Below are 115,343 nucleotides of genomic sequence, written 5' to 3' on the forward strand. Positions count from 1 at the left end.
GCGGAGTGTCAGTCAATTATTCAGTGACTGACACTCCGCCTTCGCGAGCAAGCCCGCTCCCACATTTTGATTCGGTTTACATCCCGGGATTTTCGGCGTTTCAGCCTTTGATTTCCTGGTAGCGCTTCTCCAGCTCCTGGCGGATCTGCCGACGCTGCTGAGCCTGCACGAACCGGCGTTTGTCTTCACTGTTGTGCGGTTGCAGTGGTGGGACGGCGGCGGGTTTGCGCTGATCGTCCACGGCAACCATGGTGAAGAAGCAGCTGTTGGTATGGCGCACCGAGCGCTCGCGGATGTTCTCGGTCACCACTTTGATGCCCACTTCCATCGACGTGTTGCCGGTGTAGTTGACCGACGCGAGGAAGGTCACCAGCTCACCGACATGGATCGGCTCGCGAAAAATCACTTGGTCTACCGACAACGTCACGACATAACGGCCGGCATAACGGCTCGCGCAGGCATAAGCCACTTCGTCGAGATACTTGAGCAGGGTGCCGCCGTGGACATTGCCTGAGAAGTTGGCCATGTCAGGGGTCATCAATACCGTCATCGACAGCTGGGCGTTTCCGGGTTCCATAGCACACTCACGGGTTTGTAGGCATTGGTTGGGGAGGCACCTCTGCGGGTGCTGGAATCTTTTGCAGCGCCATCCCTAACGGGACGCCGGTGGGCGGCTGGTCGTCACGCCTGCGCCGATCTGTTTCCATATATTGCACCGGCTTTCTGTTGGAAGTCGCGGTGTTAACCTTCAAAAGCCCATCTCAGGGCATTTCTTACGATCAAGGCAGACTTTTCCTTCCGCGCTTTGCGACCGAACAAAGGCGCGTGTGGAAGTGGGAAAAGCGCCAGTACCCTCAAGGAGCCCCTCGCCATGCACGCCATCAGCTTTATCCAGGACCTGGCCGTGATCATGTTGGTGGCAGGGGTGGTCACCATCCTGTTTCACCGGCTCAAGCAACCGGTGGTGCTGGGGTACATCGTCGCCGGCTTTATCATCGGCCCGCATACACCACCGTTCGGCCTGATCCACGACGAAGACACCATCAAGACCCTGGCCGAACTGGGGGTGATCTTCCTGATGTTCTGCCTGGGCCTGGAGTTCAGCCTGCGCAAGTTGTTCAAGGTCGGCGCCACGGCGTTTATCGCGGCGTTCCTGGAAATCATCCTGATGATCTGGATCGGCTACGAAATCGGCCGCTGGTTCGACTGGAACACCATGGACTCGCTGTTCCTCGGCGCGATCCTGGCGATTTCCTCGACCACCATCATCGTCAAGGCGCTCAACGACCTCAAGATGAAGAACCAGCGGTTCGCCCAGCTGATCTTTGGCGTGCTGATCGTCGAAGACATTCTGGGCATCGGCATCATCGCCTTGCTGTCGAGCATTGCCGTCAGCGGTACGGTCAGCTCCGGCGAGGTGTTTTCCACTGTCGGCAAGCTCTCGCTGTTCATGATTGTCGCGCTGGTCATCGGCATTTTGCTGGTGCCGCGCCTGCTCGCCTACGTGGCCAAGTTCGAAAGCAACGAGATGTTGCTGATCACCGTATTGGGCCTGTGTTTCGGCTTCTGCCTGCTGGTGGTCAAGCTGGAATACAGCATGGTGCTGGGCGCCTTCCTGATCGGCGCGATCATGGCCGAGTCCCGTCAGTTGATTAAGATCGAGCGCCTGATCGAACCGGTTCGCGACATGTTCAGCGCCATCTTTTTTGTGGCAATTGGTTTGATGATCGACCCGCAGATTTTGCTGCAGTACGCCTGGCCGATCGCGGTAATCACCGTGGCGGTAGTGCTGGGCAAGATGTTGTCCTGCGGCCTGGGTGCCTTTATCGCCGGTAATGATGGCCGCACCTCACTGCGTGTAGGCATGGGGCTGTCACAGATTGGCGAGTTTTCCTTCATCATCGCTGCGCTGGGCATGACGTTGCAGGTGACCAGCGACTTTCTGTATCCGGTGGCCGTAGCGGTGTCGGCGATTACCACGCTGCTGACGCCTTACCTGATTCGCGGTGCTGACCCGCTGTCGTTGAAGATTGCGGCGGTCATGCCCAAGCGCATGAGCCGGGTGTTTGGCATGTACGGCGAATGGCTGCGCAGCATTCAGCCGCAGGGTGAGGGCGCGATGCTGGCGTCGATGATCCGCAAGATCATCCTGCAAGTGGGGGTGAACCTGGCGCTGGTGGTGGCGATCTTCTTTGCCGGCAGCTACTTCGCCGTGCGTATTGGCGGGTATCTGGAGGGCTGGATCAGTGACCCGAGCTGGCAGAAGGCGTTGATCTGGGGTGGGGCGTTGCTGCTGTCGCTGCCGTTCTTGATCGCGGCGTACCGCAAGCTCAAGGCGCTGTCGATGCTGCTGGCGGAGATGAGCGTAAAGCCGGAGATGGCCGGGCGGCATACCCAGCGTGTTCGGCGGGTGATCGCCGAGCTGATTCCGCTGTTGTCGCTGTTGGTGATCTTCCTGCTGTTGGCAGCCTTGTCGGCCAGCATTCTGCCGACCAACAAGTTGCTGGTGCTGATCGCCGTGGTCACGGCGGCGGTGGCGGCGGTGCTCTGGCGGTGGTTTATCCGCGTGCATACGCGGATGCAGGTCGCCTTGCTGGAGACGCTGGATAACCACAAGGATTCGCCGGAGCACTAACTAGTGCGGCATGGGGTGAGCGCGCTTGTTGTGGCAAGTGAGTTTATTGTGGCGAGCGAGCTTGCTCGCGTTGGACTGCGCAGCAGTCCCAAAAAGCTCACCTCGCCACACCTGAAAGAACCCATGTGCCGGGCTGGGGCTGCTTCGCAGCCCAACGCGAGCAAGCTCGCTCGCCACAAAGTCTTGCCGCCACAATAAGGCTCGGTTAACACCCAAAGCCCTTCTGCACAGGTATCAGCTTTCCAGCCAGACGTCCCGCGCCCAGTGCCATACCGATTCCCAGGTTTCTTCGGTGACCAGCTCTTCTTCGCCCGACCACAGCACCACGGTGCCGTCTTCTTCGACGCAGTAGTAGTCGTCGCCGTCCTGGCAGATCGGGATCATGCTGCGGTCAACGCCGGCATCCCAAGCGTTGGCGGCAACGTCCGGCAAGTAGGTGTGCGATTGCGGGTCGGTGACGGTCACCGGCTCCAGGCTGCCGTAGACCACGTCGCTGACGGTCAGCAGGAATTCGCGGAAGACAAACGGGATGTCGATGAACAGCTGTTCTTCGATTTCCACCAGTTGGTCTTCGTCAGGCAGTTCCAGAGGAACCGGGACCGGTTCGTTGGCTTCACGCAATTGTTCGATGATTTCTTCCACGGCCGGGATCCTCTTGCTAGATGGCGCGGTTTATAGGGGCGTTTTATACAGTAGCTCGCTATAAGTGCAACCGTGAAATAGAAATCCCGGCGTCAGCACATTGCCTGTGACAACGGCGGACTAGAACTGTTTCTCCAGTTTTAGGCTGATGCTGTTTTTGTCGTAGGAGTAAAGCCAGTCGATATTGCTCTGCACCTTGCTGTATTTGACCGTGAGGCTGGGAACGATGTCGTACACCGCCAGGCGCGGCGCACGCAGAATGAAGGTGTAGCCTTGTTCTTCGTCATAGCGTCGGTCATCGAGGATTGCGCTGTAGGCATCGTACTGACGCTGACGGTACGAGGCGAAAAGGACTGCGCTGACGCCGAGGTCAAAGTCCTTGGCGACCCCCAGGCGTACGCCTTTTTGCAGGTAGGCCGCCGTGCGGTCGCGGGTGTTACGGTCGGTGATATCGACGCCGCCGAACACCGTCCACTGGCGCGGCAGCACTTGAAACAGCGTGGCGTACACCGACCGGGTGCCACCGTCGAGGTTGCTGTTGATCTCGTGCTTGTACGCCATGTCCTTGTAGTCGCCTTCGAGCTTGAACATGCGCGTGGCGGACAAGGTGTGCATCCACTCACCGTGCAGCCCCCAGGCGCTGTACATGGCATTGTCGCCAATGGTGTTGAACTCGTACGACGGCCCGAACGCGTACTGGTTGCGCGCGTCGTGGTAGCTGTAGCCGGCGTTGTTGATCACCGTGCCTTCGTTGTACATGCTCTCTTTTTCGTAGGCCTGGCCATACAGTAATGAGCGTACGAACAACCCATGGTGGCCGCTGATCGCCACGCGTTTGTTGAGCGTGGCTTCGTAGTCCTGGCCATGGGCAGACACGGCCTTGGGCAGCGAGCGTTTGACCAGGATGGTTTGCTGATCGGTGACGAAGCGGTAGGTCACGGTACTTTCGGAAGACTGGTTGAGGTTGTCGCTCCAGGTCGGGCCGATGGCGAAGGAGCCTTGCCAGTCTTCACGGTGGTCGAGCGCCTGGATAAAGCTGTCGACCGTCTTGCCCAGGCCCATTGCCTGTGCGTCTGACGGGCTGAGGCCGGTGCTGATCTGCTCGAACCCGACTTTGGCGTCGCGGTCCTTGCGATTTTCGAACTGTACCCGCGCCAATTCCAGGCGGCCGGGCAGGAAGTCGGGTTGTAGGGCGAGCAGTTCGCGATAGTCGCTTTCTGCCTGGTCCAGATCGCCGTCGGCGCGGGCCAGGCCGCCATTGGCGTAGGCGGTGAGCATCGGGTCGTGGCCGGGCAGGGCGGTGTAGCGTTTGAGATAGTCGCGGGCCTGGGGCCATTGCTGACGCTGGACGGACACGTACACCGCGCGGCCCAGCTCATCCAGGTTGTTGCCGACGGTGTAGGTCTGGCCGTCGATGTCCAGCAGTGGCGCGCTGCCGTCGCTGGGCAGTTCATCCTTGAGCAGCTCGCGCTCCTGTTTGTTGGCGCGGTACTCGATGGTCTGGTTAAGACGCAGGGTGGTGTCCTGGTCGGCGGCGAACACCGCCGGGGCCATGAACAGCAGCAAAGAAAAGGGCAACAGGTGCAGCGTGAGGGGGCGCTTGCAGTAGGGCTGGGGCATTACCGGGCTCTCGGAATCGCTTCAAAACGCCAAAAGCAAGTGCCTGACCGTCAGGCACTTGCTTGCGGGTGCTACATCAGTTCACGCCGCGCTTACTTGGCTACGCCGCCGAAAGCGGTGTCGTAGTCGCGGTTGGCGAACTTGGCGATACCGGCCAGCGACGCGGTAGAACCTGCGCCGAAGAAGCTGCCTTGGGTGGTGCCGGTGGACAGCAGGCCGTTGGTGGTGGGGTTCAGGGCTGCTGCGGAGCCGCTGAAGGCGGCGGTGGTGGTGTTGATGTTGGCGTTCACCGCCACGCGCAGGTTGGCGTTGGCGATCGAACCGGTCAGGGTCGGCGAGGCCGTGCCGAAGGATGCGGTCAGGTCGCCGGACAGCACGTTGGCGCCGGAGTAGTTGTTGATGCCTTGTACCGCATAGGTCACGTTGGCAGTTGGCAGTACGCGGCCGGTGGTGTCGCCGGAGTAGTACACGACGCGGGTCGGGTCGTTGTGGGTGCCGTTCTGCGACCACTCGCCGTAGTACACCTGCTGCGTGGCGACCTGTTTGAAGTCAAAGTTGCCCAGCGCCGCATGGGAGGCTGGCATCATGGCCGGGGTGATCGTGGTAACGCCGTTGGCGTCCGTGGCAACCATGCCTTTAAGGCCGCTGAAGCCTACTTTTGCACCGCCGTAAAACGCCAGGACGCCAACGGCCGGCTGGCCTGGAGTGCCAGGGTGGTTCACGGTACCCGTGCCGCCAGTGCCTTCAACGACAATTGCGCCGGTATAACTTTGCCCCGAAGAAACATCTGCTTGAGCAACGCCAGCCAAACCAAGAAGAGCCACTGCCAATACTGTGTAGTTGAAAGTTTTCATTTCATCATCCATTGAGTGAATTTAATTAAGTCAACACGTCAAGCATCTGCCAAGTTCTCTTAGCCTCCCATGGTGCACCTCACAAGTTAGAACGTAGTGGTAAAGCCGATTTTCAGTGTTCGACCCGGTGCGGGCATGGCCGAACGGGTTAAGGGATCGATGTAATAAAGGTTGCTCAAGTTGGTGCCGGTCAGTTCGATGGACGCGTCATCCGTCAACTTGTAATTGACGTACGCGTCGTAGGTAATAATGCTGTCCCACGACATCGGTGTATTGATGTAATAACTGACCATCGCGCTGTCTGGGTAATTACTGTAGAACTTGCTTTGGTGCTGACGGTAATAAATCGCGCGCCCGCCAACTTCAAGTTTGCGATTAAAGAAGCGCGCGCCCAGCCCCAGGTTGGCCGACCATTCCGGCTGGGCCATGCTCACCAGGTAACCGCCCACAAAGCCGTCCTCCACACAATTGGGCGTGCTGCCGTTGGTGCTGATCGCGACGGCCGAGTCTTCGTCACAGACTTTGTTTTTCAGCACATGGGCGATGCTCAGGTCGGTAAACACACGGCCGTTGTCGTAACGCCCCTGGAACTCCACCCCGGAAGTTGTCTGTTTCTCCAGGTTACTGAAGCGTAACTCCGGGCTGCGCTCAATGACGTTCTTGATGGTGTTGTGGTAATAAGTCAGTTTTATATCGGCGCGTTCACTGCCGCCCCAGCCCGCTAGGTTATGGATATACGCGGCTTCATAGTTATACGCATGTTCGGGCTCCAGCCCCCAGGGATTGACCGATGAAGAAAAGCCAAGCGTACTTTCAAACATGCTGGGGTAACGAATAGCTTCGCTATAACGGAAATACACTCTGCCGTTTTCCGAGGTGTAAAAAGTGGCGGACACATTGGGTGCCCAGTCACTGTCCTTCTGGTGTTTAGCACTGACATCTTTTTGATAGCCGATGTTATTGCCGGAGGCACTGCACGCGATGATGTTTTCACCTGCATTCAAACCATTGATGCAGGGGTTGTTGGCGCGCGAGTATTTGCCTTTTCCGTTACTGGCCCAGTTCGCTTGATGCTGGGTGTCCTGAACACGCGGCGTGTCTTGCTTGATCTGTTCTATTTCTTGCAGGCGCTGGGCTTCCGGAATGCCGAACATGTCCCAGAAGAACTGGTTGGCCGCGACTTTCTGATCGACATCGGCTTGCCACTCGGCCGTGCTCAGCGTTTTTCGGGTGGTGTAACTGACGGTCCTGCCGGACTCCACGAACTGCGTGGTGACCCCGGTGCTGTCCTGGGTTTGCTTCAAGTAATCATCAAACGCCCAATACGACGAATACCGCGCGCCTGCCGTGAATTTGGCGAAGGTCACCGGGCGCCAATCGAAGTTGAAGTTGTACTCGCGCTCATCACGACGCCCGGCCCGTGGGTTCATGCGCAAGGTGTCGAAGATCGCAGGATCGTAATAGTCATCCTTGGAACTGAGCTTTTCATGCTGGTAGCTGGCGCCGAGGGTCAGGTCCAGGCTGTCGAGCATCTTGAATTTATTGCTTAGGGTCACCCCGGCCCGGTCATGCTGGGCGTTGGCCACAGCGGTGTTCCTGAACTGCGGGTTGGCCGCGCTGGTGGCATTGGGCACGCCGCCGCTGGTGTAGGTATCGCTTTGAGTGTTGGTGGCCCAAAAGTTGGAATAGAAATCCACCCACGGGTTGTCCTGGGGCTTGAGGTTGTATTCCAGGTTGTAGGCTTTGCTCTGTACATGGCTCAGGGGCCATTGCGGTACGCCGCTGGTTTCGGCGTCGAACTGGTCGCCGGGGCGGAAGAACGAGATACGCGACGGCATGATTTCGCCGTACAGCGAATCGGTGTCGCGGTAGCCGAACTCCAGGGATTGGTCCTCATCGATCTTGAGTTTGGCCTTGGCCAGCCAGGACTCCATCTTGCTCGAGGTATTGGGCACTTCATCGCCCGGCTTGTAGATATTGGCCAGGTTGGGGATGTAGTCGAACTGGCCGTTGATCTGCTTGCCGGTGGAGTAGAAATCGGTCTTGTTCTTGCCCGCGTAGTGGTTGCCTTTTTCGCGGTAGGCGTAGGCGGCAAGCAGCTCGAATTTTTCCTGGCGAGTGCCAAGGGCCAGGCGATAGGCCGTGTCGTCGCCGGAGAACAGGTTGTTGTCGCGCCCTGTGCGCGGGTGTTTGTAAAGCGACGGGTCGTAGTAGGAATAGATCGGGATGTACTGGTAGTCGGCAGGCGGACTTTGCCCGGTCATCAGCGTCGGCAGCTTGGGGGACACCGCGTTGTTGCTGGCTTCCATTTTCAGCTCGCCACCGTACTCCTGGCCTTCCTTGAGGATGTCATCCACGTTCAGGGTGTTGGCCACCACCGCACCGCCGACGCCGCTGTAGACGTTGCGTTCAAGGTTTGGCCCCTTGAGCACCTTGATGCTGCCAATCAGGTTGGGGTCGATGTAGTTACGGTTGTTGGCGCCCATGTAACCGCGATACACCGTCAACGCCTGTTCGGTGCCATCGATGGTCAGCGGCACGCGGCCGGGGCCCTGGATGCCGCGTACGTTCGGGTCCAGCGCGCCACTGTTGCGGCCGTCGCCGCTGTAGACGTTGAGCATGCCCTTGAACATATCGGCGGGCGCGGCGCCTTTGTAGCGTTCGATCTGCTCCTTGCCGGAGTAGACCGAGGAGGTGTCCTGGTCGTAGACGTCGTTGTAGCCCTTTTCGTCGCGCGACTCCTTGCCCTCCATGCCGAGCACGTAGATCGGCGCCAGGTCGCCTTGCTGGATGGCACTCGTGCCTTGCGCGGATTGCACCTGGATGACAGGCCGCTCAGGCTCGCCGACCAGGCTGTAGGTGACGGCCTGATTGGCCAGCAATTGCTGCAATGCGGCGTCCAGGGAGAGTCGGCCCTTGACCGGGTTGGCGTTGCGACCGGTGAGGTCGTTGCTGCCCAGGTAGAGTTCCACGCCTGCCTGACGTGCCAGCAGCACAAGGCCGGCATCCAGTGAGGACGCGGGCACATCGAAGTCGTGATAGCCGCCACGAGTTTGGGCGTGTGACGCGCTGGGCACGAAGTTGCCCCGCGTGGAGCTGATATCTGCAGCATTGGCGCACAGTGCAAAAACCGCCAACTGAATGCCCAGGCTCAGTTGCGTGCGGTTTATCGCTTTGCGCTTCTTGTTCTTCTGTTGCATGTGCAAAGCCGGCCTCACTAAAGCAAATAAGAGTTATTCACATGTAGTAGAAACGCAGCAGCCACACAAACGCGATAGATCGATATGATCTATGTATCAGGATTTATATGAATATGCAGAGTGGGCGCGGCGTGGCGCCGATCGTCAATAGATCAGCGTCAGGCCGGGCAGGTCGAGTACGCGCCCGTGGGCCTGGTCCGCCAGGCGCTTGAGGGCGTCGTCGAGATGATCCAGGCGCATGACAGCGCTGATACGAACATCGCTGAGGGCGTCGCCTTTCACCATCACCAGGCCCGGACGATAGCGATTGATACGGGTCACGGCATCGCTCAGACGTTCGCGTTGGAAGACCAACTGGCCCTCCTGCCAGCTGGCCAGCTCATCGGGGCGAGTATTGAGCGGCACAATGCCGGTTTTCGGACTGAAGCGCAGGCTGTTGCCTTGCTCGAGTTGCGCCGAGCCCGCCGCATCATCGCGTTGCTGGGGCGTCAGATTGACTTCGACCTGATGCTGCAACACCCCGACCCAGCCTTCGCGGTCCTTACCCACACCCACCAGGTAGCGTGTTCCGCGGGCGGTGATATCGGCGCCGGGGGCGCGCACGGTAAACGGACGCCGCTCCTGATCACTGACCGGCGCCGGCGTAAACACGGCTTCGCCCTGGCTCAGGCGCACAAGCCGGGTTTGCTCGTTGTAGGCAATGCTCAACAGGCTGTGGCTGCCCAGCTCCACGCGGCTGCCATCCACCAGCGTGATCTGGCGGGTTTCACCGAAACCGGTGTGGTAATCGCTGTTCAGGGATTTTAACCAGAAGGGCGGGGCCAGCCACATCCAGCAACCCAGTGCCAATGCGACCACGGCACCACCGGCGGGCAGCGGCCGGCGAGTCCAGCGGGCACGCGCTGGGCGTTGGGGTTTTACGTAGCCGGTACGGCGCTTGAGCATGGCGGTTGCTTGCCAGGCGCGATCAGCTCGGCTTGCGGCGGCGGCATGCCGGGGGTCGGCCGCCTGCCAGCGCTGGAAAGCCTCCAGCTCACGGGGCGAGAGCTGTCCTTGGCGGTGACGCATCACCCAGTCGGCAGCGTTGCGCTCTACCGGGTCGATAGTCTGAGGGGAGTCGTTCACGGTTCTGACTGGTTACCTTCTTGCGTCCTGGAATACCCAAGGCTTAATCCTCTGAGTCGGGATCGAGTGCCTTGCCGATCCTGGCCAGTGCCATCGCCATGTGTTTTTGTACAGAGCTTGTGGATATCCGTAAATAGCGGGCGGTCTCTTTGTGCGTCATTCCTTCAACGCGGCAAAGCATGAAGATATCACGGGTGCGCTCCGGCATCCGTTCCAGCAGGCTTTCCAACTGCTCCATCGCCAGGGCATCGAACGCCAGTTCTTCGGGGCCGCTGGCCTCATCCACCAGGGTCGCGAAATAAGCCGCGGCGTCGTTATCGAAGCGCTTTTCGCCGTAGCGCCGATGATGGTCAATCATGAGGTTGTGCGCTACCCGAAACAGATAGGAAGGCGCGCAAAGAATGCGCTCCAGATTCTCCAGCTGGGCGATGCGCAGGAACGTGTCCTGCACCAGGTCCGACGCCAGGCTGGGGGAGCATTTTTTGCGCAGCAGATAACGATGCAGCGCAGAGGCATGTTGATTGAACAGTTTTTCCAGCACGGCGGCACGTTCCTATGCTCGGGCAGAACCGGGAGAGGACACGAGTATAGTGAGAACCGTTCTCATTAATCCAGCAAAACTGTTCAAAGCTTTTGGGCCGACAAAAAAAGACCCCGGCTGCGTATTTCCTTTACAGGTAATACACAGCCGGGGCTGTTTACAGCACGCTCAAGGCGCTACGCGGTCAGCCGTTCTGGCGGATACCGGCAACCAGCCATGGCTGGTTCTCGCCTTGGGCACGTTCCATGTTCCAGCTTTCGCTGAACACTTCGCCCTGGTCGAAACGCGAGGTCTTCGACACACCGCTGAAGGTCAGGGTGGCGATGGTCTTGTCGGCGCGATCATCCACACCTTCCAGCTGTACGCGCAGGTCGTCGATGTAGGTCGACTGGAACGCGTCGCCGATCTCGGCACGCTCGCGCTTGAGGAACTCCAGCAGTTGCGGGGTCACGAACTCGGAGATCTTGTCCATTTCGTTGGCATCCCAGTGCTGCTGCAGGGACTGGAAGTGGCTGCGGGCCGCTTCGACGAAACGCTCTTCGTTGAACCAGGCCGGTGCGTTGATCACCGGGCGGGCAGCGGCAGGCGCTGCCGAACCACCGAAGATCGAGCCCATGGCTGGCTTCTGCTCGAACACTTCACGCTGCATCGGCGCGCCGGCCGGAGCCAGGTGCTCCTGCTGCTTGCGGCGACGGGCGGCGATAAAGCGGAAGATCACAAAGGCGATGACCGCCAGGATCAGGATGTCGAAGATCTGCATGCCCTGGAAGCCGCCGCCCATGAACATGGAAGCGAGCAGGCCACCGGCCGCGATACCGGCCAGAGGGCCCAACCAGCGCGAAGCACCGCCGGCCTTGGCAGCGGCGCCTGCAGCACCGGCTGCGCCTGCGGTTGCAGCTGCACCGCCCATGCCACCGGCGGATGGAGCCATTTGGCTGGTCTGGTGAGTCGGCGCCGAGCCCATGCTTTTGCCGCCACCGAAGCGTTTGGCGTTGGCGTCGAGGCTCATCGTCAGGCCGATGCACAACGCCATGGCGATGCTAAGAAAACGTTTCATATAGGGAATTCCCATTTGTGGATTGCACGCGCGCCATGTTGCACAGGTGTAGTGACAGTGGCTAGCGGCATAATGTTTCGGGCTTTTGCGTAAGACCAATTCGGATTGGTTTGTAGGACTTATTACAGATATTGGCCCGCGCTCGTTAAAAACAAGGGCGGGCCATTAACCTTCATGTAGGCAAATGTTTCAGACGGCTTCGAGCTTCGCGTAGCCCATCATCAGCCACTTGCTGCCTTCGGCGAAGTTCACCTGCACGCGTGCCTGGGCGCCGGCGCCTTCGAAGTTGAGGATCACGCCTTCGCCGAAGATCGCATGCTTGACCTGCTGGCCCAGGCTGAATGGAGTTTCCGGAATCTCTGAGCCAGCGAACATGCTGCTGGAGTTCTGCTGCTGGCCGCCGCCGAACGGGCGGCTGACGCTGTTGGACAGGCGCACTTCCTGGATCAGCCCCTTGGGCACTTCACGTACGAAGCGCGACACCTTGTTGTAGGTTTCGCTGCCGTACAGGCGTCGGGTCTCGGCGTAGGTCATCACCAGGTTCTGCATCGCCCGGGTGATGCCCACGTAGGCCAGGCGGCGTTCTTCCTCAAGGCGGCCGGGCTCTTCCAGGCTCATCTTGTGCGGGAACAGGCCTTCTTCCATGCCCACCAGGAACACATAGGGGAATTCCAGGCCCTTGGCGCTGTGCAAGGTCATCAACTGGATGCTGTCTTCATGCTCGTCGGCCTGGGTATCGCCGGCTTCCAGCGAGGCGTGGCCGAGGAAGGCGGCGAGCGGAGTCAGCTCTTCGTCTTCCTCGGTGTTTTCGAACGCCCGCGCGGCGCTGACCAGTTCCTCAAGGTTTTCTACCCGGGCCTGGCCTTTCTCGCCTTTTTCCGCTTCGTGATAGGCGATCAGCCCGGACTGTTCGATCACGGTCTGGGTCATCAAGTGCAACGGCATTTCTGCGCACTTGGCGGCCAGGTTCTCGATCAGCTCGACAAACACACCCAGCGCGCCGGCAGCACGGCCGGTCAGGCCTTTATTGGCGATCAGCAGGCGCATGGCCTCCCACATCGACACATCGGCATGGCGCGCGTGGTCGCGGATCGCTTCAACGGTTTTCTCACCGATGCCGCGCGCCGGGATATTGATCACCCGCTCCAGCGCTGCATCGTTGCCACGCCCTTCGAGCAGGCGCAGGTAGGCCATGGCGTTCTTGATTTCCGCGCGCTCGAAGAAGCGCTGGCCGCCATAGATGCGGTACGGAATACGTTCGCGCAGCAAGGCTTCTTCCAATACCCGCGATTGGGCGTTGGAGCGGTACAAAATCGCGATGTCGCTGCGCGCCAGGCCGGTTTTCAGCGCGCTTTCGATGGTTTCTACCACGTAGCGCGCTTCATCGTGCTCGTTGAACGCGGCGTACAGGTTGATCGCTTCGCCTTCGCCGCCGTCGGTCCACAGCTCTTTGCCCATGCGCCCGGTGTTGTTGGCGATGAGGGCGTTGGCAGCCTTGAGGATCCCGGCGGTGGAGCGGTAATTCTGCTCCAGGCGGATAGTGATCGCGTCCGGGAAGTCGTCGGAATACTGGTAGATGTTCTCGATTTTCGCGCCACGCCAGCCGTAGATCGACTGGTCGTCGTCGCCCACCACCATCAGGCTGTCGCCGCCCTTGGCCAGCAGGCGCAACCAGGCGTACTGCACGGCGTTGGTGTCCTGGAACTCGTCCACCAGGATGTGCCGGAAGCGTTTCTGGTAATGGGCCAGCAAGCCCGGGTTGTCGCGCCACAGGTCGAGGGCGCGCAGCAGCAGCTCGGAGAAGTCGATGACGCCGGCGCGCACGCAGGCCGCCTCGTAGGCTTCATAAATGCTGCGCATGGTGGCCAGGAACAGATCGCCGCTGGCTTGAATGTGCTGCGGGCGCAGGCCTTCGTCTTTCTGGCCGTTGATGAACCACTGCGCCTGGCGCGCCGGCCAGCGTTGCTCGTCCAGGCCCAGCTCGCGGATCACGCGCTTGACCAGGCGTTGCTGGTCGTCGCTGTCCAGAATCTGGAAGGTCTGGCTCAGGCCGGCTTCCTGCCAGTGCGCCCGCAACAGGCGGTGCGCCAGGCCGTGGAAGGTGCCCACCCACATGCCGGCCGGGCTGATGCCCATCAACTGCTCGATGCGGTGGCGCATCTCGGCAGCGGCCTTGTTGGTAAACGTCACCGACAGGATGGAGTGCGGGGACGCGTTTTCAACCTGGATCAACCAGGCGATACGGTGCACCAGCACTCGGGTTTTACCGGAGCCAGCACCGGCCAGGACCAACTGACGGCCAACGGGGGCTGCAACAGCCTGGCGTTGGGCATCGTTGAGGGAATTCAGCAAAAGAGAGAGATCATCGCGCATCGGCGCATTCTAGGGGCCTAAGGGGGCCCGGGCAAATCCCAATGCCGGGTGGTCGGCGGAAAATATTCCGGGTGATGACTGGTCGGTCAACGGCCGCAGCCCCCGTCGCGTCTCGCTCAAGCCGTCTGGCCTCTGGGTTTGCGGTGGCTGAACGTGCGGTTTTTATGACGTGGAGCAGTTTGGCGCAAGCGCTTGCTTGTGTATGCTCCGTCGACGTTTCGGGCTCACCATTATAAGAACACTGCCTATGACCCTCAGTCCTGATCTGTTCGGCCCCTCGGTGGCGCCTGCGCAGGTTATCCGCAAACATTACGCCACTCAGATGGCGGTCGAGCGCACACGCCTGCTGTATCAAGGCTCGCTGCTGCCGACCTTGTTGATGTTGGTAAACGGCCTGGTCTGCGCATGGCTGCTCTGGAACCCCAAGCAATACCTGCTGGACAGCATCTGGCTGGTCTGGCTGCTGGCGCTGGTGGCGATGCGGGTCATCCAGGTGGCCGCCTTTGATTCGGCCATGCCCAGTCGTCAGGCCCAGCCGGTGTGGGGGCGCATGTTCATGCTGGGTTCGGCGGTCAGCGGCCTGACCCTGGCCACCGCCGCCATCGCCCTGGTACCGGTGGACAGCTTTATGCAGCAAGCCTGGGTCTTCGGCCTGATCGGTGCCGCGACGTTGTCGGCCAGCGTGGCCTATGCCGTGAGCCTGCCAGCGTTCCTGTCCTTCGCCGTACCGTGCCTGGTGCCGGCCATCGCGTATCTGTTCTGGAATGGCGCGCCGCAGCAGCAAGGCTGGGGTGTACTTGGCCTGATCCTGCTGGGGTCCCTGAGCGTGGTGGCGTGGCAGGTCAACCGTTTGACCCAGCGCGGGCTGTTGCGACGTTTCCAGAACCAGGCGTTGATCGAGCATTTGCAGCAGGCGCAGCAGCGTAGCGAGCAGTTGAACCAGGACCTGGTGCGTGAAGTCGAGCAGCGCCGGCAGGTCGAACAAGAGTTGCGTGAGGCACACATCGGCCTGCAGGACCGCGTGGCGCAACGCAGCCAGGAACTGGATGCCACCAGCCTGGCCCTGAATAAGAGTGAAGCGCGCCTGGCCATGGCCCTGCAAGCCAGCGAGCTGGGCCTGTGGGACTGGAACCTGCAGACCGACGAGGTTCACCACACCCAACTCAAGGAGCTGTTCGGCCTGGAGCCCGAGTACGTTACGGCGATGCTCAGCCACCTCAAGCCGCGCCTGCACCCCGACGATTTGCCGCTGCTCAAGCGCGCGCTGGTGGAACACCTCAAGGGGCGCAGCGAGGACTACCTGGTGGAGTACCGCGTGCGCCATGGCGATGGCCACTGGGTGTGGATCGAAGACCGCGGCCGCGCCGTCGAACGTGCGCCCAGCGGCCGGGTCACGCGCATGCTCGGTACACGCCGCGACATCAGCGCCGGCAAGGCCCTGGAAGAACAGCAGCGTCTGGCATCCACCGTTTTTGAAGCCGCCAGCGAAGGGATTGTGATCCTTGACCCGGACTACAAACTGATCGCCGTCAACCAGGCCTTCAGCCGTGTCACCGGCTTTGATATCGACGACATGCTGGGCCGCAACGTGGTGGAGTTGCCCAGCAGTCGTGACGCGCGTCGCCACTTCCCGGTGATCCGCCAGGCGTTGCTCAGCCACGGCACCTGGCAGGGTGAACTGGTGGAAACACGCAAGAACGGCGAGTTGTACCCACAGTGGCTGCAACTTAACGTTGTGCGCGATGTGCGCGGAAAAGTCAGCCATATCGTGGGCTTCTTCGCGGATCTGTCGGCACGGCGCGAGTCCGAAGAGCGCATGCGCTACCTCACCCACTACGACGAGCTGACCGGCCTGGCCAACCGCTCGCTGTTTCGCGAACGCCTGCGCGAGGCTCACCAGCGCGTGCGTCAGGGCGGGCGCAGCCTGGCGTTGCTGCACATCAACCTCGACCGCTTCAAGTTGCTCAATGACAGCCTCGGCCATGAAGTCGCCGACCAGCTGTTGCAGAAAATGGCGCGCCGTTTGATCAATGCCTTGCCGGAAGCCGACACCATTGCGCGCTTGTCCGGCGATGAATTCGCGGTGCTGTTTGACGCCTACGGCAACCTGTCGAGCCTGGCGCGCGTGGCCACACGCTTGCTGGCCAAGCTACGGGTGCCGGTGACGGTGGAAGGGCATGAGTTGGTGGTCAGTGCCTCGATGGGAGTCAGCCTGTTGCCGGACAATGCGCGGGAAATTTCCGCGTTGGTCAGCCAATCGAACATGGCCATGCAGCACGCCAAGCACTTGGGCGGCAATAATTTCCAGTTCTATACCGACAGCCTGCAAGCCAGCACGCTTGAGCGTTTGCAGCTGGAGAACCACTTGCGCAAGGCCATCGAAGAGCGCCAGCTCACGGTGTTCTACCAGCCCAAACTGTGCCTGGCCACCGGCAAGCTCAATGCGGCCGAGGCGTTGATCCGCTGGGAGCATCCACAGTGGGGCATGGTGCCGCCGGGGGACTTTATCGGCCTGGCTGAAGAGACCGGCCTGATCGTGCCGCTGGGCGAGTTCGTGTTGCGCCAGGCGTGTTGGCAGGCTTGCGAATGGCAGCGCCAGGGGCTGGCGCCGATCCGCGTGTCGGTGAACCTGTCGGTGCATCAGTTGCGTCAGGGCAAGCTGGTCAGCCTGGTGCGCCAGGTGTTGGAAGAGACCGGGCTGGACCCGCAATACCTGGAGCTGGAGCTGACCGAAAGCCAGCTGCTCGACAGCGTTGAACACATCATTGCGACCTTCCAGCAATTGCGCGACCTGGGCGTGAAGCTGGCCATCGATGACTTTGGCACCGGCTATTCGTCCCTCAGTTACCTCAAGCGCATTCCCGTGGACTACGTGAAGATCGACCAGACCTTTATTCGTGGGCTCGGCCAGGGGCGAGAGGACGCGGCCATTACCCGGGCCATCATCGCCATGGCGCACGGCTTGGCGCTCAAAGTGGTGGCCGAAGGGGTGGAGGATCAGCAGCAGTTGGATTTCCTGCGCGGGGAGCGCTGCGATGAGGTGCAGGGCTACCTGATCAGTCGGCCGATGGCGGCAGAAGGGCTGGCAGATTTGTTACGGAAAAATGCAGATTTTCCCTAGTGGCGCGTCGCAAGCCCCTGTGGCTACAACCTGGCTGCCCTTAGATTCAAAGGCGGGCAGGGCGATTTAGTGACGCATCGGGCGGGTAAAAGGCTAATTCTTGTAGTATAACTACAAGCTTGCTACATCCCTGGCACCTGCCAATAACAAGAGTCCTGCCCTTTGAACCTGTTGCAACATATCGCCCAGTCGCGCCACCTGTTACGCAAATCGGAACTCAAGGTTGCCGATCACGTGCTGCTTGACCCTGCGGCTGTGATGCACAGTTCCATGGCCGACCTGGCCCACAGCGTGGGCATCAGTGAGCCGACCATCGTGCGCTTCTGCCGCGCCATCGGTTGCTCCGGGTTCCAGGATTTGAAACTCAAGCTGGCACAGAGCCTGGCCGCCGGTGCCAGCTTCGGCCAGTTTGCGATCCACGAAGACGACTCTGTCGCCGACTACAGCCTGAAAATCTTCGACACCACCCTGCACACCTTGATGGAAGTGCGCGAGAAGCTCGACCCGGTGGAGCTGCAAAAAGCCGTGACGGCCATGTCCCAGGCCCAGCGCGTCGAGTTCTACGGCTTCGGTGCCTCCGGTGCAGTGGCGGCGGATGCCCAGCACAAATTCTTCCGGTTGCTGCTCACGGCGGCGGCCTACAGCGACCCGCATATGCAAGCGATGTCGGCGGTGACCTTGAAGCCCACCGACGTGGCGATCTGCATTTCCCAGTCGGGCCGTTCCAAAGACCTGCTGATCACCGCCAACCTGGTGCGTGAAAGTGGCGCGACCCTGATCACCTTGTGCCCGAGCCAGACGCCGTTGGCGGAACTGTCCACGGTCAACCTGGCGATCGACGTGCACGAAGACACCGAGATCTACACGCCGCTGACCTCGCGTATTGCTCACCTGGTGGTGATCGACGTGCTGGCGATGGGCGTGGCCATGGCGCGCGGGCCGAGCCTGGTCAACCACCTCAAGAGTGTTAAACGCAGCTTGCGCAGCCTGCGTCTCTCGCCCAAATCGGTCAAAGCCCTCGACGACTGACTACAGTCCAAACCCATTCCAAATGTGGGAGGGGGCTTGCCCCCGATTGCAGTGTGTCAGTCACTGAATGTTTTGGCTGATACACCGCTATCGGGGGCAAGCCCCCTCCCACATTTGCATCTCCTGTGTGCCCAGAATCTTCACCAGGCTGTCATCGCCGTGTCATCCCCCAAGCCCATCCTGAACTCCCCCGTACTCGCATTGGGAGACTCCAAATGGCCCGGCACTTTGAAGACAGCAACAGCTCCGTCAAGACCCGTCGTCAGCAGGAAGACCAACGCCGCATGGCGTTTCGTCGTGCAATCGAAGATCGCTGTGACGAGCGCCAACTGCTGCAAAGCATCAGTGACTACCCGGAACTCCACTGGCAGGCACCCGTGGCTGCCCAGCGAAACGTTCAGCCAACGCGCTGATCTGTAGCCGCTCACTGCGAATAAAGCCCAGGAACGCATGGGCCACCGGTGACAGGCGCTTGGCCTTGGCCTGCACCAGGCACCAGCTGCGGTACAGCGGCAGTTCCTCCACCGGCAGCTCCTTGAGCCCGCCGGTGGCCAGTTCCATGTTGACCGCATGGCGCGTCAGCAAGGCCACGCCCAGGCCCGCGCACACGCATTCACGCTGCGCCTCGGCCGAGGCCACTTCCACCGTCTGGGTGAAGTGCACGCGTTTCTCCTTGAAGTACTCCTCACACGCCAGCCGCGTGCCGGAACCCGGCTCACGCAGCAGCAGCGTGTAAGGCTCCAGGTCCTGCAGGCGCAGCGGCCCTTGCAGGCTCAATGGATGGTCGGGCGGCGCCACGGCGACGATCGGGTTGTTGAGGAACGGCAAGAACTCCAGGCCCATGTCCTGGGGCACCATGGACATGATCACCAAGTCGTCGCGGTTGTCCGACAGCCTGCGAATCACCTGCGCGCGGTTGACCACGGTCAGGTGCAACTGCACCTCCGGGTGCTGGCGCTTGAAGGCGGCAAACAGGTGCGGCACGAAGTATTTGGCGCTGGATTCGATCGCCAGCTTCAACTGGCCTTGCAGCGAACCTTGCATGTCCGACAGCTGCATATCGAGGTTTTCCAGGCGCCCGAAAATATCCCGGCTGGCCCGTTGCAGGGCTTCGGCAGCCTCGGTCATGTAGAGCTTTTTGCCGACGTAATCGAACAATGGCTGGCCGATCAGCTCTTCCAGCTGGCGAATTTGTAGGCTAACGGCCGGCTGTGTGAGGGACATTTCCTCGGCTGCACGGCTGTAAGAGCGCAAATCACAGACTTCATTGAAAATCTGCAACTGACGCAATGTCATACGCATCAATGACTTACGCAATATTTAAGCCCTTTCTTCCGAGACCGTTCGGCCAACTATAAGTCTTTGCTTATACACAACCCAATTATTATTGATTTTTGTTAATCCCTGCTGAGGCTTAGTGTGTGTCTCGCGACTGTCATGAAACATTTGGTCACGCGCCGACCCGGGTCTAGCGGGTCGAAAAACGCAGCAATCGGCTCAAGGGAATTTCCAAGTGATAAAAAAGATCCTGATCGCCAACCGTGGTGAAATTGCCGTACGAATCGTGCGTGCCTGCGCCGAGATGGGCATTCGCTCGGTCGCGGTCTATTCCGATGCCGACCGCCATGCGTTGCACGTCAAACGTGCCGACGAAGCTCACAGCATTGGCGCCGAGCCCCTGGCCGGTTACCTGAATCCGCGCAAGCTGGTGAACCTGGCCGTGGAAACCGGTTGTGATGCACTGCACCCCGGTTACGGCTTCCTGTCGGAAAACGCCGAACTGGCGGACATCTGCGCCGAACGGGGGATCAAGTTCATTGGCCCCTCCGCTGAAGTCATCCGCCGCATGGGCGACAAGACCGAAGCGCGCCGCAGCATGATCAAGGCCGGTGTGCCGGTTACCCCTGGCACCGAAGGTAACGTCGCGGATATCCACGAAGCCCTGACCGAGGGCGACCGCATCGGTTACCCGGTGATGCTCAAGGCCACCTCCGGTGGTGGCGGTCGCGGTATCCGCCGCTGCAACAGCCGTGAAGAACTCGAACAAGCCTTCCCCCGTGTGATTTCCGAAGCCACCAAGGCTTTCGGGTCGGCGGAAGTGTTCCTGGAAAAATGCATCGTCAATCCCAAGCACATCGAAGCGCAGATCCTCGGTGACAGCTTTGGCAACGTGGTGCATCTGTTCGAGCGCGATTGCTCGATCCAGCGGCGTAACCAGAAGCTCATCGAAATCGCGCCAAGCCCGCAGCTGACGCCTGAGCAGCGCGCCTACATCGGCGACCTGTCGGTGCGCGCCGCCAAGGCCGTAGGCTACGAGAACGCTGGCACCGTGGAGTTCCTGCTCGCCGAGGGCGAGGTGTACTTCATGGAAATGAACACGCGGGTGCAGGTGGAACACACCATCACCGAAGAAATCACCGGCATCGATATCGTTCGCGAGCAGATCCGCATCGCGTCCGGTCTGCCGCTGTCGGTGAAACAGGAAGACATCCAGCACCGTGGTTTCGCGTTGCAGTTCCGCATCAACGCCGAAGATCCGAAGAACAACTTCCTCCCCAGCTTCGGCAAGATCACCCGTTACTACGCACCCGGCGGTCCCGGCGTGCGCACCGACACGGCGATCTACACCGGCTACACCATTCCGCCGTACTACGACTCCATGTGCCTGAAACTGGTGGTGTGGGCGTTGACCTGGGAAGAAGCCATGGACCGTGGCCTGCGAGCCCTGGATGACATGCGCCTGCAGGGCGTGAAGACCACCGCCGCCTACTACCAGGAAATCCTGCGCAACCCGGAATTCCGCAGTGGCCAGTTCAACACCAGTTTTGTGGAAAGCCACCCTGAGCTGACCAACTACTCGATCAAGCGCAAACCCGAAGAGCTGGCCCTGGCCATCGCCGCCGCCATCGCCGCCCACGCAGGCCTGTGAGGAATACAACAATGACTAAGAAGATTTTCGTAACCGACACCATCCTGCGCGACGCCCACCAATCGTTGCTGGCGACCCGCATGCGCACCGATGACATGCTGCCGATCTGCGACAAGCTCGACAAAGTCGGTTACTGGTCCCTGGAAGTCTGGGGCGGCGCGACCTTCGACGCCTGTGTACGCTTCCTCAAAGAAGACCCGTGGGAGCGGCTGCGCAAACTGCGCGCCGCGTTGCCTAACACGCGTCTGCAAATGCTGCTGCGCGGCCAGAACCTGCTGGGCTACCGCCACTACAGTGACGACGTAGTCAAGGCGTTCGTCGCCAAGGCCGCCGTGAATGGCATCGACGTGTTCCGCATCTTCGACGCCATGAACGACGTGCGTAACCTGCGCGTGGCCATCGAAGCGGTGAAAGCCGCCGGCAAGCACGCCCAAGGCACCATCGCCTACACCACCAGCCCGGTGCACACCGTCGAGGCCTTCGTGGCCCAGGCCAAGCAGCTGGAATCCATGGGCTGCGACTCGATCGCGATCAAGGACATGGCCGGCCTGCTGACCCCCTACGCCACTGGCGAACTGGTCAAGGCACTGAAGGCCGAGCAGAGCCTGCCGATCTTTATCCACTCCCACGACACGGCGGGCTTGGCCGCGATGTGCCAACTCAAGGCCATCGAAAACGGTGCCGACCACATCGACACTGCTATCTCCAGCTTCGCCTGGGGCACCAGCCACCCAGGCACCGAGTCGATGGTCGCGGCCCTTAAAGGCAGCGAATTCGACACTGGCCTGAGCCTGGAACTGCTGCAAGAGATTGGCCTGTACTTCTACGCGGTGCGTAAGAAGTACCACCAGTTCGAAAGCGAATTCACTGCCGTCGACACCCGTGTGCAAGTCAACCAGGTACCGGGCGGGATGATTTCCAACCTGGCCAACCAGCTCAAAGAGCAGGGCGCCCTCAACCGCATGAGCGAAGTGCTGGCCGAGATCCCGCGTGTGCGTGAAGACCTCGGCTTCCCGCCGCTGGTGACCCCGACCTCGCAGATCGTCGGCACCCAGGCGTTCTTCAACGTGCTGGCTGGTGAGCGCTACAAGACCATCACCAACGAGGTGAAGCTCTACCTGCAAGGCGGCTACGGCAAAGCCCCGGGCACCGTGAACGAGAAACTGCGTCGCCAGGCCATCGGCAGCGAAGAGGTGATCGACGTACGCCCGGCCGACCTGCTCAAGCCGGAAATGACCAAGCTGCGTGGCGAAATCGGCGCGCTGGCCAAGTCTGAAGAAGACGTGCTGACCTACGCGATGTTCCCGGACATCGGGCGCAAGTTTCTTGAAGAACGCGACGCCGGCACCCTGGCCCCTGAAGTGCTGTTGCCGATCCCGGAAGCCGGCGGCGTGGCGCGTGCCGGTGGCGAAGGTGTACCGACCGAGTTCGTCATCGACGTGCACGGCGAAAGCTACCGCGTGGACATCACCGGTGTCGGCGTGAAAGCCGAAGGCAAGCGCCACTTCTACTTGTCCATCGACGGCATGCCCGAAGAAGTGGTGTTCGAACCGCTCAACGAGTTCGTCAGTGGCGGCAGCAGCAATCGCAAGCACGCCACCGCGCCGGGCCATGTCAGCACGGCGATGCCGGGCAATATCGTCGACGTGCTGGTCAAGGAAGGCGACGTGGTCAAGGCCGGCCAGGCCGTGCTGATCACCGAAGCCATGAAGATGGAAACCGAAGTGCAGGCAGCTATTGCCGGCAAGGTCACCGCCGTTCACGTGGCCAAGGGCGACCGGGTCAACCCGGGTGAAATCCTGATTGAAATCGAAGGCTGATACAGCCTTCGACACTACCGCTTAATCCTCGGGGGGGCAGGTGCCCCCCTTTTTTTTCGCCTGCGATAAATCAGAAGGCCAGGGTCCATTGGCCCGTCAGGCCCTGGTTGCGGCTGTAGCTGCCGACCTCGGCGGTGTAGGCCAGGCCCAGGCTGTGTTGCGATGACAGCGCCAGCTCCAGCCCGCTTTGCACGGCCAGTCTGTCACGGTCCAGGGCGGTGCCTTGGATGCGGAAGTCACTGTTGAAGCCCGGCCTTTGCACCCAGGCAGAGGATTGGCGCACGCTGCCGTTGACCTCGCCATAGAGGTGCTTCCAGCTGGCGCTCAGCTGCGGTTTGAGGGCCATACTGCTACCCAGTTCAAACACGCTGGCCAGGCGCAGACCCAAGCTGCTGCTGAGGTTTTGCTGGGTCTGAGCGCCCACGTTCAGCGCGGCATGCCCGCCTTTTTCGGTGTAGCGATCGCGGTGATAACGCTGGTAACCGACACTGGCAAACGGTTCGACACTGAAATAGCCCGAGTCCAACCGGTAGCCCAGTTCGGCGAACGCGTTCTGGCTGTTGGCGTTGTATTGACCGGTTGGCTGTTCGCGGTAATCCGTCCCATCGAGTGCCACGCTGCGTTTGTTTTGACCGACATGGTTGCTGTGGCTTGCCCCGAGGCGCAGCCCCAGCGGCCCATCCTGGCGCACGGCGTAGGCGCCCAGATGCCAGCTGTCCAGCCCGCCCTTGAAGCGTGCGGCGCTCAGGTCACTGGTGGACTTGGCTGCCATCACACCGACCCGCCAGGCCGGGTCTATCGCCCAGTCGCTGCCCAGCATCAAACCCTGAGTGCGGTGCTGCAGGCTCATGCTGCCGCGCTGCCCTTCAAGTTCGCCGGTGTTGCCCAGCACCTGGAACCAGGCGCGGCCACCGCCGGTGTCATCACCCAGGGCTGTGTGGTCGCTCAACTGGCGCGTGGCCGCCAGCAGGGTGTCGTTGATCGGCTGCATGCTGTTTTGGGTGGCGGTGCCAAGGTTGGCGTGCTGGCTGCCCGCCAGTTGCTCGAGGACCGCGCCCAGGCGCCCAGGCGTTAGCGTGCTCAAGTCCCGGCCGATCGTTTCAAGCCGGTGTTCCTCACTTTTTTCGAGCACCCCGGAATTCAGGAGGGTATTCACGGCGTGATCCAGTACGCCGGCGACCTGCCGGCCGTTATGGGTGGTTGCGTGGTCGGCGAAATAGAAGTCGGCGGCGGAGACCGGCTCGGCGAGTGTGGAGGGTTGCTGGCGGGTTGGCTCGTTCAGGGGCGCTGACGTGAGCCACTCGTCGGTGGGTTCCATGTCGCCGCGCGCCTGGGCCAATGGGATGCTGGCTGCGCCCAGTGCGAGGGCGAGTAAAAGTCGATGTGGTGTAGATGGCATACGGTCCCAACCTCTGTGATATGAGGCCGGGAATGTAGGTGAGGCACGGGGGGATAACTGTCAGGGCAGGCATCCCTTGCGCGCGGGACATGTCTCTAGTCTTGAGCGATTAGCACTCAGGCCGATTATCCGCGGCGCACATAGCCCTTGCCGTAGTGACGCTCCATGCGCGCCTGGATCAGTTCCAGTCCGATGGACATGACCCAGTAAATGATCGCCGCGGTGGTCAGCATCTCGATGTAGCGGTAGCTGGAGCGGCCATACGACTGGGCGAGGAACATCACCTCCCAGACGCCCATCACCGAGATCAGCGAAGAGTCCTTGAGCATGGAGATGAATTGGTTGGTGGTCGGCGGAATGATGGTGCGCATCGCCTGGGGCAGCGTGACGTGCCAGAAGATCGCGCGGTCGCGCATGCCCAGGGCCATGGCGGCCTCCCGCTGGCCATGTGGCACGCCGAGGATACCGGCGCGGAAAATCTCGCTGAGGTAGGCCCCATAGTTCAGGGACAAGGCGATGATCCCGGCGGCGATGGCGCCAGGCACAATCCCGAGCTGGGGCAAGCCCAGGTAGATCAACAGGATCTGGATCAGCAGCGGCGTGCCGCGAAAGAATGAGGCGTAGAACGTGGCGATGCCGAACGCCACGGCGCTTTTGGACAAGCGCGCCAGTGCCGTGACAAACCCCAGCAGCGACGATGCCAGGATCGAGCACAGGCACAGGAACAGGGTCAGCGCTGCCCCCTGCAAAAAGCCGTTGGGCGCCAGGTGCAGGCCGACGAGGTTGGGCAGCTTGTCGAGGATGATCGAGAACTTGAGGTCAAAGCTCAGGAAGAACCCGGCAAACAGACAGAGCATCGCTGCCCAGGTCAGGTACAAGCGTGTGCGAAAGCCCAGCAGTGGTCGCGCAGGTTTTGGAAAAACACTCATTGGCTGATGTCGGCACCGATCCATTTTTGCGAAAGTTTGCTCAAGGTGCCGTCCTGTTTCAACTGCGCAAACACCTCACGGACTTTGGCGTCCCACTGCGCATCGCCTTTTTCGATGGCCACTGAGTTGGGTTCGGCGTACAGCGGTTCACCGGCCAGCTTGAAGCGCTTGTCCTGGTTCAGGCGCGGTTGTGCGGTAACCAGGTTGGTGAGGATCGCATCCAGGCGCACCCCGGCACCCAGGCCCAGGTCCTGGAAGGCCACGTTATCGGTATCGTAGGGCGCGATCTGTACGTCTTCGAACGGGTATTGCAGTTGCTTGTCTTCGGCGCCTTCAATCACCAGGTTCTTGTTCAGGTAGCTTTCATAACTGGAGGCGCTGGTGAGGCCGACTTTCTTGCCGCTCAGGTCCTTGGCGCCGTGAATGCGATCATCCTTGGCGTTGACCACGATCACGGCCGGGGAAGCGTAGTACTCCACCGGGAAATCAAACACTTGGGCGCGGGCCTTGCTCGGGGTCATGGAGCAGATGCAGATGTCGTAGCGGCCACTCCAGCGGCCGGCGGCAATCACGTCCCAGGACGGGGTCTCCAGGCGCAGTTTTACGCCGAGTTTGTCTGCCACGGCCTTGGCCACATCCACGTCAAAGCCGTCGAGTTGGTTCTGCTCGTTCAGAAACGAGAACGGCGGGTAGCTTTCCATCAACACGCCCACCAGCTCTTTCTTCTGTTCGATCCGGTCCAGGGTGGCGCCGCCGAAGGCTTGAGTGGAGGCAGCCAGAATCGTCAGGCCCAAGGCCAGCAGCGGTTTAAGTTTCAAGGACGGACACCTTTATAAAAAAGAGTTGATATGTAGGAAATTGAACGTATTAAATAGTTATAAGAACGACTCTCATAGTGAGTTATTTTCATAAGCTTATGAGTAAAAGGCATATGGGCGCAGAAACAGTAATCCTCGATGGTGGCATGGGCCGCGAACTGCAACGCCGTGGTGCGCCGTTCCGGCAGCCGGAGTGGTCGGCGCTGGCCTTGAGTGAAGCCCCGCAAGCGGTGGAGGCGGTGCACGCGGCTTATATCCAGAGCGGTGCCAATGTGATCACCAGCAACAGCTACGCGGTGGTGCCTTTTCATATCGGCGAAGCGCGGTTTGCCGCCGAAGGGCAGGCCCTGGCGGCGTTGGCGGGGGAGTTGGCGCGCAGGGCGGTGGACGCCTCCGGCAAGCGCGTGCGTGTGGCGGGCTCACTGCCGCCGCTGTTTGGGTCGTATCGCCCGGACCTGTTCGAGCCGCAGCGTGTGTCTGAACTGCTGACGCCGCTGGTGCAGGGCCTGGCGCCCCACGTCGACCTGTGGCTGGCGGAAACCCAGAGTTCGATTGCCGAGGCGCAGGCCATCCACGCCGGGCTGCCGGCGGATGGCAAGCCGTTCTGGCTCTCGTTTACCCTCAAGGATGAAGACACCGATGAAACACCCCGCCTGCGCTCCGGCGAACCGGTAGCTGACGCGGCCCAAGCGGCGGCGCTGCTGGGCGTGCAGGTGCTGCTGTTCAACTGCAGCCAGCCCGAGGTGATTGGCGCGGCCATCGACACCGCGCGCCAGACCTTCGAACGCCTGGGTGTGACGATCCAGATCGGCGCCTACGCCAACGCCTTCCCGCCACAGCCCAAGGAAGCCACGGCCAACGACGGCCTCGACCCTTTGCGCGAAGACCTCGACCCGCCCGGCTACCTGCACTGGGCGGCCGATTGGCAGGCGCGCGGGGCCAGCCATCTGGGCGGTTGCTGCGGGATCGGGCCGGAGCACATTGCGGTGCTGGCCCAGAAGCTGGCGTAGCTGAATCGACCCATACCCCCCTGTGGGAGCGGGTTTCTTATCGGCACTCAGTCAGTGTTTTCAGTTGGCCTGAACCGGCCTGGTTCGCCTCGGACAACCACGCCTCAAACCCCGCGCCAATCGCAGGCCATTCCCCATCCAGAATCGAATACCACGCGGTGTCGCGGTTCTGCCCCTTGACCACCATGTGCTGGCGGAACACCCCTTCAAAACTGAAACCCAACCGCTCGGCTGCGTATTTGGAGCGGGCGTTGCCGTTGTTGCACTTCCACTCCAGGCGGCGGTAGCCCAGGTCGAACGCGTGCTTGGCCAGCAGGTACACCGCTTCGGTGCTTTTCGGTGAGCGTTGCATCGGTGCGCCGAAGGTCACGTGGCCGATTTCGATACGGCCCTGGGCCGGCACGATGGACATCAGGCTGAGGATGCCCTGTACCTGGCCACTGGCACGGTCGATCACGCTGAAAAAATACGGATCGCTGCTCGCGGCGTGGTTGTTGAGCCAGGCATCGAATGCGGCGCGTTCGGTAAACGGGCCGTAGGGCAAATAGTCCCACAGCTTGGGGTCGGCGCCGGGGCCCTCGAGGGCTTGCCAGAGTTGATCGGCGTGGCGGGCTGGGTCGAGTTTTTCCAGGCGGATAAAGCGCCCTTCAAGCAGTTGGACCGTGGGCGCCGGGGCGCCTTTCCAGTCGGCGAGGGAAGTGGGCATGCTGCGCTCCTTAAAGACCTTTGCGAAATTGGATGAAACCTGGGCGTTCGGCGATGCGCTCATACAGCTGGATCGCGGTGGCGTTGGTCTCGTGGGTTAACCAGTGGACCTTGCAGCAGCCGTCAGCCTTGGCGGTGCTGTAGACGAATTCGATCAGCTTGCGGCCGACGCCCGTACCGCGTTGGGCCGGGTCCACCAGCAGGTCCTGTAAGTAGCAGGAATTTTCGATGCTCCAGTTGGAGCGGTGGTAGATGAAATTGACCATGCCCACCGCCTTGCCATCCTGCCAGGCCAGCGCCGAATGGGTCGGCTCGCTGGCGTCGATCAGGCGCTGCCAGGTGCTTTGGCTCACGGCGTCGGGCAACTCGGTGTTGTAGAACTTCAAGTACGCCTGCCACAGCGGCAACCAGGCGACGTGGTCGGCGGCGGTGACTGCGCGGATGTCGATCTGGCTCATTCTGAAACTCCTTGGGGAATAAAGCGTGCAAGGGTCTGGTCGCGCACGTCAGTGCTGGCCGCCAGGCCTTCGCGCACGCCGGCAATGTCTTGAGCGCTGCGGTTCTGGCTGAGTTTGCGTTTGCCGATCAGGCGCTCGATGGGCAAGGCAAAGCCGACGATGGCCTTGAGCATGCCGTCAATGTAGTCGGCGGGGGCGTCGCTGACTTTCCACGGTTGGGTACGGCCGCCTTCGTGGCGGTCGGTGAGGGCGCTGACCAGCGTGAGCAGGCGCTCGGCGTCGGTGAACACCTGCGGCTGGCCATAGGCGTGCACTGCCAGGTAATTCCAGGTTGGCACCACTTTGCCGTGCTCGGCCTTGGCCGGGTAGAACGCCGGGCTGATGTAAGCCTCGGCCCCGGCAAAAATCACCAGCGCCTCACTGCCATTCTGCAGGTCCTGCCATTGGCGATTGGCCTTGGCCAGGTGCCCGTACAGGGTGCCGTTGGGGCCTTCATCGGGGTTGAGCAGCAACGGCAAATGGCTGGCCACCAGGCCTTGCTCGCCAAACGTCACCAACTGCGCCAAGCGCGTGTGGTGTATCAGTTGCTGCAGTTCGGGTAAATCGTCGAGAGCAAAGGCGCGGGGTGTGTACATAAAGATTTTCCTTGGCGAATACCTTCATCCTAGGCAGGCTAATGGTTCGTTGTAAGAGCCATCTACAGCCAATTTCATGGGTCCAATCCGATGCCGCCGATCGAGCCACCGCTGTCGTTCAACCCTGCCGGTATCGAGCTGGACCGCCGCTACGGCCTGACGCGCCAGCTGTACCAGGCCTTGCGCCAGCGTGTGCTGGATGGGCGGCTGGTCAGTGGCACGCGGCTACCGGCCAGCCGCGACTTGGCAGCGGCGTTGTCGATCTCCCGTAACAGCGTGGTGCGCGCCTATGACCAGCTGTATGCCGAGGGGTTTATCGAAGGGCGGGTGGGGGATGGCACCTACGTGGCGCAATTACCGCAAACGCCTGAGGCGGCAAAAAAACTATCCACAAAAGTATCCACAGGGTTTTCAACAGGCTTATCCCCAGGGTTATCCACAAATTGGTTGGATTCGCCGGTCATTTCCTCCAGTCAAGTTATCCACAGCGCAGCCTTGGGGCGAGTGGAAAACAACCACTTGCCGCTGCCGCCGACGGGGCCTCCCCGCGCTTTTCGGGTAGGAGTGCCGGCGTTCGATCTGTTCCCTTTCGACGTGTGGGCCAAGCTGAATGCGGCTTTCTGGCGCAAGCCGGACCTGCAGCAACTGTGCTATGGCGACCCGGCGGGTGATGAGCGCTTGCGTGGCCTGATCGCTGCGTACCTGCGCAGCTCGCGTGGCCTGCAATGCACCGCTGAGCAAATAGTGATCACCAGTGGCGCGCAACAGGCAATCAGCCTTTGTGCACAGTTGCTGGTGACGCCCGGCGACGGCGTGGCGATTGAAAATCCGGGGTATCGCGCCGCAGGCCACGCTTTCGCGGTTGCCGGGGGGCGCCTGCACGGCGTGGCGGTGGACAGCGAAGGCATCGATTGCGCGGCGCTCAATGCCATCGAGCAATGCCGCCTGGCCTATGTCACGCCTTCTCACCAATACCCCATGGGCGTGGTCATGAGCCTGGCGCGACGCCTGGAGTTGTTGGCCTGGGCCGAGCGCACCGGTGGCTGGATCATCGAGGACGACTACGACGGTGAATACCGTTACAGCGGCGCCCCCCTGGCGCCGCTGGCAGCCCTGGACCGCAGCGGGCGAGTGCTCTACGTCGGCACGTTTGGCAAGGTGGCGTTCCCGGCCTTGCGCCTGGGCTATCTGGTGCTGCCCGCAGGGCTGGTGCAGGCCTTCGCGCGGCGCCGGGCGGTGGACGTGCGCCATTCCGAGGTCAGTACCCAGGCGGTGATGGCCGAGTTCATGGCCGCCGGGCATTTTCAGCGGCATGTTAGGCGCATGCGGCGCGCCGCCTTGAGCCGGCGTAATGCCTTGCTGGCCGAATGGCCACAGGGTGTCGAGGGGGTGGGCAGTGTGCCCGCCGTCGCGGCGGGGCTGCACCTGACGATCCCGGCGCAAGGGGTGGCGCGCGAGCAGGCATTGATCGCCAAAGCCGCGAGCGTTGGGGTGGAAATCAACGGGTTGAGTCACTATTGGCTGCCTGACTCCTGCGCCCCGGTGGACCAGCGTGCAGGCCTGGTGCTCGGCTTTGCCGCCGTGCCCGAGGCGCAGATCAGCCAGGCCCTGGCGCGGTTGCGTCAGGCCTGGCAATAACCGGCCTCAGGTGGCCAGCGCGGGCGCCTTGCTCAAAAACAGCGTGCGGGCTAGGTGCGGGCCGATTTTGGCGCGATAGATGGCTCGGCGTAGCTGTTCCGACATCCCTTCATACTCTTCGAAAGCGCCCCCCAGCCGACGTTGCTCCTGCGTTTTCAAATGGGCGGTGGTATAGGCCTCGTTGGGCGCATTCAGGCTTGAGTAGTGAAAATGCGCATACCACAGCGCTCGCCTGGTTTTCTGGTCGCGCACCTCGTATTCCTGCATGAAGTCTTTCTTGGGGCCTTTGAGCCGGCGGCGAGTACCTACTGCATGAATGCTCACTTCACCCTCGGCGAATAGCAGTTCCAAATGGGCTGCCTTGGGCAGACGGTTCTTGAACATGTCGAGCCTGACGCGCCGGCCTGTGCGGTAGAGCTTTTTCACGGCCTCGCCAAGTTGCCGGATCAGCGCCTGGGCGTTGGTATCGTCGGTTTCGTTCGTGGCGTTGGCGGCCCGTTCGACGACTTGTCTGGCCTGCTCCAGGGTGCGCGCCTGCCGCTCGAATTTTTCTTCGATCTCCACCGGCAGCCGGTGAAGCTGGTCGGCTTGTGCGGTGGTGCGCTCGATAAAACCCGTGACATCGTCCAGCAATGCCTGGGCGTTTACGATGCTCTTGGCCAGGCTCACGGTGGGTTGGCGACCCGCGGATGGGGACGGGCGAGTGTGTTCTACCCAGTCGCCTGAGGCTTTTTTGTGAAAAGTGGCAATGATCTCGTGGGTAAGGGGTGCCCTGACGTCCACCAGGCTTGGGTCATCCGTACGAGGTTCACCGACCACCACACCCTTGAAGCGCGTTCGGATGACCTTTTTCTGGAATGAGGTGGATGCGCTCGTTGCCGCTGCTTCGGCCTTGGCATCGAGGGCCTTGCGTTCCCGTAGCGCGTTGTTCAGCGAGCGCATGGCCCGTTGGGCGTATTCGTCGATCTGCTTGCGCAACTCCTCCACCGAATCCCTGACGATCAGCTCGGGGTATTCGCCGGGCAGGTCCAGCAGGTTCTGGTTGACCACGGTAAATTGATCGGCGACTTCGTCCAGCGTCTCGATGTAGGCGTCCAGGTCGGGCGCCGACCGCCTTTCCACCAGCTCCCGGCAACTCTGGACGCTGAGTTGGGCCGCCTGAACAATGTCGTTGACCCTTTGGCGGGCCTCGGTCATGTCCGCCGTGCTGTTTTCCTGAAGACACAGGGTGCGAGCCAGGGAAATACGCAGGCCTTTCAATTCGTCCACGTCAAACGAGGGCAGGTCTTTGCGGATTTCGAGTTCCAGTTCCGCACCCTCGGCGCCGAGGTCCTTGAGGAGTTTGAAGCGCGAATGAAGGTATTCCAGCTGGGTGATCAAGTTCTGGGCGCAGTCGGCCATGCGCCGACGGGCAAAGACCTCTTGCGGGTCACTGTCCATATGCTGTCCGGCGGCGGCAAGGTCTTTTTGGAAGACCGTCACTTGTTCGTCGATACCGGCTTTTGTAACGAGTAACTGATTCTTCAGATAGCCGAGCAAGCGGGACGAATACTCCGGCACGACGTCGATCAGGTTCAAGGAATTGAGTTGGGCGATCACCGTGTCGTAGTCCCCCCGTCGTTTTTCCAGCGTGGCGAGAAATGTTGTGAGGGCGCTGGCGGAAGTGCTTGGCGGTGCCGCCCGGCTGACCGAACGGGCGGCCGTCAAGGCGGCACTGTGCTGTGCTTCCTGGCGGTCGAAGGCCTCCAGTTGTTCACGCAGGCCGGTAATCGTGGCGGGCCTGAGCCGCTGGCCTCTCTTCATCCGGCTACGAAACCCGGCGCCGCGCAGGCGCAGGCGTGTGTCGATAAACCATTGGCCCGCGCGGTTGTTGACCAGGACCGGGCCCTGGCGCTCCGGCTGTTTGGCGTCGACGATCATCACGGTATCGTTTTCGTCCACTTGCACCTTGAACCAGCGTTCGCCCACGGGGGCATACCATTGGTCGTCGAGCGGGTAGAGGTGCTGATGCGAGCCAGGCTGGGTATGCTGCGCGCCCAGCGCTTCAGGGCGGGTCACGCTGAAGCTGTCGAGGGTCTTTTTCAGGCTCGAGGGGCTGCGGGTCAGGGCACCCAGGGTGTGCAGCGAAGGCTCGTGGCCGGCGGGCAGTTCGGGTGTCTGGATCCCGGGTAGTTGAAGGGTGGGCAGTTCGCTTGGCTGCTGGGTCGAGGGGGGCGTTTCCTGGCGGCTCTCCACGACTTTTTCCGCATGTGCAGCCGGCGATTGGCGGCTGGCCAGGTGCAGCGCCAGGGCCATACCCAGGTTGAGAAATATATCGGTCAACGCTGACCATTTGGCCTCGCTGTCGCCACCTTCGCTGGCGTCGATGGCTTCCTGCACGTCAGTGATCAGTTGGCCGATCCAGGCCGCAGTGCCGACGGTTTTGCCCAAAAAGGGCAAGGCAGCATTGAAGATCATCCAGCCGGCCCGTTTGAAACTTTCCCAGCGCGCTTCGGCGTTCGACACTGACTGCTTGTCGGCCAGGTCCACCAGCGCTTTCGCGTTGGCGATGAACAGTGACGCCAGATCGTCTTCGTGAAGGGTCTGGTTGCCGAGAATGACCGGCCCCGTCATGGTCAACGCCAGCCATGGCTCTACCAGTAGCGTGGAGAGCGTGCTGGGTGAGGCCAGCAGGGTGCTGGGAAAGACAAATTGTGCGTAGTCGGACCGCACGGTGTCGGGCAGCCAGGCCAGCACTGACTCGCGCAGTTCGGTGTTTTGTTTGATGGCGTAAATCAGGTTGTGTGGCGAGGCGAACTGCATCAACTGCGCAGATGATTGGGGGCGATACAGCAGGCACGGGCCGTCGGCCTGGTTCTGCGGGCCGATGACGAACATATTGGCAACCTGGTCGGCGGCCTGACTTGTACGACGGGTAGGGATAAACGCCAGGGGTCGAATGACCACGGTGTAGCCGTCCACGCGGCGCTGGTTGGGGTCGCGTGCCATGGCCGCACAGACATAGCGGTAGCCTTGTTCATCAACGCCAAACTGCTGGCGAATCTTGTATTGCAGCCCCAGCAACGGCAACTGCAGGCGTAACTGATCGGTATAGAGGGTTTGCCTGAGCTGCGATTGCGCTGGATCGTCGAGCAGGGTGGTTTTAACCAGCTTGGGGTACTGCTCGCCGATATTCGCTTGAGTGATCAGGTCTTGCAGGTACGTCACGCTCATCCAGGTCGGCAGGCTGCGGCCATCTTTGTACTGTGCAACCTTGTTGCCCAGTGGCAAAGCGATCAGGTTTTGCAAGGCCAGTTCTTCGAGACTGAAGGTGACGGTGCTGGTCAGGCCTGGGGCGGTGAATAGCCCCCAGACGACCTGGCTGGTCACGGTGATTTGTACGTATTTAAGCTTGAGCATCAGTTGCTGGCTGAGCTGAGTGCCCGTCGCTACCAGGCCCAGGTCGGTTTTCTGGGTGGCCGTCAAGGCCTTGGCCATGGCGTCTGCGAGGGCCTGAAGGGCGTAATCGCCAATCAGCGGAATATCATCCTGATAGGTTTTATTGCCGGTGCGGCTATTGAGGGTCGCGATGTCGAACAGGTGGCGGCTATAGCGGGACAGCTCGGTAGAGCTGGCGCCTTTCAACCAGTCGGGTATGGCGTCGCTGACTTTTTCCAGTTTTTCCCTGTCGTCCGACGACAACTGCCCGAACTCCAGTTGCCCGCGCTCGGGGATATCGTCTTGGGTCGGCTGGGGCGAACGGGCCAGGTTGATTCTGCCAATGGCATCGAGTTGCAGGCCGATAAGGGCGCAGGCCTGATACTCGAAAAAATCCCCCTGGGGCTCATAGAGCCGCCACTGCAGCGCCTTGTCATTGGGGTTGACGGTTTGCAGGGCCAGCGACTTGCCCAGGTCGTCCAGGCTATCGAACTGTTGATACCCGCCGGCAATCGAGTACGTGAGGATCATCGTGTGCTGGTCGTGGGTGCCGACCAGCACGGCGAGTGCGGCAAGGTTGAGGTGCTCGGTGCGTGTGCCTTTGTCGATATCGATGTCGATCAGGTAGGCATGGGTGCGGTAGGTGTCATTGGGCAGGCGTACGGCGTAGTCCGGGTACAGGAACACATTCTTCGCCATGGCGCGTTCATCCTCGCCCCAGCCTACCGACTCCTTGATATCCCAGACGGCGCGCAAGGCATTGGCGAAGGCCTGCCAGCGGGTGCCGCGGGGTCCATTGGTCTGGTTCCAGAATTCCAGTTGCTGTTCCTGATACGCGACGAACAGCAGCGGGGCAGACTCATTGATCAGGCGGGCGATGGCGTCGATGCGCACGGGTAGGTGGATGTCCGTGCCGACGCTGGCGCGGTCGGTCAGGTAGTGCTTGCCGTCGATGTAGACCACGGGTTCTTTGGAAACGGCGCGCCGGGCGAGTGCGCCGGCGAGCGATTCGTGATGAGGCACGCCGGGCACCACAAGGTCGTCGATGATCAGCCAGTGTGGCGAGACGACAATGGCCAGGTCGGGGTCGATGTCCAGTTCGGGGTACAGCTCCTTCAGCGCCGGGCGCAAAACGTTCGCGGCGACCTCGCGAAGGGAGGGCCCGGTGGTCAGCTGGGTGAGCAGGGCGTTGCCATTGAGGGCTTCCTGCTCGGTGGAGGGGTGAGGCATGGCGGCGTTCCTTGCTGGCAAAAAGGCGGTTTGATTGCCAGAAAGTAGCGATGCCTGCCGGGTGCAAGGTGGTAGTTAACTGTTGAAGTTGTGGCGAGGGAGCAAGCGCCCTCGCCGCAGGTGTGTCAGGTTCCTGATTTGATCTTGGTCCACGCGCGGGTGCGGGCGCGTTCGGCATCCCGGCCCAGCGGTTTCAAGGTGTAGAGCGTAGCCATGGCCGCCTCGGTGGGGTACAGGTTGGGGTTGTTGCGGATCGCCGGGTCGACCAGGCTGGTCGCGTCCTTGTTGGGGTTGGGGTAGCCGACAAAGTCGCTGATCGGCGCGATCACCCCGGGCTGCAGCAGGTAGTTGATAAAGGTGTAGGCATCCGCGGGGTTTTTCGCGCCCTTGGGAATCGCGAGCATGTCGAACCAGATCGGCGCGCCCTCTTTGGGCAGGCGCATGTCCACCGTCACGCCGTTCTTGGCCTCTTTGGCACGGTTGGCGGCTTGCGAGAAGCTGCCGGAATAGCCCACGGCCACGCAGATGTCACCGTTGGCAATATCGGCCATGTACTTGGACGAGTGGAAGTAGGTGATGTAGGGGCGGATCTTCATCAGCAACGCCCCGGCTTTTTCATAGTCCTTGGGGTTGCTGCTGTTGGGGTCCAGGCCCAGGTGTTGCAGGGCCAGGGGCAGGATTTCCGACGGCGAATCCAGCAAGGCCACGCCGCACTGCTTGAGTTTGCTGATGTTCTCTTCCTTGAAGATCAGGTCCCAGCTGTCCACCGGTGCATCGGCGCCGAGCGCAGCCTTGACCTTGTCGGGGTTGAAGCCGATCAGGATGGTGCCGTACATGTACGGCACGGCGAATTTATTGCCCGGGTCGTTGGCTTCGATCAGCTTCATCAGCTTGGGGTCGAGGTGGTTCCAGTTCGGCAACTGGCTGCGGTCCAGCGCCTGGAACACGCCGGCTTCGATCTGTTTGGCGAGGAACACATTGGACGGCACTACCACGTCATAGCCGGAGTTGCCCGTGAGCAGCTTGGCCTCCAAGGCTTCATTGGTGTCGAAGATGTCGTAGACCAGTTTGACCTTGGGGTTCTGCGCCTTGAAATCGTCCAGCGCCTTGGGGGTGATGTAGTCGAACCAGTTATAGACCCGCAGGGTCTTTTCTTCGGCGTGCGCGGCGCTGCTCAACACCGCGGCGCAGAGCACGAGAGACTTGAGCATGTTCATTGGGCTGCTTCCTCGAAACCTTCAAGCACGTTGACGGCATTGATGCCGATTTCTTCCACCGCGTAACCGCCTTCCATCACAAACAGCGTCGGTTTGCCCAGGCGGGCGATACGCGCACCCATGGCCAGGTAATCCGGGCTGTCGAGTTTGAACTGTGAGATCGGGTCGTCCTTGAAGGTGTCCACCCCGAGGGAGACCACGATGACGTCGGCGCCGTAACTCTCGATTTCGCTGCAGGCCTGTTCCAGCGCGGCACTCCAGGTCTCCCAGCCGGAGCCTGCGGGCAACGGGTAGTTGAAGTTGAAGCCCGCCCCCGCACCTTCGCCCAGCTCATCGGCATAGCCCAGGAAAAACGGAAACTCAGCTTCCGGGTGGCCGTGGATCGAGGTGAACAGCACATCGCTGCGCGCGTAGAAAATCGATTGAGTGCCGTTGCCGTGGTGGTAATCCACGTCAAGGATCGCGACTTTCTGGTGGCCTTGATCGAGAAACGTCTGGGCGGCGATCGCCGCGTTGTTGAGGTAGCAATAACCGCCCATCAAGTCGCTGGCGGCATGGTGCCCGGGCGGTCGGCACAGGGCGAAGGCACTGTGGGCACCTTGCTGGATCGCCTGTTGCGCGGTGAGGGCGACCTGGGCCGCGCTATATGCGGCTTGCCAGGTGCCGGCGGTAATTGGCGCGCCGCCGTCGAAGCTGTAATAGCCGAGTTGGCCATGCAGGCTGGTGGGCAATACGCGGCGCAGGGTGCGGGCGGGCCAGGTGTAGGGCAGCAAGTCGCCGTCCTGGCCAAATTCGGTCCAGCGTGCCCACGCACCTTTGAAGAACTCGAGGTAGTCAGTGCTGTGGATACGTTGCAGCGGCGCCAGGCCAAAGTCCTGGGGCGCTTGCACCGGGCCTAGGTCACGGTCCTTGACCCGTTGCAGCACATGGTCGGCGCGCGAGGGCATTTCAAAGCAGGGCATCAATTGCCCGTCCATCAATTCGCAGCGGCCGTGGTGCAGGTGGTGATCGTCCGAGTAGATCGTCAGCATTTTGTTGTTTTCCGCAGGCTGTGTCGGTGCATTCAGTCTTGCGGTGGGCGGGGTTTATGAGAATGGCAGGAGCGGCCAAAAGGGGATAAATATGGCCAAAGTATCTGTCCGCAATTCGCCCCATTTATGTGCAAGCAAGCCCGCTCGCCACAGGTGGGGGGCATTCTTGCCTGTATCACGCGCGAAACTGGCTCGGCGCCACGCCGCTCCAGCGTACGAAGGCATGGCGGAAGCTCGCGGTTTCGCTGAACCCCAGCGCTTCCGCTATCCGATAGATCGGCCACTCATCCTCCCCCAGCAACTGTTTGGCCCGCTCGAAGCGTAGCTCGTCGAGCAGTTCCTGATAGCTGCAGCCCTGGTCGTGCAGGTGGCGGCGCAAGGTGCGTGCCGAGCAGTTCAGCTGCCGCGCCAGCCCTTCAAGGCCTGGCGCGGCCTGCAGTTGGCTGGCAAGCACTTGGCGGACCCGCCCCAGCCAGGCTTGGCGCCCGGTGAACTCAAGGTTCTGTTTGCGGCACCGCTCGGCCATGGCCTGGTGGGTTACGGCGTCGGCCAGGGGTAACGGCTGATTCAACCAGTGCTGGTCGAAGGCAAAGGCATTGGTGCTGGCCTGAAACTGCAAGGGGCAGTCGAAGCGTTCGCGGTAGCGCGCTTGGTAGTCCGGCGCATCGTGCTCAAAGCGGGCGCCAAGCAGCGGCAGCGGCTGGCCGAGCAGGTCGTCGCAGATGACTTTCAGCGACACCAGGCAAAACTCGACATTGAAGGTTTCCAGGGTCGGGTTCTCGCGATAATCACTGGCGCTGAACCAGATCCGCTCGCCGTCCTCGACCAGGCTCAGCTCGAAAAGTGTTCCCAGCAGCGCCGGATACCGCAGGGCCAGGCGCAAAGCGTCACCTAAGGTGGCACTGGTGAGCAGGGCATAGCCGAGCATGCCGTAGGACGAAACGTGCATGCGCCGGCCCAGTTCCAGGCCGATATCCCGTTGCAACGCCACGGCATTGGCGCACACGTGCATCTCCTGGCGGGTGGTAATGCGCGTGTCGGCGCGGCTCAGGTCTGCCGCGCAGATGCCGCTGCCGGCCAGCAAGGTGTCGCCGGGCAGGCCCCGTTCCTTGAAGGTGCCAAGTACCAGGGAGACCGCGTTGAGGGTGGTGAGGTGGGAATGCAGCATGGACACTTCCAGCCAGGGGGTGGCTGGAAGTGGAGCAAGTTATATGCCGGTCAGCTCAGTTCGCCGCACAGGTCGAGTTCGACCAGGCGCCGTACCTCAGCGTTAGCCAGGCCCGCGCCGAGCAGCGCGTTGAGCTTGCCGAACAGCGCTTCACGGGTCATCCCGCCGCCCGACAGCACGCCCACGCCACGCAAGCGGCTGCCGGCTTCGTAGACATCCAGCTCCACGCCGCCTTCATGGCATTGAGTGATTGCCACCACGACCACACCCTTGTCCTGGGCGCGTTGCAGGCTGGCCAGGAACGCCGGGTTGTCGCTGGGCCCGGTGCCGCTGCCGAAGCATTCCAGCACCAAGGCCTGGATGCCGCTGTCGACCAGCGCGTCCAGTTGCACGGCGGCAATGCCCGGTACCAGCGGCAGCACGCCGACATTCGCCAGGGCCTTGGCGTGACGGTAATCCAGGGTTGCCGGGACGTTGCTCGCCTTGGCCACGCCGCCGTTGCGTTGCAGCGCGGCAAACGGATGGCGACCAAAGCTGCGGATTTTCGCGCAACGGGTCGGCGCCATCAGTGCACCGTGAAAATACAGGTGCACGCCCGGCGCGAGGCCGTCGCCCAAGGCTGCCAGCGCACCGCTGACGTTTTCCCAGGCGTCGCTGTCCGGCACACCCGCCGGCAGCATGGAGCCGGTAAACACCACCGGCGCCGGCAGGCCCAGCAACTGGAAACTCATGGCCGCCGCGCTGTAGGCCAGGGTGTCGGTGCCGTGCAGGATCAATACGGCGTCGCAGCCCTCGTCCACGGCGTCGACCACGGCAGTGCGCAGGCGCTGCCAGTAGGCCGGGGTCATGTTGGCGCTGTCGATCAGTGGCGCCATTTCGCGAAAGCGCCAGGCGGGTACTTGCGCGTCGGCAAGCTGTGCGCGCATGCGGGCTTCGAAACCGGATGCCGGGGCCAGGCCGTTGGCACTGGCCTGCATGCCGATGGTGCCGCCGGTATAGAGCACCATCACATTGTTAGCTGGTTGCATCGAAAAATCTCCTGAACGAAAAACGCCGCCGGGCCCAGAGCATGCCCAAGGCCGGGCGGCGTGTCATCTATCTACATTCAGCGTTGCGTTTGCGCGCCCAGTTCAGCCGATGCTTGAGCCGCTGGCTCAGGCTTCACCGGGTTGGCCGGCCAGGCCTTGCGGTCCAGGTCCAGGTCGGGGAACTGGCTGGAGTCGAACACCGGGGTCTTGATGCCCGCCGCGCGCTGGTTGTCGTAGTCGTTCAGGATGCGCATGGCGATCTTGAACAGGAACGCCAGGGCGAACAGGTTGACGAACGCGAGCATGGTCATGGTGATGTCGGCGAAGGCGAACACGGTGCCAAGGTTCTCGATGGAACCCCAGAAAATCAACACCAGTACCAGGGCGCGATAGCCCATCAGCACCTTGCGATTGTTACCGACCAGGAAGCGCAGGTTGCTCTCACCGAGGTAGTAGTTGTACATGATCGAGGTGAACACGAACAACGCCAGGGCCACCGAGATGAACATGCGGCCCCAGTCACCGACCACCGCCGCCAGGGAGTTCTGGGTCAGGGCAATGCCGTCGCCTTCAAAGCCTGGGGTGTAGAAACCGGAGAGCAGGATCAGCAGTGCGGTGCAGGTGCAGATCACGAAGGTGTCGAGGAACACGCTGAACGCCTGAACCACGCCTTGGGCGATCGGGTGTTCTACCGAGGCCACTGCCGCCACGTTAGGCGCACTGCCCAGGCCGGCTTCGTTGGCGAACACGCCGCGTTTTACACCCATGATGATCGCGCTGCCCACCAGGCCACCGAAGGCTTGGTCGAGGCCGAAGGCGCTCTTGACGATGGTCGCGAGCATGGCGGGTACGTGGTCGAATTGCAGCACGATCACGTACAGGGTCACGGCGATGTACACCAGGGTCTTGACCGGCACCAGCAGGTCGGCGATCGAGGCGATGCGCTTGATCCCGCCGATGAACACCAGGCCCAGCAACACGGCCAGGGCCAGGCCGGTGTAGGTGGTGTCCAGGCCAAACGCGTTGTTCAGCGAGTGCGTCACGGCGTGTGCTTGCAGGCCGTTGAAGGCAAAACCGAAGGTCACCAGCAACAGGAACGCCATGACCATACCCAGCCAACGCTTCTGCAAGCCGTGCTGAATATAGTAGGCCGGGCCGCCACGGTAGGTGCCTTCGACGTCGGTGCGCTTGTACAGCTGGCCGAGGGAGCACTCGATAAAGCTCGACGACATGCCCACCAGCGCGGTGACCCACATCCAGAACACGGCACCCGGGCCACCCAGGGTCACGGCAATGCCGACGCCTGCGATGTTACCGGCGCCGACGCGGCCGGCCAGGCTGAGCATCAGCGCCTGGAACGAGCTGAGTTGGCCGGAGCTGCTCTTGAGGCTGTCTTTAAACACCGAGAACATGTGGAAAAAGTGGCGCAACTGCACGAAACGCGAGCGGATCGTGAAATAACCGCCGAGCCCGACAATGAGCACGATCAGTACTTTCCCTGAGAGGAAGTCGTTGATGACTTCGAGCATGGAGTGTTCCTCGCTGATTTTTCTAATGGCAAACGCAGGACGGTTCGACGTGTCGCTCAGCACCAGGCAGTGCACGACGTTCGACCCCAATCCTTTTGCGGGTGTTGTTATTCATGCGGTTTCGCGCTCTCCAGGACCTCGTTACCGACGATCTCTGACGCGAAGAGGGGCGGCACTATACCTAGGCGAGCATCATCCGTCTGCACGGGGCGATTAAAGGTTTCAGCCGGGCTGAATAGGGAAAGTCGGATTTGCAGGGCGATATTGGATTTTTTATGGGCTTCATTTCACAACCTTGAGGCAAAAAAAAGGGCCTGAAGAACGAGCCTTCAGGCCCTCAAAAGGTGAGAGGTGTCTAGTCCCTCAACCTGGTGAGCGGTGCAACAAACGCTTAGGCCTTCAACGGGACCAAGCGTGGAGCGATCATGTTTTCGGGGCGCAGGATGTCGTCGAGCATGGCGTCGTCGAGCAAGCCTTCTTCGCGCACCAGTTCCAGCACGCCGCGACCGCTTTCAAGGGCGATACGCGCGATGCGGGTGGCGTTTTCATAGCCGATGTAGGGGTTCAGCGCGGTGACCAGGCCGATGGAATGCTCCACCAGTTCGCGGCAGCGCGCTTCGTTGGCGGTGATGCCGACGATGCAGTGTTCGCGCAGCATGTCCATGGCGCGTTGCAGCAGGCGGATCGAGTCGAAGATCTTGAAGGCGATCAGCGGTTCCATCACGTTCAGTTGCAGCTGGCCGCCTTCGGCCGCCATGGTCAGGGCCAGGTCGTTGCCGATGACTTGGAACGCCACTTGGTTCACGGCTTCGGGGATTACCGGGTTGACCTTGCCGGGCATGATCGAGCTGCCTGGCTGGCGCGCTGGCAGGTTGATCTCGTTGATGCCGGTGCGTGGGCCGCTGGACAGCAGGCGCAGGTCGTTGCAGATCTTCGACAGTTTCACCGCGGTACGCTTGAGCATGCCGGAGAACAGCACGAAGGCGCCCATGTCGGAGGTGGCTTCGATCAGGTCGGCGGCAGGAACAACCGGCTGGCCGCTGATAACGGCCAGGCGTTGTACGGCCAGGGCCTGGTAACGCGGGTCGGCGTTGATGCCAGTGCCGATGGCGGTGCCGCCCAGGTTGACTTCGGTCAGCAGCTCCGGCGCCAGGGTTTTCAGGCGGGCCAGGTCTTCACCGAGGGTAGTGGCGAAGGCACGGAATTCCTGGCCGAGGGTCATCGGCACGGCGTCTTGCAGTTGGGTGCGGCCCATTTTCAGCACGTGGCTGAACTCGACGCCCTTGGCGGCGAAGGCCTGGATCAGGCTGTCGAGGCTGGCCAGCAGCGCGTCATGGCCCAACAGCAGACCCAGGCGGATCGCGGTCGGGTAGGCGTCGTTGGTCGACTGCGCCATGTTCACGTCGTTGTTGGGGTGCAGGTACTGGTACTCGCCCTTGTTGTGGCCCATGGCCTCCAACGCGATGTTGGCGATGACTTCGTTGGCATTCATGTTGGTTGAAGTGCCAGCGCCGCCTTGAATCATGTCCACCACGAACTCTTCGTGGAAATCGCCGCGGATCAGACGGGCACAGGCTTCGCTGATGGCAGCGTGCTTGGCTTCGCTGAGCTGGCCCAACTCGCGGTTGGCGTCAGCCGCCGCTTGCTTGACCATTGCCAGACCGACCACCAATTTCGGGTAATGCGAAATCGGAACGCCCGAGAGGCGGAAGTTGTTCACCGCTCGCAGGGTCTGGATGCCGTAATACGCTTGAGCCGGTACTTCAAGTACGCCAAGCAGGTCTTTTTCGGTACGGAATGATGCAGCGGAGGACATGACGGAAATCATCTCGATAGGGACCCGGAACAGGCCGGAACACCGCGAATGCTAGGCTTGTGGAAGTTTTTGGGCCAATGCTGTTAAACACTGGCCTATGCATAAACGGCATAATGTGAGTGTGACCCGGCTATCATGGCGGGCGTGTGTGCCAAAATGGTGCGTACCCGTGGGAGGCAGTGATGAACCTTGAGAGCAAATGGCTGGAAGACTTCAGCGCCCTGGCGGCAACCCGCAGCTTTTCCCAGGCGGCGGAACGGCGCTTTGTCACTCAGCCGGCGTTCAGCCGACGTATCCGCAGCCTGGAGGCCGCGCTGGGCCTGACCCTGGTCAACCGCTCGCGCACCCCGGTGGAGCTGACGGCGGCGGGGCAGTTGTTCCTGGTCACCGCACGCACGGTGGTCGAACAGCTCGGTGAAGTGCTGCGCCATTTGCATCACCTGGAAGGCGGGCAGGGCGAGGTCATGCAAGTGGCCGCCGCCCACTCCCTGGCACTGGGTTTCTTCCCGCGCTGGATCGCGCAACTGCGCAACGAAGGCCTGAACATCGCCACACGGCTGGTGGCCACCAACGTTGGTGATGCCGTGCACGCCCTGCGTGAAGGCGGTTGCGACCTGATGCTGGCGTTCTACGACCCTGATGCAGCGATGCAGATGGACGCGGAAATCTTCCCGTCGCTGCACCTGGGCAACACTGAAATGCTCCCGGTGTGCGCCGCCGACGCCGATGGCAACCCGCTGTTCGACCTGGAAGGCGAGGGCAGCGTGCCGTTGCTGGCCTACAGTGCTGGCGCGTTCCTCGGCCGTTCGGTGCACCTGCTGCTGCGTCAGCGCGCGCTGCGCTTTACCACCGTGTACGAAACCGCCATGGCCGATAGCCTCAAGAGCATGGCGTTGGAAGGCCTGGGCATTGCCTGGGTGCCGCAATTGAGCGTGCGTGCCGAACTCGCTCGCGGAGAACTCGTTGTCTGCGGCGGCCCGCAATGGCATGTGCCGCTGGAAATCCGCCTGTATCGCTGCGCCTTGGTGCGCAAGGCGAATGTGCGGTTGTTGTGGCGCAAGCTGGAAGGTGGCGCGGCGCAAACCACCTGAGCCGAATACCGGGCAAATGTGGGAGGGGGCTTGCCCCCGATAGCGGTGTATCAGTGACAGATAAGTGCCTGACACACTGTCATCGGGAGCAAGCCCCCTCCCACCGGTTTTTGCGGTGTGTGGGACTGACTTGAAAGTCAATAAAACCGCCACTTTGCGCCACTGGACAGATGGTCATCCGAGGGGCTGTTTATCTGGATTATTACGGTATACTGCGCGGCCTTCGGCCGGTCCAACCGGCCAAATTTCGTACAACAAGCCACGCCGGATTTCCCGCGTGGCTTGTTGTTTTTTGACGCGCCTGCGGGCGCCCAGAGAGAAGAGGCACGACGATGAGTGCATTGGTTGGCGTGATCATGGGCTCCAAGTCCGATTGGTCCACCCTTAGCCACACCGCCGATATGCTGGAAAAACTCGGCATTCCCTACGAAGTGAAAGTGGTCTCCGCCCACCGCACTCCGGATTTGCTGTTCCAGTATGCCGATGAAGCAGAATCCCGTGGCATCGAGGTGATCATCGCCGGTGCCGGCGGTGCAGCGCACCTGCCGGGCATGTGTGCGGCCAAGACCCACCTGCCGGTGCTCGGTGTGCCGGTGCAGTCTTCGATGCTCTCGGGCGTGGATTCGCTGTTGTCCATCGTGCAGATGCCGGCCGGTATCCCGGTGGCCACCCTGGCGATCGGCAAGGCCGGCGCGATCAACGCAGCCTTGCTGTCCGCCAGCATCCTGGGCGCCAAGCACCCGCAGTTTCACGCGGTGCTGAAAAAATTCCGTGCCGAGCAAACAGACAGCGTGCTGGACAATCCAGACCCACGTATCGCCTGAGGTTGTTGACGATGAAAATCGGTGTAATCGGTGGCGGCCAACTGGGCCGTATGCTGGCCCTGGCGGGTACTCCGCTGGGAATGAACTTCGCGTTCCTGGACCCGGCGCCGGACGCCTGCGCCGCCGCATTGGGTGAACACCTGCGCGCTGACTACAGCGACCCGGATCACCTGCGCCAGCTGGCCGAGGAGGTCGACCTGGTGACCTTCGAGTTCGAAAGTGTCCCGGCCGAAACCGTGGCGTTCCTGTCGCAGTTCGTACCGGTGTACCCGAGCGCCGAAGCGCTGCGCATTGCGCGCGACCGCTGGTTCGAGAAGAGCATGTTCAAGGACCTGGGTATCCCGACCCCGGCCTTCGCCGACATCCAGTCCCAGGCAGACCTGGACGCTGCCGTCGCCAGCATCGGCCTGCCGGCGGTGCTGAAAACCCGTACCCTGGGTTACGACGGCAAGGGCCAGAAAGTCCTGCGCACCGCTGCCGATGTGGTCGGCACCTTCGCCGAGCTGGGCAGCGTTGCCTGCCTGCTGGAAGGCTTCGTGCCGTTCACCGGCGAAGTGTCGCTGATCGCCGTGCGGGCCCGTGATGGCGAGACGCGCTTCTACCCGTTGGTGCACAACACCCACGACAGCGGCATCCTCAAGCTGTCCGTGGCCAGCACCGAGCACCCGCTGCAGGCCCTGGCCGAAGACTATTCCAGCCGCGTGCTCAAGCAGCTCGACTATGTCGGCGTGATGGCGTTCGAGTTCTTTGAAGTCGACGGTGGCCTCAAGGCCAACGAAATCGCCCCGCGTGTGCACAACTCCGGGCACTGGACCACCGAAGGCGCCGAGTGCAGCCAGTTCGAAAACCACCTGCGCGCGGTTGCGGGCTTGCCGCTGGGTTCCACGGCCAAGGTCGGCGAGAGCGCCATGCTCAACTTCATCGGGGTTGTGCCGCCGGTGGAGCAGGTTATCGCGATCGATGACTGCCACCTGCATCACTACGGCAAGGCCTTCAAGGTCGGGCGCAAGGTCGGTCACGCCAACCTGCGTTGCAAGGACCGTGTCACGCTCGAAGCGCAGATCCTCAAGGTGCAAACGCTGATCGCCGAGCAATAAGCCCGGGCCTGGCGGGAACCATTCGGTGACCGCCATCCTCTGATTGCAGGATGCCAAAGCCTGTCTAGGCTTTGGCATGACTCATATTCAATCAGAGGGAAATGCCATGGGTATCATCGGAACCATCTTCATCGGCTTGATCGTCGGTCTGCTCGCGCGTTTCCTCAAGCCAGGCGACGACAGCATGGGCTGGATCATGACCATCCTGCTGGGTATCGCCGGCTCCCTGGCCGCGACCTACGGTGGTCAGGCGCTGGGTATCTACCAGGCTGGCCAGGGCGCGGGCTTTATCGGCGCACTGGTTGGCGCGATTGTGCTGCTGGTGATCTACGGTCTGATCAAAAAGAAGTAATCAGCCTGCAAAGTCCTCTGCGCTGCGCAAGCGCAGAGGGCTAGAATGCTCGGCACTTGTACTTGCCGAGCCTCTCCATGCGCCGTTTTCTGTTGACTCTCCTCTTGCTGGGCACTGGCCTGGCGCACGCCGGCGAACTGCCGGAAACCGACTGGCTCGACTTGATGCCACTGTCGGACCAGAAGGCCCTCGAGGCCATGCCCGAGATCGACCACAACTCCCCCGAAGCCCAAGGCACCTTCACCGACAAAGGTGGCTTGAAGCAAAGCAAAGGCTTGCCGGCGGTGATGTATTCCACCAAGACCGTGGCGGCCATGAACGGCAAGAATATCCGCATCGGTGGTTATCCGGTGCCGTTGGAAACCGACGCCAAGGGCCGCAGCACGCTGTTTTTCCTGGTGCCGTACCCGGGCGCGTGCATCCACGTGCCGCCGCCGCCGCCCAACCAGTTGGTGTTGGTGCGGTATCCCAAGGGGTTGAAGCTGGATGATATCTACACGCCGCTGTGGGTCACGGGCACGTTGAAGGTGGAGAAGGTGAATAACGATTTGGCCGATGCTGCCTATGCATTGGATGCCGGCAAGGTGAGGGTGGTGAAGGAGTCGGATCTCTAAACCGCAACACAGAATCAATGTGGGAGGGGGCTTGCCCCCGATGGCTGAGTGTCAGTCACTATCTCTGGTGACTGATTCACCGCCATCGGGGGCAAGCCCCCTCCCACATTTTGATCCCGGTTTACAGGGCGATACTTGTGATGCTCACACCTAAGGTGTGGCTTTCGCCTGGCGCCAGCTCAACCACATCATCCAGTACATTCGCCGTCTCGATGCACAGCATGCCCTGCCAGCCATCGTCGGCCATGTCGTCAAAGGCCTTGGCGCGTTCGGTCCAGGGGTTCCAGATCACCGTCGACTTCGAGCCCTCGGCGGTCAGCTGAATACGGCGCTGCCAGTCTTTATCGACAATATTCAGCTGCGCGGGTGTATCGAGGTAGATGCGATCCGTCTCGGCGGTGAAGTGCAGCAAGCCGGATTGCGTCTTCTCGGACCAGCCATCGGCGGTATCGATATACGCCGTGCCGTCCAGGCCTTCGACTTGCACGTTACGCACATCGCTCACGGCGAAGTAGGTATGCAGCGCCTGGCTGAGGGTCACGGTGTCGGTGCCACGGTTATGGCTGGTCAGGCGGATGTGCAGCTGATCGTCCAGCAGCAGGCTCAGCGTGAGGTCGACCTGATGGGGCCAGCCTGCAAAGCCGCCCGCAGGCACCGGCAGCAGCAGGTCAACGCGCAAGGCTTGGCCTTCAAGCGCAGTGCCCGCCAGTTCCCACAGCGCCGTGCGCACAAAACCATGGGCGCCAGCCGGCTGCTCACTCTGGCGCATCGCCTTCACGCTTTGCGGGTTACGATCAAACACGCCAAACCATGGCCAGCACACGGGAACACCGGTGCGGATGCCTTTGCCCTGCTTGAACACCGCCTCGGGGTTCGGCCAGATCAACGGCTGTTCGCCTGCGCGCTGGTAGCTGAAAATATGCGCGCCCTGTTGGGCCACCATCAGCTCGGCACCGTTGTGGCGGATGCGCCAGCAGTCCAGCTCGTCGATTTTCACGCTTTCAACGTGGGGCGTAGGCATACAAAGCACTCTTCATGGCAGGCAATGGGGCAATTGACCGTCAAAACCCGGCGAGGTTTAACGTGCGCGCGACGGCACCGACCGCGTGCGGCCGCTGCCATCGATGGCGACGAACACGAACACCGCCTCGGTGACCTTGCGCCATTCGCTGGACAGCGGGTCGTCGCTCCACACCTCGACCATCATCTGGATCGAGCTGCGGCCGATTTCCAGGGCCTGGGTATAGAAGGACAGCTGCGCGCCCACCGCGACCGGAACCAGAAATGCCATGCGATCAATGGCCACGGTGGCCACTCGACCGCCTGCGACCTTGCTGGCCATCGCGGTGCCGGCCAGGTCCATCTGCGCGACCAGCCAGCCGCCGAAGATGTCGCCGAAACCGTTGGTTTCACGCGGGAGTGCGGTGATTTGCAGGGCGAGATCGCCTTGCGGGATAGGGTCTTCTTGTTCGAGTTCGATCATGCCGTGAATGCCTCTCAAGACTGCGGGTCTGGCGCGTGCGTGGGCCGAGTATATCGACACCCTGGCGCCGCGACGACCGTCTGTAGTTGATTTGGTCGGCAATTGGCGGCTGTATGGCGGGTTTTTCCGGCAACTGTGCTTCTGATGTGCTTTTCCAAGCGATTTGCTATCTTGCCGAACCCGTCCTGGCCCAGCCAGCCCCTCGGATCTGCCGTCCTGACTAATAAGAGAAGCCTTGCCATGTCCTCCGTGCCCGCAAGCAGTGCGCAACCGTCGCGCCCGCTGACCCGCAACGACTACAAAACCCTGTCGCTGTCTGCCTTGGGCGGGGCGCTGGAATTTTATGATTTCATTATTTTCGTGTTTTTCGCCACCGTGGTCGGAAAACTGTTTTTCCCCGTGGACATGCCCGAATGGCTGCGCATGATGCAGACGTTCGGCATCTTCGCCGCTGGCTACCTGGCACGTCCGCTGGGCGGCATCATCATGGCGCACTTCGGTGACCTGTTGGGCCGCAAGAAAATGTTCACCCTGAGCATCTTCATGATGGCCGTGCCGACCCTGATCATGGGCCTGCTGCCGACCTACGCGCAGATTGGCCTGTGGGCACCGCTGCTGTTGCTGCTGATGCGCGTCATCCAGGGCGCGGCGATTGGCGGTGAGGTGCCAGGCGCCTGGGTGTTCGTCTCCGAACACGTGCCGCCGCGCCATATCGGTTACGCCTGCGGCACGCTGACCAGCGGCCTTACCGCCGGCATCCTGCTGGGTTCGTTGGTGGCTACCGCGATCAACACTATTTATAGCCCGGAGCAGGTGTCGGATTTCGCCTGGCGGATCCCGTTCCTGCTCGGCGGTGTGTTCGGCCTGTTGTCGGTGTACCTGCGCCGCTGGCTGCATGAAACGCCGATCTTCGCCGAGATGCAGCAACGCAAGACCCTGGCCGCCGAGTTGCCCTTGCGTGCCGTACTGCGTGACCACCGGGGCGCCATCGTGCTGTCGATGCTGCTGACCTGGCTGCTGTCGGCCGGTATCGTCGTCATCATCCTGATGACCCCGACCGTGCTGCAGACCGTCTACCACTTCAGCGCGACCGTTGCGCTGCAAGCCAACAGCCTGGCTATCGTGACCCTGAGCCTGGGCTGTATCGCCTCCGGCGCCCTGGCTGACCGCTTCGGCGCAGGCCGTGTGCTGATCGTCGGTTGCGCGCTGTTGCTGGCAACCTCGTGGACCCTCTATCACAGCCTTATCACCCACCCTGACTGGCTGTTCCCGCTGTACGCCTTGACCGGGCTGTTCGTCGGCACCATCGGCGTGGTGCCCTACGTCATGGTTAAAGCCTTCCCACCGGTGGTGCGCTTCAGTGGGCTGTCATTTTCCTACAACGTGGCGTACGCCATTTTCGGCGGCCTGACGCCGCTGGCGGTGTCATTGCTGATGAAGGAAAGCCCGATGGGCCCTGCCTACTACGTGGCTGTCCTGTGTGTGATGGGCATGGTCGTCGGCGGGTACCTGTGGAAGCGCGGGCGTTAACCACTGACCGATAACCCCTGTGGCGAGGGAGCTTGCTCCCGTTGGGCGGCGTAGCGGGCCCCGAAAGGCGGGAGCGCTACGCACTCCAGCGCGAGCCAGCTCGCTCGCCACGGGTTGTGTGCTGTACAACGATTACAGGGTATTTCCAGGTAAACGCTTCAACGTCCTCGCAAGTCCCGTCTCCATGGGGTCTTCTCCCTCCAGCAGCGCGCTCTGCCAATACTGGCCTTTCATCTAATTGTCATATTCCAGACATAGAGTGTTCACACGGCCTACCGATACTTGGCCCCGATCCAACTATCCCTATCTGCTAGGAGTAAGGCATGAAACTGAAGCGTTTGATGGCGGCTATGACTTTTGTCGCTGCTGGCGTTGCGACTGCTAACGCGTTCGCCGCTGTTGACCCAGCTATCCCGAGCTACACCAAGACCACTGGTGTGTCGGGCAACTTGTCCAGCGTCGGTTCCGATACCCTGGCTAACCTGATGACCCTGTGGGCTGAGGGCTACAAAAAGGAATACCCGAACGTCAACATCCAGATCCAGGCTGCCGGTTCCGCCACCGCGCCACCTGCGTTGACTGAAGGCACCTCCAACCTGGGCCCGATGAGCCGCAAGATGAAGGACACCGAGCTGGCTGCCTTCGAGCAGAAGTACGGCTACAAGCCAACCGCTATCCCGGTTGCCGTGGATGCCCTGGCGGTGTTCGTGCACAAAGACAACCCGATCCAGCACCTGACCATGGAACAAGTCGACGCGATCTTCTCCTCGACTCGTCTGTGCGGCGCCAAAGCCGACGTCAAAACCTGGGGTGACCTGGGTGTGACCGGCGACCTGGCCAACAAGCCGGTTCAGCTGTTCGGTCGTAACTCGGTATCCGGCACCTACGGCTACTTCAAGGAAGAAGCCCTGTGCAAAGGTGACTACAAGCCAAACGTGAACGAACAACCAGGCTCGGCCTCGGTTGTGCAGTCGATCAGTTCCTCGTTGAACGGCATCGGTTACTCGGGCATCGGCTACAAGACCGCCAGCGTGAAGACCGTGGCCCTGGCCAAGAAAGGCAGCACTGACTTCATCGAAGACAGCGAAGAAAACGCCCTGAACGGCAAATACCCGCTGTCGCGCTTCCTCTACGTTTACGTCAACAAAGCCCCGAACAAGCCACTGGCCCCGCTGGAAGCTGAGTTCGTGAAACTGGTGCTGTCCAAGCAGGGCCAGGAAGTTGTAGTGAAAGACGGCTACATCCCACTGCCCGCCAAAGTTGCCGCCAAGGCACTGGCTGACCTGGGTCTGAAAGAAGGCAACTAAGCCTGTAATACCGGGTGTAGCAGCGGGCCCTGTGGGAGCGGGCTTGCTCGCGAAGGCGGTGTATCAGCCGCCATTGTGTCGAATGACACACTGCAATCGCGAGCAAGCTCGCTCCCACAACAGCCCGCCTGCACCTCTCATTTTTTAGTCCGCTGCCTGCACCGCTACGCGGCGGATTTTCTGCGTCACTGCATTGTCATCTTTCTGTCATACAGGATCGCTAGGGTGTGCGCATGAATGATCTGGCCAATTCCACCATGACGACGACTTCTCCCCCCAAGCGCATTGATTTCAATACGCCTGAGCTGCAACGCAAGCGCCGCATCCGCGCGCTCAAGGATCGCCTGACCCGCTGGTACGTGCTGGTGGGCGGCCTCGCCGTCCTCGGCGCTATCACCTTGATCTTCTTCTTTCTGGCCTACGTGGTCGCGCCGTTGTTCCAGGGCGCGTCGCTGACCAAGGAAGACGCCTTGACGCCGGCCTGGTTGCAGGACGCCGGCAAGCCGCTGCTGATCTCCATGGAAGAACAGAACCAGGTCGCCATGCGGGTTTCCGACAAGGGCCAGGCATTGTTCTTTGAAGTCGACACCGGCGCTGAACTCAAGCGCGTCGACCTGCCACTTCCCGCCGGTACCAGCGTTGCCTCCATCGGTGAGGATCAACCGGGCAGCCCGCTGGTGATCCTTGGTCTGTCCAATGGCCAGTCTCTGGTGTTCCGCCACACCTACAAGGTGTCTTACCCGGACGGCAAGAAAACCATCACCCCGGCGATCGAATACCCTTACGGTGATACGCCGATCGTGCTGGACGACGCGGGTCGCCCGCTGGAGCACGTAGCGCTCAACGCCACCGACTCCGCGCTGGTGGTAGCCGGTTCGGCCGGCGCGCACTTGAATGTGCTGTCCTTGAGCCGCGAAGAAAACATGATGACCGGCGAAGTTACCAGCGAGCAGAAGCGTATCGAGCTGCCGCAAATGACCGAACCGGTGAAGGCGATCTTCATCGACCCGCGCCAACAGTGGTTGTATGTGATCAATGGTCGTGCCCTCGCTGATGTCTTCAGCCTGCGCGACAAGAGCCTTAACGGTCGATACAAATTATTGGAAGATGGCAACGCCGAAATTACCGCCAGCACGCAGTTGGTGGGCGGCATTTCGTTGATCATCGGTAACTCCAAAGGCGGTCTGGCCCAGTGGTTCATGGCCCGTGACCCGGATGGCGAGCAGCGCTTCAAGCAGATCCGTACCTTCCAGATGGGCACCGCGCCGATCGTCGAGATTACCGCCGAAGAGCGTCGCAAAGGCTTCACCGCCCTCGACGCGTCCGGCAAGTTCGGCGTGTTCCACAGCACCGCGCACCGCACCCTGCTGGTTGACCCGGTGGTCGACGGCCAGGGCGTGTTCGGCATGTCGCCACGGGCCAACCGTGTGATCGTCGAAGCCGGCGGCAAGCTGCAGCCGTTGCTGCTCGATAACCCGCACCCGGAAGTGTCCTGGAGCGCGTTGTGGAGCAAGGTCTGGTACGAAAACTACGACGAGCCTAAATACGTCTGGCAATCGACCGCCGCCAACACCGACTTCGAACCCAAGATGAGCCTGGCCCCGCTGACCTTCGGTACCTTGAAGGCCGCGTTCTACGCCATGCTGCTGGCCGCACCGCTGGCCGTTGCCGCCGCGATCTACACCGCCTACTTCATGGCCCCGAGCCTGCGCCGCAAGGTCAAGCCGGTGATCGAACTGATGGAAGCGATGCCGACGGTGATCCTCGGCTTCTTCGCCGGGCTGTTCCTGGCGCCGTATGTGGAAGGGCACCTGCCGGGGATTTTCAGCCTGCTGATGCTGTTGCCGATTGGCATCCTGGTCGCCGGCTTTATCTTCAGCCGCCTGCCTGAGTCGCTGCGCCTGCGGGTTCCCGATGGCTGGGAAAGCGCGATCCTGATTCCGGTGATCCTGTTCGTGGGCTGGCTCTCGCTGTACATGAGCCCGTACCTGGAAACCTGGTTCTTCGGCGGCGACATGCGCATGTGGATCTCCCACGACCTGGGCATCACCTACGACCAGCGCAACGCCCTGGTGGTCGGCCTGGCCATGGGTTTCGCGGTCATTCCGAACATCTACTCCATCGCCGAAGACGCCGTGTTCAGCGTGCCGCGTGGCCTGACCCTGGGCTCGCTGGCCCTGGGCGCTACGCCGTGGCAGACCATGACCCGTGTGGTGATCCTGACGGCCAGCCCGGGTATTTTCTCGGCGCTGATGATCGGCATGGGCCGCGCAGTGGGTGAAACCATGATCGTGCTGATGGCCACCGGTAATACCCCGGTGATGGAGATGAACCTGTTCGAAGGCCTGCGCACCCTGGCAGCCAACGTCGCGGTGGAAATGCCCGAGTCGGAAGTGGGCGGCAGTCACTACCGCGTGCTGTTCCTCTCGGCGCTGGTGCTGCTGCTGTTCACCTTTGTCATGAACACCCTCGCCGAGCTGATCCGTCAGCGTCTGCGCAAGAAATACTCGTCGCTTTAAGAAAGGTAGAAGTCTGTGAAACAGAACTCCCTGAATGGATGGTTCAAGAGCGGCGCCCCTGGCGTCTGGATCAGCGGTGGCGCGGTGTCCATCGCGGTCATCATGACCATTGGTTTGCTGGCTGTGATTGCGGTACGTGGTTTGGGCCACTTTTGGCCGGCTGACCTGATCCAGGCCAACTACAGCGTACCGGGCCAGGAAAACCATATCGTCATCGGCGAAGTGGTGCAGAAAGAAGAAGTACCCCGCGAACGCCTGAAAAGCGCGGGCCTGCCTGTGCCGGACCAAGGCCCGGAATTCATGACCCGCGAGCTGATCAAGGTCGGCAACCGGGACTTGAACGGCAACGACTTCACCTGGATCGTCGGCGAGTGGTTGAAAGACCAGACCAAGCCGGTGGAACTGATGGCGATCGAGCGTCGTGAGTGGGGCAACTTCTACGGCACCCTGGTCAACGTCAAGCAGGATGGCAAGATCATCGCGCAAGGCGAAGCCGCGTGGCCGGAGCTGCAAGCCCGCGTCGACCGCGTCAACGCGCTGGCCGCCCAGCTCAAGAGCCTGGAAAAAACCGATATCGGCGCGATCAACGCAGGCCTGGAGCGCATCCGCCTGCACGGTCGCAAACTGGAACTGGAAGGCAAGCTCGACGCCGCCGCCCAAGCCGACATGGACTCCGGCCGCGCCGAGCTGAATGCGCGTTACCAGGACATCGAAGCGCGCCTGGCCGACCTGCATGCCCAGTTCAACCGCGACTCGCTGACCGCCCGCGATGGCAACGGCAAGGAAGTGGAAATCGGCATCGGCAAAGTGGTGCACGCCTACCAGCCGAACGCCATGGGCACGATGACCAAGATCGGCTTCTACTTCAGCAAGGTCTGGGAATTCCTCAGTGATGACCCACGGGAAGCCAACACCGAAGGCGGGATTTTCCCGGCGATTTTCGGCACCGTGATGATGACCCTGATCATGGCGATGATCGTGACGCCGTTCGGCGTGCTGGCGGCGGTGTACCTGCGTGAATACGCCAAGCAGAACGCCCTGACCCGGATTATCCGCATCGCCGTGAACAACCTGGCCGGCGTACCGGCTATCGTTTACGGCGTGTTCGGCCTGGGCTTCTTCGTGTATGTACTGGGGGGCTCGGTTGACCGCCTGTTCTTCGCCGAAGCCTTGCCGGCGCCGACCTTTGGTACCCCGGGCCTGTTGTGGGCCTCGCTGACCCTGGCGCTGCTGGCTGTGCCGGTGGTGATCGTGGCCACGGAAGAAGGCCTGGCGCGGATTCCTCGCACGGTGCGTGAAGGTTCCCTGGCACTTGGCGCGACCAAGGCGGAAACGCTGTGGAAGATCGTGCTGCCGATGGCCAGCCCGGCGATGATGACCGGCATGATCCTCGCCGTGGCACGTGCCGCCGGTGAAGTGGCGCCGCTGATGCTGGTGGGTGTGGTGAAACTGGCGCCGTCGCTGCCGCTGGACGGCAACTACCCGTACCTGCACCTGGACCAGAAGATCATGCACTTGGGCTTCCATATCTATGACGTCGGCTTCCAGAGCCCCAACGTCGAAGCCGCACGGCCACTGGTGTACGCCACTGCCTTGCTGCTGGTACTGGTGATCGCCACGCTCAACTTGTCGGCGGTGTGGATTCGTAACCACCTGCGCGAAAAATACAAAGCGCTGGACAGTTAATTGAAGTGAGCGCGGACTCAATGTGGGAGCGGGCTTGCTCGCGAAAGCGGTGTATCAGAAACACATGTGCTGACTGACATACCGCTTTCGCGAGCAAGCCCGCTCCCACACTGAACCGCGCCAGACACAGATTTTTAGTAAGCCGCCAGCCGATCCAGAAGCCTGCGGTTCAACACAACGAATTGGTAGCACAGGGAGCATCCCATGCAACACGAAACCCATTCCCACGGCATCAACATGTCCGCCCTGGGTCGCGACAAGCAGAGCCTGAGCCTGGCCCAGGAAACTGTGGCCATCGAAGTGCCGGGCCTGAGCCTGTACTACGGTGAAAAACAGGCGCTGTTCGACGTCAGCATGAACATCCCCAAGCAGCGCGTGACGGCTTTTATCGGCCCGTCCGGTTGCGGCAAGTCCACGCTGCTGCGTACCTTCAACCGCATGAACGACCTGGTGGACGGCTGCCGCGTTGACGGCGCCATCAACCTCTACGGCACCAACATCTACCGCAAGGGCGAAGACGTGGCCGAGCTGCGTCGCCGTGTGGGCATGGTGTTCCAGAAGCCCAACCCGTTCCCCAAGACCATCTACGAAAACGTGGTTTACGGCCTGCGTATCCAGGGCATCAACAAGAAGCGCATCCTCGACGAAGCGGTCGAGTGGGCCCTCAAAGGCGCGGCGCTGTGGGACGAGGTCAAAGACCGCCTGCATGACTCGGCACTCGGCTTGTCCGGCGGCCAGCAGCAGCGTCTGGTGATCGCGCGGACCATCGCGGTGGAGCCGGAAGTACTGCTGCTCGATGAGCCTTGCTCGGCACTCGACCCGATCTCGACACTGAAAGTGGAAGAGCTGATCTACGAGCTGAAATCCAAGTTCACCATCGTCATCGTGACCCACAACATGCAACAGGCGGCGCGTGTTTCCGACTACACCGCGTTCATGTACATGGGCAAGCTGGTGGAGTTCGGCGATACCGATACCCTGTTCACCAATCCGGCGAAGAAGCAGACCGAAGACTACATCACCGGTCGTTACGGCTAGGAAGCTGTGGTTCTGATTGCACTGACGCTGCGGTTCTCCGCACCTTACCGGACGCTCCAAGGACGCCAACATGATTAGCAAAGAAGGCCTTACCCACCACATCTCCGCGCAGTTCAACGCCGAGCTTGAGGAAGTGCGCAGCCACCTCCTGGCGATGGGCGGGCTGGTGGAGAAGCAAGTCAACGACGCCGTGACTGCGCTGATCGAGGCCGACTCGGGCCTGGCCCAGCAAGTGCGTGAGATCGATGACCAGATCAACCAGATGGAACGCAACATCGACGAAGAATGCCTGCGCATTCTGGCCCGTCGCCAGCCGGCGGCCTCGGACCTGCGTTTGATCATCAGCATTTCCAAGTCGGTGATCGACCTGGAGCGCATCGGTGACGAAGCCACCAAGATCGCCCGCCGCGCCATCCAGCTGTGCGAAGAAGGTGAAGCGCCACGGGGTTACGTGGAAGTGCGCCACATCGGCGACCAGGTGCGCAACATGGTGCGTGATGCCCTCGACGCCTTTGCGCGCTTCGACGCCGATCTCGCGTTGTCGGTGGCCCAGTACGACAAGGTTATCGACCGTGAGTACAAGACCGCCCTGCGTGAGCTGGCCACCTACATGATGGAAGACCCGCGCTCTATCTCGCGGGTCTTGAGCATCATCTGGGTGCTGCGTTCCCTGGAGCGCATCGGCGACCACGCGCGCAACATCTCCGAGCTGGTGATCTACCTGGTTCGCGGTACCGACGTACGGCACATGGGCCTCAAGCGCATGAAAGCCGAAGTTGAAGGTTCGGCCGACCAAACCCCTAATGTTCCGGGCGAAACTGACGATAAGTAAGGTTGCCCGAGAAATTAACGCCCGGCCTTAGGCCGGGCGTTTTCGTTTGGGGCAGCTGAATTTTTTGCGTATCGGGTGCAATAAAGTCCGAACGTGACTGCAGAGTTTTGGCAAAATGCCATCAGTCAGGCGTACTGCGTGCCAAGGTTTTTATAGGATGAAGGGTCGATGAGTAAAGTCAGTGTATTGGTGGTGGATGATGCCTCGTTTATCCGCGACCTGGTGAAGAAGTGCCTGCGCAACTACTTTCCCGGGATCAAGCTTGAAGATGCGGTGAACGGCAAAAAGGCCCAGGCCATCCTGATGCGCGAGACGTTCGACCTGGTGCTGTGCGACTGGGAAATGCCCGAGATGTCCGGCCTCGAGCTGTTGACCTGGTGCCGTGAGCAACCGCACCTCAAGGCGATGCCATTCGTGATGGTGACCAGCCGTGGCGACAAAGAGAACGTGGTTCAGGCTATCCAGGCCGGCGTTTCCGGCTACGTCAGCAAGCCGTTCACCAACGAACAGTTGTTGAACAAGGTCAAGCAGGCCCTGCACAAGATCGGCCGTCTGGACGCGCTGGTTGCCAGCGCACCGACCAAGATGAACTCGGCGTTCGGCAATGACTCCCTGAGCGCGCTGACCGGTGGCAAGCCGGAAGCCGTGCGCGCGGCCCCAGTGGCGGCGGCTGCGCCTGCGCCCAGCAAAGGCTTGCTCAACAGCCCACCCGTGCAAGCCCCGAGTGCAGCGCCAGCGGCCGGTCGTGGCCAAGGCCAACTGCGCCTGTCCAGCGGCACCCAGCAATGCGTTATCAAGGCGCTGAGCATCAAGGAGGCGCTGCTGGTGGTACGTCGCAGTGAAGTCCTGCCTCAGGTGCTGGAAAGCGCGGTACTCGACCTTGAGCAAGGCGACAACGCCGAAGTGGCTCGCCTCAACGGCTACCTGCACGCCATCGTCGCCTTCGAACCCAAGCCTGACAGCGACTGGCTGCAACTGACCTTCCGGTTCATCGACCAGGACGCGCAGAAGTTGGACTACATCTCCCGCCTGATCGCCCGCGGTACGGCGCAGAAGCATTTTGTGCCGGGTGCGTGATCTACACAGCGCCCAGAACAAATGTGGGAGCGGGCTTGCTCGCGAAGGCGGTGTATCAGTCAACCTCTCAGGTGACTGACACCCTGCTTTCGCGAGCAAGCCCGCTCCCACCTGTTGATCCTGATGGTTTAGCCCAGGGTGTTGCTGCTCAATCGAGCAACAGCACCTTGGCCAGCACGATTTTCGGCCCTTTCATCTTCTTGATGATGATCCGCAGGCCTTCAACCTCCAGCACTTCTTCTTCTTCGGGCACCCGCTTGAGGGTGTCGTAGATCAGCCCGGCCAGGGTTTCGGCTTCGATGTGGTCCAGGTCGACACCCAGCAGGCGTTCCACCTTGAACAGCGGCGTGTCGCCACGTACCAGCAGTTTGCCCGGCTGGTAGGCGAGGATGCCGCGCTCGGCCTTGCGGTGTTCGTCCTGGATGTCGCCCACCAGCACTTCCAGCACGTCTTCCATGGTCAGGTAGCCGATGATCTTGCCGTCGGCTTCTTCCACCAGGGCGAAGTGCGCGCCGCCTTTACGGAACTGTTCCAGCAACTGCGACAACGGCATGTGACGTGACACGCGCTCCAGCGGGCGGGTCAGCTCGGCCAGGTTGAACGACTCGGGGATGTGGTCCAGGGCTGCCAGTTCCAACAGCAGGTCCTTGATGTGCAACAGGCCGACAAACTCGTTGCGCACCGCGTCATACACCGGGTAGCGGCTGAACTTGTGGCGACGGAACAGCGCAAGGATTTCCTTGAGCGGCGCGTTGAAGTCCAGGGTTACCAAGTCTTCCCGGGAGTTGGCCCAGTCGACCACTTCCAGCTCGCCCATTTCCACGGCCGAGGCCAGCACGCGCATGCCTTGGTCGCTCGGGTCCTGGCCACGGCTGGAGTGCAGGATCAGCTTGAGTTCTTCACGGCTGTAATGGTGCTCATGGTGCGGGCCTGGCTCGCCTTGGCCGGCGATGCGCAGGATCGCGTTGGCGCTGGCGTTGAGCAGGTAGATCGCCGGGTACATGGCCCAGTAGAACAGGTACAGCGGCACCGCGGTCCACAGCGACAGCAGCTCGGGTTTGCGAATCGCCCAGGATTTGGGCGCCAGCTCACCGACCACAATGTGCAGGTAGGAAATCACGAAGAACGCCGCAAAGAACGACACGCCCTTGATCACTTCCGGCGACTCGACACCCATGGCGCCCAACAGCGGCTCAAGGATGTGCGCGAAGGCCGGTTCACCGACCCAGCCCAGGCCCAGGGAGGCGAGGGTGATACCCAGCTGGCAGGCCGACAGGTAGGCGTCGAGCTGGCTGTGCACCGTGCGCAGGATCTGCCCACGCCAGCCGTTGGTATGGGCAATCGCCTCTACCCGGGTGGAGCGCAGTTTGACCATGGCAAATTCCGCCGCAACGAAGAAACCGTTGAGCAGTACCAGGATCAGTGCAAAAAGAATCATGCCGAAGTCGGCAAAGAGTGTGGCGAAGGTGATACCAGGGGAAGGGTCCATGATGGGGTTTTGCAGGTTCCGTGTGTTCAATAAGGGGTGACAGAAGGGCCTGAAGGGCAGGCGCAAGTCGGCCAATGTAGCGGCTGACGGGGCGCTTGCCTAGTGCCTGCTGCCGGGTGGGGCGTGGAATGCATACCTGGAAACGGCGCATGACCAATGTGGGAGCGGGCTTGCTCGCGAAGGCGGTGTATCAGTCAATAAATCTATCGACTGATAGACCGCCTTCGCGAGCAAGCCCGCTCCCACACTTTAGGTAAGTGTCGTGTTCAACTTATTCATCTGTTCCAACTGCCTGCGATCGCGTCACCTGCGCCGGCGGGAAATGGCAGGTGAAGGTACTGCCATGGCCCAGCACGCTGCTGATTTCCAGGCGCGCGCGGTGGCGCAGCAGCACATGCTTGACGATGGCCAGGCCCAGCCCGGTGCCGCCGGTGTTGGAGTTGCGGCTGGAATCGACGCGGTAGAAACGCTCGGTCAGGCGCGGCAGGTGCTTGGCGTCGATGCCGATGCCCGAGTCTTGCACGCTCAGGTGCGCGCCGTGCCCGTCGGCCCACCAGCGGATGCGGATGGTGCCCTTGTCCTGGGTGTACTTCACGGCATTGAACACCAGGTTGGAAAACGCGCTGCGCAATTCGCCTTCGCTGCCTTTGAGCAGCACCGCCGGGTCGGCGTCCAGGGTGATCTGTTGCCCACGCTCGCCGGAAAGCGCCTGGGCGTCGTTCTTGATGGTCTGCAACAGGCTATGTACGGCCACTGGCTGGTTGTCCGACGGGTAATCGGTCGCCTCCAGCTTGGCCAGCAACAGCAAGTCGTTGAGCAGGGTTTGCATGCGTGAGCCTTGTTGCTGCATTTGCTGCAGGGCACGGCTCCAGCGCGGGTTGATCTCGTCGACGTTGTCCAGCAGCGTTTCCAGGTAACCGCAGATCACCGTCAACGGCGTACGCAGTTCGTGGGAAACGTTGGCGACGAAGTCTTTGCGCATCTGCTCCAGCTGGTGAATGCGGGTGACATCGCGCACCAGCATCAAGTGCTCGTTGTTGCCATAGCGCGTGAGGTACAGCTGGATGCGCACGCGGTCATTGGTGGGTGAGGGGATTTCCAGGGCTTCGTCGTAATTGTCCTGCTCGAAGTACTCCTTGAAGCGCGGATGGCGCACCAGGTTGGTCACCGGCTGGCCGCTGTCCTGGGGCGTCTTGAGGCCCAGCAGGGTTTCGGCCGCGCGGTTCCACCACTCCAGGTTGCCATCGCTGTCGAGCATGATCACCGCGTCCTTGAGCGCGGCGGTAGACTCCTGCACGCGGTCGAGCACGGCTTGCAGGCGCCCGCGTACCCGTTGGTCGCGGCGCTGCAGGTGGTAGATGCTGTCAAACACTTCGCCCCACAGGCCGTAGCCGTCGGGGGGCGCTTCGTCGGGTTTGTGCCGGCGCAGCCATTCATGCAGGCGCAGCAGCTGTTTGAGGGTCCAGCCCAGGTACAGCGCGATGCCGATGGCCAGGCTCCAGCCGTAATAGCCAGTAACCAGCCCGACCAGCATGCAGCCGGTGATCAACAGAAGCATGTGGCGGATCAGGGTGCCATGCCAGTTTTGGTTCACTTGAACATGCGTCCTTGTCAGCTGTTTAAGTCAGGCGCTTGAATTCACCCAGTGGCCGGCTCAGCCCTTGGTGGAGAACCGATAGCCGGTGCCGCGCACGGTTTGTACCAGATTCTCGTAGGCGTCGCCCAAGGCTTTGCGCAGGCGGCGGATGTGCACGTCAACGGTGCGCTCCTCCACATACACGTTGCCACCCCAAACCTGGTCCAGCAACTGGCCACGGGTGTAGGCGCGCTCCTGGTGGGTCATGAAGAATTGCAGCAGGCGGTATTCGGTCGGGCCCATCTCGGCCGGCTTGCCGTCGATGGTCACGCGGTGGCTGATCGGGTCCAGCAGCAGGCCGCCGACTTCGATCGGTGCTTCGCCATCGGTGGGGCCGGCGCGGCGCAGTACAGCTTTCAGGCGCGCTACCAGTTCCCGTGGGGAAAAGGGCTTGGTGATGTAGTCATCGGCACCCACTTCCAGGCCCTGGATCTTGTTGTCCTCTTCGCCTTTGGCGGTCAGCATGATGATCGGGATATCCCCGGTCAGCTCATCGCGCTTGAGACGGCGGGCCAGTTCGATGCCGGAGGTGCCGGGCAGCATCCAGTCCAACAGGATCAGGTCCGGCTTGCGGTCGACGATAATGGCATGGGCCTGCTGGGAGTTTTCAGCCTCCAGGCAGTCGTAGCCGGCCATTTCCAACGCAACGGCGATCATCTCGCGGATGGGCGCTTCGTCGTCAACAATCAGAATGCTCCTGCCAACCATGCTCAAAAATCCTCTTGTCATTTAACTGTCTTGCGCCGCATTAGATAACGGAATTATTGCAGTCGTGTGACAGTAATTTAGTCGCTCGGGCAATTCGCGGCACTCTGGGCTACGCTTTGGGTCCGAATCCTGACAACCACAAAAGGAAGGTTCAGATGACTTACAGCACGATTTCCTGGAAAGCCCTGCTGGTCAGCGCAGCGCTGGCCCTGCCGGGCCTGGCGTTTGCGGCGGAGCCGGCGATGACCAACGACGGGATGCTGGTGGACCACAAAGGGCTGACCCTTTACACCTTCGACAAGGATGCTGACGGCAAATCCGTGTGCAAGGACCAATGCGCGACCAACTGGCCGCCGCTGAAGGCGGATTCCACCGACAAATCGACCGGCGACTGGACGGTCATCACCCGTGACGACCAGACCAGCCAATGGGCCTACAAAGGCAAGCCGGTGTATACCTACAAAGATGACAAGAAGGCCGGTGACAAGACCGGTGACGGCAAGGGCGGGGCGTGGCATGTGATCAAGCCCTGATTCGCGCTTGGGCCCCAATTGTGGCGAGCGGGCTTGCCCGCGTTGGGCTGCGAAGCAGCCCTAAAACCCGACAACTCGGTGTTAACTGATGTAGCGCGGCGGCTCTGAGAGGGGCCGCTTCGCGCCCCAACGCGGGCAAGCCCGCTCGCCACAACAAGCCTGCTTGCCGCAGCCAGCCTGGTCACGGTTAGCGGTTAACGAAACGCGTAGTCCGCCACAATCCCCAAAAATATCGCCAAACCCGCCCAGTGGTTATGCAGGAACGCCTTGAAGCACTTCATGCGGTCCTTGTCTCGTGTGTACCAGAACTCCCAGGCAAAACAGGCCGCCGCCGCCAGCAGCCCGAGGTGGAACCAGCCGCCCAACTCGAACCGAGCGCCCGCCAGCAACAGGCACAGCAGCGCCAGGCCCTGCAGGGTCAGGATGATCACGCGGTCGGCATCGCCGAACAGGATGGCGGTGGATTTCACGCCGATCTTCAAATCGTCGTCGCGGTCGGTCATCGCGTAATACGTGTCATAACCCACCGTCCACAGCAGGTTGGCGATATACAACAGCCACGCCGCAGCGGGCAGGCTGCCGGTTTCGGCGGTGAACGCCATCGGCATGCCCCACGAAAACGCCGCGCCCAATACCACCTGGGGGTAATAGGTGTAGCGCTTCATGAACGGGTAGCTTGCCGCCAGCGCCAGGCCGCCCAGGGACAGCAGGATGGTGGTTGCGTTGGTCAGCAGCACCAGCAGGAAACTGATGCCCATCAGCAGTGCAAAAAATACCAGCGCCTCTTTGGAGCTGATCTTGCCGCTGACCAACGGGCGTTGCTCGGTGCGCTTCACGTGGCCATCGACCTTGCGGTCGGCCCAGTCGTTGATCACGCAGCCGCCGGCACGGGTCAGCACCACGCCCAGCACAAAAATCACGATATTGATAAAGGACGGCGAGCCGTTGCCGGCGATCCACAGTGCCCACAGCGTCGGCCACAGCAGCAGGTAGATGCCGATGGGCTTGTCCATGCGGGTCAGCTGAATGAAATCCCAGGCCCTGGGGTTCAGGCGGTTCAGGGATTTGAGCAGACGTTGATACATCAGCGGTTCTCCGGATGGTCATGCAGGGCATGCCAGAAGCTCGGCAAGAAAATCTCCGCCACCAGCACACTCAGTGCGCCGCGGTCGAAGCGCGAACGGCGCGCCCACAGGCCGTCGACCTGGTCCGCCGTGGGCAGCCATTGCTGTGGATAACGGCACACCTCGATCGCCTGGCGGGCAAACGCGTGGTCGCAGAACAGCAATTCACCCAGGGAGCGGCTGCCCAATGCGTCCATCTGCAAGCCGTCGCCCTGCAAGGCACTGCGCGCCGCCACGCTGCGGGCAAACACCCAGGGTTGGCCATGCCCGCGCAAATACACTTCGCGCACCCAGCCGATACTGGCCGGGGCGAGGCCCAAGGCGGCGCATTCGTCCTCGCGCAGTGGCTGCCAGCCTTCGAACAGCGGCGTCACGCTGAAACCGTCATTGGACAGCCACGTCAGCCGTCGCGTCAGCGAGCCTTCGTCGAACAGCCAGTTGCGGGTCAAGGGCGCGGGCAATGGGCTCAGAAGGCTCTGGGTCAGCCATTGGCAAGCGTCGGGAGGGGCGATTGAGTGCGGCACGGTGCGTCAGTATTGGCAGCAAAAGAGGCGGCGAGCTTACCATGGCGTCCTGATCTTTTGCCGTGACGAACCAGCCCCACGCGTCGATCGTGCTTGCATCTGCCGGCCCCGATCAGTACAAAACGCCCTGAGCCGCGCGGCAACGTTGGTCTATCGACCGCCGGCCAAGATGCCTGGACCCTGAGGAAGCACGTGATGAAGAAGTGGCAATGTATTGTCTGTGGCCTGATCTACAACGAAGCCGACGGCTGGCCGGATGACGGAATCCTGCCGGGCACCCGCTGGGAAGACGTCCCGCAAGACTGGCTGTGCCCGGATTGCGGCGTGGGCAAGATGGATTTCGAAATGATCGAAATCGGTTAATTATTGTTTTCAGAACCGTATTACAAGGAGAAAGGAATGAACGCACCTGTCGTGATCATCGGCACAGGGTTGGCCGGGTACAACGTGGCCCGGGAGTTTCGCAAGCTCGACAGCGAAACCCCGTTGCTGCTGATCACTGCGGATGACGGGCGTTCCTACTCCAAACCCATGCTCTCCACCGGCTTTGGCAAGAACAAGGACGCCGATGGCCTGAGCATGGCCGAACCCGGCGCCATGGCCGAGCAACTCAAGGCCGAGGTGCGCACCCACACCCGCGTCAGCGGCATCGACCCCGGCCACAAGCGCCTGTGGATCGGCGAGGAAGCGGTGGCCTACCGTGACTTGATCCTGGCCTGGGGCGCCGAGACGGTACGCGTACCGGTCGAGGGGGATGCGGCTGAGCTGGTGTTTCCGATCAACGACCTCGAAGACTACGCACGCTTTCGCACCGCCGCTGAGGGCAAGCGCCGCGTGTTGGTGCTGGGCGTGGGCCTGATCGGCTGCGAATTCGCCAACGACCTGATCCTGGGCGGTTACGACATCGACCTGGTGGCGCCGTGCGAGCAAGTCATGCCGACCCTGCTGCACCCGGCTGCCGCCGCAGCGGTGCAAGCCGGGCTGGAAGGCCTTGGCGCGCGTTTCCACATGGGCCCGGTGCTCACTCGCCTGCAGCGCAGCGCTGACGGCCTGGAAGCGCACCTGTCGGACGGTGAAGTGGTGCACTGCGACCTGGTGGTCTCGGCCATCGGCCTGCGCCCGCGTGTCGACCTGGCCGCCGCCGCTGGCCTGCAGATCAACCGCGGGGTCATGGTGGACCGCCACCTCAAGACCTCCCACGCCAATATCTACGCGCTGGGCGACTGCGCCGAGGTCGATGGCCTCAACCTGCTCTACGTGATGCCGCTGATGAGCTGCGCCCGCGCCCTGGCGCAGACGCTGGCCGGCAACGCCACGGCCGTCAGCTACGGCCCGATGCCGGTAACAGTAAAAACCCCGGTCTGCCCGCTGGTGGTATCGCCACCGCCACGCGGTACCGAAGGCGTCTGGAGCGTTGAAGGCCAAGGCGCCGACATCAAGGCCCTGTGCCGCGACGCCAGTGGCTGCCTGCTGGGTTATGCGCTGACCGGGACCGCCGTCATGGAGAAACTGGCCCTCAACAAAGAACTTCCGCCACTGCTGGCGTAAATACCGGTCGTTCTGTCGGAATAACCCTGTTTTTGGCCCGAGAAAGGTCGCCGCGAGACTGGCGGAGCGTGCGAGGGCATGCCATCCTCACTCCCGTCTGCCGCAGAGTAGAGCCTGCGGCGCCTTGGGCGCTGCTCCGTCAGAGAGCAGCACGGACATAACAACAAAAAACCGTCAAAGAGGCTTCACTTATGCGTAAACCAGAACTCGCAGCCGCTATCGCTGAAAAAGCCGATCTCACCAAAGAACAGGCCAACCGCGTCCTCAACGCCGTTCTCGAAGAAATCACCGGCGCCCTGCACCGCAAGGACAGCGTCACCCTGGTCGGCTTCGGGACCTTCCTGCAACGCCACCGCGGCGCCCGCACCGGCAAGAACCCACAAACCGGCGAGCCAGTGAAAATCAAGGCGAGCAACACCGTTGCGTTCAAGCCGGGCAAGTCGCTCAAAGACAGCGTCAACCCGTAATAGCGGTACCGTCTGAAGGGAGGCGGGGCGGTAAAAAAGATGGGCACGCCGACTGGGTCGGGTGCCCATTTTTTGTTGGGTTTACATGAGTTCAATGACTCAATGACGTATAGATCCTGACCAACTGCTCTGTGTACTTTTTACTGTTGGGTATGCGTATACCTTTCAGGTAAACGTCCAGATGGTCAGGGTCGTTTTCGAGGAAAAACAACTCAAGCAGGTAGAGGATCAGGAAGTTCTTATAAAAGGGCAGGGTTTTGACTATTTTGTCTTCATCCTGGTTGCCTTCTTGCTCGTGAGCGGTCGACTTGAGTGCCGACAGCTTGGCGCTTACAAAGGGCACGAGACCGACTTTTCCGTGCTCGATAACCTGTTCCAGTGCCTGGATATCCAGCTTGGCGACGTTGATTTTATTGGCGTCGTGCTGGAAAAGAATGTCCGAGGGCAGGGTTTCGTTGATGTCGAGATTCAACTGCTCCTGAACCGTGAGCAACACGGCCTGATAGCGGTCGCTGCCAACGAATGCTTTAACATCGTCGAGATTTACCATGTGTCGATACCCGTGATTATTTTGGAAAGATCATATCCGGTGAAGGATCTGCGGCCTCATGGTCCCAAGGGGTCAGCGCATCAAGGTTTTTCGAGTCATGCACGCCTGTACCGCCCGTACGCTGGGGTATATCACGGTGGTGCAATTCCATCGAAACCACTCTCTCCTCAACCGCGCCCGTCTTGCGGTTGACGACTTCCACTTTCATTTGCGGAGCCAAGCCGTCTTTCATGCGGGCCAGGTTATTTTTGAATAGAGCGACGCGTTGCTTGTGGCTTCTTCCTTCCAGAATTTTTTGCGTGCAGTGCTCCAGCAGGACCAGCCCCGTTTCCCGGTCCAGTTACTGTCCCTGAAACCGTAGGTGCTGCACTTCAATGTAATAAGCCTCGCGCACCTCCTCGACGGTGTTGCCCCACACCCGATAGGTTGCGCGCCAGACGTTATGTCCGTCCGCTTCGGTCAGTTGCTCCGGCAGGCCGTTTAGGTCGTTGTGGTAGTAGCGAATTTTCTGCAGTGATCCGGTACCGTCGACGCGAGCCAACGGTTCGTAGCCTTCATCTTGATAAACGTAAAGGCTGGTCTGACTGTGCTTGTGCTCCTGCAACAGACGCAGGCCATCCCAGGTAAACCGGGTTTCACCTAGCGGATAGCCATCACTGCCATGCTCGGTTTTTTCAACCCGTCGCCCCAGCGGGTCGTAGGTCATCCTGACCACGCTGCCGTTTTCATTGCGTACTTCAATCAGCCGGCTTTCAGCGTCATACGCAAACCGCTGCACACCGCGCTTGGCGCTGCGTTTTTCGATCATCCGGCCAAATGCGTCGTAGCGGTAACGCTTGTCCTGATAAGTCAGCAGTTTGTTATGCACTACCAGCCCCGCGCCGGGTTGTGGGCTGTCCAGCAGGTTGGCGGCGGCGTTGTACTCAAACTGCTTTTGCGCGCGCTGGCATCAGCGATTGCTGAGCCGTAAGACGCCGTTGGTGTGGGTGCGTGCGCATCACTCGGCACCTTCCTGCAACGGCGCCAGCAAACTGCATAAACGTGAGCAACACTGTTGCGCTCAAGTCGCTCAAGGACAGCGTCAACCCGAATGGGTGGTACCGTGTCGAGGGAGGCGGAGACTAAAAAAGATGGGCTCGCCGAGTGCGTCGGGCGCCCATCTTTTGTGAGTGCGGCAATCAGTGACTTTTTTTCTTCTCATCCAAATAAAAGTTTAGATATTTTTTTGGCCTCTCTTGAAAAGCCCGCGCCTTACCAAAGCTATAGGCCTCGTCAAAGTGTTTATATGCCTCGGCACTCCTCCCAAGTTCCAGGAGAACCATTCCGACGTTAATCAACGGACCGGTATCAATGTCCGATTCACGACCCTCAAGAGTCTTTTGTGCCCAAGGCTCAGCTGCTTTGAAGTCGCCGTTGTCGAAGTGAAGGTTGAAAATCGACCCTGTAACCCATGATGATAAGGGCGTCCATTCGAGCTTCGGCTCAGGAAGTAAATCCCATGCTTTTTGGTACAGAGCTTGAGCTGCTGTTTTTTTGTTTTTATCATCTAGATCATTGCCTGACGTCATGACTGCCATGATTTCGTCTGCCAGTGATGGATCCTCGTCTGCCAAATTTTTCATACAATAATCCTTACTAGTATTTAGGCTTTTCCGCCGGGCCGATAAAGTCACCGGGGTCCTTGTATCTGTCTGTCAGCAGTGCGCCTTTTGATCGGTTGTGGGAATAATATTCCAGTTCGTAGTTGTCAGGGTCGCGCATCCAACCCCGCACTTCTTTGGTTTTAGCTCCGTGATAACCGCCTTTGCTGTTCCAATATTTAACAGCATCGGTTTTGTGTGCCATATCCGCATCTTTGATCGAGTACCATTTTTTGTCGGTGCTTTGGAACCGCATGTTTTTTCCTGAGCCTATTATTTTTCCTTCGGCTCTCATTCGAGCAATTACCGCTTTCCCTGTACGGCTGCCTTTACCTGGCGTTCTACCCACTGAGTTCAGGCGGCACGACAATCCGAGTGGGTCTATCCAGCCGAATGGGTTGAGCGCATAGGCATAGAAATTCAATCCTCCGTTTAAACCAATCGGATCCGGCGTAGTAAACCGCCCCACATCCGGATCATAAAACCTGAACGTATTGAAATGCAGCCCCGTTTCCCGGTCTAGGTACTGTCCCTGAAACCGTAGGTTCTGCTCTTCAATGTAATAAGCCTCGCGCACCTCCTCGACGGTGTTGCCCCACACCCGATAGGTTGCGCGCCAGACGTTATGTCCGTCCGCTTCGGTCAGTTGCTCCGGCAGGCCGTTTAGGTCGTTGTGGTAGTAGCGAATTTTCTGCAGTGATCCGGTACCGTCGACGCGAGCCAACGGTTCGTAGCCTTCATCTTGATAAACGTAAAGGCTGGTCTGACTGTGCTTGTGCTCCTGCAACAGACGCAGGCCATCCCAGGTAAACCGGGTTTCACCTAGCGGATAGCCATCACTGCCATGCTCGGTTTTTTCAACCCGTCGCCCCAGCGGGTCGTAGGTCATCCTGACCACGCTGCCGTTTTCATTGCGTACTTCAATCAGCCGGCTTTCAGCGTCATACGCAAACCGCTGCACACCGCGCTTGGCGCTGCGTTTTTCGATCATCCGGCCAAACGCGTCGTAGCGGTAACGCTTGTCCTGATAAGTCAGCAGTTTGTTATGCACTACCAGCCCCGCGCCGGGTTGTGGGCTGTCCAGCAGGTTGGCGGCGGCGTCGTAGGCGAAGGTTTCGCGTTGGCCGTGCAGGCTGTCCTGGCTGGCGATGATGCGGCCGGTGGCGTCGTAGTGCAGCAGTTGGCGATGTTGCGCAGCGGGTTGCTGGTCGAGCTTGCCGATCAGGTTGTCGGCGGGGTCGTACTCGAATTGTTTTTGCGCGGCTGCCGGCATCAGCGATGGCTGACCCGCAAGGCGCCGTTGGCGCGAGCGCAGGCGACCACTGCGGTCGTACTCGCTGCGGGTGCTGAGCTGGCCCTGGGTGCGCAGCACTTCGCGGTGCAGGCGGTCGCGTTCGAAGTCGCTGATCACCTGGCCGTCGAGGTTTATCTGGTGCAGATGGCCGCTGCCGTAGTACAGGCGATTGAGCCAGCGGCCGTCGGACAGTTGGGTCTGGATCAGGTTGCCGAGTTCGTCGTAATGGTGGTTCAGGTTTCCCGCTGCGCTTTGTTCGCACAGCAGTTGGCCGAGGGCGTCGTAGGCGAAGCCAAGGGACTGGGCGTTGCCTTGCAGGTCGGTGAAGGTGACGGCCGTGAGTTGATCGACCGCATCGTAGCTGTAGTCGGTGCGGCCATCGTCGGTGGTTTTGGCAACCAACCTGCCGACCGCATCGCGTTCCAGTCGATGAACGATGGGCGCGGGCGGCGCCTCGGGGACGACCGCCAAGCCATTGCCATACGGCGCCGCAACGGCAGTCACCTTTGTGATGTTGTCGAGCGCGTCATAGTCGTAGCGCTTGGCGCTGCCGTCGAGGTCTTGCTGTTCGGTCAGCCGATCCCCGGCATCCCACGCAAACCTATAGCGTTCGCCGTTCTCGTTGACCAGCGCCAGCAGCCGCCCGTAGCTGTCGTAGCCGAACTGCACCTGCCGTCCATGGGCGTCGGTTCGCTGGCGCACCTGGCCGCGCCGGTTGTGCTGATAGAGCGTGGTGTGCCCGGCCGGGTCGGTATAGCCCACCAGCTGCCCGCTGACGTCCCGCTGGAAGTGTTCGGTGCGGCCGTCCGGCAATTGGCTGCTGAGCAAGCGTCCCTGGGCGTCGTAGCTGAACTGTGTGCGTTCACCGAGGGCGTCGGTGATGACCTGCAGATAACCGCGCTCGTCGTAGCTGAAGCGCGTCGGGTAACCCGAACAGTCGGTATGTTCAACCAACTGCCCGAACGGGTTCCAGCGTAGCTTTTTGCTTTTACCGGTAGCGTCGATGATCTCCACGGGTTGGCCGTGATCGTCGTAGCGGTAGCGGGTGACGTTACCCAGTGGGTCAGTCTCGGCGATGCAATTGCCGCGCGGGTCGTAGCGATACTGCCAGCTGTTGTCGGCCGCGTCGGTTTCCGCCAGGGGCAGGGCCCAATGTTCCAGCCACAAGGTCGAATCGCTGCGGCCCAAGGGGTCGCTCTCGCTGATAAGATTGCCGGACTCATCGTAGCTATATTCGTAGCGCCCGCCCTGCGGGTTGGTGGCGCTGAGCAGTTGGCGTTCCTCGTTCCACTCGAACAGCCAGGTCTGGCCAAGGTTATCGCTGTACTGAATGATCTGGTACTGAGTGTTCCAGTGCCGAGTGCTGACGCGTTGCAAACCATCGGTGATGCGCGTGAGGCCGGCCTGCAAGTCGTAGTCGAACTGGTAAGCGTCGCCCTCATCGGTCCAGTGGCGCACCACACGCCATTCCATACCTTCAACCAACGCCCACTCATAGCCACAGCGCAACCCGGTCGGCAGCTGATGCTCCACCATTCGGCGCCCGGCGTCGTAGGCGAAACGCCGCTGCACCTGGCCGGTGGCATCACGCACTTCAGCCAGGCTGCCCGCAGCGTCGTAGCCATAGCTGACGAGCACTTCACGGCGGTGGTCGGGGTAGAGGCGCTCAATGCGGGTTACGTGGCCCCGATCGCGGATCAGCTCAACCTGTACCAGGTCGAAGGTATCGCGCAGCCGCGCCAGGCAATCCATGGCGTCATAGTCGAGGTAGATGCGGTTGTCGTTGCGATCACCCAGTTGGCTCAAGCGAAGCCGTGACGCATTGGCCGGCGTAGGTTCGAACAGACGGTACAGGCCGTCATCGCTCTCGATCAACAACTGCCCATTGAGGTGGCGCCGCACCGCGAGCCCTTCACCCGCGCTGAACAACGCACCGCCCAAGGGGATCGAACCCATATCGATCGGTCGGCCCTGCTCATCGGTGTAGACCAGCGTTTCACCGCCATCAGGATGGGGCAGGATGTCGACGCACACTTCATAGGCCACGCTCCAGCCTTTGCCGAACAGGCTCCCCGGTCGTTCGTCACGGCTGTTATAGAAGCGTTGCCATTCAATCGCGAGGATGCCGGGCAGCACAAAGTCCAGCTCGTCGACATCACCCAGCACCTTGGCCCCAGTCGCTGCATGCACGGGGTTCGACGAGCCCATCGCCGCGTTGGCCATCGCGCCCATCGCACTGCTGATGGCCATCGAGGTCGCGCCGCCAATCAGCATGCACGGCAGCTTGCTGAAAAATTTGCCTTTGCCGCCCTTGAGCATCAACAGCGCTGTCACCGCCAGGCCCACGCCCGGCGTTTTGCCGCTGCGAATCTCGCGTACTACCACCGAGCCGCCGCCAATGGTCACATTGGATGAGATCAACCCGGACGACACCACGGTTGCATCGCAGGTGCTGCGATCACCGCTGCGCACCGCTGGCTGACCATTGATCGTGACCTTATCCGATCCTTCAGCCAGGAACTGCGGCGGCATCGGCGGATGCTTCATGCACACAACCAGGTCCAGCGGCTTGGGCACGGCGCCAGGCGCCGGTGTAGCAACCGTGGGGCGCCACATCTGTGAGAAAAAGCTCTCGGCCATATCCAGATAACTGTCTTCTGGCGCGGGCTCTTCCAGTTCGGTACCGGCCGGCGCTACATGGGAGCTGATTGCCCCGGCGGCGCGGGCGGCGGGGATGTTGTTGGTCAGCGTGTCGGTAGAGCCGGTGAGAATGTTGGCCTGCACCGTGGGCGGAAAGAGGGCGTTGCTAAAGCTATCGCATAAATTCGTTAAACCTTTGTCTGCTCCGGTCTTGCTCATGGCCAGGCCGACAATCGTGCCCACCACCGCGCCCAGCAGGAAGCAGCCGAGGCCGCCGGTAGCGACGGTAATCCCGGTAGCCGCGACCACAGCAGCGGTCGCCACCGCCGTGATCGCGATATTGGCCGCCACCTCCAGCACCCCGCCGAGGATGTCCGCCATCATTGAAGTGTGGGACAGCGCATCGCCCATCCGAGCGGCCCAGAGTGCGTCAGACACGGGGTGTCATACCCATAAGACTTTCCATAGTCAGCCAATCGTTCTTCAGTAAGGCATGCTCATCAATGCGGTTCTGAGGCGTTTGATCAGCCGGGGGTCCTCAAGGCAGTCGGCAGGTCGCACGTTGTCCAGGGCAGGCACTTTGTGGTCGATCCACCACAACCCTTCCTTTAGCCCTCGCTTGCCACGCAGCACCACGGCCAGGTCGAGATCACCGCCCAGGGCTTTCGCAAGGGTGTGCGCGTCGTCGTCCAGATAGTCCTCTCGGTACAGCGCTACCGTGCTTTGCCAATCGGCATCGCCGGGGTATTCGTCTTCAAGTGGCATGGTCAAAATCCTGCAAAAGAAATTAAGTTGCTGCCGGTTGGGTTACGCGCGGATGGCGCGAGAATTCCATCATAGCCATTGGCTTTTGCCCAACTGCCGATTTGGTGCGTTTGTGTGTACTTGTTACCCGTAATGCTTTTGAGTGACACGCCCAATTGTTTGCGCACGTCGGCGCGCGTCAAGTCCAGCACGTTGTTGAGTTGCACCTTTTTGCTGACCAGGACGCGCGTCGACAGGTCGACGCCCCAATGCGAGACTTCGCCCAGCGCGGTCTTGCGTGAGTTGGCGCCATACACGCCGCCCAGACCTTTATCCGTATAGCGGTGTCGGGAGTCCACATTCCACTTGTGTGCCTGCCAGGTCGTGCCGATCCGTCCCGGTTCCTCGAAGCGGTAAACCGTACGGTTGACCTTGCGCCCCTTGGGTGGGCTTGAACATTTCATCAGGCCCAGTGGGTCGGCCCAGCTCAAGGGGTTGGGGGCATACTGGTAGAGGTTGAGACCGCCGGCCAGGCCAATCGGATCGGGTGTGGTGAAGCGCCCGATGTCCGGGTCGTAAAAGCGCAGCGTGTTGTAGTGCAGCCCGGTCTCGCGGTCCAGGTACTGGCCCTGGAAACGCAGGTTCTGCTCTTCGATGAAGTAAGGCTCGCGCACTTCCTCGACGGTAGTGCCCCATACCGCATGGCGCGCCTGCCAGACAGTATGGCCATCACTTTCAGTCAGCCGCTCCGGCAGGCCATTGATGTCGTTGTGGTAGTACCGAATTTTCTGCAGGTCACCCAGGCCATCCACGCGGGCCAGCGGTTCATAGCCTTCATCGGCGTAAAGATACAGGCTGGTTTGCTGGTTGCAGTGTTCCTGCAACAGTTGCAGGGCATCCCAAGTGAAACGAGTCTGGCTCAGTTGCACGCCGTTGCGGTCGCGGGTGGTTTTGGCGATGCGCCGGCCGAGCGGGTCGTAGGTCATCTCGACCACCGAGCCGTCGGCGTTGCGCACGTATGCCAGGCGCTGCTCGGCGTCATAGCTGAAGTGCTGCACGCCGCGTCGGGCGCTGTGTTTCTCGATGACCCGGCCGAAGCCGTCGTAGCGGTAGCGCTTGTCCTGGTAGGTCAACAAACGGTTGTTGGCGACGGGGCCGAAGCCGTCCAGCAGGTTGGCCGCCGGGTCATAGGCGAACGCCTCGCGCTGCCCCTGCAGGCTGTCCTGGCTGGCGAGGATGCGTCCGGTTGCATCGTAATGCAGGAGTTGGCGGTGTGTGCCGTCGGGCCGACTTTCCAAGCGCTCGACCAATTGGTCGCTGGCGTCATAACCGAACTGGGTCTGAGGCGCCGGTTGCAACCCCGCTTGGCCTCGCAGGCGGCGCTGGCGCGCACGCAGGCGGCCGCTGCGGTCGTATTCGCTGCGGGTGCTGATATGCCCCTGGGTTTGCAGGACTTCACGATGCAAGCGGTCGCGTTCGAAGTCGCTGATCACCACACCGTCCAGATTGATCTGGTGCAGGTGACCGCTGCCGTAGCGCAGGCGGTTGAGCCAGCGACCGTCGGGAAGCTGGGTCTGGACCAAATTGCCCAACTCGTCGTAGTGGTGCGCCAGGCTGCCGGCGGCCGTTTGCTCAAGAATCAGCTGGCCGAGGCGGTCGTAGCCAAAGCCGAGCTTTTGTTGCGCGCCGTCACGTCCGGTATAGGTGATGGCGGTGACTTGATCGAGTGCGTCGTACTGATAATCGGTGCGCCCGTCTGTCGTTTGTCTGGCGGTCAGGCGACCGCCGGCATCGCGCAGCAGATCATGCACGATGGGCGCCTCGGTCCCCGCCGCCGCAAGCGCCTGCACCTGGGTGACGTTATCCAGCGAGTCGTAAGCGTAACGCTTGAGGCTGCCGTCCAGGCGCTGTTCCTGGGTCAGTCGGTCGCCTGCGTCCCAGTCGAAGCGGTAACGTTCACCGTTTTCGTTGATCAGGCTTTGCAGGCGGCCGTAGGCATCATGGTGTAATTCCACGCGGCGACCATGGGCGTCTGTGCGCTGGCGTAACAGGCCGTTCGGCGCGTGCTCGAAGTGTGTCGTGTGCCCGGCCGGGTCGCTGTAGCCGATCACCTGTCCGCTGGCGTCGCGCTGATAGTGTTCGGTGCGGCCATCGGGCAATTGCTTGCTGACCAGGCGACCCTGGCTGTCATAAGCGAAAACGGTACGCTCGCCGAGGGCGTCGCTGCTGGTGTGCAACAGGCCGCGCTCGTCGTAGCGCAACTGGGTGCTGTAGCCCGAACAATCGGTGTGCTTGCTCAACTGTCCAAGCGGCGTCCATTGCAGGGTCTTGCGCTTGCCGGTGGCGTCGATGATTGCCACGACCTGGCCGTGGGCGTCGTGACGGTAGGTGGTCACGTGGCCCAGCGGATCAGTCTCGCTGATGCAGTTGCCTCTTGTGTCGTAGCGGTACTGCCAGGTGTTGCCCGCCGCATCGGTTTCCGCCAGCGGCAGCGCCCAATGCTCCAGCCACAAGGTCGACTCGCTGCGGCCCAGCGGGTCGAGCGTAACGCTCAGGTTGCCGGCCTCGTCGTAGGCAAACTGGTATTGCCCGCCGTTTGGATCGGTAGCACCCAGCAATTGGTTTTCAGTATTCCACTGAAACGCCCAGGTACGTCCCAGCCCATCGACAGACTCAATGATCTGGTGCGCTGCGTCCCAGCGGCGTGTGCTGGTGCGCTCAAGCCCGTCGGTGATGCGCGTGATACCGGCGTCCAAGTCATAGCTGAACTGGTAGGTGTCGCCCGCATCGGTCCAATGCCGCACCACGCGCCACTCGCGCTCGTCGACACATGCCCACTGGTAGAAGCAGCGCAAGCCGGTCGGCAGTTGGTGCTCGACCATGCGCTGCCCGGCGTCGTAAGCGAATCGGCGCTTCACCTGGTCGTCGGACTGGCGCACTGACGCCAGGTCACCACGGCTGTCATAGGTGTAATGCATCAGCACTTCGCGGCGCTGATCGGGGTACAGGCGCTCGATCCGGCTGACACGTTGCGGCCAGAGGGCGTCGTAGCTCAGTTCGGCGCGCACCAGGTCGAAGGTATCGCGCAGGCGCAGCAGGCGACCGCCGTCGTCGTAGTCGAGGTAGATGCGGTTGTCGTTGCGGTCCCCCAACTGGCTCAGGCGTAGCCATGTTGCGTCCTGTGGCGCGGGATCGAACAACCGGTAAAGGCCGTCCGCGCTCTCGATCAGCAGTTGGCCATTCAGGTGGCGCCGTACGCTGAGCCCTTCGCCGGCACTGAACACGGCGCCGCCCAACGGGATGGCCCCCATGTCGATGCGTCGGCCTTGTTCGTCGGTGTATAGCAACAACTCGCCACCGTCTGGGTGGGGCAGCCGTTGCACGCTGACTTCGTAACCGACGCTCCAGCCAGCACCGAACAGACCGTTACGGCGTTCGTCGCGGCTGTTGTAGAAGCGCTGCCAGTCGATGGGCATGATGCCGGGCAGGGCGAAATCCAGCTCTTCGGGGCCGCCGAGCACCTTCGCACCGGTGCTGGCATGCACAGGGTTGGATGAACCCATGGCCGCATTGGCCAGTGCCCCCATGGCCTGGCTGACCACGAACGAATTGACCCCGGCCAGCAGCATGCACGGCAAGTTACTCAGGAATTTGCCCTTGCCGCCCTTGAGCATCATCAAGGCCGTGACGGCCAGCCCGACCCCTGGCGTCTTGCCGCTGCGGATCTCGCGCACCACCACCGAGCCTCCGCCGATGGTCACATTCGGTGAAATCAGGCCGGACGACACCACGGTTGCATCACAGGTACTGCGGTCACCGCTGCGTACCGCGGGCTGGCCATTGATCGTGACTTTTTCCGAGCCTTCGGCCAGAAACTGCGGCGGCATCGGGGGGTGCTTGGTGCAGGTCACCAGGTCCAGCGGCTTGGGGACCGCGCCGGGCGCCGGGGTGGCCACCGTGGGGCGCCACATCTGGGCAAAAAAACCTTTGGCCATGTCCAGGTAGCCCGGCTCTTCGCTCGGCTCTTCGCCGGGCTCAGGCTCCGTCGTTTCGGTGCCGGATGGCTCAACGTGCGACGGCACGGCGCCCGCTGCGCGCGCTGCGGGAGTGGTGTTGATCAGGGTGTCTGTAGAACCACTGAGAATGGTCGCCATGACGGTGGGAGGGAACAGTGCATTGCCGATCCCCTCGCACATGTCACTCAAGCCTTTATCGGCTCCGGTCTTGCTCATGGCCACGCCGACGATCACCCCGACCACTGCCCCCAGCACGCACGCGCCAAGCCCGAAGGTGGCGACGGTAATACCGGTAGCCGCCACCACCGCCGCTGTCGCCAGCGCGGTAATCGCCACATTGGCCGCCACCTCCAGCACGCCGCCGAGGATGTCCGCCATGACCGAGGTGTGGGACAGCCCGTCGCCCAGGCGCGCAGCCCAGAGCAGCGCGTCAGACATGCAAAGGCTGCTTCACTGAGGCACGTCGAACACGAGTGAGCCCTTGATCGTCGCCCAGTGTGCGGCTTCGGCATCCCCCAGCGTGTCCGGCTTCACGTAACTCAAAGCCATCATCTTGCGCGTACCCGGCAGCACTAGCGCCAGCTGATATTGGAAGACCTTGTCATTGCCCTTGCTGAACTGGCTGCGCAGCTCGATAGCTTCCACCTCTTGGGCGGCGCCCAGACGCACGATAACGCTCGGCTGGCAGCGCAGATCCTGCACCTGTTTTTCCAGACGCTGGAGTTGGTCGTTGAAATTACTGTGCAGGGTTTCGCCTTCATTGAGAAGGCTGCGGCTGATGATCAGGGAAGTGCCCAATTCGGGGAACTTGAGGATGTTGATCGTCGCATCCTGCAGCTCACCGGCAGGCAGTTGAAACTGGAATTCGTTGATTCGGTACGTCATGGAAAACGGGTCTCGTCAGGAGCTTTTGGGCGCGGGGAAAATGGCTTTGATATTGGCGTCGATGCTTTTTTTGATGCCCTGGCCATCGGGTTGGGCGTCGGGGCCCTGACCGTTGTTCAGGTGCAGCACACCTTTGGTGTTGAACTGGGCGTCGCCGCTGGCATAGAAGCTGATATTCACGCCGGTGAGGTTGATCTGCCCGCTGGCATTCAACTCCAGAATGCTTTCACCGCAGACCAGGCGCAGGTTTTCGCCCACCTCGATGACGTAGCTCTGGCTAATGCTGTCGGTCTTGCGCTGGCCCACCAAGAGCACGTCCTCCTGTTTGACGATGCGCGTACGGTTATTACCGATGGTCACCGTCTCGTTGTGGCCGATGCTCTTGTTGCGGTCATGCCCAACGGAGTGGCTTTCATCCACCTCCACCACGATGTCCTGGTTACGCTCGGCATGGATATACAACTGCTCCAGCCCCTTCTTGTCCTCCATGCGGATTTCGTTGAAGTTGGCCGGCGTGCCGCCCTTGCTCGAGCGGCTTTTCATGCCGCTCTGGGTCGCGTTTTCCGGCAGGTCGTAGGGCACGGTCTGCTCGGCGTTGTACACGCGCCCGGTGATGATCGGCCGGTCCGGGTCACCTTCCAGAAAACTCACAATCACTTCCTGGCCGATGCGGGGGATCTGCATCGAGCCCCAGTTCTTGCCGGCCCAGGATTGCGACACGCGGATCCAGCATGAGCTGTTTTCGTTGGATTGGTCGTGACGGTCCCAGTAGAAATGCACCTTCACGCGGCCATATTGGTCGGTCCAGATTTCCTCGCCTTTGGGGCCCACCACCAGTGCGGTCTGCGGGCCTTTGACGATGGGCCGGTAGGTGCTGGCCAGCGGCCTGAAGCTTTGCTGGGCGTCGATGCAGGTGAGGGTGCTTTCGAACTGTGCCGAACCGGAACCGCCGCCGCTTTCCAGGCTTTCCTGGGTGATGTAGTAGCGAATGCCGACGATCAGGTATTCGCGGTTCTGGTCCTGGCGGCTGAAGCCGGTGAGGCTGAACAGATGGCCCGATCCCAGCCCCCGCGCATTGCCGCTGAAATTGATCTGCTCATGCAGGGCCTGCAGCGCTTCGATGCGGGTGCGTGCGTAGTGTTCGCCGTCTGCGCTTTGCACGTAGGTGCCGGGGTAGTCGTACAGCGGGTAGTCGCCCGCGCTGTGCGGGCGCGGCATGGCCGAGCGCACGTCGATGCTCGCGCTGGGGCGCTGAAAGTCGTAGTCGTTAAGCTCCAGCGAACCCGGCTGTACTTCCTGCGCCAGGTGCCAGTCGTGCATATGGTCGCGTTCGCGCTGCTGCTCGTCCTTGGGGTAGTACGGGATCGACGCGTAGCCCGGCACCGTGGTGTGGGCGCCGTAGGCGTCGGCCAGCACCAGCACATGGCGGTCCTGCTCGTGGCGGAAGAAGTAGTAGATGCCTTCCTGTTCCATCAAGCGGCTGACGAAATCGAAGCTGGTTTCGCGGTACTGCACGCAGTATTCCCACTCGCGGTACGGCCGGCTCAGGGCGTCTTCGAAATCCGAGAAACCGAGGTCGCGGAACACCTGCTTGATGATCTGCGGGATGCTCAGGTTCTGGAAAATCCGGCAGTCCGAGGTGCGGCTCAGCAGCCACAGCCATGGGCGCAGCGTCACCTGATAACTGGCGAACTGGCCCTTGTCGATGCTCTGGCTGCACTGCGCGACGATGCCGTGAAAGTGCCGCTCGCCACCGTCAGCCAGTTGCACGCCCACGCTCATCGGCTTGCCGAGCAACTGGTTGAGGTCGATGTTGGCGTCCAGCGACGTCAGTTGCAGCTCATAGGTGAACAGCCGCCCCAACTCTTCACCGCCACCCATGTGATTGAGCAGCAGCACGTCCGGCCCGAGGGGGCTGGTGATCTTGGCCAGGCGTGAGGCTTGGTTAAAAAGCATCGGGCGTCTCGTTAATGACTAAATGACTGAAGAAACCGATTCAAATGTGGGAGGGGGCTTGCCCCCGATGGCGGTGAATCAGCCACCTGATGCATCAGCTGACACACAGCTATCGGGGGCAAGCCCCCTCCCACATTTTGATTGTGTTTCGCCAGGTTATTCGGCGTCGCTGAAGTCGTAGTGCAATTCATTATCCCGGCTGCTGATGCGCACACCCGCCAACGCCTTGCCTTCGAGCATGCGCGTGAGGAATTCACGGCTCATGTCCGGCAGCAGGCTGTTGGTCAGAATGGTGTCGATCATGCGTCCGCCGCTTTCGGTTTCGGTGCAGCGCGAGACGATCAGGTCGACCACCGCGTCGTCGTAATCGAAGGCGACTTTGTGGGTGTTCTCCACGCGCTTTTTGATGCGGTTGAGTTGCAGGCGGGTGATCGCCTTGAGCATCTCGTCGCTCAGCGGGTAGTACGGGATGGTCACCAAACGGCCGAGCAGCGCCGGCGGGAAAATCTCCAGCAGCGGCTGGCGCAGGGCCTTGGCGATTTCCTCAGGCTCGGGAATGTTCGCCGGGTCTTTGCACACGCGGGAAATCAGCTCGGTACCGGCGTTGGTGGTCAGCAGGATCAGGGTGTTCTTGAAGTCGATCACGCGGCCTTCGCCGTCTTCCATCACGCCTTTGTCGAACACTTGGAAGAAGATCTCGTGTACGTCCGGGTGGGCTTTTTCCACCTCGTCCAGCAGCACCACGCTGTAGGGTTTGCGCCGCACGGCTTCGGTCAGCACGCCGCCTTCGCCGTAGCCGATATAGCCTGGAGGCGCGCCCTTGAGGGTCGATACCGTGTGGGCTTCCTGGAATTCGCTCATGTTGATGGTGATCACATTCTGCTCACCGCCGTACATGGCTTCAGCCAGCGCCAAGGCGGTTTCGGTCTTGCCCACGCCCGAGGTGCCGGCCAGCATGAACACGCCAATCGGCTTGCTCGGGTTGTCGAGGCCGGCGCGGGAGGTCTGGATGCGCTTGGCGATCATCTGCAGGGCGTGGTCCTGGCCGATGATGCGTTTTTTCAAGTGCTGGTCGAGGTTGAGTACGGTCTCCAGCTCGTTGCGCGCCATGCGGCCCACCGGGATGCCGGTCCAGTCAGCGACCACCGAGGCCACGGCCTGGTAATCCACGGTCGGCAGGATCAGCGGGGTTTCGCCTTGCAGCGCGGTGAGGCGCTGTTGCAGCTCGACCAGTTGCGCGCGCAGTTCGTCGTTGCCGCTGTCCACCACACCGGCTTTTTCACGCAACGTTGCACGGGTCGCGAGCAGCTCGTCCACCAGCGCTTTCTCTTCGGCCCAGCGGCTTTCCAGGCTGGCCAGGCGCTCGCGCTCGGTGCTCAGCAAGGCTTCGCTGTTGCTCTGACGCGCACCAATGTCGATGCCGATGGCATGCTCGCGGGCGATGATTTGCAACTCGGTTTCCAGCGCTTCGATACGGCGGCGGCTGTCGTCCACTTCGGCTGGCACGGCGTGCAGGCTGATGGCGACGCGGGCGCAGGCGGTGTCCAACAGGCTCACGGATTTGTCCGGCAACTGGCGCGCCGGAATGTAGCGGTGCGACAGCTTTACCGAAGCTTCCAGGGCTTCGTCGAGGATCTGCACCTGGTGGTGTTTTTCCATGGTCGAGGCCACGCCGCGCATCATCAGCAGCGCCTTGTCTTCCGACGGCTCTGCCACCTGCACGACCTGGAAGCGGCGCGTCAGCGCCGGGTCTTTCTCGATATGTTTTTTGTACTCGGCCCAGGTCGTGGCCGCCACGGTGCGCAAGGTGCCACGCGCCAGCGCAGGCTTGAGCAGGTTGGCGGCGTCACCGGTCCCGGCGGCGCCACCGGCACCCACCAGGGTGTGGGCTTCGTCGATAAACAGAATGATCGGCTTGGGTGAGGCCTGCACGTCTTCGATGACTTGGCGCAGGCGCTGTTCGAACTCACCTTTCATGCTCGCGCCGGCTTGCAGCAGGCCCACGTCGAGGCTGCGCAGCTCCACGTCTTTCAAGGCGGGCGGCACGTCACCGGCAACGATGCGCAAGGCGAAGCCTTCGACCACGGCGGTCTTGCCCACCCCGGCTTCACCCGTGAGGATCGGGTTGTTCTGGCGGCGGCGCATGAGGATGTCGACCAACTGGCGGATCTCTTCATCGCGCCCCACGATGGGGTCGAGCTTGCCGCTGCGCGCTTGTTCGGTCAGGTCCACAGTGAAGCGCTTGAGGGCCTCCTGCTTGCCCATCGCGCTCGGTGCCATGGCGCCGCTGGCTTCACCGGGCACCGCACCGGCGTTGAAACCGTCGCTGGCGCTGAGGGCGTTTTCTGGCGAGTCGCCGACATATTCGTCAAAACGTTCGCTCAAGGCTTCGGCCTTGATCTTGTCGAATTCGGACGACAAGCCCAGCAGCGCATGGCGCAGGCTCGGCGTCTTGAGAATGCCGAGCACCAGGTAGCCGGTACGCACCTGGCTTTCACCGAACATCAGGCTGCCGTAGACCCAGCCGCGCTCCACGGCTTCTTCCACATGGGAGGACAGGTCAGTGATCGATGTGGAGCCGCGTGGCAGGCGGTCGAGGGCCTCGGTCAGGTCACGCGCCAGGCGCGCCGGCTCGACGTTGAACTGACGGATGATGCGGTGCAGGTCCGAGTCCTGCAGTTGCAGCAACTGGTGAAACCAGTGGGCCAATTCCACATACGGGTTGCCCCGCAGCTTGCAGAACACGGTAGCGGCTTCGATGGCTTTGTAGGCCACGCTGTTGAGTTTGCCGAACAGTGCGGCGCGACTGATTTCACCCATGCTCTGGATTCCTTGAGGTGGTGGCGTGATCGGCGTAATGCCGGGCCAGGATTAGGTCGTCGGCATCGGCCGCAGGGCGGCCGAGCCAGGTGTTGAAGCCCAGACGGAACTGGCCGTTGAGTTGCAGCTTGGGCACTTCAGGTTGTTGCAGAACCAGGTTCAAATCCCAGTCCAATTCATGGCCCAGGTACTCGGCCACCCACGCCACCAGCTCGTTGAACGGCTGATGGCTGGGCAGCATGCCCATGTAGTCATCGAGTGTGAGCGGGCCTAAGCGGATGCGGAATTTATGCTGGCGGTCCCACACGTGGCTGCCGAGGCAGAAGTCCACGCCCAGCTGGTTGGCGCTGACGCCCACGCGGCTGCGCTCGGGCAGTTCCAGCCATTGGCCGACGTATTCTTCGATCTCGACCGGCAGGCCGAAGTACTCGCCGAGGATGGCTTTCAAGCCGTCCGGGTAGCGGGTTTGCGCCGACAGGTGGCCGCTGTAATGCAGCTTTGCGGTGTCCGGGATCAGGCCTTGGTTGAGCAGGCTCGGCATGCCCCGGCCACTCAAGGCGGCGAGGCGCGCGGACCAGTAGTCGTCGTCCGGGCGGTCGTGGCTGACCGTCGGCCGCGCTTCTGCCCAGGCCCGGTAGAACAAGCTCAGCAGGCGGTGATGAAAGACATCGAGGAACTGCTTGCTGGTGCTGTCGGCGTTGTTGCGCTGGCGTTCGCGCACGTACTCGGTGATGTGCAGCGGCAGCGGGCCGTTGGGGCCGCCAAGGCCGAAGAAGAACTGCTCGAGCCGCGCCGGTTTGCCGTCGCCACCGGGGGCGACCGAGGCCAGGGTGGCCGGGGCGAAGGTGCAATCGGCCTGCTGCCCGAGGCGCAACGGGTCATCCGCCAGGCGCAGGGAATGGCCCAGGCGCGGCAGGTTCGGCGATTCGCACTCGATACGTCGCAGCGCCTGGAAGAAGTCATATTCCCAGGGCTCCTGATGCATCGCATCCAGGGTACTCACAGGGTCGGACGCCGCCCGGGCTTGGCTTTCCATCGCATGATCTCGCCGCGTTCGGTGGTACGGATCACCGTCTCGGTAAAGCTGTTGATCGACACATAACGTGCCAGGAAGCGTTCCAGCACCGCACCGAGCAGGAACACGCCGGTGCCGCGAAACGCGTTTTCATCGAATTCCAGGGTGATTTCCAGGCCGCGCCCAAACACGATCGGGCCGGGCATCGGTAAGCGCCGGGTCACCGCTTTGCTGCTGACGTCGCGCAGGCCTTCGATCTGCAATTGCAGGGCGGCGTCGTTGCTGTCGCCGTACAGGCGCAGCAGTTCACGCAAGGCAGCGGCGCCCTGGCCCTGTTCGCTCAGCGACAGGTAGTTGAGTGACAGCTGGCTGATCAGGCGCCAGGCCTTGGCGTCGTGGGCATGGCTGGCGCGCGGGCGGCTCGGGCCGGCCACGCAGCGCACCGCCAATACTGGCGCGCTGTCGGCCAGGGTGAAGTCGGTCTTGCCGTTGCCCACGCTCATGAACAGCGGCAGGTCGCGGTTGGTGCATAGCGCGGTCACGCCGAGTTGGCGCAGGTCATGGCCGTAGGGCGCCTGGCGGCTGTCCACCAGGCTGACGAAGGTTTCGCTGCCCACGTACGTGGAGCGCGGGCCGTTGCGGCGCTGGTCGCTGGACAGCACGCGTGGCTCGCGGCGCACCGTGTAATAGGCTTGGTCGCGGCCGTAGCGGGACGGGTCGCGCACTGCATAGAACGGCAAGAACGGCTGCTCCGGCCCGGTGCCGTGGCCGGTGATACCGCTCAGCGAATGAATCTCGAAATCCATCGGCCGCGTGCGGTCGGCGATCACATGGTGTTCGTTGACCCGGTCGGACAAGTGGATACGGTCCACGCGCTTGGGGAACAGGTTGATCGCCGGGGTACAGAACGGCAAAAACTGCGCCGCGCCGACGCTGCCTTCCAGGCTCGGCTCGTGGCGGTCGAACAACACGATCAGCTCCAGCTCCTGGCCGTCGCAGCGCTTGACCGCGCGGCTCAGTTCGGCGAATTCGACGAACAGGTAGCGGTGGGGCAGAGCGAAGTATTCCTGCAACAGGCGGTAGCCCTGGAAGGCGCGCGCCACCACCGGCATGGCGGCGTCGGCATCGTCAAAACCACGGGAGCGCAGCGCGTCCTGCGGCAGGCGTTCGACCCAGTCACCGCCGGGCTTGCGTGCAAACACCGCGCAGGCGTTGCCCAACAGCTGCTCGTATAGGCGGAACGGTTGCTCGTCGGCACCACTGAGGTACAGCGGCAGGTTGTCCAGGTCGAGGCGGTTGAACGGCAGCTCGGCACCGGTGCGCAGGGTCAGGCGCAAACCGGCCTTGGCCTTGGGCTCGCTGGCGGCCAGGCGGCCGAGCACGGCGGCGGGGTTGCCGAAATACTCAGCCCCGCTGACTTGCAGCGGCCACAGCGTCACCGGGTGGGCGGTGCGGTACTCGCAGCAGGTCTGGGTTTCGCGGCCCAGGGCGGCGCGCAATACCGTATCGCGCGGCAGCGGGAAACCGCTGGCCAGGGAGCCTTCGTCGGGGTCGGTCTGCAATTGCACCACGGTCATCGACGGCGTCGGCGCCAGGTAGTGCGGGTAGGCGATTTCCAGCAGGTTGTGGGTGAAGGTCGGGTACTCGGCGTCGAGCTTGAGTTGCACGCGGGCGGTGAGGTAGGCAAACCCTTCAAGCAAGCGTTCGACGTACGGGTCGGCGCAGTCCATACCGGACAGGGTCAGCCGACTGGCGATCTTGGGGTATTCCTTGGCGAACTCGGCGGCGCTTTCGCGCACGTGGTGCAGTTCCTGGTTGTACAGCTCCAGCAGGCGCGGGTTCATGGGCGTCTCCGCTGATCGGCGTTGACCACACGCACATGGCCGGATTCCAGGTCGAGGTCGGTTTGCAGCAACAGGCGCAACGGCACCGGCTGCGCCCACAGGTCACCTTCAATCTCGAAACTCAGGGCGTTGTGGTTCATCTCGCCATGGCCGACACGGGCTTTGACCCGCAGTGTGTGGCGCAAAATGCGCGGTTCAAAGGTGGCGATGGCCTGGTAGATCAGGGCTTCGAACGCTTTGATATCCACGCTGGAAACGCTGTTGCCCGCCAGCGCCGGCAGGCCGTAGTTGACCACCGACGTACCGGCCGGGGTGTGCAACGTGGCATCGGCATCCAGCAACGACGTGGTGTTGAGCAGCCACGCCAGGTCGCGCAGTACCGAGGCTTTTAATTGGGTCAGGGACAGCACGCGTTTGTCGGCGCTTTCCTTGGGGTTGGTTGGGTCGTCGTCGGTCAACCGGTCCAGCAGGGACGGTTGCAGACGGTCGCGGGAAGCGATTTCAGTTACCACCAAAGCAGCTCCACGGACGGGTTGTGAGAGGAATAAGGGACGTGCAGCCGCCGCCCGAGGCAGCGGCTACAAGGGGCAATCAGCGTTTGGTGTTGGAACGGATGTTCCAGCCGAACTTGATCGCGCCGCCGTCTTTGGTGCCGTCGGCTTTCTGCGGCTGGTAGTCGACCATCACTTGGGCAAAGTTCAGGGTGACGTTTTCGGTCAGGCGATCATCGCTGCCCGAACCGCCGGTGCTCAGGGACGTGACCAGCACTTCTTCCAGGTTGATCACCATGTACTCGACCTGGCTTTCGCCACCGGCCTTGCGCACGGTGAGCTTGACCTTGTCGATGTGCTTGCCGCTGGCGCAGTGCATCATCAGGTTCGGCGAGGCCTTGTCGACGTATTTGGTCAGCGACAGGTCCTGGATATTCACCTTGCCCGCACCGCCGCCACCGCCCACGTGCATGTTGCCGGACTGGGCCATGCCCCAGCTCCAGTTCAGCACGTCGATTTCGTCCTTGTGGGCCTTGTCCATGGACTCGCCCTTGATGTCGCCGATCTTGATGAAAATATCAACAGCCATGTTTTCTCCCTGTGTGGCGCTTGCCACTCGATATGGTTTGTGTGGGCGTCCGCTTGTGTGGGAGCGGGCTTGCTCGCGAAAGCGGTGTATCAGCCTAAGATGTTTCGACTGACCCACCGTATTCGCGAGCAAGCCCGCTCCCACACAAGCCCCCTCCCACAGAAGAGCTAGCTCATCCGAGGTTTAGGCGCTTTTGGCCGAAGGCAGCTTCGATACCAGGCGCAGCGACACGGTCAGCCCTTCGAGCTGGTAGTGCGGGCGCAGGTAGAACTTGGAGTTGTAGTACCCCGGGTTGCCTTCGACGTCTTCCACGATCACTTCGGCGGCCGCCAACGGGTGCTGGGCCTTGGTGGTTTCGGTGGAGTGCGCCGGGTCGCCGTCGACGTAGTTGAGGATCCAGTCCTGCAACCAGCGCTGCATCTCGTCCTTCTCTTTGAAGGAACCGATCTTGTCGCGCACGATGCACTTCAAGTAGTGGGCGAAACGGCAGGTGGCGAACAGGTACGGCAGGCGTGCGGCCAGGTTGGCGTTGGCGGTGGCGTCCGGGTCGTCGTATTCGGCCGGTTTTTGCAGCGACTGCGCGCCAATGAACGCGGCGAAGTCGGTGTTTTTCTTGTGCAGCAGCGGCATGAAACCGTTCTTCGCCAGCTCCGCTTCACGGCGGTCGCTGATGGCGATTTCGGTCGGGCACTTCATGTCCACGCCACCGTCATCGGTTGGGAACGTGTGGGCCGGCAGGTTTTCCACTTCACCGCCGGACTCCACGCCACGGATGCGCGAGCACCAGCCGTAGTGTTTGAACGAACGGTTGATGTTCACCGCCATCGCGTAGGCAGCGTTGGCCCAGGTGTACTTGGAGCTGTCGGCGCCGTCGGTGTTTTCTTCGAAGGCGAAGGCTTCCACCGGGTCGGTCTTGGCGCCATACGGCAGGCGCGCCAGGAAGCGCGGCATGGTCAGGCCGATGTAGCGCGAGTCTTCCGATTCACGCAGCGAGCGCCAGCCGGCGTATTCCGGGGTGGTGAAAATCTTGGTCAGGTCGCGCGGGTTCGACAGTTCTTGCCACGAGCCCATGCCCATCACCGTTGGCGATGCGGCAGCGATGAACGGGGCGTGCATGGCGGCGCAGACTTTCGACAGCTCGCCCAGCAGTTCCACGTCGGGAGGCGACTGGTCGAAGTAGTAATCGCCTACGAGGCAACCATAAGGTTCGCCGCCGAACTGGCCGTATTCTTCTTCGTACATCTTCTTGAAGATCGGGCTCTGGTCCCACGCGGTGCCCTTGAATTTCTTCAGGGTCTTGTGCAGGTCCGGCTTGGAGATGTTGAGCACGCGGATCTTGAGCTGCTCATCGCTCTCGGTGTTATTGACCAGGTAGTGCAGGCCGCGCCAGGCGCTTTCCAGCTGCTGGAAATCCTGGTGGTGGATGATCTGGTTGACCTGGGCGGTCAGCTTGGCGTCGATGGCGGCGATGATCGATTCGATCGACTTGATCGCGTCGTTGGACACCAGGTCGGTTTGCGCCAAGGCCTGTTCGGCCAGGGTGCGTACGGCGGTTTCCACGGCTTCGCGGGCGCGCTCGGTCTTGGGTTTGAATTCTTGCAGCAGCAGGTTCGCGAACTCGCTGGCTTCTTCAGTGTGGGTACCCAGGATCTGGGTGCCTTCGCGGGCGGTATTGTCGGTCATGATTACTGGTCCCCTGCAGGCTTGGGCGCGCTGGCAAGTGCCTGAAGCAGTGCCGGGTCCTTGATCGCCTTCATGATGATTTCTTCAGCGCCGGTCTTGCCGTCCATGTAGGTCAGCAGGTTGGCCAGCTGGGTGCGGGCTTCGAGCAGTTGGTTCAGCGAGTCGACCTTGCGGGCCACGGCGGCCGGGCTGAAGTCGTCCATGCTTTCGAAGGTGATGTCCAGGCTCAAGTTGCCTTCGCCGGTCAGCTCGTTGGGGACGTGAAACGCCACGCGCGGCTGCATGGCCTTGAGGCGTGAGTCGAAGTTGTCGACGTCCACTTCAAGGAATTTGCGGTCGGCCACCGGTGCCAGAGGTTCGGCAGGCTTGCCGGCGAGGTCGGCCATCACACCCATCACGAAGGGCAGCTGGACCTTTTTCTCGGCGCCGTAAAGCTCGACGTCGTACTCGATCTGCACTCGAGGCGCGCGGTTGCGCGCGATGAATTTCTGAGAACTTTGCTTCGCCACGTTGCTGCTCCTGGTCGCTTGAGCGACGGTGTTGTTACTGCATGGCCTGGCGGTTTACTCGCCGTCCGGGCCACGCAGGTTTTCAAATTGGGACATGCCGTCGGGAATCAGATTGCGCACGATGGCCGCGAAGTCGGCGTGCACCAGATTCTTGGCCCGGTTCAACAGCACCGGCAGCGGGCTCGAAGGCTCGTGCCGGGTGTAGTACGCAAGGATTTTGTCGAGGCTGCGCAGCACGTCATCACGGTTGGCGATATCGCCCACCGGGCGGGGTGCTGCGGGGGCGGCGGCGAAGTCGACCGAGGGGGCATTGTCGTCACTGACGGCCTCGGGTTCGCTGCTGCTGTCGGTGCCTGGCACCGCTTGATTGAGGATCTGCAGCGCCTGCTTGAGCGGCTGCTTGAGGTTACTGAGGTCCACGCCCTGGGCGGAACCGACTTGATCATTGACCTGCTGCTCGATGGCTTCGCACGCCGTACGCGCAGCGCTCAAGGCGTCGCGGGTGGCTTGCAGTTGCTCGGGGTCGCTGTCGAGGAAGGCTGCGTGCAGCTGCTGCGTGCCCAGCTGCTCGTCGGCGAAGCTCATCAGGCCGCTGGCATTCAGCGCGGCGCGCAGGGTTACCGGGCCGAAGGTGCGCGAACGTGTGAGGATGCTTTCGCGCAGCAGGCGAATAGTCGCGTCGCTGGTCAAGCCGGACAGGGCGTTGATGCGCACGGTAGGGTCGTTATCGTCGTCGGCGTCCAGGCGCGGGTGCAGGTCGAGCCAGTAGTCGCGCAGCAGCGCGTTGATCAGCGTCAGGACGTCGGCAAGCCCGGCCACGCCTTGCAGGGCGAGGGAGCTTTGCAGCAGAAAATGGGTGATGCGCAGGTCTTTGCTGCGCTGCAACAGGTCGAGGCTTTGTTGCTGGATGCTGCGCCACTCCGGCGGTTCAGCGGGCAGGATCGAATCGCCCATGCTGCGCTCGGGTTGGCCCTTGGCATCACGCTCAAGTTGAAGAAATTGCGCGTCATATTCCATGTCTTCGCCACAAGGCGAAGTCGCGGAAACGGCGGCGAGCAGCAACGGCACATCCACTGAAATTGATCTCCCTATCAGCCCGTTAGATGGCGGGCAGTTCATGCATTAGTTGCGCGAGGAACTTTGCATGTTTTCTTGGTCATATAAGCGCAATGCCACTAATGTGCCATCACTGCAATGCAAGAAGTTGTGCATTTTTGGTGTAGTAGTTAGGCCTTGTCAAGGTAAGCTATTCGCCCTCTGTGACAGATGTGCGGTGCTTAACAACCCGCGCGACTGGTGGGTCGAATGGCGCACCGGGATAGGATTTTTGTCATGCAGCCCAGTTAAGATCAGCGATCATGCTGGGATTGGCAGGTTGTGGACGGTCGGAAACACGACCTGATGGGATTTCTCGGGAAACGCTGTCCCGGGGATCGACTGCGCGCGAAGTATCAGCAAGGAGGCAAGATGTCGCTGTGTTTGACTATCACTAGTTATCACAAGATTACCCCTGGGCAATGCGCCGAAAAGTCCTTGAATCAGGGCTCGATGGCGATCGGCCGCAGCGCGGATAATGACTGGGTATTGCCTGACCCCGAGCGCCTGGTGTCTTCGCAACATTGTGTTATTCAATACAAAGACGGCCGTTATTATTTAACCGATAACAGTACAAACGGTGTGGAGTTGGTTAACGCCGGTATTCGTTTGCGCAGAGGTAGCAGCGAGCCCCTGCAAGATGGCGAGTTGATCCGTATCGGCGATTACGAGATCCAGGCACGCATCGACTTCAACAGGCAGGCCGTCGATAACCAGCCGTTTGCCGGTGAGTCGCCGAACAGCTTTGAAGCGTTGATGGGCGCGGTGGCGAGCCCACCTGCGCCCACCCCGGTGATTGCCCCGCAGTTCCAGGGCGCGTCGTCGATGGACACGCTGCCCGACCTGTTCGACTTCCTCAGCCCCACCACCGTACCGCCGCCGACCGTGGCCGACCACGTGCCCTGCGAGCAACACGATTTCCGTCCGCCGACGCCGGTGGCGGTGCCTGTGGTCGAGCAGCCGTCGGTATCCGGCGCGGTGATTCCCGAAGACTGGGACCTGTTTGGCGACACGCCCGCGCCGGTCATCAGTGCGCCGCCACCGCCACCGCCTGCCGCCGTCGTCCCGCCGCCACCCGTGGTCGAGCCTGCGCTCCCCGTGGCCGATGCCCTGCAACAGCCCGACCTGCTGCAAGCCTTCCTGCGCGGTGCGGGCCTGGACCAGTTGCGCCTGGATACCGCCCAGGCGCATGCGCAGATGGAAAGCATCGGCCGCAGCTACCGGCTGATGGTCGAAGGCCTGATCGATGTGTTGCGCGCGCGTGCCAGTCTCAAGGGCGAGTTCCGCATGCAGCAGACGATGATCCAGCCGGCCGAAAACAACCCCTTGAAATTCGCCCCGAACGCCGACGAAGCATTGTTGCTGTTGCTGCGTCATGGAAACCAAGCGTTTATGGCGCCGGACCTCGCCGTGCGCGACAGTTTCGACGATCTGCGCGCTCACCAGCTGGCCGTAATGGCGGGCGTTGAAGCGGCGATCAAGCACCTGCTCAGTCGCTTCGAGCCGGCCCAGCTGGAAGAGCGCATGGGCAAGCCAGGCGGGCTGTCGAGCATTTTCAATGGCTCGCGCCAGGCGCAGTACTGGCAGCAGTTCACCGAGCTTTACAGCAATATTTCCCGCGAGGCCCAGGAAGATTTCCAGGACCTGTTCGGTCGCGAATTCAGCCGAGCCTACGAGGAACACAGCGCACGCCAGCGTCGCTGACCCGCACTACATGGATCTAACGGATAGCTAAATACGTCATTGAGGACGCAGGATGATTCCCAGGTTTTTATTCGCAGTCGCCACACTGCTTCTGCTGACGGCGTGTGCCAACGACACCGCCAAGCCCGAGGCCGCTGCCGAGGCGGACGCGGACACCGCCGCCATCGAGCTGCACTTTCACGCAATTGCCGGGCTTAACCCCGGCGCGAATGGCCAGGCCGCTCCGGTGCGGGTGCGCATTTTCGAACTGAAAAACGCCGCCACCTTCGGCCGCTCCGATTACTTCGCACTGGCTGACCGCGCGCAGTCCACCTTGGGCCTGGACCTGCTGGACCAGGATGAAGTGATGGTCCAGCCCGGCCAGCAATTGAGCATCCAGCGCGACCTCGACCCGTCGACCCGTCAGATCGGTTTGCTGGTGGGCTATCGAGAGCTGGACCGCGCGCAATGGCGCACGGTGATCAGCGTGCCGGCGCGCCAGTACAGCGAATACCAGATCAGCCTCGATGTGCGTGCCGTACGCGCCGACGTCGTGGCAACCCCATCCAGCCCTGCCCAATAGACGCAATCGGAGCCCCCATGTCCTGGAACAATCGCGTGGTCTGGTCGGAAGGCATGTTCATCGGAACGCAGCACTTCCAGCAGCATGACCGTTACCTGGAAAACCTCATCGACGCCCGTAGCCGGCCGCTGTCCGCCGGTGCCTGGGGGTTTTCCGAGTTGCTGATCGATCAGGGCCTGCTGGCCCAGGGCAAGTTGGCGATCGTCTCGGCGCGCGGCCTGTTGCCCGACGGTACGCCGTTCAACATTCCCCAGGATGACCTGGCGCCGAGCCCGTTGAATATCGACGACAACCTGCGCGACGGCCTGGTCTACCTGGCCTTGCCGCTCAAGCGCGCGGGCGCGCGTGACACCGTCGACGACGGCGAAACCCTTGGCGCTGCGCGGTACGTGAGCCAGGTGCGCGAAGTGCGCGACGACAACGCGCCTTTCGAAAACCGCGCGCCAGTGGCCGTGGGCTCCCGCGCCTTGCGTCTGCTGACCGCCCAGGATGGCATCAGCGATTACGCCGCCATCGGTCTGGTGCGCATCAAGGAAAAGCGCGCCGACCGCGCATTGGTACTGGATGACAGCTACATCCCGCCAGTGCTGGATGTGGCCGCGAGCAAACCGCTGACGGCGTTTCGCAGTGAACTGCTCGGCCTGCTGCACCAGCGCGGCGAAGCCCTGGCTGGCCGCGTGGTTGCCTCGGGCGCGGGTGGCGCGTCGGAAATTGCCGATTTCATGCTGCTGCAACTGGTCAACCGCGCCCAGCCGTTGATCCAGCATTTCAGCCAGTTGAGCCCGCTGCATCCGGAGCGCTTCTTCAGCGAACTGGTCAGCCTGGCCGGTGAGTTCTCGACCTTTTCCACCGCAGGCCGTCGCCCCCAGGAATACCCGCACTACCAGCACGACGAGCTGGCCTTGAGCTTCGCCCCGGTGATGGCGGCCCTGCGTGAAGCGCTGTCGATGCTGATCGACAGCAAGGCCACGCCGATTCCGATTGTCGAGAAAGCCTACGGCATCCACGTGGCCATGCTCGCCGACAAAACCCTGCTCGATAGCGCCAGTTTCATCCTGGTGGTACGCGCCGACGTGCCCGGCGAAACCCTGCGCGCGCGCTTCGGCCAGCAAAGCAAGGTCGGCTCGGTGGAGCACATCCGCGACATGGTCAACCTGCAACTGCCGGGCATCGGCCTGCTGCCATTGCCGGTGGCGCCGCGCCAGATCCCCTACCACGCAGGCTCCACTTACTACGAGTTGGACCGGGGCAGCGAACACTGGCAGCAACTGAACAACTCGGGCGGTTTTGCCTTCCACATCGCCGGGCAGTTCCCGGGCTTGAACCTGGCCTTCTGGGCGATCCGAGGATAAACCGCGATGCATCCCAATGATGACGACCGCACCCAGTTCATGCCGCGCCCGGGTGGCCGGGCGCCGGAACCTGCGCGTGCCGAACCTGCCCCCTTGTCGATGCCGGCCGCGCCGATGCTCACCGGCAAAAGCCAGGGCCTCAACCCGCTGGAAAGCGCCGCCGGCCCGCTGCTGGCCCTGCTGACGCGCCTGCGCAACACCATCGCCCACCCGGCGCCGGCCAGCTTGCGTGCGCAATTGCTGGCCTACCTGCGCCAGTTCGAAGAGCGCGCCGAAGCCGCCGGTGTGGCGCGCAACGAAGTGCTGCTGGCGCGCTACGCGCTGTGCACGGCGCTGGATGAAGCGGTGCTCAGTACGCCGTGGGGCAGCACCAGTGACTGGGGCAAGCAGAGCCTGTTGATCACCGTGCACAACGAAGCCTGGGGCGGTGAAAAAGTCTTCCAGTTACTCGATCACTGCCTGCAAAGCCCGCGCGAGCGTTTGTACCTGCTGGAGCTGTTGTACCTGTGCATGTGCCTGGGTTTCGAAGGCCGCTACCGCGTGATGAACGACGGTCGCAGCCACTTGGAAGCCCTGCGCGAACGCACCGCCGCTGCGATCCGCAGTGCCCGTGGTGAACACGAACGTGAGCTGTCGCCGCACTGGCGTGGCGTGAGCGTGGCGCGCGATCGCCTGGCGCAGTTCATGCCGCCGTGGATCGCCGTGGCCATCGGCGTTGCGCTGTTGCTGGCGTTGCTGTTCGGCCTGCGCCTCAAGCTGGCCTCGGATGCCGAGCCGGTGTTCAAGAATATCCATGCCCTGGGTGAGATCCCGGTGCAGGCCATCGACCGTCCGGTGGCGCAACCCAAAGTGATCGAGCGTCCGCGCCTGGCGGGCTTCCTGGTGGAAGACATCAAGGCTGGCCGCGTGGCGGTAGAAGACAAGGTCGACCGCTCCGTGGTGACGATTCGTGGCGATGAACTGTTCGCGTCGGCCAGCTCCAGCATCCGCGATGACTTCGAGCCGCTGATGCTGCGCATCGCTGATGCCATCCGCAAAGTGAAGGGCCAGGTGCGCGTCACCGGGCACAGCGACAACCGCCCGATTGCCACGCTGCGCTTTCCGTCGAACTGGGCGCTGTCCGAAGCGCGGGCCAAGTCGGTACTGGAAATCCTCGCGGCCAAGACCGGCCAGGGTGATCGCTTCAGTGCCGAAGGCAGAAGCGACACCGAGCCAGTCGCTACCAACAGCACCGCTGAAGGCCGTGCCCGTAATCGTCGGGTTGAAATCACCGTATTGGCGGAGGGCGTCGAGTGAAGGCGTTTTTCAGTTTCATGATTCGCTGGGTGATCCCCGTGCTGGGCCTGATCGCCCTGAGCCTGATCATCTGGTTTGTCGGGCCGTTGCTCGATGTGCTGGTGCCGGAAGGGCGGCGCTGGGCGCTGATCATCCTGGTGTTTGCGCTGTGGCTGGCCTACCGCGTGTTCTGCATCATCCAGGCCCGCCGCCAGGCCGCCCAAGTGATGCGCAGCCTGGCCGCCGAAACCCCCGCCGACCCCAACAGCGTGGCGACTGCCGAAGAGTTGTCGACCCTGCGCCAACGCATGGACGAAGCCCTGGCGTTGCTGAAAAAGGCCAAGCTGGGCGGTGATGAGCGCCGCAATCTCTACGAGCTGCCGTGGTACGTGATCATCGGCCCGCCGGGCTCGGGCAAGACCACGGCGCTGGTCAATTCCGGGCTGCATTTCCCCTTGGCCGCGCAGTTGGGCGCCGGCGCAGTGCGTGGCGTTGGGGGGACGCGCAATTGCGATTGGTGGTTTACCGACCAGGCCGTATTGCTCGACACCGCTGGCCGCTACACCACGCAGGACAGCAACTCCACGGTGGATAAAGCCGCGTGGCTGGGCTTTCTCGACCTGCTGAAAAAGCAGCGCTCGCGCCGCCCCATCGATGGCGCGTTTATCGCCATCAGCCTGTCGGACCTGTTGCTCGGTACCGACGCCGAGCGCGCTGCGCATGCGGCCGCCATCCGCCTGCGTATCCAGGAGCTGTACACCCAGCTGGGCGTGCGTTTCCCGATCTACCTGATGCTGACCAAGCTCGACCTGGTGCCGGGCTTCATGGAGTATTTCGACAACCTGAGCAAGGAAGAACGCGCCCAGGTGTGGGGCATGACCTTTGCCCTCGACGACGGCAAACACAGCGACAGCCCGCTGGCCCACCTGCAAAGCGAATTCGCAGGCCTGGAGCAGCGCCTCAACGAACGGTTAGTCGAACGCCTGCAGCAGGAGCGCGACCCCGCGCGTCGCGACCTGATCTACGGTTTCCCGCAGCAGTTCGGCGCGCTCAAGGATTGCCTGCAAAGCTTCCTCGAAGGCGTGTTCAAGCCCAATGCCTTTGAAGAGCGCGTGCTGCTGCGCGGTGTGTACTTCACCAGCGGCACCCAGGAAGGCAGCCCGATTGATCGCTTGATCGGCGCCATGGCCCAGAGCATGAACCTGGACCGCCAGCACCTGGCGCGCCAGAGCGGCACCGGGCGCAGTTACTTCATCGAAAAACTCTTCACCGCTGTGGCGTTTGCCGAGCGTGGATTGGTCGGTGTGAACCCCAAGGTTGAACGCCGGCGCAAATGGATTGCGCGCGGTGTGCTTGCCGCTACCGTGGCATTGGTCGTGGTGGTCAGCGGCCTGTGGTGGGTGAGCTATCGCGCCAACCAGGCGTATATCGCCCAGGTCGATCAGAAGGTCGCGCCCCTGGGCCAGACCGTGCAGAACCTGAGCCCGGCGCAGCGCGAAGTCCTGGCAGTGCTGCCGTTGCTTAACGCGGTGAAGAACCTGGCCGGGGATTCGCCCAGCTGGTCCGAGGGCCTGGGCCTGTATCAAGGCGACATGCTCGAAGCCGAGTCGGCCAGCGTCTACCGCAAGCTGTTGATCGCCGTGTTCGCGCCGCGCCTGGTCACGCGCATCGAAGAGCAATTGCACGGTGGCGGCAATTCCGACTTCCTCTACGAAGGCCTCAAGGCCTACCTGATGCTCGCCGACTCCGAGCACTACGACCCGGACTTCATCAAGGCCTGGATCGCCCTGGACTGGGACCGCAACCTGCCGCGCGACCTGCCGGCCGACCAGCGCCAGGCGTTGACCGGGCACTTGCAGGCGTTGTTCGACCGCCACCCACCGAGTGCGCGCCTCGATCCGCGTCTGATCGACGACCTGCGTCGCCAGCTGCAGCAACTGCCGGTGGCCCAGCGCGTGTATGACCGGGTCAAGCGCCAGAAACTGCCACAAGGCATCCCGGACTTTCGTCTCAACGAAGCCGCCGGCCGGGACGCTGCGCTGGTGTTCAGCCGCAAGAGCGGCAAGCCGCTGGGCGAGCCGCTGAGTGGCTTCTTCACGGCCAAGGGCTACCGCCAGGCGTTCCTGCTGAGCAGCCTGAACCAGACTGGCACCCTCGCTGAAGAGCAATGGGTGCTGGGCCATGAGCAGGCCGATCAGCAGAACGTGGCGAGCCTGGCCGCCGATGTGCGGCGGCTGTATTTCCAGGATTACCAACGCCAGTGGGATGCGTTGCTGGCGGACATCGACTTTGTGCCGATCACCAGCGTGGCCCAGGCGGCCGATGTGCTGCGGGTGATTTCCGGCCCGACTTCACCGCTGAAAAAACTGCTGGTGGCGGTGGCCAAGGAAACCGACCTGCAAGCCGAAGAACGCCAATTGGCCGCCCAAGGCGCGCCGGTTGAAGGCGGCGTCGACAAGCTCAAGGAGCGCCTCGGCAGCCTGCTCGGCCAGGAGCAACCGACTGCCAACGCACCCCAGGCGGCGGACGACCCGGTGACCGCGCACTTTGCCGAACTCAACAGCATCGTCAGCAAAAACGAAGGCGACCCGGCAGCCATCGACGGCCTGCTGGCAGACATGAACGCGCTGTATGTGCAGGTCAGCGCCATGGTCGGCGCCAGTGGCGATGCCTTGCTTGGCGAGGCCAAGAACCAGGCTGCGGCTGCGGCCACGCGCGTTAGCCTGAATGCCGAGCGCCAGCCGCCGTTGGTGCAGGGCATGGTCAAGTCGGTGGTCAACTCCACCACCAACAGCATGATGGGCGGGGTGCGTAACCAGCTGAATGCGGCCTGGGTCAGCGAAGTGGTCAATGTGTACCGCCAGTCGCTGGCGGGGCGCTACCCGATGTCGCCGGGCAGTGCGCGGGACGCGACGCTGGATGACTTCGGCCAGTTTTTCGGCGTGGGCGGCGTGATGGACAACTACTTCCGCAAGTACCTGCAGCCCTACGTGGACACCTCCACCCAGACCTGGCGCTGGCAGCCGGGTGCCGCGCAGAAGCTCGGCATCGGCCCTGGCGTGCTGCAAACCTTTCAGCGTGCCGCGGCTATTCGTGACGCGTTCTTCAGATCCGGTGGCACCCAGCCCATCGTGCGTTTTGAACTCAAGCCGGTGTCGATGGACCCGACCATCACCCAGTTCTTGCTCGACCTCGACGGCCAGCAACTGAGCTACGACCACGGCCCAAGCCGCCCGGTCGCGATGCAATGGCCGAATCCCGGCAGCATTGGCGTGGTGCGCATTTCCATCATGCCGCCGGCGGCCAGTGGCCGTTCCGGCGTGACGCTGGACGGTCCGTGGGCCTGGTTCCGCCTGCTGGAACAGTCGGACCTCACCGCCGGCAACTCGCCGGACCGCTTCAACCTGCGTCTGCGGGTCGACGGTGCGAGCATTGCCTACGAGTTGCGCGCCAACAGCGCCTTCAACCCATTCAAGAGCCGCGTGCTCAGTGGCTTCAGCCTACCGGAGCGGCTATGAGCACCCTGGGTTTCTACGGCAAGCTGGCCAGCCGCGGGGATTTTGTCAGCCGCGCCTTGCCCCAGAGTTTTGTCGGCCCCTGGGACAGCTGGCTGGCGGCGGGCCTGCTGGCCAGCCAGAACAGCCTCGGTGCCGAGTGGCTTAACGTCTACCTGGTCAGCCCGTTGTGGCGCTTCGTGCTGGCGCCGGGTGTGTGCGGGCCGGACGCGGCGGCGGGCGTGGTGATGCCGAGTATTGACCGGGTCGGGCGGTATTTTCCGCTGGCGGTGGTGGCGTTGCTCGATCACGACACCAATCCCGCCTCCCTGGTGGGCGGGCCGGACGCGTGGTTCGAGCAGGCTGAAGAGCTGTTGCTGAGCACCCTGGATACCGGCGCTACCTTCGAAAGCTTCAGCGCTGGCGTCGACACGCTCGGTGTGCCGGCGAGTGAGCCCCGTGCGGTGGACAGCCGTTTCGCCGGCCTGCAACGCGTGGCGGCCAGCGTGCCGCATCAGCGCATGACTGCGCTGGCCGAGCAGGCCTGCGACGGTGCCAGCCTGTGGTGGGGGCGTGGTTCGCAGACGATTTCCCCCGGTTTATTGCGGTGCCAGGGCCTGCCTGCCACCGGTGATTTTGCGCAGTTTTTGCTCGGACAAGAAGGTGTGGTGTAGATGGGGTCGACGTATAAATCCGCGAGCAAAAGCCATGTGGGCATGGTGCGCCAGGTCAATGAAGACGCGTGCCTGGACCTGCCGGAGAACCGCCTGTGGGTGGTCGCCGACGGCATGGGCGGGCATGCGGCGGGCGACTACGTCAGCAGCCTGATCGTCGACAGCCTGCGCAGCGTGCCGGTGGGACGTTCCCTGGATGAATACTCGGCGGCGCTGCGCAACGACCTGATCCGCATCAACACGGCCGTACGTGAAGAAACCGCTAACCGTGGCGTGACCATGATGGGCAGCACCGTGGTGGTGTTGGCGGCGCGTGGCTTGCGCGGCGTGTGCCTGTGGGCCGGCGACAGCCGCCTGTACCGCCTGCGTGACGGCGTGCTCGAAGGCATCTCCCGCGACCATAGCTACGTGCAAGACCTGCAAGACAGCGGCCTGCTCAGCGAGGCCGATGCCCGCGTGCACCCGCGCGCCAATATCGTCACCCGTGCGATTGGCGTGGAGGCGCAACTGGAACTGGCGGTGGTCGACCTGTTGATCGCGCCCGGCGACAGCTACCTGCTGTGCAGCGATGGCCTCAACAAAACCGTCGAAGACCATGAAATCCGCGACGTGCTCAGCCATGACGCGCCGGATGAAATCGTACGCAGCCTCGTGCACCTGGGGCTCAACCGCGGCGCACCGGACAACATCACCGCCATTGTCGTGAAGGTATCGGCATGAACATCCTGATTCCGGGCTATGACATCGAAGGCGAAATCGGCGAAGGCGCCATGGCCAGCGTGTACCTGGCGACCCAGCGTTCGCTGGAGCGCAAGGTCGCGTTGAAGGTGATGGCGGCCGCGCTGGCGGCGGACCCGAGCTTCTGCGAGCGCTTCCTGCGCGAGGGCAAGACCCTGGCGCGCTTGTCGCACCCGCACACGGTGACGATCCATGACATCGGCAATGTCGGTGAGCTGTATTACATGGCCATGGAATACCTGCCCAATGGCACGCTCAAGGAGCGCATCGCCGCCGGGCTGACGCCGGAGCAGGGCGTGACGCTGATCCGCCAGATTGCTTCGGCGCTGGGCTATGCCCATGCCCAAGGGCTGGTGCACCGCGACGTCAAGCCGGCCAACATTCTGTTCCGCGCCGACGGCACGGCAGTGCTGTCGGACTTTGGTATCGCCAAGTCCCTGGACGACCGCACGCAGTTCACCCAGGCCGGTTTCGCCGTGGGCACGCCGAGCTACATGAGCCCGGAACAGGCGCGGGGCCAGGAGATCGATGGCCGCGCCGATCTCTACGCGCTGGGCGTGGTGCTGTATGAAATCCTCGTCGGCAAACTGCCGTATAACGGCACGGATGCGCTGTCCACGGCGTTGGCGCACCTGACCGAGCCGCTGCCGGAGTTGCCGGTGCATCACGGGCGTTATCAGGGTGTGCTGCGCAAGCTGTTGGCCAAGGACCCGGCGGAACGTTTCCCGGATGCGGCGGCGTTGCTGCTGGCGTTGGATAACCTGCCGACCGAGCCGCTGGAGGCCACGCTGGTGCGGCCGCTGCCGATTCCAATGAGCCTTGACTTGGCGGGCATCACCCCGCACTCCATTGAGATTCCGACGGCCAAGCCCGAGCCGGTGCGTCAACCGGTGGTGACGCCGACTCAACACAACGCCGTGTCCGAACAGCGTCGCGGCCCGGTATTGGCCCTGGCGGCGGTTGCGGTGGCTGTCGCGTTGGCCATCGGTGGCGCGAGTTATTGGTGGTTGAGCGCCAGTGATGAGCCTGCCACGCCGCCTGCTGCCGTAGTGCCCGAGGCGGCGCCCGCGGCAGCGCCCCCCGCAGCGGTGGCCCAAGCGGATGGCGGTCAACGGCCGTTGCTGATGGCGGGCAAGAAAACCCTGTTCCAGCGTGTCCTCAGCAAGCCGGGCGCCAAACTTTCTCACGATGCCGGCGGTGCATCCGCCGAGGGGCTACCGGCGTTTTCGGTGCTTTACGTGTACCAACGCAAAGAGGTCGACGGCAGCCCCTGGGTGCGTGTCGGCGCCGCCACCGATGGTCGCAGCGATGGTTGGTTGCCGGCCTCTCAGGTCAGCGACTGGAAGCAAAGCCTGGTGCTCAAGTTCACCGAACGTTCTGGCCGTGCGCCGGTGATGTTCCTGCGCCAACCGGGCGAAGTGGAGAAGCTGCTCGCTGACCCGGCCGCCGCTAAAAGCGTGCTGGCCAAGGCGCAGAAAAACAGCGAAGACAACAGCCAGATCCTGGCCCTGGAACCGACCGCCAGCGCGGTGCCGCAGAACCAGTTCTACCTGTTGCCGATCTTCGATTCCAAAGAGAGCTTCGACGAAAACGGCCAGCCGGTGCAGTTACTCAATGTCGCGTCCATCGACCCAGGCAGTGCGGCGGCCAAGCCGGCTGCCCGAGTCCTCAACGCGAACGCCGACGCTTTCCGTACGGCGGTGGTGCTGGTGGTGGACACCACGGTTTCCATGCAGCCCTATATCGACCAGATCCGCGACGTGGTGCACGAGCTGCAAACCCGCATCGCCGAGCGCGGCGAGTTGGACAGCGTCAGTTTCGGCATGGTCGGCTTTCGCAGCAGCATCAAGAAAACCCCCGGCCTGGACTACGTGGCCAAGACCCTGATCACCCTCGACCAAGGCCGCGACCCGCAACGCTTCCTCGACATGGCGCGGCAGGTCAAGGCCTCGACCGTCTCCAGCCATTCGTTCAACGAAGACGCGTTTGCCGGGGTGATGCAGGCCGTGGATGGCATGGACTGGTCCGGTTATGGCGGGCGCATCATCCTGCTGGTCACCGATGCCGGCGCGCTGCGCAAGAACGACCCGTTCGCCGCCACCCAGATGAACGAGGCCGAAGTGCGCCAGGCCGCACTGGGCAAGCAGATCAAGATATATGCCCTGCACCTGCGCACCGACGTCGGCAAGAAAACCCACGCCGGCGCCGAAAGCCAGTACCGCATCCTCACCGCCGACGCCAACCCGCAGATCGCTGACCTGTACACGCCAGTGCCTGGGGGCGACGTGCGCAAGTTGGGCGAGCGTGTGGATGAGATTGGCAGCGTGTTCGCCAACCTCGTGCACCAGGTGCGCAGCAACACGCCGCAGCCGGTGCCGTTGTTGAGCGCCGCGCCGAGCCTGGCGGACAAGTCTGCGGCAGTCGGCTACGCCATGCACATGGACTTCCTCGGTCGCAAAGCCGCGAGCCAGGCGCCGCAACTGGTCAGCGCCTGGACCGCCGACCGCGACCTCACCAACCCGGCGCTGCCGGCGTTTCAGGTGTGTGTGATGCTGACCAAGTTGCAGCTCAACGATTTGCAGCAGTCGCTGAAGCTGATCGTCGATGCCGCACGTAAAACCCAGACCTCTCCCAAGGACTTCTTCCAGGAAATCGCCAGCGCCTCGGCGTATATGAGCCGCGACCCGCAAGCCTTGCGCAAGGGCGGCAACCTGGCCGCCGGCGGTATTCTCGGTGAGTACCTGGAAGGCCTGCCGTACCGCAGCAAGTCGCTGAACATGACCCAGGACTTGTGGTTGTCCTTGAGCGTGGCCGAGCAGGAGGACTTTATCGATGAGCTGGATTCCAAAATCCGCCTCTACGAAACCTTCCACAACGACCTGGCCAACTGGGTCCGTTTCGGCGATGCCGAGCCGGGCGATGCGTTGTACCGCGTGCCATTGTCGACGTTGCCGTGATGCTGAACCTGAGCGCAGTGCATAAAAGCCGGGGCGTCGGCAGCCAGCGCTATAGCCTGGTGGTTCCAGCCTTGCAGCTGCACGCGGGTGAACACGTGGCGATTGTCGGGCCCAGTGGTTGCGGCAAAAGCACACTGCTGGATTTGTTGGCGCTGGTATTGGCGCCGGACCCGGTGGGCAGGTTCGAATTCAATCAGATCGATATCGGCAGTCTTTGGCGGGCCGACAAGCAGACCGCCTTGGCCGACCTGCGCCGCCGGCACTTGGGCTACGTGCTGCAAACCGGTGGCTTGCTGGGCTTTCTCGACGTGCGCAGCAACATCGCGCTGTCCCGGCAACTGCTGGGCTTGAAGGATGACGGCAGCGTGTTGCGCCTGGCCGAACAGTTGGAGATCAGCGATCAGTTGGCGAAGAAACCGGCAGCCCTGTCGGTGGGCCAGCGCCAGCGTGTGAGCTGCGCCCGCGCCCTGGCCCATGCACCGCAACTGGTGCTGGCGGATGAGCCCACCGCGTCCCTCGACCCGCTCAACGCCGAACGCGTGATGCACGCCTTGCTGGCCCAGGCCCGCGAGCACCGCGCCGCCTGTGTGATCGCCACCCATGACGAACCCTTGGCCCGCGCCAGTGGCTTGCAGGTGCGGCGCATCAGTTGCCGTCGCGACACCGACGGCGGCGTCACCGCGACGCTCGGGGAGGCGTGCTGATGCGTATCCCTCTGGTGGCGTCCCTGGCCTGGCAGGATTACCGCACTGACGCTTGGCTGTCGGCCTGCTCGGTGCTGGCACTGGTGGCGGTGATCGCGCCGTTGCTGGTGTTATTCGGCCTGAAATTTGGACTGGTCAGCAGTTTGACCGAACGTTTGGAGAGCGACCCCGCCACCCGTGAAATTATTCCGTTGGGCGGTGGTCGATTCAGCAGCGTATTTGTCGAGCAGCTCGGTCAGCGCAGCGATGTGGCCTTTGCGTTACCGCGCACGCGGCAGATTGCGGCCACGGCGCAGGTGGGCGCATTGGTGTTGGAAATGCTCCCGACCGCGCCGGGTGACCCGTTGCTGGGCAGCTTGCCAGTGCCCACAGGGCTGGACCAGATCGTGCTGAGCCACACCGCCGCCGAGAAGCTCGCGGCGCGGCCCGGCGATTGGCTGGAGGCCAGCTTTGCGCGGCAGGTGGCGGGGCGCGTCGAGGCCCACCGCACGCGGCTCCAGGTGCTGGCGGTGTTGCCGCTGGAGGCCTTTGCCCGCGACGGCTTACTGGCTGATTTGCGATTGCTGGAAGCGGCCGAAGATTACCGCGATGGCCGAGCGGTACCGGCGTTGGGTTGGGCAGGCGATGCGGTGGGCGTGAGTGAGCAGCGGGTGTATCCGGCGTTTCGCTTGTATGCCCGTAACCTCGCCGATGTGGAACCGCTGCGGGCGTATTTCGCCGGGCAGAACCTGTTGGTGTCGACCCAGGCGAACACCATCGCGCAGGTGCAGTCATTGAACCGCAACCTGTCGCTGGTGTTCTGGATCATCGCCGGGTTGGCGTTGGCGGGCGCTTTTGCGGCGATCTTCGCCGGTGCGCTGGCCGCGGTGGCGCGCAAGCGTCGGGAATTGTCGGTGCTGCGCCTGTTGGGGTTTTCCACCGGCGGGCTGTTGCTCTTTGTGGTGCTGCAGGCGCTGTACAGCGCAGGGTTTGCCGCCGTGCTCAGTGCCGGGCTGTATGGCCTGGCTGAGGCAGCGTTGAATAAGCTATTTGTGCAGGTGCCAGGCGAACACGCCAGCCACCTCTTGGCGCGTCACTATGGCCTGGCCCTGGTTGCAGTCCTCGGCGTCAGCGCCGTGGCGGCGGCCTGTGGTGGTTGGCGAGTGGCGCGTATCCAGGCTTCTGAAGGAATCAGAGATGTATAAGTTACTGGGCGCCGTCGTGGCGCTGACCGTGGCCTCGCTGGCCTGGGCCGATGACGCGAGTGACAAGCTCGACAACCCCAAGCCGTTGACCGGCGACGTCAGCCTGCCGCTGCCGTGCGAAGGCAATATGGTGTTCCGCTACGCCTACGTGCTGGCCCAGGGCACCCTGGATGACCGCGAGATCAGCCTCGGCTACCCCTTCGCTGAAGGCGAGGCGGGCTACCAGCAATCGTTTATTTCCGGCTACCGCCGCGACTTCATCAACGGCCAGTTCACCCTCAAGGACCTGCCCAAGGCGTGGAACACAGTCATCGCGCCGTTGATGCCCAAGACCGACGCCAAGACCCCGCTCAAGCCCATGCTGTACTTCATCGGCAAGTACGAAGTGACCGCGCGACAATACGCCCAGGTGATGTCCCAGGCGCAGTCGCTGGCCAGTGGTGAGCCCGCGCCTGCATGTGATGCGCCGACCGGCATGGCCGGGCGCTTGCCCAAGGTCAAGCTGTCGCGCTTTGAAGCAGAGCGCTTCTCGGCGGTGTACAGCGCCTGGCTGATGAAATACCACCGCGACTTGCTGCCGGTCAGCGGGCGCGGCTCGTCGGCGGACGACGGCGGCCTGGGCTTTGTGCGCCTGCCCACCGAGGTCGAGTGGGAATTCGCCGCACGCGGTGGCCATGCGATCAGCCGCCAGGACCTGGAAGGGCGCCTGTTCCCCCGCCGCGTCGAAGGCAGTGACAGCGACGGCCCGCTCGGCGATTACGCCGTGTTCAACCAAGTGGCCGGCGGCACTGGCCAGGCCGCACGGCTGATGCCCATCGGCACCAAATTGCCCAACCCGATCGGCCTGTTCGATGTGATCGGCAACGCGGCCGAGATGGTCCAGGAGTCCTTCCAACTGGTACACGCCGGGCGTCGCCAGGGCACCTACGGCGGCTTTGTGGTCAAGGGCGGTAACTACCTGGAAGGCGAGGGCACGCTGTTCACCGGCATGCGCCGCGAGTACCCGCTGTTCGCCGCTGACGGCACCGAACAAAGCAACGAGACCACCGGGTTCCGTGTGGCGATTGGCGCGTTGTCGGCGCCGCGTTCGCGTTACAAGGAGCTGTTCGCGCAGTGGCAGAAAGAAGGCCGCCTGGCGTCACTGACCGACGCCATCGACGACGCCCAGGACCCTACCAAGCGCCTGGACAGCATCATCGCCGCCAGCGCCGACCCCAAGCTGCAAGCCGAGCTGGGGCTGGTCAACGAAGAGCTCAAGCGCAACGTCTCGCTGATCGCCCAGCAACGCGAAGAAGCGGCGGGCAACCTGATTCAGTCGGCGGCGCTGGTGGCTGAAACCATCGCCAACTACAACATCCGCCTGGCCAACCTGCAGAAGAGTCGCCAGCAGTCCCTGGACAACAAGGACGAGGCCAGCGCGCAGCTGTTTGACATGGCCATCACCAATGGCCGCAGCGCGCTGGATGGCGCGGTGGCGATCTACATCGACAACCTGGCCACCGGCACGCGCTACACCGATGCGGTGATCCAGGCGCAGTTTCAACGAATCAAGGAAGAGTTGGATCGCAAGCCAGTGCTCGGCAAGAGCCTGGTGACGCGTGCAACACTGTTCGTTCGTCATGTCGGCAACTACCGCAAACAACAGCGGGCCGACCCGGCGGCGATCTTGAAGGAATTGCTCGCAGCGAGCGGTCAGCGATGATCGCTGGCTGTATGGCGAGCTTGGAAGGGACTCAGGCGGCGGGTGCCGTGCTGGGCAAGTCAAACTTAGAAGAGAACACAACTTATGCTTTTTTCCCGTAAGGCGGTTTCCAAGCGTCATTTGTTGCTGATTGCCGCTGGCTTCAGCACCGTACTGACCGGTTGCGCCACATCGCCGGCCTCCAAGGTCGCGTCCAGCACCAAGGTCGAGTACTACCCCAACTGCTACGAACCGGTGCAGCACCTGCGTGCCACCGATTCGGACATGACCAAGTCGGTCGTGACCGGCGCAGCCATCGGCGCTGCCGGCGGTGCATTGCTGGGCGCCCTGACCGGCGATTCCGAAAAGCGCGGCCGTAACGCTGCCATCGGTGCGGCGGGTGGCGCCCTGGCCGGCGGCGCGGCGGGTTACTACACCGAGCGTCAAAAGCAGATCAGCGATGACAACCAGCGCATCGCGTCGTACTCCACCGATTTCAACAAAAGCGCTTCCGACATCGACCGCAGCACCGCCTACGCCAAGGCGTCGCAGCAGTGCTACCAGAGCGCATTCACCAAGCTGGTGGCCGACCGCAAGGCCAAGACCGTCAACGACACCGAAGGTCGCAAGCGCCTGGCGGAAATCGTCTCGGGCCTCAAGGAATCCAATGACCTGATCGTTGCGGTCAACGGCAAAGCCAGTGAAGACCTGAACAACTACACCCAGGCTTACGAGAAGGACCTGCAACAGGTCGGCGTCCAGCGCACCGACGTCGTCACCGTGGCCACTGCCGACACCACACCGGTGACGCCGCCGGCCAAAGGCAAGAAAGCCGTCAAACCGGCGAAAAAGAAAGTGCTGCCCGTGGTGCCACAAGAAGCGGTCACTACCGAGAAGAGTATCCAGACCGTGCAGGCCAAGCAAGCTGAGAGCAAGCAGGTGGCCAGCGCCGGTAAAGCGCAGATCGAAGGCACTTGCCGCGATCCAAACCTGGCCGACTGGGCGCCGGTGCCGTGCCCAAACGTTTAAGTAACGTGTTGCTATAAGCGTTAAACGCTTACCGATCTCCTGCTAAAGCACGAGATCGGTGGCGTTGCGCCGACAAATCGTTACACTGCTGCGGCCACTCAATAATTACACCGAGGCCGTGTGCATGAAATTTCGTCTTCTGCTGTGGGTGCTGGGCTTGATGATGGGCAAAGCCAGCCGCACCAATCCTGCCTTCCAGCAACAGTTGGGTGACAAAGACCTGGCGTTCCAGTTGCAGACCCTCGACGGCAAGGTTGCCCGTCACTTCATCGTCAAAGACCAACGCATCACCAGCCGCTCGGGTGTTCACCCGGCGCCGGCATTTGCCATCGCGTTCAAGGATGCCGCCTACGGCTTCGCCACGATGCAGGCGAAGAACAAGCAACTGGCGTTCATGACGGGGATTCAGGACAAGTCGATCCAGATCAAGGGCAACCCGGCCCTGGTGATCTGGTTTCAGGGGCTGACCAAGTATTTGAAGCCCAAGAAAAAGAAGGGCTGAGGCTTTTCAGTAAGACCGAGTTGGATTCATCGGGGGCAAGTCGAATCGTCGCACCGCCCCTCCCACATTTTGATCTGTGAACACAGCCAAGTATGGGGCTGTGAACACCGCCAGTGTGGGAGGGGCGGTGCGACGATTCGACTTGCCCCCGATAGCTATCTGACAGGCCCCAGATTCAGCCCTGGCTGAACTGCGACGCCAACTCGCGCAACAGCACCTCAGCATCCAACACCTTGCCAACCACTTCCTCCGCCTTGTCCCGGCTCAATCCCAGGCGCTCAAGCAGCGCATCCGGGATCGCCTCATCCGGCCCGGAACCAATCCCCCGGCTGCGCAACAAGCGCACGGCCAGGCACACCAGGTTCGGGTATTCAGCGTATTGGCCATCGTAGCTTGGGTCGTGCTGGAAGCGCAGGGCGGTGGACAGTTCGTCCGGCATGTCCCAGTAGCGCATCAGCCAGGCGCCGATCTGCTCGCGGCTGATGCCCAGCAAGTGCTGCTCGACGTAGCTGTGGCACAGGTGCGGGTTGACCTCCAGGTGTCGGCAGATCAGCGAGAAGTGCGGCGGGAACACATGCGCCAGCAGCAGATAACCGAAGTTGTGCAGCAGGCCAGCCAGGTAGGTCAGCCCGGCTTCCGGGCGCTGGGCGCGCGGCATGGCGCGGGTCAGGCCTTCGATGACGGCGGCGGTGTAGATCGACTGGTGCCAGTACGGCGTGGCCTGGTGGGGGTTGTCCTTGGGCAGGCTCAAGGTTTTGCCCAGGGCCAGGCCCAGTGCCAGGTTGATCACCAGGTCGAAGCCGAGCACGCGCACGATGGCGTCTTCTACCGAACGGATCTTGCCGGGTGACGCGTAGTACGGCGACGCGGCCCAACTCACCACCTGCGCGGCCAGGGCCGGGTCGGTTTCCACTACGCCAGTGATGTCATCGATAGTGGCGTTTGGGTCTACGCGCAGCTTGATGATTTTCTGCGCGGTGTCGGCCAGCGGTGGAATCTCGATAGTCGCTTCCAGGCGCTGCTGGATACGGCGTGCGGTGAAGGCCTGCATCGCCTGGGTGATTTCCTCGCGGTCATCATTGGGGCGGTCGAGATTGGGCCGGATATTGCTCAGCGGCTCGCCCAAGTGCGCGGCGCTGGCTTTGGTGAGCATGGTCTTGAAGTCGTCGCTGCTGATTTCCAGCAGCAGCCCGGCTTCGCCCGAATGCACCAACAGGCACGGCTCATCGAGCAGGCTGCCATCGTACAGGCATGGCGAACTGGTGAGCGGCGGCAGGCCCGGCAACAGGCTCAGGTCATGCTTGCCCAGCATGCGCGCGATGCGTTCCGGCGACACGGCGATGAGGCGGCGGCCAGTGAGTTCGGCGAGGCGGTTGAGGTCAAGCAGCTGGTTTTGCGGGAACAGCACCATCAGTGCGCCCACCGCGTCCTCCAACAACACGGCCTGGACCTTTTGCGCTGGATTCAGGCCCGGATGTTCGGCAACTTCCGTATAGCTGATGGCGAGTTTTGCGAGCAGAGCCCGAATGACCGGCGGGGCGGTCAGTGGGGCTGTGGCGAGGGCAACTTCTGACATGGCCTGATCCAATTTCTTACAGTCACCGAAGTATAACCAGCTTGATACAACTGTAGGTCGGATAAGTGCGTCAGGCGTCACACTTGGCCGTATTGCTGCCCATGTCGCAGCCAGCGATCAAGCAACGGGCTGACATGCTCCGGCCAGCGCTCCAGCAGGGCTTGCGCCGCATCGCGCACGGCGGGCAGCAGGTCGGCGTCGCGCATCAGGTCGGCCACTTTGAATTGCAGCAGGCCGGTCTGGCGCGTGCCGAGCATTTCACCGGGGCCGCGCAGTTCGAGGTCTTTTTCGGCGATGACAAAACCGTCGTTGGTTTCGCGCATGATGCCCAGGCGCTGGCGGCCGATCTGTGAAAGCGGCGGATGGTAGAGCAGCACACAGTGGCTGGCCGCGCTGCCCCGGCCGACCCGGCCGCGCAACTGGTGCAGTTGGGCCAGGCCCAGGCGTTCGGGGTTCTCGATGATCATCAGGCTGGCGTTGGGCACGTCCACGCCCACCTCGATCACGGTGGTGGCGACCAGTAGCTGCAGGTTACCAGCCTTGAACTCGGCCATGACCGCGGCTTTTTCCACCGGTTTCATGCGCCCGTGGATCAACCCGACCTTGAGTTCGCCCAAGGCGCTGGTGAGGTCTTCATAGGTGGTTTCGGCGGCCTGGCAGGTCAGCTCTTCGGATTCTTCGATCAGCGTGCACACCCAGTAGGCCTGGCGACCTTCGGCACAGGCGCCACGCACGCGCTCGATCACTTCGACGCGACGCGTGTCGGTGACCAGCACGGTGTTGACCGGGGTACGGCCGGGCGGCAGCTCATCGAGGATCGAGGTGTCGAGGTCGGCGTAGGCGCTCATGGCCAGCGTGCGCGGGATCGGCGTGGCGGTCATGATCAGTTGGTGCGGGTTCATGCGGCCACCCACGCCCTTTTGGCGCAGGGCCAGGCGCTGTTGCACGCCGAAACGGTGTTGTTCGTCGATGATCACCAGGGCCAGGTTTTTAAACTTCACTTCGTCCTGAAACAGTGCGTGGGTGCCCACCACCATCGGGGCGCCGGCGGCGATCTGTTCCAGCGCGGTTGCGCGGTTCTTGCCCTTGAGCTTGCCGGCCAGCCACGCCACTTCCAGGCCCAGCGGTTCAAGCCAGCGCTTGAACGTGATGAAGTGCTGCTCGGCAAGGATCTCGGTGGGAGCCATCAGTGCCACTTGATAACCGGCTTCCAGCGCCTGCAGGGCGGCGAGGGCGGCGACCACGGTTTTGCCCGCGCCCACGTCGCCCTGGATCAGGCGCAGCATGGGCTCCTTCTGGCTCAGGTCGTAGGCGATTTCATTGCCGACCCGCTGCTGGGCACCGGTCGGCGCAAAGCCGAGGTTGGCCAGGTATTGCGCAGGCAGGCGCGTGGCCTTGGGCATGGCGGGCGCGCGCAGGGAGCGCATGCTCTCGCGCAGCCGTTGCTGGGACAATTGGTGAGTCAGCAGTTCTTCGAAGGCCAGGCGATGCTGGGCCCAATGGTGACCGAGGGCCAGTTCGTCGACATCGGCGTCGGCGGGTGGGTGATGCAGGTAGCGAATCGCATCGTCCAGCGGCGCCAGTTGATAATCGCGGGCCAGTTCCAGCGGCAGCCAGTCGGGCAGGCTCTTGGGGCCGAGCATGGTCAGGGTCTGCATGCACAATTGGCGCAAGCGCTGCTGGGTCAGGCCTTCGGTGAGCGGGTAGATGGGCGTTAGCGTGGTGTCGACCGGTGGCGGTTCGTCGCCGGTGATGGCGCGGTATTCCGGGTGGTAGATCTCCAGGCCGGAGGCGCCGGGGCGTGCTTCGCCGTAGCAGCGTACGCGCGTGCCGCGCTTGAGGCCGTCCTTCTGCGCGTTGCTGAAATGGTAGAAGCGCAGGCTCAGGCCGCCGGTGCCGTCCTGCAGGCGCACGACTAAACTGCGGCGCTTACCCATGACCACGTCGGCACCGCTGACGGTGCCTTCGACCACCGCGTCCTGCCCGGGGCGCAACTGGCCGATGGGCACCACGCGAGTGCGGTCCTGATAGCGCAGGGGCAGGTGGAACAGCACGTCCTGGAGGTTTTCCAGGCCGACCTTGGCCAGCTTTTCGGCCATGGCTTCACCGACACCCTTGAGTGCGGTGACCGACACCTGTGACAGCTCAGTCATACCGTTGATCAGCTCGCAGCAGGCGGCTTGGCCACCGAGCACAGGCGGATCGAGTCGGCGAGGATCTCAATGGCTTTTGGTCGCGGGAAGCTCGCACGCCAGGCGATTGCCACCGTGCGGAACGGCACCGGCGGCGTGAGTGGGCGCACTTCGATCACGCCGGGGGCGTAGTGATGGCTGTCGACTGCCGACAGCGGCAGGATCGAAATGCCCAGGCCGGAGGCAACCATGTGGCGAATGGTTTCCAGCGAGCTGGATTCCACGGTGGTGTGCTTGGCGCCGTCGTTGCCCTTGGTCAGGGTCGGGCAGGCTTCCAGCACCTGGTCGCGGAAGCAGTGGCCTTCGCCGAGCAGCAGCAGGCTCTTGTCGTTGAGCAGGCCAGCGTCGATGGTGTCTTTCTGCGTCCACGGGTGGGAGGCCGGCATCAGTACGTAGAACGGCTCGTCGTAGAGCGGCAGGGTCAGCACATCCGCTTCATTGAACGGCAGAGCGATGATGATCGCGTCCAGCTCGCCGTTGCGCAGTTTGTCGCGCAATACGTGGGTGAAGTTTTCTTCAATATACAGCGGCATCTGCGGCGCGACGCGGTGCAGTTGCGGGATCAGGTGCGGGAACAGGTACGGGCCGACGGTGTAGATCGCGCCTACTTTCAGCGGTGCGGTCAGCTGGTTCTTGCCGGCCTGGGCCAGTTCGCGAATGCTTTGGGCTTGTTCCAGTACCTTCTGGGCCTGGGCAACAATGCCTTCGCCCACTGGGGTGAGGCGCACGGCGCTTTTGCTGCGCTCGAAAATCAGCACACCGAGTTCGTCTTCAAGCTTTTTCACGCCCACCGACAGCGTCGGCTGGCTGACGTGGCAACGCTCGGCCGCGTGGCCGAAGTGCTGCTCTTGGGCGAGGGTAACGATGTAGCGTAATTCTGTAAGAGTCATAGCGGGCGTCCATGAGGTTGCGGGCCAAGCATACCGGCTGCAATCGATAGACGCACGTTATCAGAACTTTGGTGGGGATTGAGCGGGGAATAGACGGGATTTTTCGGCTGCGATGAAACCAAATGTGGGAGGGGGCTTACCCCCGATAGCGGTAGATCAGTCGACTTTCCTTGACTGACACACCGCCATCGGGAGCAAGCCTCCTCCCACATTAGTTACTCTGTGCCTTTACCGGCGACGCTTCTCGATGTTGTACACGAACGGTGCAACGATCTCGATGCTGCCGCCTTTGAGCATATCGCTCGGCGGCTTGGGCAGCGGCTGGGCACGACGGATCATGTCCAGGGTGGCGCGGTCCAGGTCAGCGTTGCCGGAGCGGCCCACCAACTCGTAGGACAGCACGTTACCGTCGGCATCCACCACGAACTTGAGGCGGTTCAAGCCTTCCTTGCCACGGGCCTGGGCGCCTGGCGGGTACTTCTTGTACTTCTGCAGGTGCGCGAGCAGCGAACCTTCCCAGGACGCTTTGGCAGCGATCTGTTGTGGCGATGGCCCTGGCACCGGTTGAGCCGATTTTTCAGCCGGCGCCTGGGTTGGCGGGGCGTCGCTCGGCGGCTCCTCGGAAGGTTTCTCCTTGGGCGGCTCGACCTTCTTCTCCACAGGCTTGGGCGGTTGCGGCTTTGGCTTGGGCTTGACCGGCTTGGGCACCTGGATCGTTGGCTTGGGCGCCTCGGCCAGTTTCGGCAAAGGCAACTCTTCCACCGGTGCAGGCGGTTGTGGCGGCGTTATGACCTTGGGCGGTGCCGGAGGCGGCGGCGCAGGCATCGGCGCCAGGTCGATGACCATGGCGGCCGGCGGCAACTGCACCGTGCGCGGCGCCGACCAATGGAGCGCGATGGCAATCGCGACGGCATGCACGCCCAGCACGACGGCGAGGCTGGTGCCATAACGCGTCAGTTTGTGGCGCGTCGTGATCATTTTTTGGCTGCCGTCTCGAGTCCGACCAGGCCTACCTTGAGGTAGCCGGCTGCCCGCAGGGCATCCATCACGCTCATCAGGTCACCGTAGTCCACGCCCTTGTCAGCCTGGAAGAAGATCGTCGTGTCTTTCTTGCCTTGGGTCTTGGCGTCCAGCACCGGCCCCAGGGTTTCAGCTTTGACTTCTTCTTCGCCCAGGAACAGGCGTTGGTCCGCCTTGACGCTGAGGAAGATCGGTTTCTCTGGCCGTGGCGCCGGCTTGGCGCTGGAGGCGGGCAGGTCGACCTTGATGTCCACGGTCGCCAAGGGTGCCGCCACCATGAAGATGATCAGCAGCACCAGCATCACGTCGATGAACGGCGTGACGTTGATTTCGTGGTTCTCGACGAGTTCGTCGTCGCCTTGATTCAAATGCAGGCCCATGGCCGATTACCCCACTTTCACCATGTGCGGTTGCGAGCTGCGCTCGGTAGGCAGGTGGTCGAGGTCGCGGCTGACCAGCAGCAGGACTTCCGCCGACGCGTCCGATACCTGAGCCTTGTAGCCGGCAATCGAACGGGCGAAGACGTTGTAGATCACCACCGCAGGAATCGCTGCAACCAGGCCCAGGGCGGTTGCCAGCAGGGCTTCGGCGATGCCGGGGGCAACGACGGCAAGGTTGGTGGTCTGGGTTTTGGCGATGCCGATGAAGCTGTTCATGATGCCCCATACGGTACCGAACAGGCCGACGAAGGGGGCGGTGGAACCGATGGTTGCCAGCACGCCGGTGCCGCTGCTCATGTTACGGCCGCAGGCTGCGACCAGGCGCTCAAGACGGAACGCTACACGCTCCTTGATGCCTTCTTTTTCGCGGGTGTTGGCCGACAGGCGCATTTCTTCCAGCGCGTCGTGCACCAGGGTGTTGGCCAGGGTGCCCTTGCGGGTTGCCGTCTCGCTGGCTTCCTTGAGGGTGGTGGCCTTTTTCAGGTGGACGATCTCGTTGCGCAGACGACGCTTGGCGCCCAGCAGTTCGAAGCCCTTGGCGATCCAGATGGTCCAGGTGATGATCGAGGCGATGGCCAGGCCGATCATCACCGCTTTCACCACGACGTCAGCGTTCTGGTACATGCCCCATGGCGACAGGTCGTGGGCCATGCCCAGGGTGTTGTCTTCTTCCAGTACCACGCCGGTATCGTCGGCGGGGGCGGCTGGGTCTGCAGCCAGGGCCGGGTCGGTGGCTGCGGGTGCAGCGGCTGGAGCCGCAGTGCTTTGCGTGGCAGCCGGCGCAGTAGCCGGTGCGTTGGCGTCAGCGAATGCGGCGGTCGGTGCCAGCAGTACGCTGAACAGCAGCGCAGCAATCGCGCGCCAGGCGCGGGAAGGGCTGTGAAGCTTGGTTGGCGAAGCGGGGGTTGTATTACGTGTCATGCTGGCCGGACCTGAGAGAAAAAATGAGTGATCGTCCTTCCAGACCCAGGGGGCCGAGGACAAATGGGCCGTTATTATTGCAAGTAATTCTTGTTAACAGAAGTAATACAGTAACTTTATTTGTCGTTTTTCTGGCCGCTGGTCACCTGTGACGGCTAATCTAGACCTTTGAGAACGGAGTTTTGTGATGTCTGCGCCTTCTGTTGTAATTGCCGGTTGCGGCG

90 protein-coding genes and 1 pseudogene (1 of these 91 running past the window's edge) are annotated in these 115,343 nt (G+C 62.1%); 38 read left to right on the forward strand and 53 right to left on the reverse strand.

Going from position 1 to position 115,343, the window contains the following annotated elements; translation table 11 throughout:
- Nucleotides 1-100: 100 nt before the first annotated feature.
- Entirely contained in the window at nucleotides 101-577 is a 477-nt protein-coding gene (locus GIW02_RS03905) for an acyl-CoA thioesterase (protein ID WP_017739034.1), read from the reverse strand.
- A gap of 294 nt (nucleotides 578-871) precedes the next feature.
- On the opposite strand from GIW02_RS03905, the gene GIW02_RS03910 reads away from it, so the two are divergent.
- A complete protein-coding gene (locus GIW02_RS03910; protein WP_236419940.1) occupies nucleotides 872-2,635 on the forward strand; it encodes a cation:proton antiporter in 1,764 nt (587 codons plus the stop codon).
- A gap of 234 nt (nucleotides 2,636-2,869) precedes the next feature.
- Here the strand turns inward: GIW02_RS03910 and GIW02_RS03915 are convergent, their stop codons facing one another.
- The 8 genes from GIW02_RS03915 to uvrD form a co-directional block, all read right to left on the reverse strand.
- Complete coding sequence (locus GIW02_RS03915; protein ID WP_017739032.1) at nucleotides 2,870-3,277, reverse strand: SMI1/KNR4 family protein; 408 nt, start codon at nucleotides 3,275-3,277, stop codon at nucleotides 2,870-2,872.
- A 120-nt stretch (nucleotides 3,278-3,397) separates the two neighbouring features.
- Nucleotides 3,398-4,897: a surface lipoprotein assembly modifier gene (locus GIW02_RS03920; protein ID WP_236410492.1), complete on the reverse strand. Its 1,500-nt coding sequence runs from the start codon at nucleotides 4,895-4,897 to the stop codon at nucleotides 3,398-3,400.
- Between the two features lie 92 nt (nucleotides 4,898-4,989).
- Nucleotides 4,990-5,751 (reverse strand): Slam-dependent surface lipoprotein, encoded by a 762-nt coding sequence (locus GIW02_RS03925; protein WP_236410491.1) that lies wholly within the window; start codon nucleotides 5,749-5,751, stop codon nucleotides 4,990-4,992.
- A gap of 86 nt (nucleotides 5,752-5,837) precedes the next feature.
- Entirely contained in the window at nucleotides 5,838-8,951 is a 3,114-nt protein-coding gene (locus GIW02_RS03930; protein WP_236410490.1) for a TonB-dependent receptor domain-containing protein, read from the reverse strand.
- A 144-nt stretch (nucleotides 8,952-9,095) separates the two neighbouring features.
- Entirely contained in the window at nucleotides 9,096-10,076 is a 981-nt protein-coding gene (locus GIW02_RS03935; protein WP_236410489.1) for a FecR domain-containing protein, read from the reverse strand.
- Nucleotides 10,077-10,119: 43 nt separating this feature from the next.
- Nucleotides 10,120-10,617 carry an RNA polymerase sigma factor gene (locus tag GIW02_RS03940; RefSeq protein WP_236410488.1) on the reverse strand — a complete coding sequence of 166 codons (498 nt, stop codon included), beginning with the start codon at nucleotides 10,615-10,617 and terminating at the stop codon, nucleotides 10,120-10,122.
- Nucleotides 10,618-10,801: 184 nt separating this feature from the next.
- A complete protein-coding gene (locus GIW02_RS03945) occupies nucleotides 10,802-11,674 on the reverse strand; it encodes a Tim44 domain-containing protein (RefSeq protein ID WP_236410487.1) in 873 nt (290 codons plus the stop codon).
- 189 nt (nucleotides 11,675-11,863) lie between these two features.
- Nucleotides 11,864-14,047 carry a DNA helicase II gene (gene uvrD, locus GIW02_RS03950; protein WP_236410486.1) on the reverse strand — a complete coding sequence of 728 codons (2,184 nt, stop codon included), beginning with the start codon at nucleotides 14,045-14,047 and terminating at the stop codon, nucleotides 11,864-11,866.
- Nucleotides 14,048-14,294: 247 nt separating this feature from the next.
- Between uvrD and GIW02_RS03955 the strand changes: the two genes are divergently transcribed.
- From GIW02_RS03955 to GIW02_RS03965, 3 genes are all read left to right on the forward strand, one after another.
- Nucleotides 14,295-17,168 carry a GGDEF domain-containing phosphodiesterase gene (locus tag GIW02_RS03955; RefSeq protein WP_236410485.1) on the forward strand — a complete coding sequence of 958 codons (2,874 nt, stop codon included), beginning with the start codon at nucleotides 14,295-14,297 and terminating at the stop codon, nucleotides 17,166-17,168.
- 162 nt (nucleotides 17,169-17,330) lie between these two features.
- The gene (gene hexR, locus GIW02_RS03960; protein WP_010168370.1) at nucleotides 17,331-18,197 is read left to right on the forward strand and encodes a transcriptional regulator HexR; all 867 of its coding nucleotides are present in this window, start codon (nucleotides 17,331-17,333) and stop codon (nucleotides 18,195-18,197) included.
- A 215-nt stretch (nucleotides 18,198-18,412) separates the two neighbouring features.
- Nucleotides 18,413-18,610, forward strand: a complete 198-nt coding sequence (locus GIW02_RS03965; protein ID WP_236410484.1) for a PA3496 family putative envelope integrity protein — start codon at nucleotides 18,413-18,415, stop codon at nucleotides 18,608-18,610.
- On the opposite strand, the gene GIW02_RS03970 is transcribed toward GIW02_RS03965, so the two are convergent.
- A complete protein-coding gene (locus tag GIW02_RS03970; protein ID WP_101273658.1) occupies nucleotides 18,540-19,514 on the reverse strand; it encodes a LysR family transcriptional regulator in 975 nt (324 codons plus the stop codon). The genes GIW02_RS03965 and GIW02_RS03970 overlap by 71 nt on opposite strands.
- Nucleotides 19,515-19,710: 196 nt before the next feature.
- Here GIW02_RS03970 and GIW02_RS03975 point away from each other — a divergent pair, with 196 nt between their 5' ends.
- Both GIW02_RS03975 and oadA read left to right on the forward strand, forming a co-directional pair.
- Nucleotides 19,711-21,126, forward strand: coding sequence for an acetyl-CoA carboxylase biotin carboxylase subunit (locus tag GIW02_RS03975; RefSeq protein WP_236410482.1), 1,416 nt, complete (start codon nucleotides 19,711-19,713; stop codon nucleotides 21,124-21,126).
- An 11-nt stretch (nucleotides 21,127-21,137) separates the two neighbouring features.
- Complete coding sequence (gene oadA, locus GIW02_RS03980) at nucleotides 21,138-22,946, forward strand: sodium-extruding oxaloacetate decarboxylase subunit alpha (RefSeq protein ID WP_236410481.1); 1,809 nt, start codon at nucleotides 21,138-21,140, stop codon at nucleotides 22,944-22,946.
- Nucleotides 22,947-23,016: 70 nt separating this feature from the next.
- On the opposite strand, the gene GIW02_RS03985 is transcribed toward oadA, so the two are convergent.
- The 3 genes from GIW02_RS03985 to GIW02_RS03995 all read right to left on the reverse strand — a co-directional run bounded on the left by GIW02_RS03985 (nucleotide 23,017) and on the right by GIW02_RS03995 (nucleotide 26,092).
- A complete protein-coding gene (locus GIW02_RS03985) occupies nucleotides 23,017-24,345 on the reverse strand; it encodes an autotransporter outer membrane beta-barrel domain-containing protein (RefSeq protein WP_236410480.1) in 1,329 nt (442 codons plus the stop codon).
- 125 nt (nucleotides 24,346-24,470) lie between these two features.
- Nucleotides 24,471-25,274: an amino acid ABC transporter permease gene (locus tag GIW02_RS03990; protein WP_236410479.1), complete on the reverse strand. Its 804-nt coding sequence runs from the start codon at nucleotides 25,272-25,274 to the stop codon at nucleotides 24,471-24,473.
- A complete protein-coding gene (locus GIW02_RS03995; RefSeq protein ID WP_236410478.1) occupies nucleotides 25,271-26,092 on the reverse strand; it encodes an ABC transporter substrate-binding protein in 822 nt (273 codons plus the stop codon). The genes GIW02_RS03990 and GIW02_RS03995 overlap by 4 nt, the downstream gene beginning before the upstream one ends.
- A 113-nt stretch (nucleotides 26,093-26,205) precedes the next feature.
- Between GIW02_RS03995 and GIW02_RS04000 the strand changes: the two genes are divergently transcribed.
- Entirely contained in the window at nucleotides 26,206-27,102 is an 897-nt protein-coding gene (locus GIW02_RS04000) for a homocysteine S-methyltransferase family protein (protein ID WP_236410477.1), read from the forward strand.
- A 37-nt stretch (nucleotides 27,103-27,139) separates the two neighbouring features.
- Here the strand turns inward: GIW02_RS04000 and GIW02_RS04005 are convergent, their stop codons facing one another.
- The 3 genes from GIW02_RS04005 to GIW02_RS04015 are packed head-to-tail and all read right to left on the reverse strand — an operon-like array spanning nucleotide 27,140 to nucleotide 28,900.
- Complete coding sequence (locus tag GIW02_RS04005) at nucleotides 27,140-27,808, reverse strand: GNAT family N-acetyltransferase (protein WP_236410476.1); 669 nt, start codon at nucleotides 27,806-27,808, stop codon at nucleotides 27,140-27,142.
- Nucleotides 27,809-27,818: 10 nt separating this feature from the next.
- On the reverse strand, nucleotides 27,819-28,265 hold the full coding sequence (locus tag GIW02_RS04010) for a GNAT family N-acetyltransferase (protein ID WP_236410475.1): 447 nt from the start codon (nucleotides 28,263-28,265) through the stop codon (nucleotides 27,819-27,821).
- Nucleotides 28,262-28,900 carry an FMN-binding negative transcriptional regulator gene (locus GIW02_RS04015; RefSeq protein ID WP_236410474.1) on the reverse strand — a complete coding sequence of 213 codons (639 nt, stop codon included), beginning with the start codon at nucleotides 28,898-28,900 and terminating at the stop codon, nucleotides 28,262-28,264. The genes GIW02_RS04010 and GIW02_RS04015 overlap by 4 nt, the downstream gene beginning before the upstream one ends.
- A gap of 90 nt (nucleotides 28,901-28,990) precedes the next feature.
- Here GIW02_RS04015 and pdxR point away from each other — a divergent pair, with 90 nt between their 5' ends.
- A complete protein-coding gene (gene pdxR, locus GIW02_RS04020; protein ID WP_236421779.1) occupies nucleotides 28,991-30,538 on the forward strand; it encodes a MocR-like pyridoxine biosynthesis transcription factor PdxR in 1,548 nt (515 codons plus the stop codon).
- A gap of 6 nt (nucleotides 30,539-30,544) precedes the next feature.
- Here pdxR and GIW02_RS04025 read toward each other — a convergent pair whose 3' ends face one another.
- The 7 genes from GIW02_RS04025 to aspA all read right to left on the reverse strand — a co-directional run bounded on the left by GIW02_RS04025 (nucleotide 30,545) and on the right by aspA (nucleotide 42,974).
- Nucleotides 30,545-35,185 (reverse strand): dermonecrotic toxin domain-containing protein, encoded by a 4,641-nt coding sequence (locus GIW02_RS04025; RefSeq protein ID WP_236410472.1) that lies wholly within the window; start codon nucleotides 35,183-35,185, stop codon nucleotides 30,545-30,547.
- A gap of 125 nt (nucleotides 35,186-35,310) precedes the next feature.
- Nucleotides 35,311-36,402, reverse strand: a complete 1,092-nt coding sequence (locus tag GIW02_RS04030; RefSeq protein WP_236410471.1) for a polyamine ABC transporter substrate-binding protein — start codon at nucleotides 36,400-36,402, stop codon at nucleotides 35,311-35,313.
- A complete protein-coding gene (locus GIW02_RS04035; protein WP_236410470.1) occupies nucleotides 36,399-37,433 on the reverse strand; it encodes a histone deacetylase family protein in 1,035 nt (344 codons plus the stop codon). Before GIW02_RS04035 ends, GIW02_RS04030 begins: the two co-directional genes overlap by 4 nt.
- Before the next feature lie 175 nt (nucleotides 37,434-37,608).
- Nucleotides 37,609-38,601: an AraC family transcriptional regulator gene (locus GIW02_RS04040; RefSeq protein WP_236410469.1), complete on the reverse strand. Its 993-nt coding sequence runs from the start codon at nucleotides 38,599-38,601 to the stop codon at nucleotides 37,609-37,611.
- A gap of 50 nt (nucleotides 38,602-38,651) precedes the next feature.
- Complete coding sequence (locus GIW02_RS04045; RefSeq protein WP_236410468.1) at nucleotides 38,652-39,629, reverse strand: asparaginase; 978 nt, start codon at nucleotides 39,627-39,629, stop codon at nucleotides 38,652-38,654.
- Nucleotides 39,630-39,706: 77 nt separating this feature from the next.
- Nucleotides 39,707-41,158 carry an alanine/glycine:cation symporter family protein gene (locus GIW02_RS04050; RefSeq protein WP_236410467.1) on the reverse strand — a complete coding sequence of 484 codons (1,452 nt, stop codon included), beginning with the start codon at nucleotides 41,156-41,158 and terminating at the stop codon, nucleotides 39,707-39,709.
- Nucleotides 41,159-41,549: 391 nt separating this feature from the next.
- On the reverse strand, nucleotides 41,550-42,974 hold the full coding sequence (gene aspA / locus GIW02_RS04055) for an aspartate ammonia-lyase (protein ID WP_025854459.1): 1,425 nt from the start codon (nucleotides 42,972-42,974) through the stop codon (nucleotides 41,550-41,552).
- 182 nt (nucleotides 42,975-43,156) lie between these two features.
- On the opposite strand from aspA, the gene GIW02_RS04060 reads away from it, so the two are divergent.
- The 5 genes from GIW02_RS04060 (at nucleotide 43,157) to GIW02_RS04080 (ending at nucleotide 46,952) form a co-directional block, all read left to right on the forward strand.
- The gene (locus GIW02_RS04060; protein WP_236410466.1) at nucleotides 43,157-44,065 is read left to right on the forward strand and encodes a LysR substrate-binding domain-containing protein; all 909 of its coding nucleotides are present in this window, start codon (nucleotides 43,157-43,159) and stop codon (nucleotides 44,063-44,065) included.
- Nucleotides 44,066-44,397: 332 nt separating this feature from the next.
- Nucleotides 44,398-44,889, forward strand: a complete 492-nt coding sequence (gene purE / locus GIW02_RS04065; RefSeq protein ID WP_003195648.1) for a 5-(carboxyamino)imidazole ribonucleotide mutase — start codon at nucleotides 44,398-44,400, stop codon at nucleotides 44,887-44,889.
- A gap of 11 nt (nucleotides 44,890-44,900) precedes the next feature.
- The gene (locus tag GIW02_RS04070; RefSeq protein ID WP_236410465.1) at nucleotides 44,901-45,986 is read left to right on the forward strand and encodes a 5-(carboxyamino)imidazole ribonucleotide synthase; all 1,086 of its coding nucleotides are present in this window, start codon (nucleotides 44,901-44,903) and stop codon (nucleotides 45,984-45,986) included.
- Nucleotides 45,987-46,092: 106 nt separating this feature from the next.
- A complete protein-coding gene (locus tag GIW02_RS04075; RefSeq protein ID WP_005792540.1) occupies nucleotides 46,093-46,338 on the forward strand; it encodes a GlsB/YeaQ/YmgE family stress response membrane protein in 246 nt (81 codons plus the stop codon).
- Between the two features lie 77 nt (nucleotides 46,339-46,415).
- Nucleotides 46,416-46,952 (forward strand): DUF3299 domain-containing protein, encoded by a 537-nt coding sequence (locus tag GIW02_RS04080; RefSeq protein WP_236410464.1) that lies wholly within the window; start codon nucleotides 46,416-46,418, stop codon nucleotides 46,950-46,952.
- A 121-nt stretch (nucleotides 46,953-47,073) separates the two neighbouring features.
- Here GIW02_RS04080 and GIW02_RS04085 read toward each other — a convergent pair whose 3' ends face one another.
- Nucleotides 47,074-47,973 carry a D-hexose-6-phosphate mutarotase gene (locus GIW02_RS04085; RefSeq protein WP_236410463.1) on the reverse strand — a complete coding sequence of 300 codons (900 nt, stop codon included), beginning with the start codon at nucleotides 47,971-47,973 and terminating at the stop codon, nucleotides 47,074-47,076.
- A 57-nt stretch (nucleotides 47,974-48,030) separates the two neighbouring features.
- Nucleotides 48,031-48,435, reverse strand: coding sequence for an acyl-CoA thioesterase (locus GIW02_RS04090; RefSeq protein WP_003176975.1), 405 nt, complete (start codon nucleotides 48,433-48,435; stop codon nucleotides 48,031-48,033).
- 240 nt (nucleotides 48,436-48,675) lie between these two features.
- On the opposite strand from GIW02_RS04090, the gene GIW02_RS04095 reads away from it, so the two are divergent.
- The 7 genes from GIW02_RS04095 to GIW02_RS04125 all read left to right on the forward strand — a co-directional run bounded on the left by GIW02_RS04095 (nucleotide 48,676) and on the right by GIW02_RS04125 (nucleotide 58,424).
- Nucleotides 48,676-49,965 (forward strand): MFS transporter, encoded by a 1,290-nt coding sequence (locus GIW02_RS04095; protein ID WP_236410462.1) that lies wholly within the window; start codon nucleotides 48,676-48,678, stop codon nucleotides 49,963-49,965.
- 323 nt (nucleotides 49,966-50,288) lie between these two features.
- A complete protein-coding gene (locus GIW02_RS04100; RefSeq protein ID WP_236410461.1) occupies nucleotides 50,289-51,272 on the forward strand; it encodes a phosphate ABC transporter substrate-binding protein PstS in 984 nt (327 codons plus the stop codon).
- Between the two features lie 485 nt (nucleotides 51,273-51,757).
- A complete protein-coding gene (locus GIW02_RS04105) occupies nucleotides 51,758-53,791 on the forward strand; it encodes an ABC transporter permease subunit (RefSeq protein ID WP_236410494.1) in 2,034 nt (677 codons plus the stop codon).
- 15 nt (nucleotides 53,792-53,806) lie between these two features.
- The gene (gene pstA, locus GIW02_RS04110; protein ID WP_236410460.1) at nucleotides 53,807-55,477 is read left to right on the forward strand and encodes a phosphate ABC transporter permease PstA; all 1,671 of its coding nucleotides are present in this window, start codon (nucleotides 53,807-53,809) and stop codon (nucleotides 55,475-55,477) included.
- 204 nt (nucleotides 55,478-55,681) lie between these two features.
- The gene (gene pstB / locus GIW02_RS04115) at nucleotides 55,682-56,515 is read left to right on the forward strand and encodes a phosphate ABC transporter ATP-binding protein PstB (protein ID WP_236410459.1); all 834 of its coding nucleotides are present in this window, start codon (nucleotides 55,682-55,684) and stop codon (nucleotides 56,513-56,515) included.
- Between the two features lie 70 nt (nucleotides 56,516-56,585).
- Entirely contained in the window at nucleotides 56,586-57,347 is a 762-nt protein-coding gene (gene phoU / locus GIW02_RS04120) for a phosphate signaling complex protein PhoU (protein WP_105521289.1), read from the forward strand.
- A gap of 168 nt (nucleotides 57,348-57,515) precedes the next feature.
- Complete coding sequence (locus GIW02_RS04125) at nucleotides 57,516-58,424, forward strand: response regulator (RefSeq protein WP_236410458.1); 909 nt, start codon at nucleotides 57,516-57,518, stop codon at nucleotides 58,422-58,424.
- A gap of 148 nt (nucleotides 58,425-58,572) precedes the next feature.
- On the opposite strand, the gene GIW02_RS04130 is transcribed toward GIW02_RS04125, so the two are convergent.
- From GIW02_RS04130 to phoB, 3 genes are all read right to left on the reverse strand, one after another.
- Nucleotides 58,573-59,913, reverse strand: a complete 1,341-nt coding sequence (locus GIW02_RS04130; protein WP_236410457.1) for a hemolysin family protein — start codon at nucleotides 59,911-59,913, stop codon at nucleotides 58,573-58,575.
- A 271-nt stretch (nucleotides 59,914-60,184) separates the two neighbouring features.
- Complete coding sequence (gene phoR / locus GIW02_RS04135) at nucleotides 60,185-61,471, reverse strand: phosphate regulon sensor histidine kinase PhoR (protein ID WP_236410493.1); 1,287 nt, start codon at nucleotides 61,469-61,471, stop codon at nucleotides 60,185-60,187.
- A gap of 96 nt (nucleotides 61,472-61,567) precedes the next feature.
- A complete protein-coding gene (phoB, locus tag GIW02_RS04140) occupies nucleotides 61,568-62,257 on the reverse strand; it encodes a phosphate regulon transcriptional regulator PhoB (protein WP_003176964.1) in 690 nt (229 codons plus the stop codon).
- A gap of 155 nt (nucleotides 62,258-62,412) precedes the next feature.
- Between phoB and GIW02_RS04145 the strand changes: the two genes are divergently transcribed.
- The gene (locus GIW02_RS04145; RefSeq protein ID WP_236410456.1) at nucleotides 62,413-62,790 is read left to right on the forward strand and encodes a COG4315 family predicted lipoprotein; all 378 of its coding nucleotides are present in this window, start codon (nucleotides 62,413-62,415) and stop codon (nucleotides 62,788-62,790) included.
- Nucleotides 62,791-62,984: 194 nt separating this feature from the next.
- Here GIW02_RS04145 and ubiA read toward each other — a convergent pair whose 3' ends face one another.
- A complete protein-coding gene (gene ubiA / locus GIW02_RS04150; protein ID WP_236410455.1) occupies nucleotides 62,985-63,875 on the reverse strand; it encodes a 4-hydroxybenzoate octaprenyltransferase in 891 nt (296 codons plus the stop codon).
- Nucleotides 63,875-64,438, reverse strand: a complete 564-nt coding sequence (locus GIW02_RS04155; protein ID WP_236410454.1) for a chorismate lyase — start codon at nucleotides 64,436-64,438, stop codon at nucleotides 63,875-63,877. The genes ubiA and GIW02_RS04155 overlap by 1 nt, the downstream gene beginning before the upstream one ends.
- A 195-nt stretch (nucleotides 64,439-64,633) precedes the next feature.
- Between GIW02_RS04155 and GIW02_RS04160 the strand changes: the two genes are divergently transcribed.
- The 3 genes from GIW02_RS04160 (at nucleotide 64,634) to GIW02_RS04170 (ending at nucleotide 66,453) form a co-directional block, all read left to right on the forward strand.
- Nucleotides 64,634-64,801, forward strand: coding sequence for a rubredoxin (locus tag GIW02_RS04160; protein WP_236410453.1), 168 nt, complete (start codon nucleotides 64,634-64,636; stop codon nucleotides 64,799-64,801).
- A gap of 36 nt (nucleotides 64,802-64,837) precedes the next feature.
- On the forward strand, nucleotides 64,838-65,986 hold the full coding sequence (locus GIW02_RS04165) for an FAD-dependent oxidoreductase (RefSeq protein WP_236410452.1): 1,149 nt from the start codon (nucleotides 64,838-64,840) through the stop codon (nucleotides 65,984-65,986).
- 191 nt (nucleotides 65,987-66,177) lie between these two features.
- Entirely contained in the window at nucleotides 66,178-66,453 is a 276-nt protein-coding gene (locus GIW02_RS04170) for an HU family DNA-binding protein (RefSeq protein WP_003213368.1), read from the forward strand.
- A 91-nt stretch (nucleotides 66,454-66,544) separates the two neighbouring features.
- Here GIW02_RS04170 and GIW02_RS04175 read toward each other — a convergent pair whose 3' ends face one another.
- The 17 genes and pseudogenes from GIW02_RS04175 to tssA form a co-directional block, all read right to left on the reverse strand.
- Entirely contained in the window at nucleotides 66,545-67,003 is a 459-nt protein-coding gene (locus GIW02_RS04175) for a hypothetical protein (protein ID WP_236410451.1), read from the reverse strand.
- 16 nt (nucleotides 67,004-67,019) lie between these two features.
- The gene (locus tag GIW02_RS04180; protein WP_236410450.1) at nucleotides 67,020-67,235 is read right to left on the reverse strand and encodes a hypothetical protein; all 216 of its coding nucleotides are present in this window, start codon (nucleotides 67,233-67,235) and stop codon (nucleotides 67,020-67,022) included.
- A 111-nt stretch (nucleotides 67,236-67,346) separates the two neighbouring features.
- A pseudogene (locus GIW02_RS04185) lies at nucleotides 67,347-67,931 on the reverse strand (RHS domain-containing protein); the annotation flags it as partial.
- 250 nt (nucleotides 67,932-68,181) lie between these two features.
- On the reverse strand, nucleotides 68,182-68,625 hold the full coding sequence (locus tag GIW02_RS04190) for a tetratricopeptide repeat protein (RefSeq protein ID WP_236410449.1): 444 nt from the start codon (nucleotides 68,623-68,625) through the stop codon (nucleotides 68,182-68,184).
- A 13-nt stretch (nucleotides 68,626-68,638) separates the two neighbouring features.
- Entirely contained in the window at nucleotides 68,639-73,015 is a 4,377-nt protein-coding gene (locus GIW02_RS04195; RefSeq protein ID WP_236421780.1) for an RHS repeat-associated core domain-containing protein, read from the reverse strand.
- 45 nt (nucleotides 73,016-73,060) lie between these two features.
- Entirely contained in the window at nucleotides 73,061-73,342 is a 282-nt protein-coding gene (locus GIW02_RS04200) for a hypothetical protein (RefSeq protein WP_236410447.1), read from the reverse strand.
- 2 nt (nucleotides 73,343-73,344) lie between these two features.
- The gene (locus GIW02_RS04205) at nucleotides 73,345-77,775 is read right to left on the reverse strand and encodes an RHS repeat-associated core domain-containing protein (RefSeq protein WP_236410446.1); all 4,431 of its coding nucleotides are present in this window, start codon (nucleotides 77,773-77,775) and stop codon (nucleotides 73,345-73,347) included.
- Nucleotides 77,776-77,787: 12 nt separating this feature from the next.
- Complete coding sequence (locus GIW02_RS04210; protein WP_236410445.1) at nucleotides 77,788-78,222, reverse strand: DcrB-related protein; 435 nt, start codon at nucleotides 78,220-78,222, stop codon at nucleotides 77,788-77,790.
- A 15-nt stretch (nucleotides 78,223-78,237) separates the two neighbouring features.
- On the reverse strand, nucleotides 78,238-80,178 hold the full coding sequence (locus tag GIW02_RS04215; RefSeq protein ID WP_236410444.1) for a type VI secretion system Vgr family protein: 1,941 nt from the start codon (nucleotides 80,176-80,178) through the stop codon (nucleotides 78,238-78,240).
- Nucleotides 80,179-80,334: 156 nt separating this feature from the next.
- Entirely contained in the window at nucleotides 80,335-82,998 is a 2,664-nt protein-coding gene (gene tssH / locus GIW02_RS04220) for a type VI secretion system ATPase TssH (protein WP_236410443.1), read from the reverse strand.
- Nucleotides 82,991-84,034, reverse strand: a complete 1,044-nt coding sequence (gene tssG, locus GIW02_RS04225) for a type VI secretion system baseplate subunit TssG (protein WP_236410442.1) — start codon at nucleotides 84,032-84,034, stop codon at nucleotides 82,991-82,993. The genes tssH and tssG overlap by 8 nt, the downstream gene beginning before the upstream one ends.
- Entirely contained in the window at nucleotides 83,998-85,857 is a 1,860-nt protein-coding gene (tssF, locus tag GIW02_RS04230; protein ID WP_236410441.1) for a type VI secretion system baseplate subunit TssF, read from the reverse strand. The genes tssG and tssF overlap by 37 nt, the downstream gene beginning before the upstream one ends.
- Entirely contained in the window at nucleotides 85,854-86,369 is a 516-nt protein-coding gene (gene tssE, locus GIW02_RS04235) for a type VI secretion system baseplate subunit TssE (RefSeq protein WP_236410440.1), read from the reverse strand. The genes tssF and tssE overlap by 4 nt, the downstream gene beginning before the upstream one ends.
- 79 nt (nucleotides 86,370-86,448) lie before the next feature.
- Entirely contained in the window at nucleotides 86,449-86,937 is a 489-nt protein-coding gene (locus GIW02_RS04240) for an Hcp family type VI secretion system effector (protein WP_017735732.1), read from the reverse strand.
- A gap of 183 nt (nucleotides 86,938-87,120) precedes the next feature.
- Nucleotides 87,121-88,620 carry a type VI secretion system contractile sheath large subunit gene (tssC, locus tag GIW02_RS04245; RefSeq protein WP_236410439.1) on the reverse strand — a complete coding sequence of 500 codons (1,500 nt, stop codon included), beginning with the start codon at nucleotides 88,618-88,620 and terminating at the stop codon, nucleotides 87,121-87,123.
- A 2-nt stretch (nucleotides 88,621-88,622) separates the two neighbouring features.
- Entirely contained in the window at nucleotides 88,623-89,129 is a 507-nt protein-coding gene (gene tssB, locus GIW02_RS04250) for a type VI secretion system contractile sheath small subunit (RefSeq protein ID WP_010207547.1), read from the reverse strand.
- A 54-nt stretch (nucleotides 89,130-89,183) separates the two neighbouring features.
- Nucleotides 89,184-90,203 carry a type VI secretion system protein TssA gene (tssA, locus tag GIW02_RS04255; RefSeq protein ID WP_236421781.1) on the reverse strand — a complete coding sequence of 340 codons (1,020 nt, stop codon included), beginning with the start codon at nucleotides 90,201-90,203 and terminating at the stop codon, nucleotides 89,184-89,186.
- A gap of 393 nt (nucleotides 90,204-90,596) precedes the next feature.
- Between tssA and tagH the strand changes: the two genes are divergently transcribed.
- The 13 genes from tagH to GIW02_RS04320 all read left to right on the forward strand — a co-directional run bounded on the left by tagH (nucleotide 90,597) and on the right by GIW02_RS04320 (nucleotide 108,080).
- Nucleotides 90,597-91,928 carry a type VI secretion system-associated FHA domain protein TagH gene (gene tagH, locus GIW02_RS04260; RefSeq protein ID WP_236411528.1) on the forward strand — a complete coding sequence of 444 codons (1,332 nt, stop codon included), beginning with the start codon at nucleotides 90,597-90,599 and terminating at the stop codon, nucleotides 91,926-91,928.
- A gap of 52 nt (nucleotides 91,929-91,980) precedes the next feature.
- Nucleotides 91,981-92,490, forward strand: coding sequence for a type VI secretion system lipoprotein TssJ (gene tssJ / locus GIW02_RS04265; protein WP_236411530.1), 510 nt, complete (start codon nucleotides 91,981-91,983; stop codon nucleotides 92,488-92,490).
- 17 nt (nucleotides 92,491-92,507) lie between these two features.
- On the forward strand, nucleotides 92,508-93,842 hold the full coding sequence (gene tssK, locus GIW02_RS04270) for a type VI secretion system baseplate subunit TssK (protein ID WP_236411533.1): 1,335 nt from the start codon (nucleotides 92,508-92,510) through the stop codon (nucleotides 93,840-93,842).
- Nucleotides 93,843-93,848: 6 nt separating this feature from the next.
- Complete coding sequence (locus GIW02_RS04275; protein WP_236411535.1) at nucleotides 93,849-95,138, forward strand: DotU family type VI secretion system protein; 1,290 nt, start codon at nucleotides 93,849-93,851, stop codon at nucleotides 95,136-95,138.
- Entirely contained in the window at nucleotides 95,135-98,635 is a 3,501-nt protein-coding gene (gene tssM / locus GIW02_RS04280) for a type VI secretion system membrane subunit TssM (protein ID WP_236411536.1), read from the forward strand. Before GIW02_RS04275 ends, tssM begins: the two co-directional genes overlap by 4 nt.
- A complete protein-coding gene (tagF, locus tag GIW02_RS04285; protein WP_236411538.1) occupies nucleotides 98,632-99,285 on the forward strand; it encodes a type VI secretion system-associated protein TagF in 654 nt (217 codons plus the stop codon). Before tssM ends, tagF begins: the two co-directional genes overlap by 4 nt.
- Complete coding sequence (locus tag GIW02_RS04290) at nucleotides 99,286-100,005, forward strand: protein phosphatase 2C domain-containing protein (protein ID WP_236411540.1); 720 nt, start codon at nucleotides 99,286-99,288, stop codon at nucleotides 100,003-100,005.
- Complete coding sequence (locus GIW02_RS04295) at nucleotides 100,002-102,980, forward strand: serine/threonine-protein kinase (RefSeq protein WP_236411542.1); 2,979 nt, start codon at nucleotides 100,002-100,004, stop codon at nucleotides 102,978-102,980. The genes GIW02_RS04290 and GIW02_RS04295 overlap by 4 nt, the downstream gene beginning before the upstream one ends.
- A complete protein-coding gene (locus GIW02_RS04300; RefSeq protein WP_236411544.1) occupies nucleotides 102,980-103,684 on the forward strand; it encodes an ABC transporter ATP-binding protein in 705 nt (234 codons plus the stop codon). Before GIW02_RS04295 ends, GIW02_RS04300 begins: the two co-directional genes overlap by 1 nt.
- Nucleotides 103,684-104,868, forward strand: a complete 1,185-nt coding sequence (locus tag GIW02_RS04305; RefSeq protein ID WP_236411546.1) for an ABC transporter permease — start codon at nucleotides 103,684-103,686, stop codon at nucleotides 104,866-104,868. Before GIW02_RS04300 ends, GIW02_RS04305 begins: the two co-directional genes overlap by 1 nt.
- Complete coding sequence (locus tag GIW02_RS04310) at nucleotides 104,861-106,570, forward strand: SUMF1/EgtB/PvdO family nonheme iron enzyme (RefSeq protein WP_236411547.1); 1,710 nt, start codon at nucleotides 104,861-104,863, stop codon at nucleotides 106,568-106,570. Before GIW02_RS04305 ends, GIW02_RS04310 begins: the two co-directional genes overlap by 8 nt.
- Nucleotides 106,571-106,654: 84 nt before the next feature.
- Nucleotides 106,655-107,578 carry a type VI secretion system-associated lipoprotein TagQ gene (tagQ, locus tag GIW02_RS04315; protein ID WP_236411548.1) on the forward strand — a complete coding sequence of 308 codons (924 nt, stop codon included), beginning with the start codon at nucleotides 106,655-106,657 and terminating at the stop codon, nucleotides 107,576-107,578.
- Nucleotides 107,579-107,702: 124 nt separating this feature from the next.
- Nucleotides 107,703-108,080: a hypothetical protein gene (locus GIW02_RS04320; protein ID WP_025856364.1), complete on the forward strand. Its 378-nt coding sequence runs from the start codon at nucleotides 107,703-107,705 to the stop codon at nucleotides 108,078-108,080.
- A gap of 175 nt (nucleotides 108,081-108,255) precedes the next feature.
- Here the strand turns inward: GIW02_RS04320 and GIW02_RS04325 are convergent, their stop codons facing one another.
- From GIW02_RS04325 to exbB, 6 genes are all read right to left on the reverse strand, one after another.
- Complete coding sequence (locus tag GIW02_RS04325) at nucleotides 108,256-109,656, reverse strand: aminoacyl-tRNA deacylase and HDOD domain-containing protein (RefSeq protein WP_236411550.1); 1,401 nt, start codon at nucleotides 109,654-109,656, stop codon at nucleotides 108,256-108,258.
- A gap of 77 nt (nucleotides 109,657-109,733) precedes the next feature.
- The gene (recG, locus tag GIW02_RS04330) at nucleotides 109,734-111,809 is read right to left on the reverse strand and encodes an ATP-dependent DNA helicase RecG (RefSeq protein ID WP_236411551.1); all 2,076 of its coding nucleotides are present in this window, start codon (nucleotides 111,807-111,809) and stop codon (nucleotides 109,734-109,736) included.
- A gap of 8 nt (nucleotides 111,810-111,817) precedes the next feature.
- On the reverse strand, nucleotides 111,818-112,738 hold the full coding sequence (locus GIW02_RS04335) for a hydrogen peroxide-inducible genes activator (protein ID WP_015886540.1): 921 nt from the start codon (nucleotides 112,736-112,738) through the stop codon (nucleotides 111,818-111,820).
- Nucleotides 112,739-112,966: 228 nt separating this feature from the next.
- Nucleotides 112,967-113,716: an energy transducer TonB gene (locus GIW02_RS04340; protein WP_236411552.1), complete on the reverse strand. Its 750-nt coding sequence runs from the start codon at nucleotides 113,714-113,716 to the stop codon at nucleotides 112,967-112,969.
- Nucleotides 113,713-114,138, reverse strand: a complete 426-nt coding sequence (gene exbD / locus GIW02_RS04345) for a TonB system transport protein ExbD (protein WP_003195519.1) — start codon at nucleotides 114,136-114,138, stop codon at nucleotides 113,713-113,715. The genes GIW02_RS04340 and exbD overlap by 4 nt, the downstream gene beginning before the upstream one ends.
- A gap of 6 nt (nucleotides 114,139-114,144) precedes the next feature.
- Nucleotides 114,145-115,119, reverse strand: a complete 975-nt coding sequence (exbB, locus tag GIW02_RS04350; RefSeq protein WP_236411553.1) for a tonB-system energizer ExbB — start codon at nucleotides 115,117-115,119, stop codon at nucleotides 114,145-114,147.
- 187 nt (nucleotides 115,120-115,306) lie between these two features.
- On the opposite strand from exbB, the gene GIW02_RS04355 reads away from it, so the two are divergent.
- Nucleotides 115,307-115,343 carry the beginning of an SDR family oxidoreductase gene (locus GIW02_RS04355; protein WP_236411554.1) on the forward strand. It continues 815 nt past the right edge of the window, so only the first 37 of its 852 coding nucleotides appear in the window; it begins with the start codon at nucleotides 115,307-115,309; its stop codon lies off the right edge, out of view.

Source organism: Pseudomonas syringae, from assembly GCF_021606685.1.
Taxonomy (GTDB): Bacteria; Pseudomonadota; Gammaproteobacteria; order Pseudomonadales; family Pseudomonadaceae; genus Aquipseudomonas; species Aquipseudomonas syringae_R.

What these genes read in the sequence shown, in the direction of transcription:
- GIW02_RS03905 (WP_017739034.1), bottom strand. Translation starts at nt 577, where the DNA reads ATGGAACCCGGAAACGCCCAGCTGTCGATGACGGTATTGATGACCCCT.
- GIW02_RS03910 (WP_236419940.1), top strand. Translation starts at nt 872, where the DNA reads ATGCACGCCATCAGCTTTATCCAGGACCTGGCCGTGATCATGTTGGTG.
- GIW02_RS03920 (WP_236410492.1), bottom strand. Translation starts at nt 4,897, where the DNA reads ATGCCCCAGCCCTACTGCAAGCGCCCCCTCACGCTGCACCTGTTGCCC.
- GIW02_RS03925 (WP_236410491.1), bottom strand. Translation starts at nt 5,751, where the DNA reads ATGAAAACTTTCAACTACACAGTATTGGCAGTGGCTCTTCTTGGTTTG.
- GIW02_RS03930 (WP_236410490.1), bottom strand. Translation starts at nt 8,951, where the DNA reads ATGCAACAGAAGAACAAGAAGCGCAAAGCGATAAACCGCACGCAACTG.
- GIW02_RS03945 (WP_236410487.1), bottom strand. Translation starts at nt 11,674, where the DNA reads ATGAAACGTTTTCTTAGCATCGCCATGGCGTTGTGCATCGGCCTGACG.
- uvrD (WP_236410486.1), bottom strand. Translation starts at nt 14,047, where the DNA reads ATGCGCGATGATCTCTCTCTTTTGCTGAATTCCCTCAACGATGCCCAA.
- GIW02_RS03955 (WP_236410485.1), top strand. Translation starts at nt 14,295, where the DNA reads ATGACCCTCAGTCCTGATCTGTTCGGCCCCTCGGTGGCGCCTGCGCAG.
- GIW02_RS03965 (WP_236410484.1), top strand. Translation starts at nt 18,413, where the DNA reads ATGGCCCGGCACTTTGAAGACAGCAACAGCTCCGTCAAGACCCGTCGT.
- oadA (WP_236410481.1), top strand. Translation starts at nt 21,138, where the DNA reads ATGACTAAGAAGATTTTCGTAACCGACACCATCCTGCGCGACGCCCAC.
- GIW02_RS03985 (WP_236410480.1), bottom strand. Translation starts at nt 24,345, where the DNA reads ATGCCATCTACACCACATCGACTTTTACTCGCCCTCGCACTGGGCGCA.
- GIW02_RS03990 (WP_236410479.1), bottom strand. Translation starts at nt 25,274, where the DNA reads ATGAGTGTTTTTCCAAAACCTGCGCGACCACTGCTGGGCTTTCGCACA.
- GIW02_RS04000 (WP_236410477.1), top strand. Translation starts at nt 26,206, where the DNA reads ATGGGCGCAGAAACAGTAATCCTCGATGGTGGCATGGGCCGCGAACTG.
- GIW02_RS04005 (WP_236410476.1), bottom strand. Translation starts at nt 27,808, where the DNA reads ATGCCCACTTCCCTCGCCGACTGGAAAGGCGCCCCGGCGCCCACGGTC.
- GIW02_RS04010 (WP_236410475.1), bottom strand. Translation starts at nt 28,265, where the DNA reads ATGAGCCAGATCGACATCCGCGCAGTCACCGCCGCCGACCACGTCGCC.
- GIW02_RS04015 (WP_236410474.1), bottom strand. Translation starts at nt 28,900, where the DNA reads ATGTACACACCCCGCGCCTTTGCTCTCGACGATTTACCCGAACTGCAG.
- pdxR (WP_236421779.1), top strand. Translation starts at nt 28,991, where the DNA reads ATGCCGCCGATCGAGCCACCGCTGTCGTTCAACCCTGCCGGTATCGAG.
- GIW02_RS04025 (WP_236410472.1), bottom strand. Translation starts at nt 35,185, where the DNA reads ATGCCTCACCCCTCCACCGAGCAGGAAGCCCTCAATGGCAACGCCCTG.
- GIW02_RS04030 (WP_236410471.1), bottom strand. Translation starts at nt 36,402, where the DNA reads ATGAACATGCTCAAGTCTCTCGTGCTCTGCGCCGCGGTGTTGAGCAGC.
- GIW02_RS04035 (WP_236410470.1), bottom strand. Translation starts at nt 37,433, where the DNA reads ATGCTGACGATCTACTCGGACGATCACCACCTGCACCACGGCCGCTGC.
- GIW02_RS04040 (WP_236410469.1), bottom strand. Translation starts at nt 38,601, where the DNA reads ATGCTGCATTCCCACCTCACCACCCTCAACGCGGTCTCCCTGGTACTT.
- GIW02_RS04045 (WP_236410468.1), bottom strand. Translation starts at nt 39,629, where the DNA reads ATGCAACCAGCTAACAATGTGATGGTGCTCTATACCGGCGGCACCATC.
- GIW02_RS04050 (WP_236410467.1), bottom strand. Translation starts at nt 41,158, where the DNA reads ATGCTCGAAGTCATCAACGACTTCCTCTCAGGGAAAGTACTGATCGTG.
- aspA (WP_025854459.1), bottom strand. Translation starts at nt 42,974, where the DNA reads ATGTCCTCCGCTGCATCATTCCGTACCGAAAAAGACCTGCTTGGCGTA.
- GIW02_RS04060 (WP_236410466.1), top strand. Translation starts at nt 43,157, where the DNA reads ATGAACCTTGAGAGCAAATGGCTGGAAGACTTCAGCGCCCTGGCGGCA.
- purE (WP_003195648.1), top strand. Translation starts at nt 44,398, where the DNA reads ATGAGTGCATTGGTTGGCGTGATCATGGGCTCCAAGTCCGATTGGTCC.
- GIW02_RS04070 (WP_236410465.1), top strand. Translation starts at nt 44,901, where the DNA reads ATGAAAATCGGTGTAATCGGTGGCGGCCAACTGGGCCGTATGCTGGCC.
- GIW02_RS04075 (WP_005792540.1), top strand. Translation starts at nt 46,093, where the DNA reads ATGGGTATCATCGGAACCATCTTCATCGGCTTGATCGTCGGTCTGCTC.
- GIW02_RS04080 (WP_236410464.1), top strand. Translation starts at nt 46,416, where the DNA reads ATGCGCCGTTTTCTGTTGACTCTCCTCTTGCTGGGCACTGGCCTGGCG.
- GIW02_RS04085 (WP_236410463.1), bottom strand. Translation starts at nt 47,973, where the DNA reads ATGCCTACGCCCCACGTTGAAAGCGTGAAAATCGACGAGCTGGACTGC.
- GIW02_RS04090 (WP_003176975.1), bottom strand. Translation starts at nt 48,435, where the DNA reads ATGATCGAACTCGAACAAGAAGACCCTATCCCGCAAGGCGATCTCGCC.
- GIW02_RS04095 (WP_236410462.1), top strand. Translation starts at nt 48,676, where the DNA reads ATGTCCTCCGTGCCCGCAAGCAGTGCGCAACCGTCGCGCCCGCTGACC.
- GIW02_RS04100 (WP_236410461.1), top strand. Translation starts at nt 50,289, where the DNA reads ATGAAACTGAAGCGTTTGATGGCGGCTATGACTTTTGTCGCTGCTGGC.
- pstB (WP_236410459.1), top strand. Translation starts at nt 55,682, where the DNA reads ATGCAACACGAAACCCATTCCCACGGCATCAACATGTCCGCCCTGGGT.
- phoU (WP_105521289.1), top strand. Translation starts at nt 56,586, where the DNA reads ATGATTAGCAAAGAAGGCCTTACCCACCACATCTCCGCGCAGTTCAAC.
- GIW02_RS04125 (WP_236410458.1), top strand. Translation starts at nt 57,516, where the DNA reads ATGAGTAAAGTCAGTGTATTGGTGGTGGATGATGCCTCGTTTATCCGC.
- GIW02_RS04130 (WP_236410457.1), bottom strand. Translation starts at nt 59,913, where the DNA reads ATGGACCCTTCCCCTGGTATCACCTTCGCCACACTCTTTGCCGACTTC.
- phoR (WP_236410493.1), bottom strand. Translation starts at nt 61,471, where the DNA reads ATGCTTCTGTTGATCACCGGCTGCATGCTGGTCGGGCTGGTTACTGGC.
- phoB (WP_003176964.1), bottom strand. Translation starts at nt 62,257, where the DNA reads ATGGTTGGCAGGAGCATTCTGATTGTTGACGACGAAGCGCCCATCCGC.
- GIW02_RS04145 (WP_236410456.1), top strand. Translation starts at nt 62,413, where the DNA reads ATGACTTACAGCACGATTTCCTGGAAAGCCCTGCTGGTCAGCGCAGCG.
- ubiA (WP_236410455.1), bottom strand. Translation starts at nt 63,875, where the DNA reads ATGTATCAACGTCTGCTCAAATCCCTGAACCGCCTGAACCCCAGGGCC.
- GIW02_RS04160 (WP_236410453.1), top strand. Translation starts at nt 64,634, where the DNA reads ATGAAGAAGTGGCAATGTATTGTCTGTGGCCTGATCTACAACGAAGCC.
- GIW02_RS04165 (WP_236410452.1), top strand. Translation starts at nt 64,838, where the DNA reads ATGAACGCACCTGTCGTGATCATCGGCACAGGGTTGGCCGGGTACAAC.
- GIW02_RS04170 (WP_003213368.1), top strand. Translation starts at nt 66,178, where the DNA reads ATGCGTAAACCAGAACTCGCAGCCGCTATCGCTGAAAAAGCCGATCTC.
- GIW02_RS04175 (WP_236410451.1), bottom strand. Translation starts at nt 67,003, where the DNA reads ATGGTAAATCTCGACGATGTTAAAGCATTCGTTGGCAGCGACCGCTAT.
- GIW02_RS04180 (WP_236410450.1), bottom strand. Translation starts at nt 67,235, where the DNA reads ATGAAAGACGGCTTGGCTCCGCAAATGAAAGTGGAAGTCGTCAACCGC.
- GIW02_RS04190 (WP_236410449.1), bottom strand. Translation starts at nt 68,625, where the DNA reads ATGAAAAATTTGGCAGACGAGGATCCATCACTGGCAGACGAAATCATG.
- GIW02_RS04200 (WP_236410447.1), bottom strand. Translation starts at nt 73,342, where the DNA reads ATGCCACTTGAAGACGAATACCCCGGCGATGCCGATTGGCAAAGCACG.
- GIW02_RS04205 (WP_236410446.1), bottom strand. Translation starts at nt 77,775, where the DNA reads ATGTCTGACGCGCTGCTCTGGGCTGCGCGCCTGGGCGACGGGCTGTCC.
- GIW02_RS04210 (WP_236410445.1), bottom strand. Translation starts at nt 78,222, where the DNA reads ATGACGTACCGAATCAACGAATTCCAGTTTCAACTGCCTGCCGGTGAG.
- GIW02_RS04215 (WP_236410444.1), bottom strand. Translation starts at nt 80,178, where the DNA reads ATGCTTTTTAACCAAGCCTCACGCCTGGCCAAGATCACCAGCCCCCTC.
- tssH (WP_236410443.1), bottom strand. Translation starts at nt 82,998, where the DNA reads ATGGGTGAAATCAGTCGCGCCGCACTGTTCGGCAAACTCAACAGCGTG.
- tssG (WP_236410442.1), bottom strand. Translation starts at nt 84,034, where the DNA reads ATGGAAAGCCAAGCCCGGGCGGCGTCCGACCCTGTGAGTACCCTGGAT.
- tssF (WP_236410441.1), bottom strand. Translation starts at nt 85,857, where the DNA reads ATGAACCCGCGCCTGCTGGAGCTGTACAACCAGGAACTGCACCACGTG.
- GIW02_RS04240 (WP_017735732.1), bottom strand. Translation starts at nt 86,937, where the DNA reads ATGGCTGTTGATATTTTCATCAAGATCGGCGACATCAAGGGCGAGTCC.
- tssC (WP_236410439.1), bottom strand. Translation starts at nt 88,620, where the DNA reads ATGACCGACAATACCGCCCGCGAAGGCACCCAGATCCTGGGTACCCAC.
- tagH (WP_236411528.1), top strand. Translation starts at nt 90,597, where the DNA reads ATGTCGCTGTGTTTGACTATCACTAGTTATCACAAGATTACCCCTGGG.
- tssJ (WP_236411530.1), top strand. Translation starts at nt 91,981, where the DNA reads ATGATTCCCAGGTTTTTATTCGCAGTCGCCACACTGCTTCTGCTGACG.
- tssK (WP_236411533.1), top strand. Translation starts at nt 92,508, where the DNA reads ATGTCCTGGAACAATCGCGTGGTCTGGTCGGAAGGCATGTTCATCGGA.
- GIW02_RS04275 (WP_236411535.1), top strand. Translation starts at nt 93,849, where the DNA reads ATGCATCCCAATGATGACGACCGCACCCAGTTCATGCCGCGCCCGGGT.
- tagF (WP_236411538.1), top strand. Translation starts at nt 98,632, where the DNA reads ATGAGCACCCTGGGTTTCTACGGCAAGCTGGCCAGCCGCGGGGATTTT.
- GIW02_RS04290 (WP_236411540.1), top strand. Translation starts at nt 99,286, where the DNA reads ATGGGGTCGACGTATAAATCCGCGAGCAAAAGCCATGTGGGCATGGTG.
- GIW02_RS04295 (WP_236411542.1), top strand. Translation starts at nt 100,002, where the DNA reads ATGAACATCCTGATTCCGGGCTATGACATCGAAGGCGAAATCGGCGAA.
- GIW02_RS04300 (WP_236411544.1), top strand. Translation starts at nt 102,980, where the DNA reads ATGCTGAACCTGAGCGCAGTGCATAAAAGCCGGGGCGTCGGCAGCCAG.
- GIW02_RS04305 (WP_236411546.1), top strand. Translation starts at nt 103,684, where the DNA reads ATGCGTATCCCTCTGGTGGCGTCCCTGGCCTGGCAGGATTACCGCACT.
- GIW02_RS04310 (WP_236411547.1), top strand. Translation starts at nt 104,861, where the DNA reads ATGTATAAGTTACTGGGCGCCGTCGTGGCGCTGACCGTGGCCTCGCTG.
- tagQ (WP_236411548.1), top strand. Translation starts at nt 106,655, where the DNA reads ATGCTTTTTTCCCGTAAGGCGGTTTCCAAGCGTCATTTGTTGCTGATT.
- GIW02_RS04320 (WP_025856364.1), top strand. Translation starts at nt 107,703, where the DNA reads ATGAAATTTCGTCTTCTGCTGTGGGTGCTGGGCTTGATGATGGGCAAA.
- GIW02_RS04325 (WP_236411550.1), bottom strand. Translation starts at nt 109,656, where the DNA reads ATGTCAGAAGTTGCCCTCGCCACAGCCCCACTGACCGCCCCGCCGGTC.
- recG (WP_236411551.1), bottom strand. Translation starts at nt 111,809, where the DNA reads ATGACTGAGCTGTCACAGGTGTCGGTCACCGCACTCAAGGGTGTCGGT.
- GIW02_RS04335 (WP_015886540.1), bottom strand. Translation starts at nt 112,738, where the DNA reads ATGACTCTTACAGAATTACGCTACATCGTTACCCTCGCCCAAGAGCAG.
- GIW02_RS04340 (WP_236411552.1), bottom strand. Translation starts at nt 113,716, where the DNA reads ATGATCACGACGCGCCACAAACTGACGCGTTATGGCACCAGCCTCGCC.
- exbD (WP_003195519.1), bottom strand. Translation starts at nt 114,138, where the DNA reads ATGGGCCTGCATTTGAATCAAGGCGACGACGAACTCGTCGAGAACCAC.
- exbB (WP_236411553.1), bottom strand. Translation starts at nt 115,119, where the DNA reads ATGACACGTAATACAACCCCCGCTTCGCCAACCAAGCTTCACAGCCCT.